We start from the raw sequence: 98,959 nt of genomic DNA on the forward strand, positions 1-98,959 counted from the left end.
TCGTGGTGGTCTTGCCGGCATCGATGTGGGCCATGATGCCGAAGTTGCGGTAGCGCGTGAGGGGAGTGGTACGTGCCATGGATATCTACCTTTATCGGGCGATCCTGCCCTGGATTCACGCAGCCATCCGGCTGCAGCTTTTATGAAAAGTCCGGCATGGGCGCCGGATCCTTTTTGCCGTCATGGGCGAGGCGAGAAGCCATCAGCCAACCGTGCCGCCGATGAGGACGGCACGGATGCAGCACTTACCAGCGGTAGTGCGAGAAGGCCTTGTTGGCTTCGGCCATGCGATGCGTCTCTTCGCGCTTCTTGGCGGCGCCGCCGCGGCTTTCGGAAGCCTCCAGCAACTCGGCAGCCAGCTTGCGCGGCATCGAGGTCTCGCCGCGCTTGCGCGCTGCGTCGATGACCCAGCGCATGGCCAGCGCCATGCGGCGACCCGCACGCACTTCAACCGGCACCTGATAAGTGGCACCACCGACGCGACGGGACTTCACTTCGACCGCCGGAGCGATGTTGTTCAGTGCCTTTTCGACCAGAGCCACCGGCTCGGCATTCTTTTCGCCAATATGCTGCAGGGCACCGTAAACGATGCTTTCAGCAACCGACTTCTTGCCGCTCTTCATCACCATGTTGATGAAACGGGCGATCAGCTGGCTGCCGTGCTTGGGGTCCGGCAGAACCAGACGGGCGGGATGTGAACCTTTACGCGACATGTTTGTTGTCCGTTATTTTCGCGGACATTCCTGCCCGCCTGTAAAGCGGCCAGCGAGGGCCGCGCGACATTATTTCTTCGGGCGCTTGGCGCCGTACTTCGAGCGCGACTGACGACGCTTGGTGACACCGGCGCAGTCCAGGCTGCCGCGAACCGTGTGGTAACGCACACCGGGAAGGTCCTTGACGCGACCGCCGCGGATCAGCACCACCGAGTGCTCCTGCAGGTTGTGACCTTCACCACCGATGTAGCTGATGACCTCGAAACCATTGGTCAGGCGCACCTTGGCAACCTTGCGCAAGGCCGAGTTCGGCTTTTTCGGGGTGGTCGTGTAAACGCGCGTGCACACACCGCGACGCTGCGGGCTGCTCTGCAGCGCCGGCGAGCCACTCTTGTACGTCTTGGGGCTGCGCGACTTGCGCACCAACTGATTGACTGTCGTCATGCGTAGCTGTTCCTGAAAACATAAAGGCAGCCCGATCAAGCTCGGTCTGCCAAGAAGCGGGAATTTAACATGAGCAGCCTGCCATAGGCAAGCCAACGCTCAGCCGTCCTGGACCCGAACACGAGGTGCATCCATGCACCTCATTTCGTATGTCAGCGAGCAATACCCTGAACGGGCTTACTCGACACCGTTTTCACTACCGACCGGCGCCTCGAACGAGGCCACTGGCGTGGAACTGGAGAGTGTTTCCAGCTCCGAAGCGGACAAACCGCCCTGGCGACGACGCGATGCGTGGTACGCCAAGCCTGTACCTGCCGGAATAAGACGGCCGACAATAACATTTTCCTTCAGGCCGCGCAAGGTGTCGCGTGTGCCACGAACCGCCGCCTCGGTAAGGACGCGGGTGGTTTCCTGGAACGACGCCGCCGAAATGAACGACTCGGTCGCCAGCGAGGCCTTGGTGATACCCAGCAGAATCGACTGGTAATCGGCCGGACGTTCGCCCTTGGCTTCCGCACGGTCGTTTTCACCGTTGATGCGCACGCGCTCGATCTGCTCGCCGCGCAGGTAATGACTGTCACCCGGCTCGACGATCTCGACCTTGCGCAGCATCTGACGAATGATCGCCTCGATGTGCTTGTCGTTGATCTTCACGCCCTGCAGGCGATACACGTCCTGGATTTCCTTGACCAGGTACGACGCCAGCGGCTCCACACCCAGCAGGCGCAGGATGTCATGCGGGCTCGGCTCGCCGTCGACAACGGTTTCGCCCTTCTCCACATGCTCGCCTTCGAACACGATGACCTGGCGCCACTTCGGAATCAGCTCCTCGTGTTCATTGCCGTCGACGTCCTTGATCACCAGACGCTGCTTGCCCTTGGTGTCCTTGCCGAAGCTGATGATGCCGGAGCGCTCGGCGAGGATCGCCGGCTCCTTCGGCTTGCGTGCCTCGAACAAGTCGGCCACGCGCGGCAGACCACCGGTGATGTCGCGCGTCTTCGACGATTCCTGCGGGATACGGGCAACCACGTCGCCCACGCCCACTTCGGCACCGTTCTGGATCGACACGATCGCACCGGCCGGCAGGAAGTACTGCGCGGCAATGTCGGTACCCGGCAGCTTCAGCTCGCGACCCTTGGCATCTTCCAGGCGCACGATCGGACGCAGGTCCTTCGCCTGCGCACCACGACGCTTCGGATCGGTGACCACCGCCGACTCCAGGCCGGTCAGTTCGTCGGTCTGGCTCTGCACGGTAACGCCATCGAGGAAGTCGATGAAGCGAACCACACCGGCCACTTCGGTGACGATCGGATGGGTATGCGGATCCCAGTTGGCCACGGTCTGGCCCGGCTTGACCGGCGCACCATCCTTGACCGCGATGGTGGCACCGTAAGGCACCTTGTAGCGTTCGCGCTCGCGGCCGCTGGCGTCGATCACGCTCAGTTCGCCGGAACGCGAGACCGCAACCATGTGACCCTGCTTGTGCTGCACCGACTTCAGGTTGTTGTATTTCAGCGCGCCGGTGGTCTTCACCGTCACGTTGTCCACTGCAGCAGCACGCGAAGCGGCACCGCCGATGTGGAAGGTACGCATGGTCAGCTGGGTACCCGGCTCACCGATCGACTGTGCAGCCACCACGCCCACGGCCTCGCCCATGTTGACCAGATGACCACGGGCCAGATCGCGGCCGTAGCAGAGCTTGCACACGCCATGCTGGGCTTCGCAGGTAATCGGCGAACGCACCTTGATCATCTGCACGCCGGCCTTGTCGAGCTTCTCGACCAGAGCCTCGTTGAGCAGCGTATCGCGGGTGACGATGGCCTCGTCGTCGTCACCGGGGGCGTAGACGTCCTCGACCACCACGCGACCCAGCACGCGCTCGCGCAACGGCTCGACCACATCGCCGCCCTCGACGATCGGCTGCATGATGACGCCTTCCTCGGTGCCGCAGTTGTCCATGGTGATCACCACGTCCTGCGCCACGTCGACCAGACGACGGGTCAGATAGCCGGAGTTCGCCGTCTTCAACGCGGTATCGGCCAGGCCTTTGCGAGCACCATGGGTCGAGTTGAAGTACTGCAGCACGTTCAGGCCTTCGCGGAAGTTGGCCTTGATCGGGGTCTCGATGATCGAGCCGTCCGGACGAGCCATCAGACCGCGCATGCCGGCCAGCTGACGAATCTGCGCCACCGAACCACGGGCGCCGGAGTCAGCCATGATGTACAGCGAGTTCATCGACTTCTGGTTGACCATCTTGCCGTCGACGTCCTTCACCTTCTCGGTGCCGATGCCGTCGATCATGGCTTTCGCCACCAGTTCACTGGTGCGCGACCAGATGTCGACCACCTTGTTGTAGCGCTCGCCGGCGGTGACCAGACCCGACTGGTACTGCTGCTGGATCTCGACGACTTCCTTCTCGGCCTCTTCCAGAATCGGCTTCTTCTCGTCGGGAATCAGCATGTCGTCGATGCCGATCGAGATGCCCGAGCGGGTCGCGTAGCGATAGCCGGCATACATCAGCTGATCGGCGAAAACGACCGTATCCTTCAGCCCCAGCAAGCGATAGCTGGAGTTGATCAGACGGGAGATGTTCTTCTTGGTCAGCTCGGTGTTGGCCAGTTCGAACGGCAGGCCCTCCGGCAGGATTTCCGCCAGCAAGGCACGACCGACCGTGGTATCCACGATCTTGGTCTCATGCGTGCGGGTACCGTCTTCGGCAATGTGCACCATCTTCAGGCGCACCTTGACCTTGGCGTGAAGCTCCACGGCGCGATTGTCGTAGGCGCGACGCGCCTCGCCAATGCCGGAGAAAATCATGCCGGTACCCTTGACGTTGATCAGCTCGCGGGTCAGGTAATACAGACCCAGCACCACGTCCTGCGTCGGCACGATGATCGGCTCGCCGTTCGCCGGCGACAGGATGTTGTTGGTCGACATCATCAAGGTGCGCGCTTCCAGCTGCGCCTCGATCGACAGCGGCACGTGGACGGCCATCTGGTCACCGTCGAAGTCGGCGTTGAATGCCGTACAGACGAGCGGATGCAACTGGATCGCCTTGCCTTCGATCAGCTTCGGCTCGAACGCCTGGATGCCCAGACGATGCAGCGTCGGTGCGCGGTTGAGCATGACCGGATGTTCGCGGATCACTTCCTCGAGGATGTCCCAGACCTGGGCCTCCTCGCGCTCGACCAGCTTCTTCGCCGCCTTGATGGTGGTGGCTTCGCCACGCGCCTGCAGCTTGGCGAAAATGAACGGCTTGAACAGCTCAAGCGCCATCTTCTTGGGCAGACCGCACTGGTGCAGGCGCAGGGTCGGACCGACCACGATCACCGAACGACCGGAGTAGTCGACGCGCTTGCCCAGCAGGTTCTGGCGGAAGCGGCCCTGCTTGCCCTTGATCATGTCGGCGAGCGACTTCAGCGCACGCTTGTTGGTGCCGGTGATGGCACGACCGCGGCGGCCGTTGTCGAGCAGCGCATCGACCGATTCCTGCAGCATGCGCTTCTCGTTGCGCACGATGATGTCAGGCGCATTGAGTTCGAGCAGACGCTTCAGGCGGTTGTTGCGGTTGATCACGCGACGATACAGATCGTTCAGGTCGGAGGTGGCGAAACGGCCACCGTCCAGCGGCACCAGCGGACGCAGGTCCGGCGGCAGCACGGGCAGAACGGTCAGCACCATCCACTCCGGCTTGTTGCCGGATTCGAGGAACGCCTCGATCAGCTTCACGCGCTTGGTCAGCCGCTTCAGCTTGGTCTCGGAATTGGTCGAGGTGATCTCTTCCTTCAGGCGGATGACTTCGCCCGGCAGGTCCAGCGACTTCAGCAGGTGGAACACGGCTTCGGCACCCATGCGGGCATCGAACTCGTCGCCATGCTCTTCGGTCGCTTCCAGGTACTGGTCTTCACTGAGCAGCTGGCCGCGCTCAAGCGCGGTCATGCCCGGATCGATCACCACGAAGGCTTCGAAGTACAGGATGCGCTCGATGTCACGCAGCGTCATGTCCAGCATCAGGCCGATGCGCGACGGCAGCGACTTGAGGAACCAGATGTGCGCGGTCGGGCTGGCCAGCTCGATGTGGCCCATGCGCTCGCGGCGCACCTTGGCCAGCGTCACTTCCGTGCCGCACTTCTCGCACACCACGCCACGATGCTTCATGCGCTTGTACTTGCCGCACAGGCACTCGTAGTCCTTCACCGGTCCGAAGATGGCGGCGCAGAACAGGCCGTCACGCTCGGGCTTGAAGGTGCGGTAGTTGATGGTTTCCGGCTTCTTCACTTCGCCGAACGACCACGAGCGGATCAACTCCGGCGAGGCCAACGCGATCTTGATCGCGTCGAAGTCCGGCGTGGCGCGCTGCTGGTTGAACAGATTGAGCAGGTCTTTCATTTGAATCTCCGGTCGGAGCAAATTCTTGGGTCGAGGTCCGCGGCTGGAACAGGATCAGGCGTGCGGGACCCGGGACGGGAGATCCGGAATGCAACGCACCTTGCCGTTGCGTTTCCCAAATCCCGTGTCCCGAATCCCGTTCGTCACTTGACCTCTTCCAGATCGATGTTGATCGCGAGCGAGCGGATTTCCTTCACCAGCACATTGAAGGATTCCGGCATGCCTGCCGACATCTCGTGGTTGCCGTCGACGATGTTCTTGTACATCTGGTTGCGGCCCTGCACGTCATCGGACTTCACCGTCAGCATTTCCTGCAAGGTGTAGGCCGCGCCGTAGGCTTCCAGCGCCCAGACTTCCATTTCGCCGAAGCGCTGACCACCGAACTGCGCCTTGCCGCCCAGCGGCTGCTGGGTGACCAGCGAGTACGGACCGGTGGAACGCGCATGCATCTTGTCGTCAACCAGGTGGTTGAGCTTCAGGTAATGCATGTAGCCCACGGTGACCGGGCGATCGAATGCCTCGCCGGTACGGCCGTCGTACAGCGTGGTCTGACCCGACTCGGGCAGATCCGCCAGCTTCAGCATCGCCTTGATCTCGGTCTCTTCCGCACCGTCGAACACCGGCGTCGCCATCGGCACGCCTTCCTGCAGGTTGGTGGCGAGCGTGAAGATTTCCTTGTCGGTGAGCGACTTCAGATCGACGTACTGCACGGCACCCGCAACGTGGTTGTTGTAGATCTGGTCGAGGAACTTGCGAATCTCGCCAACCTTTTCCTGCGCTTCGAGCATCTTCTGGATCTTCTTGCCCAGGCCCTTGGCGGCCCAGCCCAGATGGACTTCCAGAATCTGCCCGATGTTCATGCGCGACGGCACGCCCAGCGGGTTCAGCACGATGTCGACCGGCACGCCGTCAGCGGAGTACGGCATGTCTTCCACCGGCACCACGTTGGACACCACGCCCTTGTTGCCGTGGCGACCAGCCATCTTGTCGCCCGGCTGGATGCGGCGCTTCACGGCCAGGAACACCTTGACCATCTTCAGCACGCCCGGTGCGAGGTCGTCGCCCTGGGTGATCTTGCCCTGCTTTTCCTTGAAGCGCTTGTCGAACTCTTCCCGGTGGCGCTTGATCTGATCAGCCGCGCGCTCGAGGAACTCGGTGACGTCCTCTTCCTTCACGTTGATCTTGAACCAGTCGTCCTTCTTCAGGCCGTCGAGGTAGGCATCGGTGATCTCGGTGCCACGCTTCAGGCCGCCCGGGCCGCTCATCGCGGACTTGCCGACCAACTGGGTGCGCATGCGGCTGTAGATCGCGCCTTCCAGGATGCGGAACTGATCGTCCAGATCCTTGCGGATCCGCTTGACCTCGGTTTCCTCGATCTGCTTGGCGCGCTTGTCCTTCTCGATGCCGTCGCGGGTGAACACCTGCACGTCGATGACGGTGCCGTCCATGCCCGGCGGAACGCGCAGCGAGCTGTCCTTCACGTCGGACGCCTTCTCACCGAAGATCGCGCGCAGCAGCTTCTCTTCGGGGGTCAGCTGGCTCTCGCCCTTCGGCGTGACCTTGCCGACCATGATGTCGCCAGCCTTCACCTCGGCACCGATGTAGACGATGCCCGACTCGTCCAGACGCGCCAGCGCCTGTTCGCCCACGTTCGGGATGTCGGCGGTGATTTCCTCGGCACCCAGCTTGGTGTCACGGGCGATGCAGGACAGCTCCTCGATGTGGATCGAGGTGTAGCGGTCTTCCTGCACGACGCGCTCGGACAACAGGATCGAGTCCTCGAAGTTGTAGCCGTTCCACGGCATGAACGCGATCAGCATGTTCTGACCGAGCGCGAGCTCGCCCAGGTCGGTCGACGAACCGTCGGCCAGCGTGTCGCCCTTCGCCACCACGTCACCGACGTTGACCAGCGGACGCTGGTTGAGGTTGGTGTTCTGGTTGGAACGGGTGTACTTGGTCAGCGTGTAGATGTCGACGCCAGCGTCGTTGTCGCCGACTTCTTCCTCGGTCACACGCACCACGATACGGGCCGCATCGACCTGGTCGATCACGCCGCCGCGCTTGGCGGAGACGATGACGCCGGAGTCACGCGCCACGGCGCGCTCGATGCCGGTACCCACCAGCGGGGTCTGCGAACGCAGGGTCGGAACGGCCTGACGCTGCATGTTCGCACCCATCAGGGCGCGGTTCGCGTCATCGTGTTCCAGGAACGGCACCAGCGCCGCGGCGACCGACACGGTCTGCATCGGCGAGACGTCCATGTAATCGACTTCGGACGCCGGCCGCAGCTCGGACTCACCACGGAAACGGCAGGACACGAAGTCCTCGACGAACGCGCCGTGCTTGTCCAGCGGCGAGTTGGCCTGGGCGATCACGTGATCACCTTCCTCGATCGCCGACAGATAGTCGACCTTGTCGGTCACCTTGCCGCCAGCCACCTTGCGGTACGGCGTCTCGAGAAAGCCGTACGAGTTGGTGCGGGCATACACGGCCAGCGAGTTGATCAGGCCGATGTTCGGGCCTTCCGGCGTTTCGATGGTGCAGACGCGGCCGTAATGGGTCGGATGCACGTCGCGCACTTCGAAGCCGGCACGCTCGCGGGTCAGGCCGCCTGGCCCAAGAGCCGACACGCGGCGCTTGTGGGTGACTTCCGACAGCGGATTGTTTTGGTCCATGAACTGGGACAGCTGCGAGGAGCCGAAGAACTCCTTCACCGCTGCCGCCACCGGCTTGGCGTTGATCAGGTCCTGCGGGGTCAGGCCATCGGCCTCGGCCAGCGACAGGCGCTCGCGCACCGCACGCTCCACACGGACCAGGCCGATGCGGAAGGTGTTCTCGGCCATCTCGCCGACCGAACGCACGCGGCGGTTGCCCAGGTGGTCGATGTCATCGACGGTGCCATGACCGTTCTTGATGTCGATCAGCACTTTCAGCACGTCCAGGATGTCGGACGTCTCGCCCTGCTCCTTCACCAGCAGCTGGGAGGCCTCTTCCTTGCGCTCGCTGAAGTACTTGTGGTCGTACAGCACGCCCGGGCCGAGGATTTCCTTGCGGCCCACACGACGGTTGAACTTCATCCGGCCGACCGCGGACAGGTCGTAGCGGTCGAACGTGAAGAACAGGTTGAAGAACAGGTTCTGCGCGGCATCCTTGGTCGGCGGCTCGCCCGGACGCATCATGCGATAGATTTCCACCAGCGCCTCCAGCGGCGTCTTGGTGTTGTCGATGCGCAAGGTGTGCGAAATGTAGGCACCGCGATCCAGGTCATTCACGTACAGCGTCGGCACGGTCTCGATGCCGGCCTTGCGGAACGCCTCCATCTGTTCGGCAGTGATCTCGTCATTGGCCGAGGCCAGCAGCTCGCCGGTGTTGCCATCCACGATGTCCGTAGCCACGATGCGGCCGACCGGATAGTCATCCGGCACTTCCAGCGCGGTGATGTTCTCCGCAGCCAGCTGACGCACGTGACGCGCAGTGATGCGCTTGCCGGCTTCCACCAGCACCTTGCCGCCGATCGCCAGGTCGAAGCTCAGCGTCTCGCCGCGCAGACGCTCGGCAACGAGTTCCAGCGTGGTGCTGCCCTTCTTGCCGAGGTGGAACACGTTGTGTTCGAAGAAGGTGGCCAGCATCTCTTCGTTGTTGTAGCCGAGCGCACGCAGCAGCACGGTCACCGGCAATTTGCGGCGACGATCGATACGGGTGAACAGCGCATCCTTCGGGTCGAACTCGAAGTCCAGCCACGAGCCGCGGTAAGGAATCACGCGAGCCGAGAACAGCAGCTTGCCCGAGCTGTGCGTCTTGCCGCGGTCGTGATCGAAGAACACGCCCGGCGAACGATGCAGCTGCGAGACGATCACGCGCTCGGTGCCGTTGATGATGAAGGTGCCGGTCTCGGTCATGAGCGGAATCTCGCCCATGTAGACCTCCTGCTCCTTGATGTACTTGACCACCTTCTTGGAGGCCGGGCTGTCCTTGTCGTAGATGACCAGGCGCACGGTGGTGCGCAGCGGCGCACCATAGGTCATGCCGCGGTTGCGGCACTCACGCTCGTCGAATGCCGGTTCGCCGAGGCGATAGTCGACATATTCGAGTGCGGCATTGCCCGAATAGCTGGAGATCGGGAACACCGACTTCAACGCGGCATGCAGACCCTTCTCGCCGCGCTGTTTGGGCGCAACATGCTCCTGCAGGAATTCCCGGTAGGAATCAGTCTGGATGGTCAGCAGGTTCGGCACGCCCAGTACGGGCGGACGCTTGCCAAAATCCTTGCGGATGCGTTTCTTCTCGGTAAACGAGTAGGCCATGATCGGTAGCGCCTCGGTTCGCAGTGACGCCGGTGGTGCACACACCGGCTAAAGGAAAAAAATCTGTCTTTGCCGGACGGCCATGGCCATCCGGCTGGGGATTTGGGAATCGAGAATCGGGAATCGTCCGGAACGCAAGCTGCGCCTCAACAATTCTCGATTATCCATTCCCCGTTCCCGTTCAACGGGCAAAGCCCGGGAGCTTTCGCTCCCAGGCTTGCTTGACATCAAGTCGAAGCGGCGGCGTGCAAACGCCGATTACTTCAGTTCGACGGTGGCGCCGGCAGCCTCGAGGTCCTTCTTGAACTTCTCGGCATCTTCCTTCGACACGGCTTCCTTCAGGACGCCACCAGCCTCGGTGAGGTCCTTGGCTTCCTTCAGGCCCAGGCCGGTGATCGCGCGTACAGCCTTGATCACGTCGACCTTCTTGGCGCCGGCGTTCTTCAGGATCACGTCGAACTCGGTCTGAGCTTCGGCAACAACGGCAGCAGCGGCCGGGCCGGCCACGGCAACCGGGGCAGCGGCGGTCACGCCAAACTTCTCTTCGATGGCCTTCACCAGGTCCATCACTTCCATCAGCGACTTGGCGGCGACGGCTTCAACGATCTGTTCGTTGGTCAGGGACATTGCATTTACCTCTGGAAATAGATTCGGTTTGATAGACGATGAACTTAGGCGGGTTCGGCTTCAGCCGGGGCTTCGGCAGCAACTTCGCCACCACCCTGCTGATCGGCAACAGCCTTGACGACGCGCGCGAACATGGTGGCCGGTTCGGCCAGCACGCGGGCCAGCATGGCCAGCGCCTGTTCACGGGTCGGCAACGCGGCCAACACGTCGACGTGCTCGGCGGGAAGCAGCTTGCCTTCCATCGAGACGAGCTTCGCCTTCAGCTTGTCGTTGCCCTTGGCAAATTCCTGGATCAGACGCCCGGCAGCACCGGGCTCTTCCGTCGAGAATGCGTACAGCAGCGGACCGACGAGAACGTCCTTGACGACCTCGAACTCGGTACCGGCCACGGCGCGCGACGCCAGCGTGTTCTTGACAACTCGCAAGTACACACCGGATTCGCGAGCCTTCTTGCGCATCGCGGTCATCTGAGCGACCGTCGTGCCCGCATACTCGGCAGCAACCAGGGAGTGAGCCTTCGAAGCAACGTCTGCCAGTTCGGCGACTACTTCTTTCTTCTGTGACAGATTGAGAGCCATTGCACTCCTCCAAATGAACTCCGCTCACGGCTCCTGCCGCTTGCGGTCCTGGGCGACGCCATCCTTGACGTCGGGGACACTGAGTGCCCCGGGTGGTGGCCTTTCCAGAAGTCGAATGATTCCAGAAGGGGCAGCACCATCTGCGCAGGCCAGGTTCGCAAGAACCCGATTAAGCAACCTCGTTGGCAACGCCGGCGATTCCCTGCCAGTACCGAGCTCCATGCCCGTCGTCGTCGCGCGTTGGTTGCGCCTGCGGTCTTTGACAGCGGTCCCGGCCCTCAACGAGCCGGAACTGCCCTCAAAAACTTGCCCTGACCGACTTTCAGCCGCTCAGGGACTTGAGTCTTACTTCGTGGACAAGGTCAGCGACGAGGTATCGACGGAAACGCCGACGCCCATCGTGCTGGACAACGCCACTTTCTGCAGGAACTGACCCTTCGCCGTCGCCGGCTTGGCCTTGAGCAGGTCGCCGATCAACGTATTCAGGTTGTCCGCCAGCTGACCGGCATCGAAGCTCGCCTTGCCGATGGTGGCGTGGATGATGCCGCCCTTGTCGTTGCGGAACTTGACCTGACCAGCCTTGGCATTGGTCACGGCAGTGGCGACGTCGGCGGTGACCGAGCCATCCTTCGGATTCGGCATCAGGCCGCGCGGGCCCAGCAGCTGACCCAATTTGCCGACCACGCGCATCGCGTCCGGCGTGGCGATCACACGACCGAAGTCGAGATCACCGGCCTGCATGCGCTCGGCCAGGTCGTCCATGCCGACGGCGTCAGCACCGGCGGCCTTGGCGGCCTCGGCCTTCTCGCCCGGCGGGCAGAACACGGCGACCTTGACGGTCTTGCCGGTGCCATGCGGCAGCAGCGAGGAACCACGCACGCCCTGGTCCGACTTCTTCGCGTCGATACCCAGACGCACGGACACGTCCACCGACTCGGCGAACTTGGCCTTGGCGTTGTCCTTGACGATCGCCAGCGCCTCTTCCAGGCCGTAGAACTTGCCCGGCTGCACTGCGGCCTGAGCCGCCTTCATACGCTTCGTGAGCTTTGCCATGTCTTAACCCTCCACCACAAGGCCCATGCTGCGGGCGCTACCAGCAATGGTGCGCACCGCGGCGTCGAGATCAGCAGCCGTCAGATCCGGCTCCTTCTGCTTCGCAATGTCTTCCAGCTGCTTGCGGGTGACCTTGCCGACCTTGTCGGTATTCGGCTTCGCCGAACCCTTGGCCGTGCTAGTGATCTTCTTCAGAAGAATCGTGGCAGGCGGGGTCTTGGTGATGAAGGTGAAGCTACGGTCGGAATAGGCCGTGATGATGCACGGAATCGGCAGACCCGGCTCCAGCTTCTGCGTGGCGGCATTGAACGCCTTGCAGAATTCCATGATGTTCAGGCCACGCTGACCGAGCGCGGGACCGACGGGCGGCGAGGGGTTGGCCTGACCGGCCTTGACCTGCAGCTTGATGTAACCGACAACTTTCTTTGCCATGGGATTTTCCTCGCGAGTCCAGGCGCCTTGCGGCTCCTCGCTGTTCACCGGTCCGTGGATGGAAGGAAGATTCGCGTCTTGCGAATCCGAAAACGCGGACACGCCGGGCCAAAAAGACCCCGCGTGAACCGCGCAGTATAGAGATTTATTGGTTCGTCAGCAATCCCCGTGCCAAGGTCGCCGAACAGGGCGGCCGGATCGTTCCGGCCGGATCAATGGACTCAGGCTTTCTCGACCTGGCCGAATTCGAGCTCCACGGGGGTCGACCGACCGAAGATCAGCACCGCGACCCGCAGGCGGCTCTTCTCGTAGTTGACTTCCTCGACCACGCCATTGAAATCGTTGAACGGGCCCTCGGTGACGCGCACCATCTCGCCCGGTTCGAACAACACCTTGGGCCGGGGCTTCTCGACACCCTCGCGGACGCGACTGAGGATCGCATCGGCCTCGCTGTCCTTGATCGGCAGCGGGCGATCGGCGGTTCCGCCAATGAACCCCATGACCTTCGGGGTTTCCTTGATCAGATGCCAGCACTCGTCGTCGATACGCGGCGACTTGCCCTCGGTGTTCGTCTCGATCTGCACCAGCACGTAACCCGGGAAGAACTTGCGATCGCTGCGGCGCTTCTGGCCGCCACGCATCTCGATCACTTCCTCGGTCGGCACCAGCACTTCACCGAAGCGCTCTTCCATCTCGGCGCGCTTGATGCGCTCCTCGAGCGACCGCTTCACCTGATTCTCGAAGCCCGAATAGGCGTGTACCACATACCAACGCTTGCTCATGCTCACCTCAGGCTTACAGCTTCAGCAGCCAGTCGAGAATGACTGACTTCAGGATCAGGTCGATCAGACCGAGCAGCAGCGAGAGGATGATCACCACCACGATGATGATGCCCGTCGTCTTGATCGTCTCGTCGCGTGTCGGCCACACCACCTTGCGCATCTCGAACTGCGATTCGGCAATGAAGTTCCGAACCCGCCGTCCCAGCGCGGTAAATGCGGCAATCGCCAAGGCGATCACCAGCGCCGCAAGTACGCCAAGCAGGCGCACCGACGAAGGAATACCGCCATCCCGACCGAACCAGGAATAGGCAAAAATACCGGCAGCCAGCACCAGGCCCGCCAGTACCAGCTTGCCGATATCGGCGGCGTTCGTGCCCTTGGGCTGTTCTACCTTGGTATTCATGCACTAGTGACCCGGTGTCAAGCAGCAGGCATGCCTTGCGGCAGACCCTGCCATTGCACCCGTCTCAATCCTCGGGGAAGTGGCACGCCAGGAGGGACTTGAACCCCCAACCTGCGGTTTTGGAGACCGCTGCTCTGCCAATTGAGCTACTGGCGTAAAAACGAAAATAGGGAATGGCGAATCGGGAATGGTAACCGATCAAGGACGTAATATGCCGCGCCCTCGCTGGTTCCCATCCCGACCCGCCACTCCCGATGTATTACTTGATGACCTTGGCCACCACGCCGGCGCCGACGGTACGGCCGCCTTCGCGAATGGCGAAACGCAGGCCTTCGTCCATCGCGATCGGATGGATCAGGCTCACCACCATCTTCACGTTGTCGCCCGGCATCACCATTTCCACGCCTTCCGGCAGCTGGCAGGCGCCCGTCACGTCGGTCGTGCGGAAGTAGAACTGCGGACGGTAGCCCTTGAAGAACGGCGTATGGCGGCCACCCTCGTCCTTCGACAGCACATAGACTTCGGCTTCGAAATCGGTGTGCGGGGTGATCGTGCCCGGCTTGGCCAGCACCTGGCCACGCTCGACGTCGTCACGCTTCAGGCCGCGCAGCAGCAGACCGGCGTTGTCGCCCGCCTGACCCTGGTCCAGCAGCTTGCGGAACATTTCCACGCCGGTGACCGTGGTCTTCTGCGTGTCGCGGATGCCGACCACTTCGATTTCGTCGCCGACCTTGATGATGCCGCGCTCGATACGACCGGTCACCACGGTGCCGCGGCCCGAGATCGAGAACACGTCTTCCACCGGCATCAGGAACGGCTTGTCGATCGTGCGCACCGGCTCCGGGATGTAGCTGTCCAGCGCTTCGACCAGCTTGATGATCGACGGCACGCCGATCTCGCTCTGGTCGCCTTCCAGCGCCAGCTTGGCCGAACCGTGGATCATCGGGGTGTCGTCGCCCGGGAAGTCGTACTTGGACAGCAGCTCGCGCACTTCCATTTCGACCAGCTCGAGCAGCTCGGCGTCGTCCACCATGTCTGCCTTGTTCAGGTAGACCACGATGTACGGCACGCCGACCTGACGCGACAACAGGATGTGCTCGCGGGTCTGCGGCATCGGGCCGTCAGCGGCCGAGCACACCAGGATCGCGCCGTCCATCTGCGCTGCGCCGGTGATCATGTTCTTGACGTAGTCAGCATGGCCCGGGCAGTCGACGTGCGCGTAATGGCGGTTCGGCGACTCGTATTCCACATGGGCGGTCGAGATCGTGATGCCGCGCGCCTTCTCTTCCGGCGCCGCGTCGATCGCGCTGTAGTCCTTGAACTCGCCACCGAAACGTTCTGCACCGACCTTCGTCAGCGCTGCCGTCAGCGTCGTCTTGCCGTGATCCACGTGACCAATCGTGCCGACGTTGACGTGCGGCTTGGTGCGTTCGAATTTACCCTTTGCCATGCGCGCTACACCCCGATGGAGTCGATGAATTGAAGAAAACTGCCCTTTCGGGGCTGGCCGGACTGGCCTTGGAAATGGTGCTCATAACAGGAATCGAACCTGTGACCTCTTCCTTACCAAGGAAGTGCTCTACCGACTGAGCTACATGAGCGTGTATTTTAGCCATCCTCCATGACGGCAAAGACAAGACCGACATCCTGTCGGACTCTTCAAATAAAAGCGTTGATCAAACGGCAATTGCCTCGATCAACAGCGCCTGACACTTGCAGAGCAATGGAGCGGAAGGCGGGAATCGAACCCGCGTAATCAGTTTGGAAAACTGATGTTCTACCATTGAACTACTCCCGCCCGGCGCGGAACTCTTGCTGGTGGAGGGAGGTGGATTCGAACCACCGAAGGCGTAAGCCAGCAGATTTACAGTCTGCCCCCGTTGGCCGCTTGGGTATCCCTCCAACAAAGAACGCGTATTGTGTGGATCGGACCTCGAACTGTCAACACCTGAAGACGTCAAATTCGCTTCAGACGGCGATTTTTTCACGGTCCGGCTCAGTCGCGCGACGCCGGCTCGAGACAGACCAGTTTCTCCATGCCCTTCGAAGCATCCAGCAAGCGCTTCGCCTGCTCCTGCAGGCGGCGCTCGCTGTCATTGCGCGGCTCCCAATGCGGCACTGGCGTGGGCTTCCCATCCGGGCTGTCCAGCGCCACGAACACCATCACGCAGCTGGTCGCCAAACGCTGCTCATCCTTGCGCAGGTCGCTGGCGAGCACATCCACGGCCAGATGCATGCTGGACGTGCCGGTATGGATCAGGCGCGCCCGCACTGTGACCAGGTCGCCAATCAGGATGGGCGCCACAAACTGAATGCCACTGACCGAGACGGTGACGCAATAGGCGCCGCTCCATGCCACGGCGCACGCATAGCCAGCCTGATCGATCCACTTCATGGCCATGCCGCCATGCACCTTGCCGCCGAAGTTCACGTCGGTGGGCTGGGCGAGGAAACGAAACGTGACTTCGTGCTGTTTTCCGGGCATGGGACTGGGCTTGCAGAAGGACCAACTCCGATTATGCCCCACAAGCCACGCACCACACGTCCAGGCCCGGCATAAAAAAGGGCGCACCCGCAGGCGCGCCCTTTCCGTGAACGATCGAGTTCAGACGTTGAACAGAAAATGCAGCACGTCGCCGTCCTTGACGATGTATTCCTTGCCTTCCTTGCGCAGGCGACCGGCAGCGGCGGCCCCGGCCTCGCCCTTGTACTGGATGAAGTCGTCGTAGCCGATCGTCTCGGCGCGAATGAAGCCACGCTCGAAGTCGGTGTGGATCACCCCGGCGGCCTGCGGTGCACTGGAGCCGCGACGCAGCTGCCAGGCGCGCACTTCCTTCACGCCCGCGGTGAAATAGGTCTGCAGGTCGAGCAGCTTGTAGCCAGCCCGAATCACCCGGTTCAGGCCCGGCTCGTCCAACCCCATGTCCTTGAGGAACTCGTCGCGGTCCGCGTCTTCGAGCTGGGCCATCTCTTCCTCGATCGCCGCGCATACCGGCACCACTTCGGCACCTTCGGTGAGCGCGCGCTCGCGCACGGCGTCCAGCAACGGGTTGTTCTCGAAACCGTCATCGGCGACGTTGGCGATGTACATCAGCGGCTTCAGGGTGAGCAGGAACAGGTCGCGCACCAGCGCCTTTTCCTCATCGTCCAGACCCAGGCTGCGCGCCGACCTGCCTTCGTTGAGGCCCGCGGAAAGCTTCTGCAGCACCGGCTTCTTTGCCACCGCATCCTTGTCGTTCGCCTTGGCCGCACGCTCGGCGCGGTTCAGCGCCTTGTCCACCGACTCCAGGTCGGCCAGCGCCAGTTCGGTATCGATCGTCTCGATGTCGGCGATCGGATCGATCTTGCCGGCGACGTGGATCACGTCACCTTCGAAGCAGCGCACCACGTGGGCGATCGCATCAACCTCGCGGATGTGCGCCAGAAACTTGTTGCCCAGACCCTCGCCCTTGGAGGCGCCCGCGACCAGGCCGGCGATGTCGACGAACTCGACCGCGGTCGGGATCACTTTCTGCGGATTGACGATCTCGGCGAGCGCATTCAATCGCAGGTCGGGCACCGGCACCACGCCGACATTCGGTTCGATCGTGCAGAACGGGAAATTCGCCGCGGCGATGCCCGCCTTGGTCAGCGCGTTGAACAGGGTGGACTTGCCGACGTTGGGCAGGCCGACGATGCCGCATTTGATGCCCATGGTGGGACTCCGGGGGAAAGCTGTGGAACGGGAGACGGGGAACGGGGAAAACGGGAAATGGCAACCAGTGCAAGACGAAGCGTCAGCGCGCCTTGCCCGCTCCCTGCTGCCCGTTCCCCGTTCCCGTCGTTGTATGTAATTGCTGCATCGCCTTTTCGAACTGGCCTTCCACGGCCAGCGGCAGGACGTCGAGCGCGCGGCCGATGCCGTCCATGATGGCGTTCTCATCCTGCGCGGACGGGCGACCCAGCACCCAGGGCGTGACCTGGTCGCGATGCCCGGGATGGCCGATGCCCACGCGCAGCCGGTGGAACTTGCCATGCCCGAGGTGACCCATGATGTCGCGCAGGCCATTCTGGCCGCCATGGCCGCCGTCGAATTTCATCCGCACGATGCCGGCAGGCAGGTCCAGATCGTCGTGCGCGACCAGACATTCGTCCGGCTCGATCTTGTAGTAGCGCAACGCCGAAACCACGGCGATGCCGCTCTTGTTCATGAAAGTGGCCGGCTTCAGCAGCCAGACGGATTCGCCACCGAGGCGCACGCGGCAACTTTCGCCGTGCAGCTTGCCGTCGAAGGCAAAACGCTCGCCCTGCCCGCTGGCAAGGGCATCCACTAGCCAGAACCCGGCATTGTGCCGGGTTCTGAGGTATTCGGCACCGGGATTGCCCAGTCCGACGATGAGTCGCAAACCAGCCATGAGCGACCAGCCACATGATCCCGCGCCCCAAGCGGGCGCGGGATCACACGACTTACTTCTTGTCGCCAGCCGGCTTGGCAGGAGCCTTGGCAGCCGGCTTCGCTGCAGCAGCCTTGTTCGCTTCGGCCTCCGCCTCGGCAGCGGCGTCCTCGGCAGCATCCGCAGCGCTTTCCTTGACCGCGTTCACCGTGACCACTGCGGCATCATGGGCGTCACCCAGCTGCAGCGCCGGCAATTCCACGTTCGCCGGCAGCTTCAGCTGCGACAGATGAACGATGTCGCCAGCCGCGAGCGCGCCCAGGTCCAGCTCGATGAACGCCGGCAGGTCCTTCGGCAGACAGGTGACTTCGACCTCGGTCAGGTTGTGCGAGATCACCAGGCCGGAGGTCTTGCCCGCGGGCGAGGTTTCCTGGTTGAGGAAGTGCAGCGGCACGTTGGCGCGCAGCTTGGCGTTCTCGTCGATGCGCAGGAAGTCCATGTGCATCATCAGCTGCTTGAACGGATGCTTCTGCCAGTCACGCACCAGCACCTTCTGCACCTTGCCGTCGACGTTCAGGTCGAGCACCGAGGAGAAGAACCACTCGTGCTTCGCAGCGAGCAGGATGGTGTTGTGTTCGATCTGGATGTTTTCCGGAGCCTGACCGGCGCCATAGACAACGGCGGGCACGAAGCTCGCATGACGCAGGCGGCGGCTCGCACCTTTCCCCTCGTCCTTGCGGCTCTGTGCCTTGATTTCATGATTCTTGGACATGTCGTTACTACCTTGGTGGGTGTTTGCCGCCTCGCGACGGCTGAGTGACTTCCCCGCGACCAGAGAAGATCGTTATTTCACGCGGCGTCCGTGCCGCGAAAAGCGAAGATCAAGACCGCCCATCCGGGGCGGACATTTCAGTTATTTTCACGCGGCGTCCGTGCCGCGAAAAGCGAAGATCAAGACCGCCCATCCGGGACGGACATTTCAGTTATTTCACGCGGCGTCCGTGCCGCGAAAAGCGAAGATCAAGACCGCCGTTCCCGGGCGGACACTTAATTTTTCAATCCACGTACAGCGAACTGACCGACTCGCCAAAAGCGATGCGGCGAATGGTTTCTGCCAGCAGCTCGGCGACCGAAAGCTGACGAATCTTGGCGCAGGCCCTGGCTTCGGCCCGCAGCGGCAAGGTGTTGGTGACCACCAGCTGGTCGAGCTGGGATCCCTCGATGTTGCTCAGTGCCGCGCCCGAAAGTACCGGATGAACGCAGTAGGCAACCACCTTGCGCGCGCCACGGTCCTTCAGCGCCGCTGCCGCGGCACACAAGGTGCCGGCGGTGTCGACGATGTCGTCGACCATCACGCAGGTCTTGCCTTCGACATCACCGATGATGTTCATCACGGTCGACACGTTCGCACGCGGGCGGCGCTTGTCGATGATCGCCAGATCCGCATCGTCCAGCCGCTTGGCGATCGCGCGTGCACGCACCACGCCACCGACGTCCGGGCTGACCACGATCAGGTCGTCCATGCTGTGGTTGCGCCAGATGTCGGCCAGCAACACCGGCGAGGCGTACACGTTGTCGACCGGGATATCAAAGAAACCCTGGATCTGGTCGGCGTGCAGATCGACCGTCAACACGCGATCCACGCCCGCGGCGCCGATCATCCTGGCAGCCAGCTTGGCGGTGATCGGCACACGCGCCGAACGGGGCCGGCGATCCTGCCGGGCATAACCGAAGTACGGGATCACGGCCGTGACACTGGCCGCCGAGGCGCGCTTGAGCGCATCGGTCAGCGCCAGCAGCTCGAACAGGTTGACCGCGCTGGGCGCACCCGTCGGCTGGATCACGAACACTTCCTGCTTGCGGACGTTTTCCTCGATTTCGATCTGCACCTCGCCGTCACTGAACGTGCCGACCAGTGCCTTGCCCAGTGGAACACCCAGGCGGTGAGCAACGTCCTCGGCCAGGGCACGGTGTGCGTTACCGGTAAACAGCGTCATCGGGGTGGACGTATCCACAGGTGTTACCTCGAAACTCGGCCATATCGGCCGGCCATCATGAAATGGCTGGGGCGGCAGGATTCGAACCTGCGTATGCGGGAATCAAAATCCCGTGCCTTAACCAGCTTGGCGACGCCCCAGTATGTGTGTCGATCTGTTTGTGTCCGGCTTCAGTCCGTACCGCTCATCATCATTCCGCAGCCGCTACGCCGGCATGTCGCCTCAAGGATTCTTGCAAGGGTGACACGTCAACGCCGCTGGCGACATGCGCCGTGAACATTGCCGGACACTTCCTTGCCACCGCCTGCGCCCGCTCCAGCGAACGCAACTCCAGAAACACGCAACCGCCGCTGCCGGAAAGTCGCGACTGACCGAAGCCAGCCAGCCAGTCCAGCGCTGCCGCCACCCGCGGGTGCCGCGCGCGCGCCACCGCTGCAAAGACGTTTTCCGTCGTTTCGCCCGAAGCAAAGGATGAAATTGTCGCCCGCGGGGCATTTCGTGTCAATTCAGAAGCTTGAAACAGTGCCGAGGTAGACACCGCCTCGTGGGGATCCAGCACGACGTAATGGCGCAACGGCAGGGCCAGCGGGGTCAACTGTTCCCCCACGCCCTCAGCCCAGGCGGAACGTCCACGAACGAAAACCGGCACGTCGGCACCGAGCTGGCGACCCAACTCGGCCAGCGCATCTTCGTCCAGCCCCGTGCTCCACAGCCAGTTCAACGCCACCAGCACGGTCGCGGCGTCGGAACTGCCTCCCCCCAGGCCGCCGCCCATTGGAATGATCTTGTCCACTCCAATATCGGCACCCAGCCCGGTGCCGGTGCGCTCTTGCAGCAGCCGTGCCGCGCGGATGACCAGATCGGCGGACTCGGTTACGCCGGGAATCTCGCGAATGCGCCTGATGTCACCGTCGTCGCGTGTCCGCAAACGCACTTCGTCACCCCAGTTCAGCAGGCGGAATACGGTCTGCAACTCGTGGTATCCGTCGGCACGCTGCCCGGTGATGCGCAGGAACAAATTCAGTTTGGCCGGCGCCGGCCACACCGACCACTCGTCACGCGTGGGCGCGGACAGCATCCGGCTCATGAACACGCGCAAGTGGTCGGGAAAGCCGTTTTCACGATCGCGCTGGTGCGCCAGTGCAAACGCGGGGTCCGCCTTGTCGACCGCGACAAAGCCATGCCTGGCATAGAACGGTGCATTCCAGGCCACATCTGCCAGCGTGCCCAGGTCCATCCGCCGGTAACCGGCGGCACGCGCCCAGGCACAGGCGTGCTCAAGCAGTGCCGCGCCCATGCCGCGCCGACCGTACTCGGGCAGCACATCGATTTCGGCGATGCCGATGGCGCCGGCTTCCAGTTCGTCATCCAGCCAGACGAAGCCGACCGGATCGCCTGCGCCATGGCGCGCCACCCAGACCAGACCGCGGGCAATCGCCTGCAGAAGTTGCGCGGGCGGGATCGACAACGCCGCATAACTGACCCATGCCGGATGCCCGCGGAACAACTGCACGGCCGTGCGCTCGATCGCGCACAGGGCTTCGACCTGGCCGGGTTCGGCGCGCTCGATGAGGAATGACATGCTGACGTTCCGGGATGGACGAATCGGCTGCAAGGCCGTCAGGGGCGCAAAGCCTAACCCAATCGGGCCGGCTTACTGAAACTGCCAGGACTCGATCGACAGCTTCACCTTGAATGGCGGCTTGGCGGCGAACACCTTGACCGGCAACGGTGGCTGTCGGGTTTCATCCCACTGCCGATAGTCGACCGCCCAGCCGTCCTGCAGCAACAGTGAAGGCAGGCGGTTTTCGCCAAAACTCAGCTCGGCCGGGCCGCTGTCCGCGCGCACGCCCAGCACCCAGGCGCGCAAGTCGCGCAGCGGCACTTCCCAGCCCAACGCCTTGTGCATCAGTGCCTCTGCGTCGGGGCCACGCAGCGGGCCATGCTCCAGCCCTTCCAGCACGGCCCCGTCGGGACCGCCGCTGAGTCGGAAATTCATGCCGCTGATCGCCGGCCCGCGCAGGGTGAATTCGTAGTGGTCGCCATCCTGGGTCCAGCTGAAGCTGCCGCTGCCACCATCCTTGCCGTTGGAGATGCCCAGCCGCCCCTGCAGCGACCAGTGGTCGGCATGAGCCAATGCCTGTTCCCGCGCAAGCTGCGCCTTGAACAGGCCGGCATCGCCCTTCACCCGCACGGCCTGCTGCGGCACGCAGGCGACGAGCAAAAGCAGCGGAATCGTGGCGAAAAGACCTTGCCAACGCTTCATGGATTCAGCCGTTTCAGGGTGTGCTGCAGGCTTTGGTTGTGCGGATCGAGCTTGCGCACTTCGTCGAAAACCCGTTGTGCATCCTGCTGGTGGCCCTGCCGCCACAACACCTCGCCCAGGTGCACGCCGACATCAGCGTCCTTGCGGGCGACCCAGGCAGCCCGCAAGGTCTGCACCGCCTGATCGAGGTGTCCCAAGCGGAATTGCAGCCAGCCCCAGGAGTCGGCAATGGAAGGGTCATCCGGCTTGGCTTCGCGCGCTGCGCTGATCAACCGCTCGGCCTCGGGCAGGTCACGGTTTGCATCGGCCAGCGTGTAGCCCAGGGCATTGCTGGCATCGACGTCACCCGGCTTGATCTTCAGCAGCCTCTCGAAATCCTGCACCGCCTGATCCACCTGCCCGCCCTCGGCGTAGGCCAGACCACGGCCGTACAGCAGGCCTGGATCGTCCGGCACCACTTGCAAGGCACGACTGAACGCCGTCTCGGCTTTCACGTAATCCTGCTCGGTCAGGTACAGCTCGGCGTCCGCCTGCCAGGCCTGGCGCAGTTGCGCGGGGTGGTCGAGATAGGCCAGTTGCAATTGCTCGAGCAAGGCGTGCGCCTCGCTGCGTTTGCCCTGCGTGTGCAGGATCATCGCGCTGCGCAGATCGGCATCGAACGCATGCTCGTCGTCGTCACCGACCTGGTCGTACCAGGCCAGTGCATCCGCGGGGTGACCCTGCATTTCGGCCAGTTGACCCAGCAAATAGGCGCTCTGCTCCCGCACGTTGGCGGGTGCCTTCTGCAGCTGCTGATAGAGCGCTGCCAGGGCCTTGTCGTCATGCTGATGCGCCGCCATTCCGGCGCGCATGGCATAGACATCGGCATTCTGCGGGCCCTGCTCCAGCCATCGTCGGGCCGCGGTGTAGTCACCGGCCTGACCGAGCAGGCCGGCATAGGCAAGTCGCAACTGAACGTTTTTCGGTTCCTTCAACAGCGCTTTTTTCAGCAGGGCGGCCGCACCAACCCGGTCGCCGCCCTTGAATTTCATTTGCGCCGCCCAGGCATAGGTTTCGGCATTGGCGAAGCGTTGCGCCGCCGCATCGGCGATCTGCATGGCATAGGCATGGCGACCGAATTGCTCGCCCAGCTCGCTCATGGCCAACCAGGCATGGGCATCGGCCGGCAGCCGTTGCGGTGTGGCCAGGGCCTCAAGCAGGCCGGCGGCCTGCGCCTGGTCACGAGCGCCCACCAGAACCCGTCCGAACTGGCGCCAGGCGTCGGGGTCGCCACTGCGCAGAAGGATCTCCAGCTGCCGGCGCGCTTCGGCGGCATCGCCGACATCCAGCGCCAGTTGCGCGCGCGCCTGGGCAATCTCCGCAGGCTTGGCGCCCAGGGCCTGCCAACGCTCGATGGCGCGGTGCGCCGCCGCGTCGTCATGAACCGCAATGGACAGGCCGGCGGCACGCTCCGCAACTTTCGGGTCATTGCTGAGGGCCATGGCCTTGTCGTAGTGCCCGGCGGCAGCTTTCAGGTCGGTGCGGGTCAGCGCCATTTCGCCCGCCAACAGCTGCGCGAGCACGTCGTGATCGGCGTCAGGCGTGGCCACTACCAGCCGTGCCAGCGGTTGCGACGCGGCGGCGGCCTTTGCGGGCGAACGCATGGGTGCGCTGGCACAGGCCGCCAGACCAAGCGCCATCGTCGCTACTGCCGTAAAATGCCGCACTTGCTTGAACTTGCCGGGCCCGCTCCGCACACTACTCTCCATACACATGCCTGTTTTGACCCTGCTGGTCACCACTACACGGCGTGGCGCCAAGCTTAGCCTACGCCGCCACCTCGCCGCCGAGATGTTCCGACCACCATGCCGCTGATCGCCCTCGGGCTCAATCACCTCACCGCGCCGGTCAGCCTGCGCGAGCAGGTGGCGTTCGACGCGGACGCCACCGGCGCCGCGCTGCGCGCGCTGGTCGGCGAGCCAGGCGTGGAAGAGGCGATGATCCTGTCCACCTGCAACCGCACCGAGCTGTACGTCAGCATCGCCGCCGGTGCCGAGGACATCCCGCGGGCGTGGCTGAATCGTCATCACCGTCTGACCCCCGGCAAGCTGGATGAGTTCCTGTATCGACACGACGAAAACGACGCCGTCCGTCACATGTTTCGCGTCGCCACGGGACTGGACTCGATGGTGCTGGGTGAACCGCAAATTCTGGGTCAGGTAAAGGATGCCTACCAGCTGGCGCGCGAAACGCAGTCGCTGAAGGCGCCGATGGACCGACTGTTGCAGCACACCTTCGCGGTGGCCAAGCGCGTGCGCACGGATACGCGGATCGGCGCGCATACCGTCTCGGTCGCGTTCACCGCCGTGCGCCTGGCCGAACAGGTCTTCGCCGACCTCCATCAGGCGTGCGTGCTGCTGATCGGCGCCGGCGACACCATCGAACTGGCCGCGCGCCATCTGGCCGAAAAAAAGGCGCGACGAATCATCGTCGCCAACCGCACGCCGGAAACCGCGCAGGAGCTGGCCGGGCGTTACGGCGGTTACGCGATCACGCTGGCCGACCTGCCGCAGCACTTGGCCGAAGCGGACATCGTCATTTCGTCCACCGCCGCGCGGCAGCCGATCGTGACGCGCGCGATGGTCGAGCAGGCGATGTCCGCCCGCAAACGCAAACCGATGTTCATGGTCGACATTGCGGTGCCGCGCGACATCGAAGCCAGCGTGGGCGAGCTGCCCGACGTCTATCTCTACGGCATTGACGATCTGCGCCAGGTGATCGACGACAACCTGCGCTCGCGCGCCGCCGCCGCCCAGGACGCCGAAGCGATCATCGACCTGCAGGTCGAGCGTTACATGGCCTGGCGCCGCGCCCTGAGCGTGCGCAACCCGGCACTGGACATGCGCCAGCATGCCGAGGTGTATCGCGACCAGGTGCTGACCAAGGCCCGCGCCATGATTGCCCACGGCAAGTCGCCCGACGAGGCATTGGCGTTTCTTGCCAACACGCTGACCAACAAGTTGCTGCATCATCCCAGCGCCCGCCTGCGCGAGGCCGCGCTGAGCGGTGACCTCGACCTGCTTCACGCCGCCGGCCGGCTGTACGGACTGGATGAAGACTCCGACGCACCGTAGGAGCGCATCCTGTGCGCGATCCGACCAGCGATAATCCGAACAGTGATCGCGCACAGGGTGCGCTCCTACCCAGAAGCGAACGTCCCCACGCATGACGCCATCTATTCGCCGCAAGCTCGAAGCACTCGCCGAGCGCCACCACGAAGTCGGCCTGCTGCTGTCGCAGCCCGACGTGCTGGCCGACAACCAGCGTTTCCGTGGACTTTCGCAGGAATATGCCCAGCTGGAACCGGTGGCGGCATCGCTGCACGAGCACGATCAAGCCGAGCGCGACCTGGCCGAAAGCCGCGCCATGCTGGACGACCCCGAATTGCGCGAGATGGCGACCGACGACGTGCATCGGCTGGAACGCCGGCTGATCGAGCTGGATGCCGAGTTGCAGGTGCTGCTGCTGCCGAAGGACCCACGCGACGAGGCGAATCTCTATCTCGAAGTACGCGCAGGCAGCGGTGGCGACGAGGCGGCGATCTTCGCCGGCGACCTGTTCCGCATGTATCTGCGCTACGCCGAAAGCCGCCGCTGGCACGTGGAGATCCTCAACGAGCACGCCGGCGAACACGGCGGCTACCGCGAGATCGTGGCGCGCGTCGAAGGCCAGGGTGCCTATTCGCAACTGAAGTTTGAATCGGGCACCCACTGCGTCAAGCGCGTGCCGGTGACGGAATCGCAAGGCCGGGTGCACACCTCCACCGCGACTGTGGCGGTGCTGCCGGAAATGGATGAGGTCGACGACATCAGCATCAATCCGGCTGACCTGAAGACCGACACCTTCCGCGCCTCGGGTGCGGGCGGCCAGCACGTCAACAAGACCGACTCGGCGATCCGCATCACCCACCTGCCCACCGGCACGGTGGTGGAATGCCAGGAAGAGCGCAGCCAGCACAAGAATCGCGCTCGCGCGATGAGCCTGCTCAAGGCGCGCCTGCTTGACGCCGAGCGCAGCAAGCAGACCGCCGAACAAGCCGAATCGCGGCGGTTGCAGGTGGGCACCGGCGATCGCAGCCAGCGCATCCGCACCTATCGCTACAAGGACAATCTGGTGACCGATCACCGGATCGGCCTGAACCTGTACAGCCTTGCCGAGATCATGCAGGGCGACCTCGGCGAGTTGATCGACACGCTGACGCGCGAACACCAGACCGATCAGTTGCAGGCACTGGGCAACGCCTGAACCTCGTCGTCACGTTGCCGCGGGTTAATCTGCATCCCACGTTGTTTCCAGCGAGACGAACATGGGCAAGCACTACCGCAAGGCGATGAAAGAACTGCAGATCGAACTGGCGCGCCTGCAGCACGGCCTGCACAGCAGCGGCAAGCGCCTGCTGGTGATCTTCGAGGGGCGCGATGCGGCCGGCAAGGGCGGCACCATCAAGGCCATCACCAAGAGCATGGATACGCGCGGCTATCGCATTGCCGCCCTGCCCAAGCCCAGCGACACCGAGGCGACCCAGTGGTATTTCCAACGCTATGTGTCGCACCTGCCCAGCGCGGGCGAGTTCGTGCTGTTCGACCGCAGCTGGTACAACCGCGCCGTGGTCGAGCCGGCCATGGGCTTCTGCAACAGCGCCGAGTACGAGGCGTTCCTGGAAGCCGCGCCGGCGTTTGAGAAGCTGCTCACCGACGACGGCATCATCGTGCTCAAGTACTGGCTGGCGGTGGATCAGGTCGAACAGGAGCAGCGCTTCACCGAACGCGCCGACGATCCGCTGAAACGCTGGAAGCTGTCGCCGGTGGATCTGGCTGGCCGCGAGAAATACGCGGAAATGGGCCGCCTGCGCGACGTCATGATCGAACGCACGCACCGTGACCACGCGCCCTGGTTCGTGGTCGATTTCAACAACCAGAAAAAAGGCCGGATCAACCTGATCCGACACCTGCTGCAACAGGTGCCGCTGCATGACAAACCCGTACCCGCGGTGAAGTTGCCAAAGCTCAAGGGCAAGCCGAAAGCCGAGCACGTCACCGACACGGCGCTGTGGGTACCTGCTACTTTCTAGTCGCGCAGATCACCGGTATGAAAGCCTTGCAGGTCCTGCTCGGGCAGGTCTTCCCGAACCACCGTGTCGACGCGCGCCAGCGGCGGACCTGCGCGCAGCCATCGCTCCAGCGCATCCAGCGCGCTGGCCGGACCGCTGCCCAGCACTTCCACGCTACCGTCCGACCGATTTTTGGCATGACCGGACACGCCGAGCGCCAGCGCCTGCTGGCGGGCGCCTGCGCGATAGCACACGCCCTGCACGCTTCCGCTGACAAGAAATCTGGCGGTGGGCATCACGACATCTCCCTCATCTCAGCAGCTCCATCGGTCGCTCACTTCTCGCCGATCAGCGCCGCCAGCGAGGCCTCGGTGACCGGACCCACGATGTGCTTGGCCACCTTGCCATCGGGGCCGATCAGATACGTGGTCGGCAGCCCGCGCGGCTCGTCGAAATCCTTCAGCGGCTTGTCCAAGCTGACCTGGGCCACCGGATAGACCACCGGGTGCCTGGCGAGGAAATCCTTGATGTCGGTCGGCTCGCTGTCCTCGTAGGCCAGCCCGATCGCCGCCACGTTCTTGTGCGCGGCGACGAAGCGCGAAATGTCCGGCATTTCCTTGATGCATGGGACGCACCAGGTTGCCCAGTAATTGACGATCACCCACTTGCCGCGTTGCGCGCCCAGATCAAAGGTCTTGCCGTCCAGGGTGGTGACGTGCAGCGAGGGACGCTCCGGCATGGCCGCCTGCGCCGAAGCGCCAAAAGCCAGTACCAGGCCGAACACGGCCGATCGGAGCAACGCGGAGTGCGGCAGGGTCATGCGGGAAGTTCCTCGGGGTCAGCCGCCACATGGGCGGCAGGGGGATAGATTTCGTCAAGCCGTGCGCCCAGTTTCGCCTGCAACGCGACCGCCAGGTCAGCCAGCATGGCCAGGAGTTCCGCCGGAAGCTCAATGCCCAGCGTGGCCGCCTCTTCCACCGGCTGCAGAGGCAGGCGGTAGTCGGTGTGCCGATACACGCGCAGCAGATCCGTGCTGTCCAGGCTGCGGCAGAGCAACCAGCCACCGGCCTCGCCGCGCTGGATCAGGTCGGCCTGCTGAAGGTCGTCGATATAGGCCGAGATCAGCGCGGTTCGCAGATACGGTTCGCGCACGCGCAGGTCGGCGGGATCCACGCAATTGCCGTGGCGTTGTGCCTCCACGAAGTGCCGCAATACCACCAGCAGGCCGAGAAATTCCGCGCCCTCGGGCAGCGTTTCCTTGGGCGGGTGATATTCGAACGCCGATGCCGACGCCGCAATCGACGCCGCCAGGATCACGATCACCCAGGACAGGTAGATCCACAGCAGGAAGATCGGAATCGCGGCCAGCACGCCGTAGATCTGCTGGTAGGTTTGCGCATGTTGCACGAACTGGCCGAAGCCCCAGCGCGCGATCTCGAACAGCACCGCGCCCAGCAAGGCGCCGATGGCGGCGTCGCGGCGCGAGACCTTGCAGTTGGGAATCACCGAATACATCAACCACAACGTGAAGAACGTCACCACGAAGGGCAGCGTGCTCAGCAGGCCCTGGGTCAGCGCGCCAAACTGGTCGACGGCGTTGTGCAGCAAGGGTGCCGCCGTGACGTACGACGTCACCGCGATGCCACCCACCACCAGGATCGGGCCCAGGGTCAGCGCGGCCCAGTACAGCAGCAATCGGGACCCCCAGCTGCGCGCCTGATGCACCCGCCAGATCCGGTTCAAGCGGTCCTCGATGCTGATCATCATCGACAGTGCGCTGAACAGCATCACCAGGATGCTGATCCCCGTGAGCTTGCTGGCATTCGCGGCAAAACCCAGCATGGTTGACTGCACGGCCTCGCCCGTCGACGGCACGAAGTTGTTGAACACGAAATCGATCAACGTGTCGCGCGCGGGCTGGAATACCGGGAAGGCCGAAAACATCGCAAGCACCGCCACGGTCAGCGGCACCAGCGACACCAGCGTGGTATAGGAGAGCGCACCCGCCGTCTCAAAGCACTTGTCGTCGATGAAACGCTGCCAGATGAAGCGGCTGAATGTCCTGGTACGGTCGCGATTGAAACGCCGGATCATCACGGTCCTCTCGTGGCTGCCCTGCGCGGACACCAACGACGGGCCACCAACATGGTGGGTGTCGGCCGGTACACTAGCGTATTGGCCGTGAAAGCCTCAAACGCCCGAGTCGACGTCGCATGAATCACGAAATCCTGGTCCTCTATTACAGCCGCAGCGGACACACCGCGCAGATGGCGCGACTGATCGCCCGTGGCGTCGAGGAAGTGGCAGGCATGCGTGCGCGCCTGCGCCAGGTTCCCCCGGTCGCGCCCGTGACCGAAGTCGCCCAGCCACCCGAACCGGCGGACGGCGCACCTTATGCGTCGAAGCAGGACCTGCTCGATTGCGCGGGCTTGGCAATGGGCAGCCCGACCCGCTTCGGCAACATGGCCGCACCGCTGAAATACTTCCTGGATTCCACCGGCGCCGAATGGGCCAGCGGCGCGCTGGTCGGCAAGCCGGCCGCCCTGTTTACCTCCACCAGCACCATGCACGGTGGCCAGGAATCCACCCTGCTGACCATGGCACTGCCACTGCTGCACCACGGCATGTTGCTGCTCGGCATTCCGTTCACCGAGCCGACCCTTACCGTCACGCAGAGCGGCGGCACCCCTTACGGCGCCAGCCACGTCGCCGGACCCAAGGGCGACAACTCGATCAGTGAGCACGAACGCGAACTGGCCCGCGCGCTGGGTCGCCGACTGGCCGAGACCGCCCGCAAGCTGGCGGCGGCATGAGCACGCCACGTTCGTTGCCCACCGAACAACGGATCGGCTTGCTCGCCTGGGCCGGGCTGACCCTGCTGCAACCGGTCTGGCATGCCTGGCTGTTTCCACCCCAGGTGATGCCACTCGGCCTGCTGCTGGCCATCACGGTGATTCCACTGCTGTTGCCCCTGCTTGCCCTTCGCGACCCGCGCCGCGCGCTGCTCTGGGTCGGCATCCTCAGTCTGTTCTACTTCTGCCACGGCGTTTCCGAAGCATGGAGCGCCGCCGGACAACGCTGGCTGGCGGTCGCGGAGATCGTGCTGACCCTGCTGTTGATCAGCACCCTGGGTGCGGGCGTCAAGCGCAAACGCGAGCCGTCGTAGCAGCCCGCTGGCGGGCGACGCCCTGATTCGATCTATAGTCGTGCATCAGCGCAGAAACGCCGCCCGTCAGCGGGTTCTGCCTCAGGCATTGTGGGGGATTTCCCATGGCATTCCTGCAAGACGCGCCGCAACTCGGACACCCGTATCGCACCGATCGCCTGCTGTTGGGCCTGCTCGAGCGGTCGTTGCCCGCCGAACGCCGCCAGGCGCTGGACATCGATCTCGACGCGCTCGGCGATTACGCCGTGATGGCGTGGCAACGCGCCAATGCCAGCACGCGACGCAAGCCGGTACTGACCCAGTGGGATGCGTGGGGACGGCGGGTTGACCGGATCGAACTGACCACCGCGTGGCAGGAAGGCCCGCATCTCGCCACAAACCATGCGGTGCTGGCGGCAGGCCATGCCGACAACGAGCATGCGCGACTGGAACAGTTCGCACGGGTCTACCTGTACCACCTCGCCAGCGAGTTCTACACCTGCCCGCTGGCGATGACCGACGGTGCCGCCACCGCGATCAAGGCGTCCGGCAATCGCGAGCTGATCGAACGCGCGCTGCCACATTTCCTCAGTCGCGATGCAGCGACGCTCTGGCTCAGCGGCCAGTGGATGACCGAAACCCGCGGCGGCTCCGACGTGGCCAATACCGAGACCACGGCACGGCAGGATGCCGACGGCCAGTGGCGCCTGTACGGACGAAAATGGTTCAGTTCGGCCGTGGTCGGTGAGGCCGCCCTGGCCCTGGCCAGGCCGGAAGGCGCCACGGCCACGGGCACCTCCGCGCTCGCGCTGTTCTACGTCGAGACGATGGACGGCGACCAACGCAAGCCGCAGCTGCAGATTGACCGACTGAAAGACAAGCTCGGCACGCAGGAACTGCCCACCGCGGAGATCCATCTGGACGGGCTGCCGGCGTGGCCGGTGGGTGAACTGGCCCATGGGGTGCGTCAGGTCGCCCCCATGCTCAACGTGACGCGCAGCTGGAATGCGATTTGCGCGATCGCCAGCATGGCTCGCGCGATTGCGCTGGCGCGTGACTACGCGCAACGTCGCCACGTCTTTGGCCGGCCACTCATCGAGCAGCCGTTGCACGCGCACACGCTGGCCGACATGCAGGCGGAGTTTGAAGGTGGCTTCGCGCTGGCCTTCGAAGTGGCCCATCTGCTGGGCCGCGTGGAACATCAACACGCCGCGCCGCACGAGGTTGCCGCGCTACGTCTGCTCACGCCGCTGGCCAAGTTGTGGACCGGGAAAATGGCGGTGACGATCTGTTCCGAGGCGCTGGAGTGCTTCGGTGGCGCCGGCTACATCGAGGATACCGGCCTGCCGCAGCTGCTGCGGGACGCGCAGGTCTACGCGATCTGGGAGGGCACCACGAATGTGCTTTCACTGGACAGCCTGCGCGCACTGGCTGGCGACAACCTCGGCGCATTGCGCACCGCCTGCGCGAGCTGGCTGGACGGCAACGACGACATGCACGCGACCAGCGCGATACGGCAGACGCTGGATGCCGCCGCGCGCTGGCTCGACCAGCATGCGGCCGCACGCGACACGCTGGAAGCCGGTGCCCGCGGCCTGGCTTTCACGCTGGCCCGCTGTACGGCGGCGGCATTGCTGGCGAGACAGGCCAGTGGGTCGAACGGTCAAGGCGACTCGCGTCCGGCAGCGGCACTGCGTCGCTTCGTCGGCCACGGCCTGGACCGTCTGGTCACGCCGGACACGGACAACACCGCGTTGCTGCTGCGCTGACGCGTGCCCGCCCATAGCTGACGAATTCGTGTGGGAGCGCACCCTGTGCGCGATGCTTTTCCGCAGCGTGACGGAAGGCATCGCGCACAGGGTGCGCTCCTGCTACGGGCACGTGCGCGCCGGCACGGGCTAAAATGCCGGGATTCCCCTCCATGGCCCACCGACATGCAGCATCTGACCATCGTCACCACGGGTGGCACGATCGACAAGATCTATTTCGACGACAAGTCGGACTACAAGATCGGCGCACCGCAAATCGGCGACATCCTCGGCCAGCTCGGCGTGGCTTTCCAGTTCGACGTGATTCCGATCCTGCGCAAGGACAGCCTGCACATGGGCGCCGAGGATCGCGCGCTGGTGCGCTCGACGATCGAGGCCCAGCCGCATCGCCACGTCCTGGTCACGCACGGCACCGACACCATGGTCGAGACGGCGCGCGAACTGGCCAGCATCAAGGGCAAGGTGATCGTGCTCACCGGCGCACTGAATCCGGCACGCTTCCAGGGCTCCGACGCCGTGTTCAACATCGGCTGCGCGGTAGCGGCGGTTCAGACCCTGCCCGATGGTGTCTACATCACCATGAATGGCCGGGTATGGGATCCGGCCAAGGTGCGCAAGAACCGCGACGCCAACCGCTTCGAGGAAGTCGCCGGCTGAGAGCCCGCCAAAGAACAGGCCCGGTCGAATCGGCCGGGCCTGCATGCGTGACTCCGTGATTTGAACAGCGGGTCATCCCTGACCCGTGTGGCGACTTACCAGCTGGCCTTCAGCGAAACGCCGGAGAACGCGGCGTAGCCACGCACCTTGATGTAGTACGTACCGGAGGCACCGCTGAACGAGCAGCTTTCGGCATTGCCCGTCTTGTACGGACGGCAGTCGTAGCTGCTGGTGGTCGGCGATGAGCTCTTCTTCACGTAGAGGTCCGCATCACCGCTGCCGCCGGAAGTGGCGATGGTCAGGCTGCTGCCGGACGGCACGGTCACCGTGTAGCTCAGTTCCTGATTCGTGGAGCCGGCCAGTCCCGTCACCGCCACGCCGTTCTGCAGACCGCCGCTGCCACCGCCGCCGCCCGTGGTGTAAGACGCTTTCAACGTGATGCCTGAATAGGCCGAATAGCCGTGCACCTTGATGTAATACTTGCCTGCGACCGGTGCGGCCACCGTGCAACTTTCGGCGTTGCCGGACTTGTACGGACGGCAGTCATAACTGCTGGTCGTGGGGGCACTGCCAGCTTTGGTGTACAAGTCTGCATCGCCGGTGCCGCCGGACATTGCCATCACCAGATTGGTAGCCCCAGCCGGCACAGTGATGAAGTAATCATTGTCCGCGCCCGCAGCACCGGATACGCCGGTCTTGGCCACATTGTTCTGCAGCTCGGTGGTGGTGCCACCGCCACCGCCACCCCCGGTACCCGGACAAGTCACGCCGACACCGGTGAATGCCGTGATCACGTCATTCGCGTTGTAACCCAGATCAGTGGCCGCCGATTCCACGCCGCAGGCACCGGAGTTGAACGTCGAGGTCGCCGTCCAATACGACTTGTTGGCCAGCGCAAACGCCTGGAAGGCCTTCTTCACGTCCCAACCGGAGGTCTTGGCCAACAGGCAGAACGCCTTGTTGTAGACGCCACTGGAGTAGTGCACGTCGAGGCTGGAGGTGTAGTTGGCGGCGTTGTCGATCGAGCCGCCATCCTGCGGCGGATTGCACATGTAGCGCAGCGCATTGCCGATGCCGGCACTGGTCTTGACGATGTCCGCACCGACCAGGAAGTCGGCCGCGCCACGATCGTAGAACTCCGCCGCTTCACCGGCGATGTCCGAATAGGCCTCGTTCATGCCGCCAGACTGGCCGGTGTACTGCAGGCCGGAATTCTGCTCGGTATAGCCGTGGCTGATCTCGTGACTGGTCACATCCAGTGACACCAGCGGGTAGAACGTGCTGGCGCCGTCGCCGAAATTCATCGCCGAGCCGTCCCAGAATGCATTCTCGTAGTTCGACTTGTAATGCACGTTCATGCGCAGCTGCATGTTCAGCGGCGGTGCGCCGGTGTAGGCGTTGTACATGTCGTGCACCACGCCACCGAAATGATGGGCGTCGTTCACCGGCGAATACGCGCCGTTGATGGCGTCGGTGTCGCTGTTGGAGCAGGTGAAGCTGACCACCGAACCACCGCTGGTGCCGTGGTTGAGGTTGTAGGTCTTCACGTTGGTGTTGACCAGCGTGCAGGTGCTGCCGGACTGGGTCACATCGAGCGCCGCGTAGTCGGTGCCGTAGATGTACTTGCCGGTTTTCTGATTGCCGCCAGGACCAGTGGCCGAGGCGTCGGTGAGGCCGTTCCAGCTCTGGATCACGGCACCGGTATTGGCGTCGACGATTGCAGTCGGGCGTGACGGATTGGCACCGTTGACGAAGTACGACACGCGATAGACCAGACGCGCACTGCCATCATCCATCGGATAGACAAACAGGTCGGTCTTCTGGTTGGTGAGCGTATTGCCACCCACCAGCGAGGTGTGCGCATGCGCCTTGAGCGCGGAGATCGCGCCGGCGGCATTCAACTTCGGCGCCACCGAGTTCAAGTTGAGCTGGGCATCCTGCATCAACTCACCGGACGCACGCAGCGCATTGCCCTGCGCGTCCTGCACCACGGCGATGCTGCGGCCATAAATCGGCACGCCGCGATACATCTGCTGCTGACGCACCACCTTGTGGCCATTGGCAATGCTGACGGCACTGCGCTGCACCAGCGACATGTTCTGACCAAGGTTGAGTTGTGCCGCCAGCGAACTGGCCGGCACCGCACCGAGATTTTGAGCATGCAGGGTTTTCGTGGTCGCAGCCGTGGCCACAGAGGCAGTGGCCATGCCGATCGCGGCAACCAGCAGTTTCAGACGGAAATGGTTGGGCATTTAAAATTCCTAGACAAGATTTAGGGACAATCGGGCCCGATGCGGCCCGACGGGCCCCATGCAGGTTTGCCGTGCAGGGCACGGCCCCTTGTGTGTGTGTGCTGTCTAGCGACCCCAAACTACATCCGTACCGTCTGCCCTCCCCCTGACATTCCCTTGTGCAGGCAGCGCGTGGATGCGTAATTGCAAGACGACGAGTGACGTCGCCAAAGGATCATCCGCTCCCCTCCCCGGAGAACGGATGCGCCACGTTATTCCTGGGCACTGGCCTTCGCCATCTGATTTTTTCCTATCCCGGGTGACGGACGTCACAGACACGAGGTACGCGTGCCGGCCATTCAGAACAGGTCAAGCTACGTGAAGAAAGTCCGATCGTCCTGAAGGGCATCTTCACCGCGCGCGCGGCTGCCGACCCTGTTTGAATCGCGTGTGAAAAAAGCATTCGGCGCAACCAGGCTCGTTCCTCGTGCCGTGACGCTGTGGTGCCGCGCGCGTCCGAATGCAGCCGCTAATCGCTGCAGGCATGTGCTGCATTCAGGCATGGGAAACGGCGCCTGTTCGATATGCCAAAAAATGAACCCCGGCCGGAGCCGGGGTTCTCGCTGAACTCACGAAAGACTGCGCCGGTCGCCCGCCGCAGCCTCGATGCAACTCAGTTCATCGTTTCTGTCAGCGTCACGCCGGAGAACGTCTGGTACGCCCGCACCTTGATGTAATAGGTGGTGGTCGTCGACGGTTTCAGGGTGCAGCTTTCGCTATTGCCGGTCTTGTAGGGCCGGCAGTTGTAGGAGCTGGTGGTCGGCGCCGCACCGGCCCGCACGTACAGATCCGCATCACCGGTACCGCCGGAGATCGCGAAGGTCGCGGTGTGCCCGGCCTGCACCGTCTCGGTATAGGTGGGGGACCAGTTGCCGCTGCTCACCGTGGGCAGGCTCACCGAGTCGCTGCTGCCGCCGCCGTCACCACCACCGCCGGTGGTGTAGGAAGCTTTCACGGTAATGCCCGAGTAGGACGAGTAGCCGTGCACCTTGATGTAATACTTGCCCGCCGCAGGCGAAGCCACGGTGCAGCTTTCGCTGTTGCCGGCCTTGTAGGGACGGCAGTCGTAGCTGCTGGTGGTCGGCGCGCTGCCGGCCTTGGTGTACAGATCGGCATCGCCGCTGCCACCGGAGATCGACATCACCAGGTTGCTGGCACCGGCCGGCACCGTGATGAAGTAGTCGTTGTCGCCACCGGCAGAACCGGACACGCCACTGACGCCGACGTTGTTCTGCAGCTCGGTGGTCGAGCCGCCACCCGGCGGATTGCCGCCACCCGGACAGGTCACGCCCACCTTGCTGAACGCGGTGATCACGTCATTCGCGTTGTAACCCAGGTCGGTAGCTGCCGACTCCACGCCACACGCGCCGGAGTTGAACGTGGCATTCGGCGACCAGTACGACTTGTTCGCCAATGCAAATACCTGGAACGCGGTCTTGGCGTTCCAGCCCGAGGTCTTGGCCAGCAGGCAGTACGCCTTGTTGTACACGCCGCTGGAGTAATGCACATCCAGACCGGAGTTGTAGTTGGCCGCGTTGTCGATCGAGCCACCGTCCTGCGGCGGGTTGCACATGTAGCGCAACGCATTGCCGATGCCGGCGCTGGTCTTGACGATGTCCGCACCGACCAGGAAGTCCGCTGCGCCACGGTCGTAGTACTCGGCCGCCTCACCGGCGATGTCCGAGTACGACTCGTTCATGCCACCGGACTGGCCGGTGTACTGCAGGCCGGAATTCTGCTCGGTATAACCGTGGCTGATCTCGTGGCTGGTCACGTCCAGCGACACCAGCGGATAGAACGTGTTCGCGCCGTCGCCGAAGTACATGGCCGAGCCGTCCCAGAACGCATTCTCGTAGTTCGACTTGTAGTGAACCTTCATCACCAGCTGCATGTTCAGCGGGGCGGCGCCGGTGTAGGACTGGTACATGTCATGCACCACGCCACCGAAGTGGTGGGCATCGTTCACCGGCGAATACGCCCCGTTGATGGCGTCAGTGTTGCTCGTCGGACAGGTGAAACTGACCACCGAACCACCGCTGGTGCCGTGGTTGAGGTTGTAGGTTTTCACGTTGGTGTTCTGCAGCGTGCAGGTATTGCCCGACTGGGTCACGTTGAGCGCGGCGTAGTCGGTGCCGTAGTTGTACTTGCCGGTCTTCTGGTTGCCGCCGGGACCGTTGGCCGATGCATCGGTCAGGCCGTTCCAGCTCTGGATCACTTCGCCGGTGTTCGCATCCACGATGGCGGTCGGGCGCGACGGGTTGGCGCCACCGACAAAGTAGGACACGCGATAGACCAGGCGCGTCGGGCCGTTGTCCATCGGGTACACGAACAGGTCGGTCTTCTGGTTGCTGATGGCGGCACCGCCGATCAGCGTGGTGTGTGCATGCGCGCGCAGGGCGGAAATCGCGCTGGCGGGAGTGAGCTTGGGCTTTACCGAAGTCAGACCGGCAGGCGCTGTCTGCATCAATTCACCACTGGCACGCAGCGCGTTGCCCTGGGCGTCTTCCACCACGGCGATGCTGCGGCCATAAACCGGCACGCCGAGGTACATCTGCTGCTGGCGCACGACTTTGTGGCCATTGGCGACGCTCACTGCACTGCGCGGTGCCAGCGACATGTTCTGATCAAGGTTCAGATGAGTGGCCAGCGAGCTGGCAGGCACGGCGCCGAGATTCTGCGCGTGCAAGGTTTTCGTGGTGGTGGCAGCCGTTGCCAGCGATGCTGTTGCCATGCCGATCGCTGCAACCAGCAGTTTCAGACGGTAATGGTTGGGCATTGAAAAACTCCTAGACAATTTATTGGGGACAAACGAGCCCGATGCGGCCCATGGGCCCCATGCAAGATTTGCCGTGCGAAGCACGACCCGTGGTTCATGTGCTGTCTAGCGATCCCAAACTACATCCGTACCGCCTGTCCTCCCCCTGACATTCCATTGTGCGGACAGTACGTGGACGCGTAACTGCAAGACGGCGAGTGGCGCCGCCAAAGGATCATCCGTCAACCTCCCCGGTGCCGGATCGCTTTACGATATGCCCCGAAAGAAGTTGCGACAACCCGACTTTTTCCTACTTCGAGTGAACCGCATCACACCATGCTGTCATCCTCGCCGAACGCATGGAATGCGGGCGGAACCCGGCGGATCGGCGATCCGGCGCAGCTGGAAACACGCTCTCGTCAGGCGGCGCGATCACGCACGACCAACCCACACGCTCGTGACAGCCGTCGTGGACGGGCATAGTGAAGCTCGCGGAGCGCGCCAGCGTCGTCAGGAAACCGATGATCGGTCTGGCACAACCACCGCCACCGATCAGTCGCTCAGAGCATCCCGGTTTCGAGTTTCGCGGCGTCGGACATCATCGAATGCGACCACGGCGGATCGAACACCAGGTCCACTTCGGCTTCGCTGATCGTGGGGATCATTTCCAGCTTGGTGCGCGCGTCGTCCACCAGGATATCGCCCATGCCGCAGCCCGGCGCGGTCAGCGTGAGCTTCACGTAGACCTTGCGCTCGCCCGATTCGATCTGCTCCAGGCTGAGGTCGTAGACCAGTCCCAGTTCCACTACGTTCACCGGGATCTCCGGGTCGAACACGGTGCGCAGCTGATCCCAGGCCAGCTTCTCGACATCTTCATTGGTGGCGTTCGCCGGCACCTCGATCGGTTCCGGCCGCGGCTTGCCCAGTGCATCGGCGTCATCGCCGGCAATGCGGAACAGATTGCCCTCCACATAGACCGTGAAGCTGCCACCCAGAGCCTGGGTGATGTACCCGATCTGGCCTGCGGGAAGCGTCACCTGCTCGCCCTGCGGCACCATCACGGCACTGCAGTCGCGCACCAGGGTGAACGGCTCGCTGCTCAAACTGAAACCACTCATGCCAACGCCAATCCTGTTTCGGTGGGTGCGCGCATGCGTCGAACCCGGGTTGCCTATTATGCCGGCCGCCGCGTGCGGCCGCTTGTCCCAGATCAGGCCCCGGTCGCCGAACTCAAGGGGCGAACGGTCGGCAGCACGCTATGATGCTCGCTTTGCCGATGGACCACGCATGCTTACCGCCCCATTGATCCGGCGTCCACGATGAGCGCGCGTGCCGCATTGCTGTACGCATTTTCGCTGTTCAGTGCCGCCATGCTGGGGCTGGCTGGCGGTGCCGTGTGGATGGTGGTGGCCATGTATTTGCGCCAACCGGCACCGTGGATGGCGTTGCCGATCGGCGCCGTGCTGGCCTGGACCATACGCACCTGCGTGCGCCCGCCGGGTATCGCCGCCGCCAGCATGGCAGCCGCCGCCACGCTGCTGGCGACGCTGTATGTGAAGCTGCTGATCGCGGGTGTGCTGATCGCCGGCAACATGGGCATGGGCCTGATCGAAGCCATGCGCACCGCCGGCATCGGCCTGCTGTGGCAACTGGCGCGGATGGCTTGGTCGCCGGCGGACGTTGTCTACGTCGCACTCGGCATGCTGCTTGCCGCGTGGCTGGCCTGGCGCAAACCGCGCCAACCCTGACGGCAATATCTGCGGACGCAGGGCGGGCACTGTCCGCCCGCTCTTCAATGATGCGCACGATCAACGGCGCCGGGCATTGCCCGCCTGTAGGAGCGCACCCTGTGCGCGATGCTCTTGTGAGGTTACGTGAAAGCATCGCGCACAGGGTGCGCTCCTGCAAAATCGCGGACGGATCAGCCGTCGACGTCCTTCAGCGTCGTCACCAGCTCGCCCACGGCCGCCTGACCATCGCCATACAACATGCGCGTGTTGTCGGCATAGAACAGCGCGTTCTCGATCCCGGCGAAACCGGTGCCCTTGCCGCGCTTGATCACGATCACGTGTTTCGCGTTGCCCACGTCGAGAATCGGCATGCCGTAGATCGGTGAAGCCGGGTCGGTCTTGGCCAGCGGGTTCACGACGTCATTGGCGCCGATCACCAGCGCCACATCGGTGGTGGCGAACTCCGGATTGATGTCTTCCATGTCGGCGATCAGGTCGTACGGCACGCCCGCTTCGGCCAGCAGCACGTTCATGTGGCCAGGCATGCGGCCGGCGACCGGGTGGATTGCGAACTTCACCTTCACCCCGCGCTTGATCAGCAACTGGGCGAACTCCCACACCTTGTGCTGCGCCTGCGCTACCGCCAACCCGTAACCGGGCACGATCACCACGCGTTCGGCGTACGCCATCATCACCGCCGCGTCGCTGGCGTCGATCGGCTTCTGCGCACCTTCGATCGCCTGCGCCTCGCCACCGGCCGCACCAAAACTGCCAAACAGCACGTTGCCGATCGAGCGATTCATCGCCTTGGCCATCAGCTGGGTCAGCAGGGTACCCGCCGCGCCAACCACCATGCCGGCGATGATCATCGCCTCGTTGCCCAACACGAAACCCTCGAACGCCACCGCCAAGCCGGTGAATGCGTTGTACAGCGAGATCACCACCGGCATGTCGGCGCCGCCGATCGGCAAGGTCATCATCAGGCCGAACAGCAGCGCCAGTACGAAGAACGCCGCGATCAGCGGCACGCTGGCCTGACCAAGCACCAGCATGGTGCCGGCCACGACAGCCGCCGCCAGCAGCAACAGGTTCACCGCGCGCTGGCCGGCAAACACGAAACGCTTGTCCATCCAGCCCTGCAACTTGGCAAACGCGACCAGCGAACCGGAAAAGCTCACCGCACCGATCAGGGCGCCAAGCACGCCCAGGGCCAGTTCAATCGGGGTGAGCGTCGGCGGCAATGCGTTCACCGCCCAGGCTTCGGGCCGCAGCGGCGAGGTGTCGGGCACCGCATGCAGCATGCCCAGACCGCGGGCGTAACCGATCAGCTCGACCGCGCCGATCGCCGCTGCCGCACCGCCACCCATGCCGTTGTACAGCGCCACCATCTGCGGCATCGCCGTCATCGCCACGCGGCGACCGGTCCACCAGGCGGCACTCACGCCGATCAGCACGGCCGCGATGATCAGCCCGCGGTTGTGCATGTCAGGCAGGAAGAAGGTGGCCAGCACCGCCAGCAACATGCCGTAACCGGCCCAGACGATGCCACCGCGCGCGGTGCGCGGGGAGCTCATGCGCTTCAGGCCCAGGATGAACAGCAGCGCGGCGAGGAAGTAGCACGCCTTGATGGCAGTCGGCAGCCAGCTCATCACTTGCTCTCCTTGCCGACGCCGGGCTTGCTGGACTTGAACATCTCCAGCATCCGTTCGGTCACCACGTAGCCGCCGGCAGCGTTGCCGGCGCCCAGCAGCACGCCGATGAAACCGATGGTGATCTCGAATGGCGTGTCCGCCCGCCCTAGCGCGATCATGGCGCCAACCAGCACAATGCCGTGCACGAAGTTGGACCCGGACATCAGTGGCGTATGCAGGATCACCGGCACCCGCGCGATGATTTCATAGCCGGTAAATGCAGCCAGCATGAAGATGTACAGCGCCAGGAAACCGTCGATCATGACCCCATCCCCCGTGAGAGCCGCCCGCCAGGGCGTCGAGTTTGCATCATACGGGTGCCGGTCAACCCGTGCGAGCCTGCCGCGTTGAAGTCCGGGAGCACACCGCCGGAGCCTGCAGATGGTTCAATCGAGAACGGCGACGAGGTCGTCGTGAACAGCGCCATCGGCACCCTCGACGCGGATCTGTTGAGCGACGCGCGCGAAACACCCGCCACCCTGGAGGCGTTTCTTGCGCAGGTCGAACGGCGCGCGTTCCGCATGGCCGAACTGCAATTGCGCCATCGCGAAGACGCCATGGACGCGGTGCAGGACGCCATGCTGCGGCTGGTCAAGCATTACCGCGACAAACCCGCTACCGAATGGGCGCCGCTGTTCTGGGGCATCCTGCGTCGGCGGGTGATTGACCTGCAGCGCCGACGCAAGGTGCGCTCGATCGTCGTCGGCTGGCTCGGTGGCGGCCGTGACGGCGACGGCGACGAGATGCCCGTGTGGGAGCCGGCCGACCCCGGCCAGGATCCGCTGGGCCGGCTGCACGATTCGCAGTCGTACAGCGACATGGCCACGGCCGTCAGGCAACTGCCGCGGCGGCAGCGCGAAGCGTTCATGCTGCGCATGCTGGAAGGGCTCGACGTGGCCGAAACCGCCCGGGCCATGGGCTGCTCCGAAGGCAGCGTGAAAACCCATCTGTCGCGCGCCATGCATCATCTGCGCGACCAACTGGAGGACTGGCGATGAATTCGCTGGACAAAGACCGGCCCGACAATGCGCTTGAACAGCGCGCCCGCAAGCTGTGGCACGAGGCGTCACAACACGTCGATCCGGTGACCGCCGGGCGGCTGCGCGCAGCCCGACGCAAGGCGCTCCAACCGCCCGTGGCCTCGCCGCGCCACACCGTGCGTTGGCTGATCCCTTCGGGCGCATTCGCGGTGATCGCGCTGGCCGCGCTGATGGTGTGGCAGCCACTGCCGCAACGACACGCCAGCTCCACCCTGCCCTCCATCAGCAGCGCCGATGACATCGACACGGAATTGCCGCCGGATGCCGACAAGACCGACCCGAACCTTTACCAGAACCTCGACTTCTACGACTGGCTGGCCAGCACCGACAGTCCGTCCGTCAAGCGCTGAGCCATGAATCGAATCCTTCATTCCCTCCTGACGCTCGTGCTTGCCGCCCTGCTCGGCGGCGTGGCCGTGGCGCCGCTGCACGCACAGAACCCGCCACCGCCGCCACCACCAAGCGGCGAAGCGCCACCGTCCTTTCGTCCGTGGATCAGCCTGAACCCGGCCCAGCGCGAAGTGCTGGCACCGCTGAAAGACGACTGGGACCGCATGTCACCGCACAAGCAGGCGCGCATGCTGCATCGAGCCGAGCGCTGGGTGACCCTGCCACCGGAAAGGCGCGAGGAAGTCCGTCAGCACATCGCCCACTGGCAGCAGATGACGCCCGCCGAGCGCCAGCAGGCGCGCGAAAACATGCGCAAATTCCATCAGATGCCCGAAGCCCAGCGCGAACAACTGCACAGCACCTTCGAGCAGTTCCAGAAACTGCCCCCGGACCAACGCGCCGCCCTGCTCCGTCGCTGGCACGAACTGCCACCGGAGCAACGTCGTGCATGGAATGACCGTCGCGGCGGACACGATCGCCCGCCACCACCGCCCGGCGGCCCCGGCCAACCCTGAAACCCGGCGCGCCCTGCACCCGACAACCACGCCTGTCCGGCATGCCCCGTAAGAGCGCACCCTGTGCGCGATGCTTTTCGTCACGTCAGGCAAGAGCATCGCGCACAGGGTGCGCTCCTACTGTCGTCATGCCTGCGCTTGTGACCGCGGGACCTCGAACAGCCGGCGGACAATGTCCGCCCTACGCACCTGCAGTCACACCGATCCGTGGGACGGACACTGCCGCCGATTCGTCGCGGCGAAACGCCGAGAGCCGGCGGCCATTGCCCGCCCAACACAACGCGATGGCGCAGCTACTTTTCGCTCAACCGTTGAAGCGCGTTTCGCCGGCGTGACTCACGCAGCTTTTCGCCACCAGCTCGTCGTTGAAATCCGGCGTCAGTGCGCCGTCATGTACCAGCAGCTCGACGAAGTTGAATACGTTGCGCGCATACATTTCCGACGCGTGCAGCGGCGCGCCGGCGGGCAGGTTCAGCGGGCCCAGGATCACCACGCCGCCGTGCTCGACCCGCTCGCCCGGCCGGGTCAGTTCGCAGTTGCCGCCGCCCTCGGCAGCCAGATCCACGATCAACGCGCCGGGCTTCATCCCCTCGACCATCGCGGTGGTCAGGATTTTCGGCGCGGGTCGCCCGGGCACCGCGGCGGTGCTGACCACCACGTCGAAGCTCTTCAGGTGATCGGCCAGCGCCTGCTGCTGCGCAGCGCGCTCCTCGGCGGAAAGCTCGCGGGCGTAGCCGCCGCTGCCGGCGGCGCTGACGCCCAATTCGAGGAATTTCGCGCCGAGCGACTCGACCTGCTCCCGCGTTTCCGGACGCACGTCATAACCCTCGATCTGCGCGCCCAACCTGCGCGCTGTGGCAATCGCCTGCAAACCGGCCACGCCAGCGCCGATCACCAGCACTTTCGATGGCCGGATGGTGCCGGCGGCGGTGGTCAGCATCGGGAAGAATTTGGGCGAGGCTTCGGCGGCGATCAGCATCGCGCGGTAACCCGCCACGGCAGCCTGCGAACTCAGCACATCCATCGCCTGGGCCCGAGTCGTTCGCGGCAGCAACTCCAGCGAGAACGCACTCAGCTTGTGCGTTGCCAGGGTGGCCAGCCGCTCGGCCGCACCGTAGGGACGCAGCTGGCCGACCACCACGCTGCCCTCGCGCAAGGCGGCCAATGCCGCCTCGTCCGGCGGCAGCACGCAGGCCAGCAGATCAGCCTGGGCCAGCACCGCCTGGGCGTCGGCAAACTCCACCTCGGCATAGCTTGCATCCGGAAAACCGGCCGCGCGTCCGGCATCGTGTTCCAGCAGCACCCGCAGGCCCTTGCCGCGCAACTTTTTCGCCATCTCAGGCGTGATCGCAACGCGGCGCTCGCCAGCGGCGGTCTCACGCACAGCGGCTACGGTGATCCCCATGATGCAGTCCCCTCGGCCTTGGTCAGGTCATCTTAGCGGCACGAACGGATTTTGATCCGGACCGGCGGGAAAGAGTAAGCTGGTCCGCCGGCACGCGCGGCTCGCCCGTGCCGGGGTCATCGCCGGAGATCCCGATGCCCGCAGCACTCGCCGCTTTCAATCCATCCTCGTTGCACGACCTGATGGCGCTGGCACGCCGCGCCCGCGAACAGGCGTATGCCCCGTATTCGAAGTTCCAGGTCGGTGCCGCCGTACTGACCCGCGACGGGCGGCAGTTCAGCGGCTGCAACATCGAGAACGCCGCCTACGGCCTGTGCAATTGCGCCGAACGCACCGCCCTGTTCAGTGCGATGGCCGCCGGTTGCCAGCGTGGCGACTTCGTGGCGCTGGCGGTGATCGCCGATACGCCCAGCCCGGTTAGTCCCTGCGGCGCCTGCCGTCAGGTGATGTCCGAACTGTGTCACGACGCGATGCCGGTGCTGCTGGGCAACCTGCACGGCGACACCGAGCAGACCAGCGTGGCCGAACTTCTGCCCGGCTCGTTCAAGTTGCCGATGCCAGACTGAGCCGCTCGCCCACCGATCCATATCGCCACTTGATGAATCCTCTTCCATGCCTTTTGATCTTTCCTTGCTGCAGCAACGCCACTCCGTTCCCTCGCGCCAACTCGGTGAACCCGCCCCGGACGAAGCCACCCTGCAACAGCTGCTGGAAGCGGCCATCCGCGTGCCCGACCACGGCAAACTGGTGCCGTTCCGGCTGATCCGGCTGCAGGGCGAGGCGAAGCTCGTCTTCGGCCAGCGCGTGGCCGAGATCGCGCTGAAGAACAATCCCGAAATATCCGACGCCAAACTGGAAAAGGACCGCCTGCGCTACACCTTCGCACCGCTGGTGATTGCCGTGATCGCCCGTCTGGACGCGGACAGCAAGGTACCGGAGATCGAGCAGAAACTGAGCGCCGGCACGGTCGCCCACAACTTGTTGCTGGGCGCCTTCGCCCTCGGTTATGGCGCCCAATGGCTGACCGGCTGGGCCGCCTACGATCACAACGTGGCTGCCCTGCTTGGCCTGGCGGCCAACGAACACGTGATCGGCTTCATCCACCTGGGGACGCCACAGATCGACGTGCCCGACCGCGACCGCCCGGCCCTGCCTGACCTGCTCAGCAGCTGGACCCCGTGAACGGACCGGAAAATGGACGTCCAGCCGTCCATCTGGTTGACGGAAGCCTGTACGTCTTCCGCGCCTGGCACTCGATGCCGGACGAATTCCATGACGCCGAGGGTCATCCGGTCAATGCGGTGCACGGCTATACCCGCTTCCTGTGCGAGCTGCTGGAACGCGTGCAGCCCGAACATCTCGCAGTCGCCTTCGATGCCTCGCTGACCAGCTCGTTCCGCAACGCGATCTACCCGGCGTACAAGGCCAACCGCGAATTGCCACCGCCGGATCTGGAACGGCAATTCGTGCAATGCCGTGCGATCACCGAAGCACTTGGCGTGCACTTGATGATCGACCACAGCTTCGAAGCCGATGACCTGATTGGCAGCACCGTGTGGAACCTGCGCGCACAGGGCTGGCGCAGCGTGATCATCTCCGCCGACAAGGACTTCGGCCAGTTGCTGGGCGAGCATGATGAACAATGGGACTACGCTCGCGGATTGCGCTGGGGACCCGCCGGCGTGCACGACAAACTCGGCGTGCATCCGCACCAGGTCGCTGACTATCTCGCCCTGTGTGGCGACAGCGTGGACAACATTCCCGGCGTGCCCGGCGTCGGCGCCAAGACCGCCGCCGCCCTGCTCAGCCATTTCGGCAGCCTCGACACCCTGCTCGAACGCATCGACGAAGTCGCCTTCCTGCGTCTGCGCGGCGCCGCCGCCTGCGCCGCCAAGCTGCGTGATCACGCCGAACACGCCCGGCTGTACCGCCGGCTCACCCGCATCGCACTCGATGCCCCCGGCGCCAGCAGCATCGACACTTTGCAACGCCAGAGCCGCCCGGCCGAGCAACTCGAAGCCCTGTGCGAACAACTCAACTTCGGCGCCTTCACCCGCAGCCGCCTGCGCGCCCTGCTGCGCTGAGCGCGCGTTTTCGCGAAGGTCTATCGCAGCGTGCCGGAGGACGTCGCGCACAGGGCGCGATCCTGCGAAAGTCGCGCCGTAGGGCGGGACTCTGGTGGGTTGTGAATTGTAGGAGCGCACCCTGTGCGCGAGCTCTCCTCCACGCTACCGAAGAGCATCGCGCACAGGGTGCGCTCCTACAAAAGCCGGTGTCGTAGGGCGGGCAATGCCCGCCGCCGGTGTTCGACTTCGCGAGTAAATTGATTTGCCCAGCCCAGTTCAACCGGGGATCTACGCCCTGTCAGACAGAGTCTGTCGCGAGCATCGCACTCACTGCTGAGGCCAGCGGCGGAAGGTGCTGCTGCACCACCATCAGCACGGTGCGGGGGTCGATATCACCCAGATAGTTGTGCACCAGAATGTTGCGGAAGCCGCTTATTTGCTTCCAGGGTATGGCCGGATATTGGGTCTTGATGGCCTCAGGCAGTTGTTGCGTTGCCTCGGACAGGGTCTGCAAATTGCGCAGCGTGGCGGCGTACAAGACCTCGTCAAGGGTCAGGTCGCCGCGTTGCTGGATCCGGTCGATTTTCCCGATGGCATCCAGAATATGCGCGGCGTAGGCCTGCCAGGCCTTGCTCACAGATCAACCGCTTCTTGCAGCACGCGGGCCCGGATATGGCGATTCAACTCGTGCTCGGGAATCACATCCAACTGGCGGCCCGTAATCTCGGCCAGCCGCTCGGCCAACGGCAGGCGCTGTGCGAACAGGTCATAACCTGGAGGAAAATCAACCAGGAAATCGATATCGCTGTCCGGCCGCTCTTCACCTCGGGCCACGGAGCCAAATACACGGATTCGACGCGCGCCATATTGGCGACACGCGGCGTTGATCGCATCTTTTTGTGCGTGCAGCGCATCGAGCAACATGAGTGATGTTCCTGTGCGTGGGACTTGGCCATGACAACACCGCTGATCGTACTGCATGGGTCCCGCAACCTGCCAGCCGATCCGCACGGCCCTCTTGGCCCACTCCGTCAGGCCAGGCCAGGCCTAGCGCGCCGCGCTGTCGCCGTGCGCCAAACAGAAGCTGGCGGGCGTTGCCCGCCCTACGGCGCTGATCGACGGCGAGGCCCGGGTGTGTAGCAAATTGTAGGAGCGCACCCTGTGTGCGAGCTATCCTCCACGCTACCGAAGAGCATCGCGCACAGGGTGCGCTCCTACGAGTACCGGCCTTGAACGACACTACCGATCTGCGCTTGCGGAAACAAAAACGGCGGCCCGCAGGCCGCCGTTTTCATCAACATCCATCGACTCAGTGCGCGGCGGCTTTCGGCGCGTCTTCTGCCGTCCACTGCTTCAGCCACGCATTCACCGCGTCATGCCACTGCACGCTGTTGTGCGGCTTCAGCACCCAGTGGTTCTCGTCCGGGAAGTGCAGCAGTTCGCTGGGGATGCCACGACGCTGCAGTGCGGTGAAGGCGCCGAGTCCCTGGGTATCGGGAATGCGGAAGTCCTTGGCCGAATGGATCACCATCATCGGCACGCGCCAGTCCTTCACGTGGTTGACCGGGTTGAACTTCTCGTAGTTCTGCGGGTGATCGAACGGCGTGCCGCCATTCTCGTATTCCTCGAACCACAACTCTTCGGTGTCGTAGTACATCGCGCGCGCATCGAACACGCCGTCGTGGTCGACCAGACACTTCCACGGCTGGTTCCACACGCCGGCCATCCAGTACACCATGTAGCCGCCGTAGCTGGCGCCGAGCGCGCAGGCGCGGTTGCCGTCGAGGAAGCTGTACTTGTCCAGCGCCGCCTTCCAGCCCAGTTTCAGATCCTCCAGCGGCTTGCCACCCCAGTCCCCGGAGATCGCATCGGTGAACGCCTGACCGTAACCGGTGGAACCGTGGAAATTCACCGTCACCACGGCGAAGCCCTGGCCCGCGTAAGTCTGCGGGTTCCAGCGATAGCTCCAGCCGTTGCTCATCGCACCTTGCGGGCCGCCATGGATGATGAAGGCCACCGGATAGGTCTGCCCCGCCTTGTAGTCGGCCGGCTTCACCACGTAACCCTGCACCGTCTCGTTGTTCCAGCCTTTGAAGGTGAAGAACTCCGGATCGCCCATCTTCGCGTTCTTCAGGTCCGCCGCGTTGAAGTGGGTGACCTGCTTCAAGTCGCCACCATCGGCCGTGGCCAGGTAGAGATCGGCCGGATGCTTCAGATCGTCGCGGCTCAGCAACAGTTTGCCGGCGGCCATCGAGTACGCGCTTACCGTACCGTCGCCGACCAGCTGGCTGACCTTGCCGCTGGCCGCGTCGATCGCGAACAGCGGATGCTGGCCGTTGTCGTCAGCGGTGGCATAAAGCGTCTTGCCGTCAGCGGAAATGGTCAGCCCGCCCGGCGAGCGATCCCACTGCGGATCCACCTCGCGGCGGCTGCCGCTGGCCAGGTCCAGCGCCATGATCGCGAAGCGGTCGGCCTCGAAGCCCGGCTTCTTCATGGCCAGGTAATAAAGCGTCTTGCCATCCGGCGACGCCACCGGATACCCATCCCACGCCTTGTTCTCGGCGGTGAGATTCTTCGGCGCGGCCGAACCGTCCGCCGGCACGCTGTACACGTCGAAGTTCGTCGACCACGGCTCGCTGTGGCCGGCGATGCGCGCATCGAAATACACCGTCTTGCCATCCGCCGAGAAACCGAACTCGTCGTCGCCGCCAAACGGCTTGCTCGGCACATCGCCGTCAATGCCGCGAGTCAGCCATTTGGGCTCGGCCGTCAACTGGCCCTTGCCGTCGAAACGCGCCGCAAACAACTGATTGCGCCGACCATTGGCCCACGTATCCCAATGCCGCACGAACAGCTTCTTGTAGATCGTGCCGCTGGCCTTGTCCTTGTCGCGCGCCTCGACCCGCTGCTGAGTGCACGCCAGCGTGGCGCAATCGGTGAACACCTCATACGACAGCAACACCTGTTTGCCATCCGGCGACAACTTGTAGCCACCCAGATCCAGCACGCCATGGCTGACCTGCACGGCGGCCGCGTGCTTGCCCAGGTTCAAGCCGGCGCCATCGCCCAGATCCACCCGCCACAACTGCTCCACATCCTTCGCCGGCGCCATGAAATACAGGCTGCGCCCATCCACCGACCAGCGCGCCGAACCGCCCTTGTCCACCACCTTCACCGGCTGGCCGCCGTTGCGCAGATCCAGAACATAGATCGCGCTGACCCCCTTGTTCGCCGCGTAATCCGTGCTGCGCAGTCCGAACGCCGCATAGCGACCATCCGGCGACAACTGCGGATCACCAACCCGATCCATCATCACCAAGTCGCGGACGTTGAAGGCATGCTCGCCCTGAGCGGGCACAAAGCTGGTGCTCACGGCATCGGTCGCGATCGCAGGCGCAGCTACCAACGCCAGCAGCAACGCGACAATCAAAGGTTTCATCATCGCAGTCCCCGGAGAGTGAAAGCCTGACGGTAAGCGCCAAACGCGCTCCAGGCAAGCCTGCGCGGTGAACCCGTAGAAGCGGACCGTGTGCGCGATGGGGTTCTTCAGACGCCGGCCAACGGCGATCGCGCATGATCGGGAGCATTCCCTCGTGTAGAAAGGTGCACTCCTACGAAGTCATTTGCTGCATGCCAGCACACGACATCGTATATTTCGCCGCGACCTGCCCCACCCTTCACCATGGACCCCGAACCATGTCTCGCTGGAAAGCCGCCGGAATCCACCTCTCCATCAGCCTGGTGCTGGCTGCCATTGTCGCCACGCTGCTCTACACTTTGTGGTTTCCACCTCCGTATTTCGGTGTGGCGGGGGCCGGCAAACTGATCCCACTCTTGATGGGTGTGGATATTGCGATCGGCCCGTTGCTGACGTTGCTGGTGATGACACCGAGCAAACCGGCGCGACTGCGTCGCCTAGATCTTTCGATCATCGCCAGCCTACAAGCCATTGCCTTCGGCTATGGCTTGTATGTGATCTGCCAGGCCCGACCCGTCTTCATCGTGGGTGAAGTGGATAGGCTGGTCGTAGTCGCGGCCGACCAACTCAGCGATGCGGACCTGGCCAAAGGCAGCCGGCCAGAATTCCGCACGCGTTCATGGAACGGACCACGACTTGTTGGCGCGTTGCCACCCAAGGGAGGGCGCGCGTTTGATGTCATCGCTCAAGCCATGGGCGGGGGCAAGGATATCGACCGGATGCCGGAATTCTACGTTCCCTACGAGAAGGTCAAGGAAGGTATAGAACAGCACGGACAACCCCTGTCGGCGTTGCCGCCCATCACCAAAGAGCAGCAGCGCAAAGTAGCCAAGATCTCGCAGGCCGCGTCAGCGAAGAGACAAACTCTGTATTTCGTGCCGATTGATCGCCAAGACGTGGAATACACCGCCATCCTTTCATCGTCGCAATCCAACCCGCTGGCGATTCTTGCGCTGGATCCCGTCGAAAATCGCAGCAAAAGGTGACGCCTCGCGTCACTTCATGACGTTTATTTGCCGGCGTCCCAGACAAGTCGCGACGTATTCGACAATTTTACCGATTCACCGGATTGGCACGTTGCCGGCTTCTATCGACACGTGCACAATCTCGTCACCGGCCGACCTTGTTTTTGGCGCCGGCAGGAGTGTGGCATGTCACGTGCTATATCTCCCATGAGCTTCCTGGTCGTCACTGACCGCGAGTAGGGGTCCGATTCCGCGTAGGGGGATGCGGGACTGGGGCTCAGGGGGCATCACTACGGTTAGCTAACCAAACAGAGGAACCACCATGAAGAGCATTCAGAAAGGCTTTACCCTGATCGAATTGATGATTGTCGTTGCGATCATCGCCATCCTGACCGCCATCGCGTTGCCGGCGTACCAGGACTACTCCGTCCGGGCCAAGGTGAGCGAGGCCGTCGTGGCAATGGATGCCGCCAAGCTGGCTGTGACCGAAACCGCTACCAGCAAAGGCGTCAAGGCGACCGCTATCGTCGACAACGCTGCAGCCGGCTACGACTCGCAAGTTACGTCATACGTTTCGGGTGTCGCGATCGCGAACGGTGTGATTTCGGCCACCACACAGAACACGGGTGCGGCCACGGCTCCCGTGCTCACGCTGACTCCTGCGCCGCAGACCAACGCGACGGATCCTATCGTTTGGAAGTGCGGTCACAGCGCAGGTGATAACAAGCATGTGCCGGCTTCGTGCCGCTAAGCTATTGATCAAAAGTTAGTTGATCGATATCCAGCTAAAAGTATCATCCCTGCCCCGGTCTGCCACGCGCGACCGGGGCAATTTTTTTGGATCCTCGGTGCTGTGGCTAACCCTGGCCATGGCAGTAACCGTATTGGTTTATTTACCCGGGCTTGGCGGCCCATTTGTTTTTGACGACATACCGAATTTGCGTCCCTTGCAAGATTGGCTGAATGGCATAAGCAGCTGGCAAGAAACACTTCTCGGCAACCATTCAGGCATGTTCGGTCGCAAGCTGTCGATGCTTAGCTTCATGGCCAATGCCCGATGGTTCGGCATGGGACCGTTCTCGTTCAAGCTTACAAACTTGCTGATCCATCTGGTCTGCGGCGGTCTCATTTTCTGCCTGCTTCGTCGGCTGCTTTCGCGAGACAATTGCTGGCATGAGCATGCTGACCGGGCAGCTTTGGCGATTGCCGCAGTCTGGCTGCTACATCCGCTGCAGGTGAGCACAGTGCTGTACATCGTGCAGCGCATGGCGCAGTTGAGTACGCTGTTCATCCTGCTGGCGCTGCTGGCATATGTGCATGGGCGCGAAGCACTGGAACAGGGTCGCGGACGCACCGCTTTTGCTTGGCTATTCCTGGCGACGCCTATCGCCACCGCAATGGGAATCCTGTGCAAGGAAAATGGTGCGCTGGCGCCACTGCTCTGCGCAATGCTGGAGCTTGGCTACTTCCGGAACCACGCCACCTCGCCGAAGCCACCTGCCGTCAAGGCGTTTTTTCTATTGGGGCTTGCCCTGCCAGGGCTGGCGGCCTGCCTCTGGTATGCGTGGCCTCCGTCACGATTACTTGCAGGCTATAGCAGCCGCAACTTTACGCTGATGGAACGGTTGCTGAGCGAGCCGCGAGCCTTGTTTGACTATGTCGGCAGCATGCTGCTGCCACGCGGCCCGACACTTGGCATCTATACCGACGATTTCCCGGTATCCCATGGACTGCTGCAGCCCGCAACCACGCTTTTGGCAGTGTTCGGTTTACTGGTCTTAGCTGCCATTGCCATTGCTGCCCGGCGGAGCGCACCGGCGGTGTTCACAGGCATAGTATTTTTCCTCGCGGCACATGTGATGGAATCCAGCGTTTTTCCCCTGGAACTATATTTCGAGCATCGCAATTATCTACCCTCAGTGGGAGTCTTTCTGGCTCTGGCAGGCGCAATCAAATGGGCAGCTGACAGACGACCAGTTTCAACGGGTTATTCTTCTCGCCATCCAAACTTTCAGGTACTTTGTGTGCTGGCGCTATGCGCCATACTTGCCACCGCGACGGCCGCGCGGGCATGGGTGTGGCAGTCATGGTCCACGATGGCAAAACAGGCTGTCCGCTACCACCCTGAATCAACCCGAGCACAGCTGGACAACCTCAGCGTAGTGTGGAACACCGGATCAATTGAAGATACGCGACAACTGCTAGACACACTCATGCATAGTAGTAACCCAACGACGCGGCGGCTGGCGACCATCGCCAGCCTGAAACAGCAATGTCAGGTCGCCACGTCGGTCAAACCGGAAAACGTGGCTCAAGTACGAGGCTATGCCGGCGTAAAGCTGCAATTGGCTGATATGCAAATGTTTGATCAGATCAGTACGTACCTGCGCAATCGCGACTGCAGCGGGCTCAGCAAGGTTCAATTGGCAGACATTTTGCGACAGCTCGTCGACGCAGATCCTCAGCCTGCATCTGATCTGGCCGTCTGGCGCACGCGTTATATCGCCGCCGATCTTTATGCCCGCGGCGGTCGACCTGATGAGGCCCAACGTCAGGCCGCAATCACTTGGCGCACCGGAGTAGCTGATCCTGCCATCGGAGTGCTCCTGGCTCGATTGCAAATCTTCAACAAGGATTTTTCGGGAGCGCGGGTAACGCTGAAGCAACTACGTGGACGTATTTCACGCGCAAACAGACGCGGACAGACAGCAATTGCCGAGATCGCCCGGCAATTGCCCCCGAGAGATCAGGAAGCACATGGTGATCGCGAATAGTCGCCTATGCCGAGCTCATTCCGCGGAAGTAACCGTTCCGCACCGTCTCCCACGTGGCGCCGACGAACGACGCCGGCTGAAGGTCCAGTTGTATCAGCGCCCATTGAACCGGGGGGGGTGTAGAAGTAGCAGGCTCGCTCTGCATGGATCCGCCCCTGTGATTCGGCCGCAACCCAGCCAGACCCAGCAAGCCAAAGGACTACCGGGATCGCTCCGATGACCTCGCTGCGGATTCGTCATCTCGATCGCTGGCTACTGGTGATCGCGCTGATTTTGGTCACGACAATCTACAGTCCGGGCCTGTCCGGCAGCTGGCTGTTCGACGACTGCCCCAACATCGTCGACAACCGTGGCGTGCAACCGACCGAGGTCAGCGTATCCAGCATGGTACGCGCAGCGTTGTCCTCTCCCGCCAGCGACTTCAAGCGTCCGTTGGCCTCATTGAGCTTCGCCGCCAATTACTTGGGCAGTGGACTACATCCCTATGGCTGGAAGCTGACCAACCTAATCATCCACTTGTTGAATGGATGGCTGGTGTTTTTGCTGGCGCGCAGCCTGCTGCTGACGACCATGCGCAGGTCTACGGGTGACCTTGCGGGAGCGACTTTTGGGGCGATCTGTCGGCAACTTCCGATATTGGACTCTTCACGTTTTGGGCGAGCTGATGGCGAGCGCATCGCGACTGAAGTCGGCCCTACGACAGCGGTGGCTGCGAGATTCCCTGATAGGGGCCACACGCATGCGGGCATCGTTGCCGCACTGATCGCCGCGGGCTGGATGTTGCTACCGATCAATCTGACGGGTGTGCTGTATGTGGTGCAGCGCATGGAGAGCATGGCGAATCTCTTCGTCTTGCTGGGTTTGCTTGGCTACGTCGCGGGGCGTCGACGCATGCTTGCCGCGATATCTCTATCCCCTGCACGCAAAGGCAGGTTTGGATGGCCAAGCTTTTCGCCATATACCCGCGGCACCCTCCTCTGCCTGACCAGCATCACCCTGCCCACCGCCATCGGCATGCTGGCCAAGGAGACCGCGGTGATGCTGCCGCTGTATGGGTTGCTGGTGGAGTGGACGGTATTCCGCTGGCGCAAACCTGGCGAGCAACGCGTAGGACGGGCACTGCCCGCCGTTTTGCATCGCGACTACCCGAGCACGGGGCCGGCGGGCATTGCCCGCCCTACGGCAATGGGCGGGTCAAGGAGAGACTGGCGGGTCATCGCGCTGTTTCTGGTCGTCATGTTGCTGCCGATGTTGATTGGCTTGGCATGGTTGCTGCCCGGCCTGCTGAACCCGGCGACCTGGGCCACCCGCGACTTCAACCTTGGAACGCGGCTGCTAAGTGAGGCGCGCATTGTGGTTGACTATGTTGCGTGGACGCTGCTGCCCACGCCAAGTGCGCTGTCGTTCTACCATGACGACTTCGTCGTCTCACGCGGGCTGCTGACACCGTGGGCCACGCTGGCCAGCCTGCTGTGCTTGATGACGCTTATCGCGTTGATGTGTTGGCTGCGTCGACGCCAGCCGCTGGCTGCGCTCGGCATCGCACTGTTTCTTGGCTGCCACTTGCTGACCGGCACCGTGCTTCCGCTGGAGCTGATCTACGAGCATCGCAATTACTTCGCCAGCTTCGGGTTGCTGCTGGCGGTTGTGCCGTTGCTGGCCGCGCCCTCCCGCAGCAACTCCCCTGTGCGCGAAACAGACCCATCGCGCACAGGGTGCGCTCCTACCACAAGGGCGGTGGGGGACGAGTCACCGGCAAGTGAGTCCACGGGTCGGCTGCCGATGGCCTTGCCTCGCCATGCGCTGCTGGCCGGACTGATGCTGCACTGGGCGGCGCTCACCGCCATTTCAGCTTATGCCTGGGGCGATCCGTTGCGGTTGGCTGAGGAGCTGGCCTCGCGCGCTCCGCAGTCGCCACGCGCCCAGTACGAACTGGGCCGTACCTATATCATCTACTCGCATTACGACCCCGCCTCGCCGTTCACCCGGCTGGCCTACGAGCCACTGGAAGCCTCCGCCGCGCTGCCCCATTCCTCGATCCTTCCGGAGCAAGCGCTGATCTTCATGAACGCCCGTATGGGGCTGCCACTGAAGGATGCGTGGTGGAACAGCATGATCGCCAAGCTGAAAGCCCATCCACCCGGGGTGCAGGACGAAAGCTCGCTGGGCGCGCTGACCCAGTGTGCCCGCGACCGTCACTGCAACCTTCCTGCCGACCGCATGCGGCAGGCCTTTACGGTCGCGTTATCCCATCCCCATCCCAGTGCGCGCCTGTTTGCCACCTATGGCGACTACGCCTGGAACGTGCTGGATGAACACGACCTCGGCGAGCGCATGACCCAAGCGGCCGTCAAGGCCAGCCCCGATGAACCGGCCTATCAGATCACCCTGATTCGCATGCTTGCGGCGCAAGGTCGCAAGGAAGAGGCGCGCGTCGCGCTGCAAGAACTCGAAAAGTTCAACGTAGGCGGACAGTTGAGCCGGAGCTTGGACGAACTGCACGCACTGGTGGATTTGCCGTAGGCAGCCATTGGGAAGTCATCCTTCACGCGGCCCTGCCTTGGCTCGCCATGCGGTTTCTCCGGATTGCCCCAAGGCGTTAAACACCAATAAATTGACGTTTAACGTAACCGCCAAAACGTGAGCTTGGCCTCGATATATCGATGTTTATGCGGGCAACACCCCGTGAACTTGCCCGCGAGTCGTGGGTATGGCTCCGACACCACCGGCCGGTGCGTGTGGCGACGATACAAGCATTCGCATTCGCGAACGGGTTCACCCCCGACTTGAACTGCCGCTACGCACACGGACGGCCAGCACTTAGACTGTTACCTTGCGGCCACTACCAGCATCGGATCACACATGAAGCGCGCGCTTATTTCGGGGATCACTGGCCAGGACGGCGCCTACCTCGCGGAATTCCTGCTGGCCAAGGGTTACGAAGTCCATGGCATCAAGCGGCGCGCCTCTTCCTTCAACACCGACCGCATCGATCACCTGTACCAAGACCCGCATGAAAGCGCACCGCGCTTCTTCCTGCATTACGGCGACCTGACGGACGCCAGCAACCTGATCCGCATCATCCAGCAGGTGCAACCGGACGAGATCTACAACCTCGGCGCACAGAGTCATGTACAGGTCTCATTCGAGACACCGGAGTACACCGCCGACACGGACGCCATGGGAACGCTCAGGATCCTCGAGGCCATTCGTATCCTTGGCCTGGAGCGCAAAACTCGCTTCTATCAGGCGTCGACCTCCGAACTCTACGGCTTGGTGCAGGAAACGCCGCAGCGCGAAACGACACCGTTCCATCCGCGCTCGCCCTACGGGGTAGCCAAGCTCTATGCGTACTGGATCACGGTGAACTACCGTGAGTCGTACGGCATGTACGCCTGCAACGGCATTCTGTTCAACCACGAGTCCCCCCGGCGCGGCGAAACCTTCGTGACGAGGAAGATCACGCGCGCACTGGCCCGCATCCACCTGGGACTGCAAGATTGCCTCTACCTCGGCAACCTTGATGCCCGGCGCGACTGGGGCCATGCGCGCGACTACGTCGAGGCGCAGTGGCTGATGCTGCAGCAAGAAGAACCCGAGGACTACGTGATCGCCACGGGAACACAGCATTCGGTTCGCGAATTCGTTGAGCGAAGCGCTGGGGAACTTGACATAACCCTCGCATGGCATGGCAGCGGCGCCGACGAATACGCGTGCATCGCAACAGCACCGAATCATTCATCTGTCCGTCCCGGTCAGCGCGTTGTCGCCATCGACCCGCGCTACTACCGGCCGGCAGAGGTGGACACCCTATTGGGTGATCCGAGCAAGGCACATAAACAGCTGGGTTGGGTTCCGCGCACCGGATTTACAGAGCTTGTCGGCGAGATGATGCGCAGCGATTTGGCCCTCGCCGAGCGGGACGCACTCGTGGCGAGCGCCGGATTCAAAGCGCAATCGCCGCAGGAATAGCTCATATGAATCTCGATTCCCGCATCTATATTGCAGGTCACCGCGGTCTGGTCGGCAGCGCGCTTGTCCGTCGCCTGACCGCCGACGGTGCCACTAACCTGATCTTGCGAAGTCACTCGGAGTTGGATCTCACCAACCAGTCCGCTGTCGAAGCGTTCTTTGCCAAGGAACGTCCTGAATATGTATTCCTTGCTGCCGCCAAAGTCGGCGGCATCCACGCCAACAGCACCTATCCCGCGGAGTTCATTCACGACAACTTGGCCATTCAGACCAATGTCATTCACAACGCATGGAAGCACGGGACGAGGAAGTTGCTATTCCTCGGCTCATCGTGCATCTATCCGCGCGATTGCCCCCAGCCGATCAAGGAGGAATACCTGCTGACGGGGCCCTTGGAGCCGACCAACGAGTGGTACGCCATCGCCAAGATCGCCGGGTTGAAGATGTGTCAGGCGTACCGGAAGCAATACGGGTTTGATGCCATCTGCGCAATGCCGACCAATCTGTATGGTCCGGGCGACAATTACGATGCACAGAATGCGCACGTAGTTCCTGCGCTGATCCGACGTTTCCACGAAGCAAAGATTTCAGGTGTAAATGAAGTCGTAATCTGGGGTAGTGGCGAGCCGCTGCGCGAGTTCCTGCATGTGGATGATCTTGCCGATGCGTTGTTGTTCTTAGCGAGGAACTATAGCCAGCGCGAGTTAATCAACGTCGGGTCAAGCCAGGAGGTGAGCATACGACAACTAGCAGAACTGATTGCCGACATCGTCGGATTTCGGGGAGCTTTGCTGTTCGATACATCGAAGCCGGATGGTACTCCACGCAAACTGCTCGATTGCTCCGAACTCAAGCAGTTAGGTTGGTCGTCCAGGGGCGTATTAAGGGAGAGGCTAAGACGGACCGTAATAGATGCATTGAACACATGGGCAACAACTACCTGATGCCATCGTCGCCCCCCTCAATCCGTTCCATTCCTTCCGAGGGAGATAGGGCGCGTGGGATATTTGACTCGCGCGGAATACGTCGGATACCGCGTCTCGCACAGTCCTTACTCCACAAAAATCCTGCACTGCCAGCAATAGCGGCCAACATCGGCTGGCTCTTTGCCGATAAAATGGCACGAATGGTTGGCGGGCTGGTACTAACGATATGGTTAGCACGCTATCTAGGCCCGGAGGAATTCGGCGAATACAGCTACATCATCGCTTTCATCGCTGTATTTACCCCGATCGCATCGCTGGGATTGGGGGATGTGGTGGTCCGTGACCTCGTGCAGAGCCCGGATACCACAACCAGTACGCTCGGCACAGCGTTCACACTCGAATTAATCGGCGGCGTACTCGCCGCTGCGTTATCCATATTTGCAGTTTTTTACGTTCGACCCGGGCATTCCACAATCCAATTGATGGTCACGCTTCTCGCCATCACTCTAGTCATAAAAGCCACCGAGGTGATCAAATACTGGTACCAATCGCGCGTGCAATCGCGGCAGACTATCGTTATCGAAACCTCACTCTTCATTGTATTCCTTCTCATAAAAATCGCCCTGATATTAAGCAAATGCCCGCTGGAGTACTTCATTCTGGCTCTCGTAGCCGAAGCCTTGTGCGTAGCAGTGGGCTTATGCATGCGCTATGCGATGCACACGGGCCTGAAGTGGCGCTGGCACACACACTGGTCGAGAGCCAAGACATTCCTGGCAGATAGCTGGCCATTGATATTTTCGGGCGGATTTGTCCTGCTCAACATGAATGCCGACAAGGTGATGCTGGGCAGCATGCGCGGCGATGTTGAGATCGGCTATTTCACCGCAGCGGTACGATTGACGGAAGCATGGTACTTCGTCCCTGTCATTGTGGGCGCCTCAGCTGCCCCCCACCTCATCCAACTATTTCACAAAAATCCAGCCGCATACCATCGAGCTGCACAGACGATTTTTAACGCTCTATCAGCCTTGGCTATATGTGTGTGCATCGGCGCATCATTCTTGTCCTCACTGATAATTCCGCTTCTCTACGGATCCTCCTACGAAGCGGCTATTCCTGTACTGATAATACATATTTGGTCTTCGCTGTTCGTTTTCCACGCTTCGTTGCGAACGCAACTGCTAGTCATCGAGAACAAGGCGGGATTTGTGTTTATCTTTTCCGCACTTGCGCTGGCTGCGAACATCGCCATCAACATCGTCCTGATACCAAAATTGGGTGCGGTAGGCGCCTCATGGGCTTCCCTAATCTCATGGATGTCATGCGTCCTGGTATTTCCTCTATTGTTTGCGCGCACACGCAGCTTTCCGTTGCAATTCTTTTTCATTAGCCCGGGGAGATTCGGAACACATGCTTGAGAAGGACCCAATGTCGATTGCAGATGGGGTTGGCGCTGTTTTCCACGGCCAGGATGCCGTATATCGCGGCATCCACGAAAACCACCGTGAGGAAGTGCTGACCCTCCTCAAATGCGGCCTCATCGAGGAGCTTGTCGCGCAGGGACTGTTCCCGAAAACGTGGATTGCGCAGCAACACATCGAAGGATATAAGCTGGTTCTGGAGCACGAACGTATCCAGCCAATCACATACCCTTTCGAATGGTCGCCTGAGATGATCCGCAGAACGGGCATGCAGGTTCTGCGGATCAGCGCCATAGCGAACAAATACGGATACGAACTGAAGGACGCACATCCATTCAATTTCGTCTTCCGCAATCTCACTCCCATGCTAGTGGACATGGGAAGCCTGATCCGACTCGACGAAATGCCAGGCTGGCGGGCCCAATCCGAGTTCAAGCAATGTTATTTGTACCCGCTACATGCCTATAGCCGCGGCCTGCATACCATGTTCGCAGGCGCATTCCGAGGCGCCGGCAATGGGTTGAGGCAAGCAGAGTACCTCCTCACGATACATCCGCTCCTCCGTATACTCGGCGTCCGGCGTATGGACAAACTCTGCCGGTATTGGCGTGCCTACTTCAATCCACGGGTGCTTACGGACGAGGTCATTCAGACTGAATTGAAAGCGCCGTTACTGCAGGCCATCGCACGCCTTGTGCGCAGCTCAAAGCGGCTGCCATTCAGAACGCCCAACCATAAAAGACTAGGCAATGCTCTTCGACGCATCAATCTGAGGCCGAGCACCCGTTGGAGCGATTACCACACCGAGCTGATGGCCAAAGGCCAAATAGAGCTTTCCGATCGCCTGCAACACGTAGTGGATATCGCAAGGGAGCTGGCTCCGGTCCGGGTACTTGATCTTGCCGGTAACCAAGGAGCAGTGGCCCGTTCACTGGCTCGACTGCCCTCCGTACGTCAGACTGTTTGCGCCGACTATGATGAGGGTGCGATAGACTCGCTGCTACGTTCAGCGGATTCGTCCGAATCCATTACGGCGGCTGTCTTCAACATGATGGGAGATGCGTTGCCAGCAGAAACTCTCGCGCGACCCAAACGTCTGAAATCTGACCTGGTGCTGGCACTGGCCATCACACACCATCTTATCCTCGCGCAGAACTACAACCTAGATTCAGTTTTCGAAGCTTTGGCACGCTTCACATCCACTTGGTTGATGCTTGAGTTCATGCCGATGGGGCTTTATGGTGGTGCTCATAGGCCATCCGTACCTGATTGGTACACTCAAGATTGGTTTGAGCAGGAGCTCAATAAGCGATTCATAATCGTGAGCGCGAAACTCGTTGAAACAAATCGGGTTCTTTACCTCGCAAAGTTGCGAGGCACGTAACCGCCCACTTGAAATCTCACTATTTGCACCAGCAACATGCCACTCCATGGCCAATTAGTTCACCGATAGATGCATCCACCTAGGGTTACAAGGTCCTAACGAGCGCATCCAGACGTCATCGAGACATATCCATGATTGATCGTATATACGATGGCAAGCAGGAACTCGCGCTGATCATTCGACACTCCTATCACAAGGACGGCATAGAGTTCTTTACACCGGGAACTTTCTCTCAGCAGTTGGGCTACATGAATCGACCAGTTGGTTATGTCATTCAACCACATGTGCATCGGCCGCTGACAAGGGAAGTTCACTACACCAAGGAAGTTTTGTTGATCCGCAGCGGACGTCTGCGTGTGGATTTTTACTCCGACAAGCAGCAGTACTTGGAAAGCACGATCCTTGAGACCGGCGACGTCATCCTGCTCGCCTATGGTGGGCATGGCTTTGAAATGCTGGAGCCCACCGAGATCATCGAGGTCAAACAAGGTCCCTATGCTGGGGACCAGGATAAGACCCGCTTCGATGCAGTACCCGCCGATCAAATCAAACTACGAAGCATAGACTCATGATTCCGGTAAATACGCCACTGCTGGACGGTGACGAAAAAAAATACCTGCTCGAATGTATCGAATCTGGCTGGATTTCATCCGAAGGGCCGTTCGTTCGACAATTTGAAGAGCAGTTCGCAGCCAGCATGGGGCGCAAATATGGCATCGCTGTGTGCAATGGAACGGCCGCACTTGATGCGGCCGTCGATGCGCTGAACATCGGCCCGGGCGATGAAGTCATCATGCCAGCCTTTACCATCATTTCCTGCATCGGGCAGATCGTTCGAGCGGGTGCAGTACCCGTGTTGGTGGACAGCGATCCCGCCACCTGGAACATGGATGTGCATCAGATCGAGTCGAAGATCACGTCGCGAACAAAGGCGATCATGGTCGTGCACATTTACGGCCTACCGGTGGACATGGACCCTGTGCTGGACATTGCAGACCGATACGGCCTCAAGCTGATAGAAGATGCGGCCGAAATGCATGGGCAGACCTACAAGGGGCGCCCGTGCGGAAGCTTTGGCGATTTGAGCACTTTCAGCTTCTACCCGAACAAACATGTCACTACCGGCGAAGGCGGCATGATCCTGACCGACGACTCCGCCCTGAACGATGACTGCCGCAGCTTGAGAAACCTCTGCTTCCAACCGCAAAAGCGCTTTGTGCACGAGCGGCTTGGCTGGAATCTGCGCATGACGAACTTGCAGGCCGCACTTGGCTTGGCGCAGTTGGCCCGCCTCGATGAGTTCGCGAACCGGAAGCGCCGAATGGGCGCGCGCTATGCCGCGGCGCTATCATCGCTGCCCGGCGTGCAGATTCCGCTGTCTGAAACCGATTATGCGCAGAATATTTACTGGGTATTCGGCTTGGTCATAAACGAAAGCAAGGAAATCAACGCTGAGCAGGCGATGCACCGCCTGGCTGCCGAAGGTATCGGAACACGCCCATTTTTCTGCCCCATGCACCAGCAACCGATATTGCGGCGAATGGGATTGTTTGCGAACGACTCGCACCCTGTATCGGAACGCCTTTATCGACAGGGTTTTTACATCCCGAGCGGCATGGCATTGACCAATCCAGACATCGATCGTGTGTGCGACGCAGTGTGGAAAGTACTGGAATGAATATCACCAGAAAGCTGCATAGAGCCGCACGCGAATTTTTCATATTTTGCGTAGACGCGGCCAGCAACCATGATGAAATGCGCATTGCCGCGGCAATGGGCGCCGTTTTTTCGATCAATGACCGGAAAAACTACTCACGGCTCTCCGACTTGGAGCTCAAGGTCTTCTCGCAATTTGGCGATGACGGGATCATTCAATATTTGACCCATCGTTTGGATCTTAAAAAGCGAACCTTTATAGAATTTGGCGTTGGCGACTATTTTGAGTCGAACACCAGGTTTCTTCTGCAGAAGGACAATTGGTCTGGGTTCGTGATGGACGGATCATCTAAAAACATCGATCGATTGAAAGGTGCATATTTCTTCTGGCGTCACGATGTTTGCGCTGAAGCCTGCTACATCACGCGAGAGAATGTGGCGGCACTATTACAGCCCCATGTATCACGTTGGAACGGGGATCCGGATCTGCTGCACATTGATCTCGACGGAAATGACTATTGGATATGGAAGCAACTGGAGCTTCGACCAACCATACTCATCCTCGAATACAATGGAACATTCGGGATCGATAGATCAATTAGCGTCCCATACCAAGAGGATTTCAATCGCACGGAAGCTCACTACAGCAACGTCTACTGGGGTGCATCTCTCAACGCACTGCATGAGCTCAGCAAGAGAAAAGGTTACGTGTTCATAGGATGCAACAGCGCGGGAAATAACGCCTACTTCATCCGTCAAGACAAAATGAATTCATATGTTCGTGAAGTGACGCTTGAGGAAGGTTACGTCGAACCAAAATATCGGGAGTCAAGGAACAAGCATGGAGAACTGACTTTTCTGTCCATTCAGGAACGTCGCGCACTCATTCGCGGCATGGCCGTTTTCAACACGCAAACGGACAATATCGAGGTATTTTGAAAATGAAGAACTTCGATGAATACGCTGAGTACTACGATCTGCTGTATCGCGACAAGGACTATGCCAGAGAAGCGGCCTATGTGGACGGATTGATCCGCCGTTACCATCCGGACGTCAGTAAAATCCTTGAGCTCGGTTGCGGGACTGGATTGCACGCACGAGAGCTCACGAAACTGGGATACACCGTCACCGGCGTCGATCGCAGTGAAGCCATGGTGCGACTGGCCGAAGAGCGCAATCTGCAATCTGGGGAACACGGCCTCAGCTTTATGCAGGGCGATCTCCGCGACTTCCGCGCCGGGCGTGATTTCGATGCCATCTTGGCGTTGTTTCATGTCATGAGTTACCAGACGTCCAACGCCGATCTTGCCGCAGCAATGAGTACCGCCGCGGCACATCTTGGCCCGGGCGGTATTTTTATCTTTGACTGTTGGTATGGTCCCGGTGTACTGACGGACCCACCCCGACAGCGGGTGCGCAAGTTGAATGGTGACGGCCTCGAAATCACCCGCACCGCAAAGCCAGTGCAGTACCCCAACGACAATCGCGTCGACGTGCATTACGAAATCCGTGTCGACAGGCCACAAGGTGATGAAACCATCGAAGAAATCCACCCGATGCACTATCTGTTTGCGCCCGAAGTCGACATGCTGCTTGAGTCCGCAGGTATGAAGCGAGTTGCGCTCGAAGCGTGGATGGATGGTGGCGAACCGGGGCTGGAAACCTGGAACGCATGCTTCGTCGCTGCACGATGAATCGAATTGGCCTTTATTTGGGTTTCCCGCCAGAGGGTGGCGGCGCGTTTCAATACGCGCAGGCCATGCTGGCTGCGGTTTCCGAACTACCACGCGGCGCATACGATGTCGTCGTTGCCATAGCTCATCCGGCATGGCATTCCATTCTTGCCAAACATCCGGATATCGAGGTATTGGCCCTACATGAAAGCCGGTTCGAGCCAGCTACTCGTCTGGCAATCAGACTGGGCTTTCCCATTGCTCTCTGGCACAGGCTTGCCCCCCGCGTCCACAGGGTGACTCGACTCCTGTTGCGCCAAGGGTGCGATCTCTGGATATTTCCCGCTCAGGATGTGCTGACCTATGCGTTGCCCAGCGCGACTATCGGCGTAATCCACGACCTCATGCACCGACATGAAAGGCAGTTTCAAGAAGTGTCCGGCTGGGGCCTCTACTGGCGTAGGGAACGCCATTACCGGAATCTGTGCGCGAACGCGCGTGCCATTCTCGTGGACTCTCGAATCGGCAAGGCTCACGTGCTCGAAGCCTATCCGGTGCCCGCCCAGCGCGTCCACGTGCTGCCATTTGTAGCTCCCGACTACATCAACGACACGTCCCCAATCGACTTTGACTCTCGTTACAGCCTGCCGCCAAAGTTTCTCTTCTACCCGGCGCAGTTCTGGGAACACAAGAACCACGCCCGCTTGCTCGAAGCACTGGCCGAGGCGATCGAATCCGTCCCCGACATCCATCTGGTATTAGCCGGATCAAAGAAGAATGCTTATTCAACGGTTCTCGACACGATAGACAAGCTCAATCTCCGTGACCGGGTTCATATCCTCGGCTACATCCCGGAGGAGGACATGTCCGCTTTCTACCGAAAGGCACGCGCGCTAGTCATGCCGACCTTCTTCGGCCCCACCAATATTCCACCACTCGAAGCCATGGCTGTCGGGTGTCCAATGGCGCTATCGAACATCTACGCCATGCCGGAACAAGTTGGCGATGCCGCAATATTTTTCGACCCAACGTCGGTGGCGGATATCGCCGCCGCCATCGTCTCTCTCGCGACGGACGACGCATTGTGCGCACGCCTTTCGGCGGCGGGGAAATTGCGTTCCAGCAAATGGGGACAGTCCCAGTTCAACGCAGGCCTCAACGAAATCATTGGCGAGGCACTCTCTCCCCAATGAAAATTCTCTTCATTGGCAAGCGCCATCCACAGCAGCGGGATCTCATCGAACGCCCGTACGGCCGATTCCATAATCTCCCTGCAGCGCTAGCCGCACTTGGCCATGAGGTTCAGGTGTTGCTCTGCAGCCATCGGAATTTCTCCTCTTCGCGTGTCCGCATCGCAGGCGTGGAATGGTTGAACGAGGACGTCCGAACGCTCGGCATCAGCGGCCTCTACCGTAAGCTGAGTCAGCATGCCAATGAATTCCGACCCGACTGGATCATGGGCGTGTCTGATACCTACTACGGTTGGATGGCAGGCCGACTCGGCCGCGCTACCGGGGCCTATGTTGCGATCGACGCCTACGACAACTACGAAGCGTATATGCCGTGGAATCTGCCCCTGCACGTACTTTGGAGGAGAGCGATCCGTGGTGCCGACTTGGTCACTGCGGCGGGCCCGCAGCTGGCGCAACGGCTGCAGTCGCACCGCCGAGGCGGCCACCCGGTGGAGATTATTCCGATGGCTGCAGACCCGGAGTTCCGGCCGTTCGACAAGCAGGCATGCCGCCTCGCTCTGGGGCTACCGAGCGAGGCACGTCTGATCGGTTATGTCGGAAGTTGGGCCAGGAATCGAGGCACCACCATGCTGCTCGATGCATTCCGACGGGCGCGAGCATTGCAACCCGACCTGCAGCTTGTGCTGAGTGGTAGACCTCCACCGGAAGCACTGGCCGAACCGGGCGTGGTGGGCACCGGTTACGTGGCTGATGCGCAACTTCCGGAACTGATCAACGCACTGGACGTTGCCTGCGTGGTCACCGCCGATACCAGCTTCGGTCGGTACAGCTACCCCGCAAAACTGTGCGAAGCCATGGCTTGTCGCGTGCCTGTCGTGGCGACGGACACCGCGCCGGTGCGCTGGATGCTTGCGGGAAATCCCGACCACCTTGTCCAACCCGGCGATGCGGCAAGCTTCGCGGAGCGCATGCTGGATCTTCTGGATATGCCGCGTGCTGAATACGGCCCGCGTCCCACCTGGCACGACCACGCGCTGCGGCTTGATCATCTGTTCTCAGAAGTCGTGCGTCGAAAGCGATAGATCAATGTCGGAATGATCCGCCGCAACGGCAGCAACGCCCTGTCCGGGACGTGCAGCAGGATGGCTACCGAAAGAGATTTCGCACGCTCAATCTCGAACGTGGCGCGCAGCGCGTCGATGCAAACGTTGCGACCATCCAGCCCAGCATCCGTGAGCAACTGCTCGAGTTGTCTCATCTGCAAGGGCTCGCAGTCGTATGCGCTGCCCTTGCCCATCATTCGAAGGTAAGGCGTGCGCCAGGCATGCGGCAGCCAACTTGTCGACTCCCCGTAATCTTGATCCAGGCATAACCAGAGGTCTCCGGGCAAACTAGCCCCAAGGAGACTGAAGATGCGCAAGAGCAAGTTCACCGAAAGTCAGATCGTCGCGACGTTGAAGCAGGTCGAAGGCGGTCGCCAGGTCAAGGATGTGTGCCGCGAGCTGGGCATATCGGACGCGACCTACTACGTATGGAAGTCCAAGTACGGCGGCATGGAAGCGTCGGACGTGCAGCGGTTGCGGGACGTCGAGGCGGAGCATGCCAAGCTCAAGCGCATGTATGCCGAGCTGGCGATGGAGAACCACGCGCTGAAGGATCTCATCGCAAAAAAGTTGTAGACCCGGCGCACAAGCGCCCGCTCATCTCGTGGCTGATGGACTGTTACGACTGGAGCGAGCGCCGGGCTTGTCAGGCGGTAGGGCTGTCGCGTTCGACGGCGCGGTATCGGCGCCGTCCGGATCGGGACGAGGTGGTAATCGCCTTGCTCGCCGAGCTGGCTGAGCGTTTCCCTGAACGGGGCTTCGACAAGCTGTTCCAGCTGATCCGCCGGCGCGGACTGGTGTGGAACCACAAGAGGGTGTGGCGCGTGTATTGCCTGATGCAGCTCAATCGCCGCCGTCGCGGCAAGAAGCGGGTGCCCACGCGGCATCCGTCACCACTCGTGGCCGGCGAGCAGGTCAACGCCAGCTGGTCGATCGACTTCATGTCCGATGCGTTGTGGGACGGGCGGCGCTTCCGCACCTTCAACGTCATCGATGACTTCAGCCGAGAAGCGCTGGCGGTCGAAGTCGATCTCAACTTGCCTGCCACGCGCGTCATTCGCACGCTGGAACGCATCGCCGCCTGGCGCGGCTACCCCACCAAGCTGCGCCTGGACAACGGACCGGAGTTCATTGCGTTGGCGTTGGCCGAGTGGGCGGAACGCAAAAGCATCACGCTGGACTTCATCGAGCCAGGCCGGCCGATGCAGAACGGTTTCATCGAACGATTCAATGGCAGCTTCCGGCGCGGCGTGCTCGACATGCACGTCTTCCGCAATCTCACCGAGGTGCGCGAGCAGGCCGAGCGATGGGTTGCCGACTACAACAACGAGATCCCTCATGACAGCCTCGACGGGCTGACGCCCGCCGAGTTCCGAGTTCAAAATGACCCGGCGACCTCTAATTTAGCGTGGCACTGATTTACGGGGAGTCGACAAACTCAGGAACGCCAGCTTGTAATGCGGCTCGATCAGCATCCAGCGATTGGGTACGGCCAGATAACCCACTCCATCCGGACGCAGCACGCGGTGCAGTTCTGCCAGATGGGCAAGCTGTGCACTCTCATCGCCGACGTGTTCGATGACGTGATTGGTCAGCACGACGTCGAATGACTGGTCGGCGAACGGTAGTTGAGTGTCGTGCACCTGATGGTAGCGATAGCCATCGGTGACTTGGCGGTTGTCATAAACGTCCACTGCATCGACTTCGCAATGCAATTTCGGATGTGTACCGAAGTAGTGAGCAATGCCACCCGACCCCGTGCCCACTTCGAGCAAGCGCATGGGCTGAGTTCGGCCAGCAAGATTCAGCAACCGCTCGATCTTCAGGCCCTTGAGATTCCGCGAGTGAAGGTCCTTCGATATATGCGGCTTGCGATCAATTTCAGTTTGGTTACCCACGGTCAATGCATGCCTCGAGAATACTTGCGTAATTTTGGCCTACCACTCTCCAATCGAAGCTTTCGGCAATGCTCTCCCTGAAGGCCTCGACGCCACAAAGATGAATTTCCCTGCGCGTCAGAACGTCCACTACGGCATCGGCCAAGGCTGCGCTATCACTCGGCGCAACACGTATGCACCCAGCGCCTTCCGGCAATACTTTTCGCGTGGCTGGCAAATCCGATACGACAACCGGGCAACCACATCCGGCTGCTTCAAGACACACCAGACCGAGCCCCTCCTGGTCGCCTGAGGATGCTTCTGCAAAGGGAGCCACAAACACCGCGGCACGTTGATATCGAGCGGGCAAGTCCCCTTGGGACAAGGCGCCGGCGAAGTGAATCTTGCCATGCAGACCGAGGTTTTCGACCTGTGTTCGACGCTCTGCCTCTTCCGGGCCAAAGCCCACGACCGTCAAATGGGCGGAAGGGCGTGCCCTCAAGATAGACGGCATCGCATCGATCAAATGGCGGAGGCCTTTTTTCTCCACGAGACGCCCTACAAATAGGATTTCGTCGTGGGAACGTTTTGTCGCCGGATCAGGGACGAATCGCTCGGCCAGATCCACTCCCATGGGCTGCACCTCTACGCTGCCAACGTCTGCTCCCATGCGAGCCAATTCGTCGCGCATGGCGTCACTGACTACGGTAACCGCCGCCGCCTTTCGCGCGACAAACCGCTTGAGCGCATTCAGGCCTTTTCCCCGCAAGGCAAACAGGTCGGCACCATGCGAGGTCACCAGGAACGGAGGAGCCCGTCCGGATAACTGGCCAAGCACAGCTGCGATCAACCCTTGAGGGAGCAACCAATGAGCGTGAATTACATCAATTTGCCGGGTACGCAACAAATGCCAGGTTCGCCATGCTTGGGCCCATACAAACGTGGGCACCAGCAGCAGCTTCCAGTGGTGTCGCTGCAGGTTGGTGACGATGCCTCCATCGTTGACGAGAGTTTCGAAGCGCCGCGGCGCGTAGCGATAACGAATCACCTCCACGCCATCGAGCGTCTCGCGTACTGCAGCGCCGGGTGCGCTAGGCACTACGGCGATGACATGAAACCGATTGGTAAGTCGTTTCGCCAACTCATGTACAAAACCCGGCTCGTGATCATCCTTCCAACGAGGATAAGTGGAAGCAAGCACCAGCAGTGTCGGCAACGTTTCCGTAGGCAATCAAGTATCTCTGCGGTACGTCAGCGCCGTGATCTGCTCAGACACCAACCCGATCAAGAACACGATGACCGCCGCACTCCACATCAATGTGCTCATGTTGGTCAGGCGACCATCCTGGATGAAGGTTCTCGCGTAATTGGCACAACCCGCCAGAAAGAACAGCCCACTCGCTGGCACAAACAGCTTCAGCGGCGAATACAGCGTGGCGATCTTGAAGATGATCAGCAGGAAGCGCAGCCCGTCGCGCAGTGGCTTGATATGGCTTTTGCCGACGCGTTGTGCGGCCTTGATCGGAAGGTAGGCTACGGCGTAAGCGCTGCGGAAGAACGCCATGGTGCTGGTGGTGGGGTAGCTGAAGCCGTTGGGCAGCAGGTGCAGGAATTCGCGGAATTTGTCGGCGCGCACGGCGCGGAAGCCGGAGGTGAGGTCGAGCACGGGATGACCGGTCATGCGGGTAGCCAGCCAGTTGTACAAGGTGTTGGCGAGGCCGCGGCCGACGCCGGCCTGGCTGTCCCAGTCGCGGGCGCCGACGACCATGTCGTAGCCGTGATTCAACTGATCGAGCAGGCGCTTGATGTCGGCCGGGTCGTGCTGGCCGTCGCCGTCCATGAACACCAGGATGTCGCCGATGGCGGCGCGCGCGCCACGCTTGATCGCCGCGCCGTTGCCCATGGAATACGGGGAGCTGAGACAGGTGACGTCGCTGGCCTTGCACGTGCTGCGGGTTTCGTCGGTGGAGCCGTCGTCGACAACGATGATCTCGGCGTCGGGATGGGCGGCGCGCAGGCGCGGGAGTAAAGCGGCCAGTGCAGGTGCCTCGTTCTTGGCCGGCAGGATGATGCTGAGACGGTTCAACAGGTGGCTCCCCGGGGTGTTTTGGGGATCATAGCCTGAAGGCTGGATGCGGGTGGCGGACGGGTTGTCACTCGGTACGCCACGGGGTGTAGAAGCCGGATGGCGGGAAGTGCCGACCCTACGGTGGTGCTTGTGCGGTGCGTCTTGTTGCTGCGCGTTGATTGCAGGGAATGGATGACCTGCGAGCCGGACTGCGGTAGATTCAGCTACATACAGGGGCAAGGTCGAGCCGTTTATGTCATCTCAATTGCAACCGTCGCTTACGGGTTTGTCCGGCATGGCGCGCCGGCTGGTGTCCGAAGGCGTGATGGCGGAGGACGTGGTCCGCAAGGCCATGGCGGACAGTGGGCAGCAGAAAGCCACGTTCGGCACATGGTTGCTGGATCACAACCTGGTCGACAGCGCCGAGTTGACGCGGGTGGCATCGGTCGAGTTCGGCATGCCGATGATGGACGTGGCCGCGCTGAATACCAAAACGATGCCGCTGGATCTGATCAGTGAAGCGTTGATCACCAAGCATCAGGCACTGCCGTTGTTCCGCCGCGGCAAGCGCTTGTATGTAGGCATTGCTGATCCAATGCAGTCACATGCGCTGGACGAGATCAAGTTTCACTCCAATTGTATGGTCGAACCGATCTTGGTGGATCGCAGTTCACTGCAGAAGTTGATCGAAAGCCTGCTTAACACCATGCGCAATACCATGCCGGATATCGGCGGGGGCGACCTCGACGAACTGGATCTCGAAAGCGGCGAGGACGAAAGCGAATCCACCAGTGGCGTCGACGCCGCAGGTGCCGATGACGCACCGGTGGTGAAATTCGTCAACAAGATCCTGGTCGACGCGATTCGTCGCGGTGCCTCGGATATCCATTTCGAACCATTCGAAACCCAGTACCGGGTGCGCGTGCGTCTGGATGGCATTCTCAGCACCGTGGCCACCCCACCGATGAAAATGTCCAACCGCATCTCGTCACGCATCAAGGTAATGTCGCAGCTGGACATCGCCGAGAAGCGCGTGCCGCAGGATGGCCGCATCAAGCTCAATCTGTCCAAGACACGCGCGATCGACTTCCGCGTAAGTACCTTGCCGACGCTGTTTGGCGAAAAGATCGTGATGCGTATTCTGGACGGTTCCTCAGCCAGGATCGGTATCGAGAAGCTGGGCTACGAGCCGGATCAGCAGAAGCTCTATGTGGACGCGATCCACAAGCCCTACGGTCTGGTGCTGGTCACCGGCCCGACCGGCTCGGGCAAAACGGTGTCATTGTATACCGGCCTGAACATGCTCAACACCGCCGAGCGCAATATCTCGACGGTGGAAGACCCGGTGGAAATCCGCGTCGAGGGCATCAACCAGGTCCAGCAGAACGTCAAGCGCGGCATGACCTTTGCCAGCGCGCTGCGCTCGTTCCTGCGCCAGGATCCGGACGTGATCATGGTCGGCGAAATCCGCGACCTGGAAACCGCCGAGATCGCGATCAAGGCGGCACAGACCGGCCACATGGTGCTGTCCACCCTGCATACCAACGACGCGGCGCAAACCGTATCGCGCCTGATGAACATGGGCATCGCCCCGTACAACATCACCTCATCGGTCACGTTGATCATTGCCCAGCGCCTGGCCCGGCGCCTGCACGACTGCAAGAAGCCGATGGACCTACCGCCAAAGGTGCTGCTCGACGCTGGCTTCCGCCAGGCCGATATCGACGCCGGAATGACTGTCTACGAAGCGGTCGGTTGTGATGGTTGCAACGATGGTTACAAGGGTCGCGTGGGTATCTATCAAGTGATGCCTATGCTGGAAGAAATTCAAAAAATCATTCTGGAAGGCGGCAACACCATGCAAATCGCCGCCGCGGCCAAGGCTGCCGGGGTGAACGACCTGCGTGCTTCGGCGTTGCTGAAGGTGAAACAGGGGCTGACCAGCTTGGTCGAGATCGACCGCGTGACCAAGGAATAAATCCCGGATTCGAGACGGCCGCCGCATTCAACTTGCGCGGGACGCCACGGTTTGCCGGGGCAGAAATGACATATGCTTCACCGATACCGTGTTGGCCGCCCGCGGGGGACGGCGCCGGGACTGGACCACTGGGGGAACATGCGCATGGCTACGGCTGCCGCAACGAATATCAACAAGGCTCGCGCGCTCGGTGCGCAACGCGCTGAAGTCAGCAAGCTGACTACCTACGAGTGGGTGGCGCTGGACAAGCGCGGCAAGCGCATGAAAGGCGACATGCCGGCGAAGAATGCCTCGCTGGTTAAGGCCGAGTTGCGCCGCCAGGGCATGAACCCGCAGACCGTGCGGGAACGCTCCAAGCCCTTGTTCGGCTCTACCGGCAGCACGGTCAAGCCCGGGGACGTGGCGGTTTTCAGCCGGCAGATCGCCACCATGATGGCGTCCGGCGTGCCCATGGTGCAGGCCTTCGACATCATCGCCGATGGTCAGAAGAATGTTCGCTTCAAGAACATTCTGCTCGATGTGAAACAGAACGTCGAAGGTGGCGCGGCGCTGCATGAAGCGCTCGCGCGCTACCCCGTGCAGTTCGACGAGCTTTACTGCAACCTGGTCCACGCGGGCGAAACCTCTGGTGTGCTGGATACCGTGCTGGACACGGTAGCGACATACAAGGAACGCACAGAAGCGATCAAGAAAAAGATCAAGAAAGCGATGTTCTACCCGATCATGGTGCTGGCCGTGGTGTTCCTTGTCGTTCTGATCATGTTGATATTTGTCGTGCCTATCTTCGCCAAGACGTTCAAGGATGCCGGCGCTGACCTGCCTGCGCCAACCCAGATTCTAGTCACTGCGTCCACCTTCATGCAGAGCTACTGGTGGGTAGTCATCGGTGTCATTGTCATTAGCATTGTCTCGTTTATCATGGCAAAAAAGCGCTCGGTGAAGTTTGCGCACTTCCTAGATCGCTTGGCATTGAAGATGCCGGTGATGGGCAATATCGTGCGCAACTCCGCCATCGCGCGCTTCGCCCGTACACTGGGCGTCACTTTCCGTGCTGGCGTGCCTTTGGTCGAAGCTTTGGACGCAGTGTCCGGCGCCACCGGCAGCGTGGTTTATGGCAATGCTGTGAAGCAGATGCGCGACGACATTTCCGTCGGCCATCAATTGCAACTGGCGATGAAACAAACGGGCCTGTTTCCCAACATGGTGGTACAGATGACGGCGATCGGCGAGGAGTCAGGTGCGCTGGACAACATGTTGTTCAAGGTGGCTGAGTTCTACGAGGATGAGGTGGAAAACGCGGTCGACACACTGGCCACCCTGCTCGAACCGATCATGATGGTGGTGCTCGGCACCATCGTGGGTGGCATCGTTATCTCGCTTTATTTGCCAATCTTCAAGCTCGCCGGCACGTTCTAAGCTTTCGGGAAAAATCCACACAACCGGCGGGCAGTGCTCGCCCTACCATGGCATCACGCTGCGTAGGGCTGGCACTGCCCGCCTCTTTTTTTGCGCGAGCGCACTGCACCGCATATCCTGCCCCGTTCAAGGGCACTGAAACACAAGGCTGACGCATGCCCGAACTTCCCTTCGCCCTCTGGATCGCACTTGCTGGCGTGCTTGGCCTGCTGGTCGGCAGTTTTCTCAACGTGGTGATCCTGCGCCTGCCCGAGCGGATGGCCGCGGCGTGGCGACACGAAGCCCGTGACGTGCTGGAACTGCAGGCCGAGGACGAACCCCTGCCACCCGGCATCGTGCGCGAGCCGTCGCATTGCCCGCACTGCAAGCATCCCCTGTCGGCGCTGGACAATATCCCGTTGTTTGGCTGGCTGATGCTGCGCGGACGCTGTCGCTATTGCCAAGCCAGGATTTCGATCCAGTACCCGCTGGTCGAGTTGCTCAGCGGCGTGCTGAGTGCCGTGATCGTGTGGAAATTCGGACCGACCTGGATGGGCCTGGCCGGGCTGGTTTTCACCTGGACGCTGATCGCCCTGTCCGGCATCGATTTCCGTACCCAGTTGCTGCCTGACCAGCTGACCTTCCCGCTGCTGTGGCTGGGCCTGCTGTTGTCGCTGCTGCCGATGTTCGTCAGCCCACCTACCGCAATTCTCGCCGCCGCCATCGGCTATCTGAGCCTGTGGAGCGTGTACTGGGGCTTCAAACTCCTCACCGGCAAGGAAGGCATGGGCCACGGCGATTTCAAGCTGCTGGCGGCATTGGGCGCGTGGATGGGGCCGGTCGCGTTGCTGCCGATCATCCTGCTGTCCTCATTGATTGGTGCCCTGGTGGGCGGCACCCTGATCGCGCTGCGCAAGCATGAGCGCGAGATCCCGATGCCGTTCGGACCGTTCATCGCCGCTGCCGGCTGGGTCTGGTTCGTGGCCGGCCCGAACCTGCTGGATGGCTATCTGCATTTGACCGGGATGCGATGAACGCCGGTGCGTCCGCTTTGGTGATTGCCCTCACCGGTGGCGTGGCCGCCGGCAAGACCGCCGTGACGCGGCGCTTCGAGGCGCTTGGCGTGCACGTGCACGACGCGGACGTCGCCGCGCGGGAAGTGATTGAGCCGGGCACCCCCGGACTTGCCGACGTGGTTGCCGCCTTCGGCGTGGAAGCACTGGATGACTCCGGTCGACTGGACCGTGCCGCCATGCGCCAGCGCGTGTTCACCGACCCGGCCGCGCGCAAGACGCTCGAAGCGATCATCCACCCCCGCGTGCAGCAATGGCTGCGCGATCACGCCATGGCCGAGCGCGGCCCGTATTGCCTGCTGGCCATCCCGCTGCTGGCCGAGAACATCGAACACTATCGCTGGGTCGATCGGGTATTGCTGGTCGACGCCCCCGAAGCGACCCAGCTTGCCCGCCTGACCGCCCGCGACGGCATCGACGACACCCTGGCCCGTCGCATGCTGGCCAACCAGGCCAGCCGCGCCGATCGCTTGGCCCTCGCCGACGACGTGATCGACAACAGCGGCGACGAAGCCGCGCTGGATCAGGCCGTCGCCGAGCTGCACCAGCGTTATCTGGCGCTGTCGGGCGCCGCTTCGTAGGAGCGCACCCTGTGCGCGATTGCCCACACCAAAACATCGCGCACAGGGTGCGCTCCTACGGTAGCCAGATGCAGGTCAATGGACGATGTACGGCGAAGCCATTCCTGGATCGCGCGGTCGCCGAGCTGCAACCAGCGGTATCTGACGCTGGCAAGCTCCCATCTGTAGGAGCGCACCCCGTGCGCGAATGCCCGCACAAAAGCATCGCGCACAGGGTGCGCTCCTACGGTAGCCAGATGCAGTTCCAATAGGGGTAGTCAAGCGCACGGCGCACGATGCCTGCCCGCACAGGGTTGGCAACGATATAGCGCGCGGCGGCCATCACGTCTTCATCCTGTCGCAAGGCATGGTCATGGAAGCCGCGCGCCCATACGGGCTTGATGCAGCCTCTTCCCGCCAAGAGTTTCGTCGAGAGAGCTTTGAAGCGATTCATCACGAGCGAGACCTTGTCGCGTTCGCCCAGTTCAACCAAGCCATGCCAATGATCGGGCATCAGCACCCAACACAGCAGACGCGCATCGCCCCACGTATTGGAGGCCGTCATCATGCGGCACATGGCCAGGGCATTCCCCATATCCCGGAACCGTGGTTCGCGGCCAGCGCTGGTAGTTGTCAGCAAATAGACCTGCCCCGCCAGCGAAGTGCGTCCCCTGCGCAGTGCCCGATGACCTGAGTGAAGCTTCATCGAGAGACCATTGCCGCGAAAGCCATGCTGGCCCAGCGGCGCAGATCCCGACCTCGCGTAGGAGCCCGCCCTGGACGCGAATGTCCCAGGCAAAGCATCGCGCACAGGGTGCGCTCCTACGACGGCCAGAACTCGCGGGTGCCGGCGACGCCTTGGCCGCTGTTTGCTCTTGCCTGGGCGACATCTGAGGGGCGGAGGCCACCCAAAGCGTAAACCGGCAGCGCAGCGGCTTCCGCCAGCGCCTGGAAGCGTGTCCAGCCTAGCGGTGGAACTTGCAGATGGCTGGGATCGGCGGCCACGGGTCCGAGGGTGGCGAAATCCACTGCGCCTCGTTCGGCCCGAGCCAGATCGGTCGCATCATGGCAACTGGCGCCGACCAGTTGCGCCAGCGGCAACGGGCGTTCGCTCAGTGCGGCCAGTACACGGCCGCTGAGGTGCACGCCGATGCCGAGCATTCGGGCACCTTCGATGTCGTCGGCCAGCAGCAGTGGCGAACCGTGCCGGCGGGCCAGTGGCAACAGTGCAGCGGCCAGCTCTCGCACGCGTTCGCGGGGCCATGAGGGCAGATGCAGTTGAAACAGTTGCGCATGGCATTCGATCGCCCGGGCAAGTTGTTCGAACCATGCACCACCCTGCTCGGGCGGCACCTCGGCCGGAGTGATGGCGTAGCGGGAAGGCAGGCGCAAGGCTTGCAGAATCGCCCGGTCACCGCGTGCCAGCATGGTCGGGTCAACCTGCTCGGGAGGCAGCCATTGCAATGCCTGCCCTTCCAGCGACTGTGGCTCACCTTCCCAATGCGTTGTTTGCCAGGTGTCCAGCACCAGTTCGCGGTCAGGGTAATGACAAGGCACTCGAATCAGCGGTTCGGCGTGCAACAGCGTGACCCCGATTTCCTCGCGCAACTCGCGCGCCAGCGCCACCATCGGCGTTTCGCCCGGTTCCAGCTTGCCGCCGGGAAATTCCCACATGCCGGCCAGGTGCTTGCCGGGCGGCCGCTGCGCCAGCAGCACGCGACCCCGTGCGTCGATCATGACGGCGGCCATCACGTGCATGACCGCCGAATTACGGGCCGACATGCGCGTCAGCTGTTGCGCAGGTATTCCACCATGTCGAAGTCGTACGCGTGATCCGCGTCGGCCTTGTGGTGCACGCGCGAAACCTCGGTCCATTCGCTGAAATGCACGCCGGGGAAGAACGTGTCGGCACCGTCAATGGAGGCACTGACCCAGGTGAGGTACATGCGACGGGCGTGCGGCAGCGCCTCGCTGAACACCTGGCCGCCGCCAATCACCATCAAGCCGGTGTTGTCGCAGCGCGCCTGTGCCTCTTCGATCGAGTGCACGGTGATCTGTCCCGGAAACGGCGCCTCATGCCGACGGCTGAGCACCAGGTTGACGCGATCAGGCAGCGCGCGGCCGATTGACAACGCGGTGTTGTAACCCATCACCACGTTCTTGCCGGTGGTCAATTGCTTGAACCAGCGCAGGTCATCGGGCAGGTGCCAGGGCAGCTGCCCCTTGCGGCCGATCGCAAAGTTTTCGTCGAGTGCAGCAATCAGTGAGATGGCCATGGAGGGTCCTTGAAAGGCTTGAATCACGGCGGCGGTATGCGGGTTCGCTGGGTGCCGCCCATGGCCCGGGATATTAGCAGGCTGTGCGCGCCAAGGCGGCGGCATGCTTGCCGGGAGACCGCTGCGTGTATCCAGAATGCCGCGTCGCCGCCGAACAGAAAAACAGGCCGATGCCACCCTGCTCGCTCAGTCGCTCAAACCGCGACCGGGGCCTTGATCGCCGGATGCGATCGGTAGCCCTCGATGGCGATGTCGTCGTAGGTGAACTCGAAGATCGACTGCACCGCCGGATTGAGCTTGAGCTGCGGCAGCGGCCATTCGTCACGGCTCAGCTGCAACCGGGCCTGTTCCAGGTGGTTGTTGTACAGGTGCGCGTCGCCCAGGGTATGCACGAAATCCCCCACGCCCAATCCACAAACCTGCGCCACCATGTGGGTCAGCAGCGCGTAGCTGGCGATGTTGAACGGCACGCCGAGGAAGATGTCACCGGAACGCTGGTAGAGCTGGCAGCTGAGCTTGCCGTCGGCCACGTAGAACTGGAACATCGTGTGGCACGGCTGCAGCGCCATCTTCGGCAGCTCACCGACATTCCAGGCGTTGACGATCAAGCGGCGCGAATCGGGGTTGCGCTTGATCTCGTCAATCACCCAGGCGATCTGATCCACCACGCCACCATCGGCCGTGCGCCAGGCGCGCCATTGCTCGCCATAGACCGGGCCGAGATCGCCGTTCGCGTCGGCCCACTCGTCCCAGATGCGCACGCCATGTTCTTTCAGATAGCCGATATTGGTGTCGCCACGCAGGAACCAGATCAGCTCGTGCACGATCGATTTCAGGTGCAGCTTCTTGGTGGTGACCAGCGGAAAGCCCTGGCTCAGATCGAAGCGCATCTGCCAGCCGAACACGCTGCGCGTGCCGGTGCCGGTGCGGTCGGTCTTTTCAGTGCCATGGTCGAGAACGTGGCGAAGCAGGTCGAGATAAGCGCGCATCCGGCAAGGATAGTAGGAGCGCACCCTGTGCGCGATGCTTTCCCGTCATGTGAGGCAGAGCATCGCCCGCGAGCGGGTTCCTACGCGGATTCAGCGGCCAGCGGCAGCGTGGGTGCGCGGCGGGACATCGCGATCAGCACCAGCCCGACCGCGATCAGCGGCAACGACTGCATCTGTCCCATGGTGACCCACGAGGTGCCAAACAGGTAGCCGAGTTGGGGATCGGGCACGCGCACGAATTCCACCGCAAAACGGAAGCAGCCGTACAACAGGGCAAACAATCCCGAGATCAGATAACGCGGCCGCGGTTTCAGGGATACCAGCCACAACACCACGAACATCACCACGCCTTCCAGCATCATTTCATACAGCTGTGAGGGATGCCGCGGCAGGCGGTCCGGCGCGTGCGGGAAAATCATCGCCCACGACACATCGGAGGGCTTGCCCCACAGCTCGCCGTTGATGAAGTTGCCCAGCCGGCCCAGACCCAGGCCGATCGGTACCAGCGGAGCCACGAAATCGATGGTGTCGAAGAAGTGCAGCTTCTGCCGCCGCGACCACCACCAGCCGGCGACCAGCACACCGAGCAGGCCGCCGTGAAAGCTCATGCCGCCATCCCACACCTTGAACAAGGTCTGCGGCGCGGTCCAGATCCAGTCGATGTCGGCGTAGAACAGCATGTACCAGATGCGGCCACCCGCGATCACACCCAGCATGCCGTAGAACAGCAGATCGCCCAGCGCATCGCGAGTGACCGGCAGCCGTCCGCGCCGACGGCGGTATTCACCCAACACGGCCACAAAGAAGAACCCGAGCAGGTACATCAGGCCATACCAGTGCACCTGGATCGGGCCGAGGTGAAACGCCACGGGGTTGATATCGACAACGTAAGGCTGGGACATGACGACCATGCGGACGGGCTAAAGGGCAAGTGTAGCGGCATGCCGCGCTTGACGACGTCGTCAGGGGGTTCCGCAGAAGTCCGGGCAAGAACTAGAATCGTGGCGGGGGTATCCGGGCCGGGGGAGGGCTGGAACTACATCGCCGCTTGGCGTTTGTTCACGGATGCCGGATTCAGCTCGGCCGCCGCGCTCCTGGTGACCGAACTCGCTTTCTGGAGCTACAGGGGAAAATCCATGTACCGTAATCTTTCGCGGGCCTTGCTGTCCGCCGGCTGCATGTTGCTGCCTGCCGTTGGTGTCGCCGCCGATCTCATCCCGGTGGAAAATTTTGCGCATCATGCGCAACTGTCCATGCCGAAGCTTTCGCCAGACGGCAAGCACCTGGCGGTCAGCATGACGTTCGCCGACGGTGACACGCACGCACTGGCCGTGTACGACGTAGCCCACATGAGCCAGCCGGTCAGCCTGCTGCGCCTGCCCAAGTACGAGCTCGCTGTCGGGATCATCTGGGCCAGCAATACCCGCCTGGTCGTGGAAAAGGGAAAGCAACTCGGCTCCATCGACAAGCCCTCCTCGACCGGCGAAGTGATTGCCACCGACTTCGACGGCAAACATCAGGATTATCTCTACGGCCCGGAAACCAGCTCCGGGTCGCGCGCCGGTACGCGGGCACTGGATCGTGGCTGGGGCTTTGTCGCGGGTCAGCCCAGCCCGGCCAACGGCCATTTCTACATGACCACCTACAGCTGGGAAAACAATGATTACAGCACGCTGTACGACGTTGACGCAGACAAGAACACGCGCCGCCTGATCGGCCAGATCAAGGTCGGCGGCATGGAGTTCACGGTGGGTCCTGATGGCAAGGCGCATTACGCGTCGGGTCGAAACGACAACTGGGACTACGTCGTCTATCACCAACAGGCCAACAACTGGGCCAAGATGAATGCCGTGCAGACGGGCACCAGCTTCGACCCGCTGTTCTTCACGCCGGATGGTCAGCGCCTGTATGCCACCTATGCGACCGATGGTCGGCCCAACATGCTGGTTGAACAGGATGAAAATGGCGGCGATCGCAAGATTCTGGCCAGCGACAATTTCAGCAGCATCGGCATGATTGAGGCGACGCCTTACCCGTACCAGCCGTTCGCCACCGTGCAGGCCACAGGCATACCGCAGGCCCGCTATTTCGACATGAGCTCGACGCCGGCAAAGCTGCATCGCGCGCTCAGCCAGAAATTCGTCGGCAGCTATGTGCACTTCATCAACTTCAGCGAAGACGGTGGAAAGCTGCTGTTCTCCGTGGCCAGCGATCGGGATCCGGGCAGCTACTTCCTGATCGATACCTCGAATTACAAGGTGATCAAGCTGTTCGAGGCGCAGCCGCTGATCGACCCGGCAAAAATGGCCGAGCGACGTCCGCTGCGCTTCAAGTCCAGCAGCGGCGAGGAGCTTGAAGCGATCCTGACCATCCCCAAGGGTGCAACGCTGGCCAAGTTGCCGATGGTGCTGGTTCCACATGGTGGCCCCATCGACGTCCAGGACGACTGGCTCTTTGACGACGATGCGCAGTTCCTGGCCAGCCGGGGCTACCTGGTCCTGCAGGTGAATTACCGGGGATCCAGCGGTCGGGGTGGCAACTTCAAGGCGGCTGGCTATCACCAGTGGGGCACGGGCATCCAGCAGGATCTGATTGACGCCGTCAAGTGGACCATCGCGGAAAAGTACGCCGACCCGCAACGCATCTGCATCTATGGCGGCAGCTTCGGTGGCTATTCGGCGATGATGGCGCCGATTCGTGCGCCGGGCATGTTCACGTGCGCCATCGGCTATGCCGGCATCTACGACATGGCCATGCGTTACAAGAAGGGTGACACGCAGCAAAGCAAGGCCGGTCGCAATGCACTGCGCATCCAGATGGGTGACGACCCCGCCGAGCTCGCCGCGAATTCGCCGGTCAACCTGGCCAGCAAGATCGACGTGCCGGTACTCCTGATTCACGGCGAGGACGATCAGCGCGCGCCGTTCGCCCATGCCAAGGCGATGCGCGCCGCACTGGAAGCAGCACACAAGCCGTATGAGTGGATGAGCAAGCCGGGCGAGGGTCACGGCTTCTACAGCGAGAAGAACAACATCGAACTCTACAACGTGCTGCAGGCGTTCCTCGCCAAGAACATCGGGCCCGGTGTCACGCCCTGAAGTCGAGATGGCAGATGACCTTCAGAAGGCGCTTCGGCGCCTTCTTTTTTGGCCACGACATCACGCCCTGCCTACGACCATCGTGGAGTTGCGCGGCGATGCAAGTACTGCTTCGACTCGTTTTTTCTTGCAATCCAAATACACATTGCCTTAACGTCGGGATTACATCGTCTTTCCCCCATGCTTGACGATGCCGTGGTGCCGATGCCCTCCCCAGGCAAGAAGCGCCGTCCCCAAGCCATGTTGAGCCGCCCTGTGCGCGGCTCATGGGCCGTTTTTGTTCGGAGTTTCTCATTACAATGAAACACAAGACTTTGCTGGCTGGCGCCATTGCGTCAGCGTTGATGTTGCAGGTGTGGACAGTTTCTGCGCAGGACGCGCCCGCCCAACCCGCTCCCGCAGGTCAGGCCAAACAGCTTGAGACGGTCACCGTCACCGGTTCGCGCATTCGCAGTGCCGATCTGGAAACCGCACAGCCGGTGTTCACCATGGATCGTCAGGCGATCCAGGCCACCGGCCTGACCAATGTCGACGACATCCTGGCCCGCATGCCCTCCGCCGGCACCCCGGACATCACCCCGCAGGACACGCTGTCCTCCGGCGCCGACGTTGGCGGCCGTTACGTCAACATCCGCAACCTGGGTTCGCAGCGCACGCTGGTGCTGGTCAATGGTCGTCGCTGGAGCTCCAGCCTCAGCGGCCTGACCGACCTGTCGACCATCCCGGTCTCCATCATCGACCGCATCGACGTCCTCAAGGACGGCGCCTCTTCGATCTATGGTTCGGACGCGATCGGCGGCGTGGTCAACATCATCACCCGCGAGCGTTTCGACGGCACCGAATACAACGTCTACTACGGCCAGAACGGCAAGGGTGACGGCCAGCAGAAGAACGTCGACTACACCTGGGGCCACAGCACCGAGAAGTCGGCGCTGATCCTGGGCGCGTCCTACCAGGACACGCAGCCGATGATGAACAGCAAGCGCGATCTGACGCGCTATGCCAATGGCCCGCGCCATCCCGAAGACGGTCTGGGCCTCGGTCCGTGGGGCCGCGTGACCGACCCGGTGAGCGGCGATGACTATGTGATCAATCACGGCGCAACCGACAGCGGCAACTTCGCCAACTACCACCTGTACGATCCGAACAGCACGGCTGACAAGTACGCCACCCAGAACGACATGACGTTCCGCGCCGGCACCAAGCTGAAGAACCTGTTCGTGCAGGAACGCTACAACCTGACCGACAACATCCTGCTGCGCGGCACCGGCAGCTACACGGTGCGTGACACCTCCAGCCAGCTGGCCGGTTATCCGTTCCAGACCGCGGCCGGTCGTGGCGACGGTCTGTTCATCGATCCGAACAACGCCTACAACCCGTTCCCGGGCAACGAGACGGAGTTCTATCGCCGCACGGTCGAACAGCCGCGCGTGACCAAGTCGAAGGCCAAGCTGGCCCATATCGATGTCGGTGCGGAAGGCTATTTCACGTTCCTGAGCCATGACTGGAGCTGGGACGCGACGTACAACTACTCGAAGACCCAGATCAGCCAAATCACTACCGGCAACATCTATCTGCCGAATGCGGAAAAGGCGCTCGGCGCCACCACCATGATCAACGGCCAGGTCGCCTGCGCCGATGCCGCTGATCGTGCTGCCGGTTGCCTGCCGTGGAACATCCTCGCCGGTCCTGGCGGCACCTCGCCGGCCGTCTGGAACTACGTGAGTGCCGTGGGCACCTCGCACCAGACCAGCCAGACCGACGACATCACCCTCAACACCACCGGCGGTCTGTTCGACCTGCCGGCCGGCACGGTGAACATCGCCGGCGGCGTGGAACATCGTCGCGAGAAGGGCGCCTTCCGTCCGGACGCGAACGATTCGGCCGGCCTGACCACCAACCTCGCCAGCGCGCCGACCACCGGCAGCTACACCGTGAACGAGGCCTACCTCGAGCTCGACGTGCCGCTCTTGCGCGATCTGCCGGGTGCGAAGGAACTGGGCATCAACGTTGCCAGCCGCTACTCGCACTACAGCAACTTCGGCAGCACCACCAACAACAAGTACAACTTCCGCTGGAAGCCGTTCGATGACCTGCTGGTCCGTGGCACCTTCGCCGAAGGTTTCCGCGCACCGACGATCAGCGACCTGTACGGTGGCACCGGCGAGAGCTTCGAGTCGTTCATCGATCCGTGCGACTCGAAGTTCGGCGCATCGTCGACCAACGCGAATGTGGCGGCGCTGTGCTCCGCTTCGGGCGTGCCGGCCAATTATCGCCAGCTCGACCAGGCCGGCCAGCAGATCACCAGCACCAATGGTGGTCAGACGCCGACCCCGTTCCTGTCCGGTTCCAATGCGCAGCTGAAGCCCGAAAAGTCGATCACCCGCACCGCCGGTCTGGTCTACAGCCCGCATAACGTGGAAGGCCTCGACTTCACGCTGGATTACTACAACATCTACGTGAAGAACATCATCTCGGGCGTGAATGCGAACAGCATTCTGAACTTCTGCTACGTGCAGAACGATCCGAGCTTCTGCGGTCGCTTCACCCGCGACAACACCGGCGCAATCAACAACCTCAACGAGAGTCTGTCGAACCTGGGCACGCTGAAGACCGAAGGCTACGATTTCGGCATTCACTACCGCTTGCCGGAAACCTCGATCGGTACTTTCCGCGTCGCGTCTGACAGCACCTACCTCAGCAAGTACCAGCTGGTCAGCGGCCCGGGCGCAACCCCGGACAACCAGGTCGGCTTCATGTCCGGTGAGGACGGCATGTACCGCGTGCGTTCCAACCTGCAGCTGGACTGGAGCTACAAGCAGTTCGGTGCCAGCTGGACCATGCGTTACTTCGGCGGCCTGAAGGACAGCTGCTACAACAACGTTCCCGGCCAGTTGGTCGAGTGCAACATGCCGGACTACACCAACCCGTCGCTGGGTGGCTTCGGCGTAAGCCAGAAGGGTTCGGTCACGTTCAACGATGTCCAGGTGCATTACGCGGCACCGTGGAAGGGCGTATTCACCGTTGGCGTGAACAACCTCTTCGACAAGAAGGGTCCGTTCTACTACAACGTGACCTCGGCCGGTTCCGGCAGCCCGCCGTACAACCCGTCGTTCGACATCGACCGTTACTTCTACGTGTCGTACAACCAGAAGTTCTGAACCGGTAACGGTTGAGGCAAGAAGAAAGCGCAGCCCTTTCGGGCTGCGCTTTTTTTGTGGATGCAAGAGCGGCGGCGGCCCGCGCCGCGCGCACGACCTCAGAGCAGCACGGGCCGGTCCGGCAGTTCGTCCGGGTTGGCACGGCCATCATCGGGAAAATGCCGCGCCAGCAAGGCATGCGCCGCAGCGATGCCCTCAAGGCTTCCTTCCCGCCATTGGCCGCGGGCGTAGCAGTCGCGCATGCGCGAGCAGACGGCGTCCCACTCGCCCGTCGTCACCTTTGCCGCAATTCCGCGATCGGCGATGATCTCGATCCGATGCTCGGCCATCAGCACGTAAAACAGCACGCCGCTGTTGCATTCGGTGTCCCATACGCGCAACTGGCCGAATACCTGCCGCGCGCGTGACGGCGCATCCAGACCGTCGAGAATCGCCAGCGGCGCCAGGCGCGACTCGATCGCGAAGCAGACTTCCCCCTGATGGGTGGTCTCGCCTGCCTTGATGGCCGCCGCCATTTCGTCCAGCAGCGCCGTCGGGAAATTTCGCCGCAACTGGAACCAGCCGCCAAACAGGTTGGTGCACAACCGCTGCATGCGTGCCATCACCAGCTCCCCGAAGAACCGCCGCCGCCAAAGCTGCCGCCGCCACCGCTGAAGCCGCCGCCGCCGAAACCACCGCCCCCGCCGCTGCCCCAGCCACCACCACCAAAGCCGCCCCAGCCACCGCCGCCGATCGAGCGGCCGGCGCCACCCGGCAACAGCATCAGCACGCCACCGACCAGCGCTCCCAGCAGGCCGGCGCCCATCGAAATCAGCAGCCACAGCAGGCCGCCGATGGCCAGTGCACCCAGCGGCGCGCGCAACCACACCGGTGCGCGTCCAAAGATGCCACGCATGAACAACGCCGCGAATATCGCGATTGTCAGGCCGCTGTGCAGGTTCGGTCCGGAATGGGCATCTTCGGTAGAGCCCCGAACGGGCGCCGGCAGCGCCTCGCCGTTGATCAGCTGGGTCAACGCGCCGACCGCGTCGCTGATGCCGCCGAAGTAATCGTTGTTGCGGAATTTCGGGGCGATGTATTCGCGGGTGATCCGCGCCGTGGCCGCATCGGGAATCGCGCCTTCCAACCCGTAACCGACTTCGATCCGCACCCGCCGGTCATCCTTGGCGACCAGCAGCAACACACCATCGTCGGTGCCCTTGCGGCCGACCTTGTTGGCCTCGGCCACGGCCAGCGAGTAGCTCGCAATGTCCTGGTCGCCGGTGCTGCCGACCATCAGCACCACCAGCTGCGCGCCCTTGGCCTTCTCCAGCGCCACCAGCTGCGCATCCAGCTGGTCGACCTGCTGGGTAGTCAGCGTGCCGGTGAGGTCGGTGACATGCCGCGCCAGCCTGGGAGTGGCGACATCCGCCGCGTGCAGCAGCACCGGCAACAGCAAGGCCATTGCCAGCGCCAGCCACCGGCGCGGAAGACGCCAGGCCATCATCAGTGCGTCGAGGCGGCGGGTGCCGGTGCACCGGTGCCGAAATCAACCTTCGGCGCGGTGGAGATTTCCTGCTCATTCTGTACGCTGAAATTCGGCTTGACCTTGTAGCCGAAGATCTTCGCGGTCATGTTGTTGGGGAAAGTGCGGATCATGCTGTTGTACTGCTGCACCGACTGCACGTAGCGGTTGCGCGCCACGGTGACCCGATTCTCGGTGCCTTCCAGCTGCGCCTGCAGGTTCTGAAACAGGCCATCGGCCTTCAGTTGCGGGTAGTTCTCGCTGACCACCATCAAACGTGACAGCGCATTGCCCAGCTCGCCCTGGGCGGCCTGGAACTGCTGCAGCTTCTGCGGATCGTTCAGCGTATCGGCGTTGACCTGCAGGCTGCCCACCTTGGCGCGCGCCTCGGTCACCTCGACGAAGACCTTTTCCTCGTGCTGGGCGTAGCCCTTCACGGTGTTGACCAGGTTTGGCACCAGGTCGGCGCGGCGCTGGTACTGGTTGAGCACTTCCGACCAGGCCGCCTTGACGGCTTCGTCCTGTTTCTGGATCGCGTTGTAGCCACAGCCCGAAAGCATCAGCACAAGCAGCAGCATGACAAGAAGGCGCAAGGTTTTCATGGATGACTCCGGCCGATGGAAGCGTTCATTCGATCATCCCATGGCCCGCACTGCAATCGTGTGGACATGGGTGACCCGTCAATTCACGCGAACAGGCGCGGCCCCAGGATCAGCGCCCAACTCAATACCACCAGCACCAGCAGCACAAACACGGCCGCCGAGCCCATGTCCTTGGCCCGTCCGGCCAATTCGTTGAACTCCGGGCTGACCTTGTCCACCACCGCCTCGATCGCCGAATTCAACAATTCGGCCGACAACACCAGCAGCGGCGCGAGAATCAGCGCCAACTTCTCCAGCCCGCCGTGGCCCAGCCACAGGCCCAGCGGAACCATCACGATGGCCAGGCAGGCCTCCAGCCGGAACGATGCCTCGTGCTTCCAGCCGGCCCGCAGACCCTTCATGGACCACTGGAATGCGTTCCATACCTGCCTGGGGCCGCGAAATCCTTCGGCAGCCATTATCGGAGTCGCCGCCGGGGCAACAGGTTCGAATCGGCGATAGGCATGGAAAGACAAGCTCCGTGGCACAGGCAGTGGCTGGCGCCTGATGATGCCACAAGCACTCGTTGGCCAGCGCTGGTCACGCTTGGCCAAGCATTGGCGGCAGGGCGTTGTCATGTCGCACTGCAGCTACACGCTGACGGCGAATAGGTTAGGCTTCGTCGGTTGTGGTCCGTTCAGGATCACATGTTGAAGGCGCGTGCCAGCACGCCGCCATGGTCTGAAACCCGCACGGAAAACATATGGCAACCCAGAACCCACCCGTCTCGCAGACGAAGTCATTCAGTACCGTCTTCCTGATCGAAATGTGGGAGCGCTTCGGCTACTACGGCATGCAGGCGCTCATCGTGTATTACATGGTGCAGCGTCTGGGTTTCCCTGACGACAAGGCCAACCTGGTCTGGAGCGCCGCGGCGGCGCTGATCTACGTGGCACCGGCGATCGGCGGCTGGGTCGGCGACAAGGTGCTCGGCACGCGCCGCACCATGCTTATTGGTGCAACCATCCTGGCGATCGGCTATGCGCTGATGGCGGTGCCGGGCGAAAGCGTCTGGTTCCTGTATTGCTCGCTCGGCGTGATCGTGGTCGGCAACGGCCTGTTCAAGCCCAATGCCGGCAACCTCGTCCGCAAGATCTATGACGGCGACGATTCCAAGATCGACAGCGCGTTCACCATCTACTACATGGCGGTGAACATCGGCTCGACGATCTCGATGCTGCTGACGCCGTGGATCAAGGATTACATCAACGACAAGTACGGCAATGAACTGGGCTGGCATGCGGCGTTTGCGGTCTGCGCCTTCGGCCTGCTGGTCGGCCTGACCAATTATTTCGTGATGCGTCGGGCGATGAGCCACGTCTGCTCCACGCCGGACGAAAGTCCGGTCAACATGGGCAAGCTCGGCGCCGTGCTGGGTATTGGCGTACTGGCGGTGTTTGCCTCCGCCTATGTGCTGGGCCACGAGTCGGTGGCGCGCATCTTCGTGTACGTGGCCGGCATCGTGGTGCTGGGCATCTTCGCCTACCTGATCAGCCGCAGCGAACGTTCCGAGCGTGCCGGCCTGATCGCCGCGCTGGTACTGACCGTGCAGACGGTGTTCTTCTTCGTGTTCTACCAGCAGATGTCGACCTCGCTGAATCTGTTCGCGCTGCGCAACGTCAACCCGAGCTTCGACATTTTCGGTTTCCACCTGTGGAACTGGGCGCCGGCGCAATTCCAGTCGTTCAATCCGATCTGGATCTTCATCCTCAGCCCGCTGCTGGCCTTCATCTACAACGCGGCTGGCCGCAACGGCAAGGACATGTCGATTGCCACCAAGTTCGCGCTGGGCTTTGCCGCGGTCGCGCTCGGCTTCTTCATCTACAGCTGGGCCAACCACTTCGCGGTGGACGGCAAGACCAGTTCGTGGGTCATGGTCTGGGGTTATGGCGCTTCTTCGTTGGGCGAACTGCTGGTCAGCGGCCTGGGCCTGGCGATGATCGCGCGCTACGTGCCTGAACGCATGGGCGGCTTCATGATGGGCGCCTACTTCGTGGCCTCGGGCATTTCGCAGTACCTGGGCGGCATCGTGGCGAATCTGGCCAGCGTGCCGGAAACCATCACGGACCCCGTGCAAACCATGCCCATCTACACCTCGCTGTTCGCCAAGCTGGGTTGGGCCGGCATCGCCTGCACCCTGATTGCGCTGGCCGTGCTGCCGCTGATGAGGAAACTGTCGGCCGAGCATCACGCCCACAACAAGGCCACCGAAACGCCGCTGCCCACCATCGGGTCCGAGCAGTAATACCCACCATGCTCCCGGCTCGGGTTCGAGCCGGGAGCATGGTCGCCGGGCTGGAAAACGCATGCCTCACCAGACTTTCAACCGTCGCGTCGGCCCCTTCGCACTGACCCGCACCCTGGCATGGCTGCGGATCTGCGCCATCGCCGGCCAGAGCACCGCCGTACTGGTCTGTGCCTGGTGGATGCACCTGAACGTGCCGTTGCTGCCCCTGCTGGTCGGCATCGGAGTACTGGCGGTGTTCTCCGTATTCGCCGCGTGGCGGCTCATCCAGCCGTGGCCGCTGGGCGAATGGGAGGCGATCGGCCATATCGCCTTCGATACGCTGGTGCTGGGCTACCTGCTGTATTTCACCGGCGGCGCCAGCAATCCGTTCATCACCCTGCTGCTGGTGCCGATTGCGCTCAGCGCAGCGGCGCTGTCCGCGCGTTCGGTGCTGTCGGTATCCACGCTGGCCGGCGTGGCCTACGTGATCCTGCTGTACTGGCACCAGCCGCTGCCCGCCGCGGTGGGCGAATTTTCCTCCAGCCGCTTTTCGCTGCATGTGGCCGGCATGGGCGTCAATTTTGTGATCATGGCGCTGCTGCTGAGTTTCTTCATCAGCCGCCTCGCCCATGTGCTGCGACTGCAGCAGCTCGAAGTGCAGCGGGTGCGCGAACGCGCGCTGCGCGACGAGGGCATCTTGGCCATTGCCACCCAGGCCGCCGGCGCCGCGCACGAGCTCAACACGCCGCTATCGACCATGCGCACGCTGCTGCCGGAATTGCGCCGCGAACACGCCAACGAAGCCGCGCTGGCCGAGGACCTGGCCCTGCTGGAAGGCCAGGTGGATCGCTGTCGCACGATTCTTCGCGAGATGGTGGCGTTCGGCAAGGCGCAGCTGTCACACGAGCCGGAGCGGATCACGCTTTCCCAGTTCGTACATGGCTGCCTGGAGCGCTTCCAGTTGCTGCGGCCGGAAGCCGAGCTGACGGTGACGCTGGCGCCGGAGCTCGGACCCACCGTGCTGCGCACCCCACCTGGCTTGCGTCATGCACTGCTCAACTTGTTGAACAATGCCGTCGATGCCTCGGCCATCCACCAATCGTATGCAGTGGCACTGGAAATTTCGCGCGATCGCGACTGGTTGCAGTTGTGTGTGCGCGACCACGGTCCCGGCTTCGACGATGATCCGGACATCACCGCGCTCGGCCATTCGCACAAGCTGACCGGGCTGGGCATTGGCCTGGCGCTGGCCGAAGCCACCGCCGAACGACTTGAAGGCGAATTGATCGCCGGCAATACCGGACACGGGGCCCAGGTCTGCCTGCGCCTGCCGCTGGCGGTGATTGCCGAAAAATAGGTCGTCGGACGTGCAAGTCCGGCCGCTTCCGGCAAGAATGGGCGCTTGATCCCGATCAGGAAACACTGCGATGACCGAGTTGCCCCACGCCGCCACGGCGCGCCCGTTGCTGCTGGTCGATGACGATGCGACCTTTCTTCGCGTGCTGGCGCGCGCGTTGGGCTCGCGCGGTTTCGAGGTGATCACGGCCAGCAATCTCGACGAAGCCCGTGCGCTCACCCGTCGGCACAACCCGCGCTACTGCGTGCTGGACCTGAAACTGGGCGAGGAAAACGGCCTGCGCCTGATTCCGGAACTGCATACGCTGGTGCCGGATCTGCGCGTGCTGCTGCTGACCGGCTACGCCTCGATCGCCACCGCAGTGGAAGCGATCAAGCGCGGCGCCCACGACTACCTGGCCAAGCCGGTTGATGCCGACGCGGTGGTGCGCGCACTGCTCGATGGCGACAGCGAGACCGACGACAACGACCTGCCGGAGGCCCCCGAACAGCCGCTGGCGTTGCGCCGACTGGAGTGGGAACACATCCAGCGCGTGCTCACCGAATGCGACGGCAACATCTCCGAGACCGCCCGCCGCCTCGGCATGCATCGCCGCACCCTGCAGCGCAAGCTGAGCAAGCATCCGGTACGCGAACGCCCCGACCGCGAGGACTAAGCGCCGCCGATCCCGACGTCCGGTCATCAACCACGGCCACACACGCTGTGCGCGAATGCAACGCGCACGGAACCGGCGTTACGCGGGCTGCGCGTCCAGGGTGGCAGCACGGCTGATTCGGCGCGCGCCGACGAACACCAGCGGCAGCCACAGCACGGTGAACGCGGCGGCGCAGACGAACACGCCATCGGGGCCGAGCCGGCCCAGCGCGATGCCGCCCAGGGTGCCGCCGACGAACGCGCCGATGAACTGGCTGGTCGAATAAGCGCCCATGGCCGCGCCGCGCAGATGCTCGGGCGCCAGTCGTGAAACCAGGCTGGGCAAGGCCGCTTCCAGCAGGTTGAACGCCGAGAAGAACACCGCCGCCGCCACGCCGAACGCGGCCAGATGGCTGCCGGAAAGCGCGAAGCCGAGCAACGCCAGCCCGATCGCCACCACGCAGATCATCACGATGCGCAGGCTCTGCGCAATCTCGCGCATGTGATGCAGGCTCGCGCCCATCACGAAAGCGGCGACCGTCATCACCGGCAGATACACCTCCCAATGTCGGTTCACCGGCAGGTGCAGGGTGTTGGCCAGCAGCAGCGGCAAGCCGACGAAGCTGGCGGTGAGCAGTGCATGCAGGAAGAACACCGAGCCGTTCAACACCATCATGCGACCGTCGCGCAACATCGACAGTACCGGTCCGAAACCGGCCGCGGCCGGTGCCCTTGCACGTACCGGCGTGGGCACGATCAGCCACAGCAGGGTCAGCGAGACCAACGCCAGGATCGAGGTGGCGCCGAACAGGCCGGGCAGACCGGCAACGGCTTCCAGCGGCGGACCGAGGATCAGCGCCAGCAGGAACGCCAACCCGATCGACACGCCGATGATGCCCATCACCTTGCCGCGGTTTTCTTCAGCCGTGAGATCGGCCGCCAGTGCGATGCCGGCGCCGGCCACCGCGCCCATGCCCTGCACCGCGCGCCCGATCACGATGCCGGTAAGCGTGTGCGACATCGCCGCGATCAGGCCGCCGATGGCGAACAGGATCAGCCCGATGGTGATCGCCGGCTTGCGTCCGATCCGATCCGACAACAGACCCAGCGGAATCTGCAACAACACCTGGCCGATGCCGTACACGCCCAGCGCCAGGCCGATCATGAAGCCGGTCGCATCGGGCATCGACTTCGCGTACAGCGAAAACACCGGCATGATCAGGAACAGGCCGAACAGGCGCAGGCTGATCACGCAGGCCAGGGTCAATGCGCTGCGCAATTCGAGACTTGAAAGTTTGCTCACGGGGATAGGCACATCGAGAAAGGCATGCCCGGCATTATAGGGTGACCCCCGCATGGCAGTTTGTGGCGACATGTCGCGGCGCAAGTTCCTGCAGGCCCCTATAATCACGTTCTACGCCGCTGTGATGCCTTCATGAATTCGATGCCCGCCGACGCTCCCCGATCCGCCGACTTCGCCCAGGTGCGCGACCTCGCCGCTGCCGACATGCAGCGGGTCGATGCGCTGATCCGCCAGCGGTTGTCGTCCGACGTGGTGCTGATCAACCAGATCGCCGACCACATCATCGCCTCGGGCGGCAAGCGGTTGCGCCCGATGCTGCATGTGCTTGCCGCCGGCGCGGCCGGTTATCACGGCGAACATCACACCAAGCTCGCCGCGATCATCGAATTCATCCACACCTCGACCCTGCTGCACGACGACGTGGTCGACGAGTCCGACCTGCGCCGCGGCCGCAAGACCGCCAATGCCTTGTGGGGCAATGCCGCCAGCGTGCTGGTCGGCGACTTCCTGTATTCGCGCTCGTTCCAGTTGATGGTGGAACTGGACGACATGCGGATCATGCGCATCCTCGCCGACACCACCAATACCATCGCCGAAGGCGAGGTGCTGCAGCTGCTCAACATCGGCAACGCGGATGTGAGCGAAGCGGACTATCTGGCAGTGATCGAGCGCAAGACCGCGGTGCTGTTCGCCGCCGCCACGGAATTGGGCGGCATCCTCGGTGGCCTGCCCGAAAACCAGGTCGCCGCGCTGCGCCACTACGGCATGGAGCTGGGCTACGCGTTCCAGATCGCCGACGACCTGCTCGACTACACCAGCGATGCCGGCACCCTGGGCAAGAACATCGGCGACGACCTCGCCGAAGGCAAGCCCACCCTGCCGCTGATCTATGCGCTGGAAAAGGCCAGCGCGGAACAGGTGCGGTCGCTGCGCCACGCGATCGAGCACGGCGGACTGGATTCGCTGGACCGCATCATCGCCTCGATCAGCGAATCGGGCGCGCTCGACCGCACCCGCGACCGCGCACTGCAGCATGCCGAAGCGGCGCGTGCGGCGCTGTCCGTGCTGGCACCGTCGGCCCATCGTGACGCCCTGGCGGCGCTGGCCGATTACTCGGTGCAGCGCACGTTCTGAACGCCAACCCAGACACTCCTGCTGCGAACCGTGCTCCTTTTTGTAGGGCGGACACCGTCCGCCGCACACAACCTCGCACCACACGGCCGAAGCCGGCGGGCAGTGCCCGCCCTACGCACCAATCGGTGCAGAGCACGTTCCAAACGCCAACCGCACACTCCTGCATGCGAACCGTGGTAGCCTTGGTACGCCGCACACTCCCGCGCACCACGGCCGAAGCTGGCGGGCAGTGCCCGCCCTACGCATCGTTCGGTGCAACGCACGTTCTGAACGCCAACCCGGCACTCCTGCAGCGAACCGTACTCGCCTTGGTAGGGCGGACACCGTCCGCCACACACTCCCGTGCACCACACAGCCGAAGCCGGCGGGCAGTGCCCGCCCTACGCACCATTCGGTGCAGCGCATGCTCTGAACGCCAACCCGGACACTCCGGCACGCGGCGCGTGCTCGCCTTGGTAGGGCGGACACCGTCCGCCACACACTCCCGCGCACCACGGCCGAAGCCGGCGGGCAGTGCCCGCCCTACGCATCGTTCGGTGCAGCGCACGTTCCAAACGCCAAACCGGCACATCGGCCGTCATGGCGCTCCTGCGGCGATGGGCTTGCCCAGGAAAACCCGTCGTTCAGCCTTGGCCGCTGGCGGCCTTGCCACCGATCGGCCAGACTTCATCCCATGCTTCGCTCGTGCTCAACCCGTTGGCTATGGTGTCTTGCGGCAATCCTGCTGCCGCTGGCGTCGGCGCATGCCGCCGGCAGCGGCTGGCGCTACGACACCGTGCACAGCCAGGTGGTTTTCAGCATCAGCCACAACGGCTATTCGCGACCGTTCGGGCGCTTGCATATCGCACGCGGCTGGCTGCGCTTCGACCCGAACGACTGGCGCCATGCCGCGACCGAACTGGACATCGACCTGGCCAGCGTCGACATGGGCGATCCGGAATGGAATGCCGCGGTATGCAAGCCGGCCCTGCTGGATTGCGCGCGGCAACGCTACGCGCATTTCGCCAGCACCCACGTCGAGCGCAAGGACGATCACCACGGCGTGCTGCATGGCCAGCTGACCCTGCGTGGCGTCACCCGCGCGCTGGATATCCCCTTCACCTTCAACCGCGCCGCGCGAACCCTCTTCGAGACCCATGAAGTGGCCGGGTTCTCGGCCACGGCCATGCTGAAACGCGGCGACTTCGGCCTCACCGCCAACCCCAACTCGATCGGCGCCCAGGTCAGCGTGTGGCTGGAACTGGAAGCCCTTCGCGACGACCACGCCGTTCCACCGACCCGGGAGCAACCATGAGTCTGCGCAGCAACGCCCGCCAATGGGGCACGATCAGCAAGTCCTTCCACTGGATCATCGCGCTGGCCATTCTCGGCAACGGCCTGTTCGGCCTGTTGATGGACCTGGCGCACTCGCCGATGCAGAAAATCAACTGGCTGGCACTGCACAAGTCGATCGGCCTGACCGTGCTGGCGCTGGCGCTGCTGCGCATTTTGTGGCGGCTCTCTGAGCGCCGGCCCGTCGAGGAACCCGCCCCGCGCTGGCAGCAACTTTCCGCGCGCGTGGTGCACGGCGTGCTGTACGTGATGATCGTGATGATCCCGCTCAGCGGCTGGTGGTTCAACTCGGTCACCGGCAAACCGCTGCAGTGGTTCAAGCAATTCAACCTGCCGGCGCTGGCGGCGAAGAACGACGAACTGCGCCCGTTCGCCCATGCGGTGCACGAATACCTGTTCTGGTTCCTGATTCTGGTGCTGGTGGCGCACGTCGGCGCCGCGCTGAAGCATCATGTATTCGACCACGACAACGTGTTGCGCCGGATGCTGCCATTCGGCCGTCCGCGCTGACCACCCGCGCCCCTCGGAGACTCGCCATGAAACGTTTCGTCATCCTGCTGGCACTCGCCCTGCCCGGCGTCGCCGCCGCCACTGACTACACCGTGCAACCGGCGTCGAGCACGCTCGGTTTCAGCACCACCTTCCAGGGCGAATCGTTCGACGGGAAGTTCGGCCAGTGGACCGCCGCCATCAGCTACGACGCGGCCAAGCTCGCCAGTTCGAAGTTCGATGTCGAGGTGCAGCTGGCCAGCGCGAAGACTGGCGACAGCGATCGCGACAGCGCCCTGCCCGGCAAGGACTTCTTCAACGTCGCGACCTTCCCGACCGCGCACTTCGTCACCACCGGCTTTCGCCAGGTCGCCGGCAAGGTGATCGCCGACGGCCAACTCAGCCTGCATGGCGTGACCCATCCGATGAGCCTGGCAGTGACCTTCAAGCCGCAGGGCAGCGCGGCCACGCTGGACGTCAGCGGTACGCTGAAACGGCTGGACTTCGGCATCGGTACCGGCGATTACGCCGACACCTCGGTGATTGGCGGCGACGTCAAGATCACCGCCCATCTGCAGCTGACGGCAAAGTAGTCCGCCGCGATGACGCGCGACAGCCTGTGGGCGCGACTGCGCGGCTTGGTCAGTCCGGTTCGCGAAGATGGCCCCACCACCCCGGCGCCGCGCGTGACTGCGGGCTCCCACCAGGTCGCCGACAGCTTGCGTGCGCTGCTGGATGATCCGACCATTCCCGCCTCCGTGCGCAGCGAACTGGCCACGGATTTCGGCCGTATCGAAAGCATGCTGGACAAGCTGCAGCGCGGCGAGCTGCATGTAGCCGTGTTCGGCCGCGTGTCCGCCGGCAAGTCGGCGTTGGGCAATGCCTTGCTGGGTCGCGAAGCATTCACCGTGGGCGTTCTGCACGGCACCACCACCACCGCCGACCACGCCGTGCTGGACGAGGCACAGCACGACGGCCTGGTGCTGATCGACACCCCCGGCATCAATGAACTGGACGGTGAAGCGCGCGAGCGGCTGGCCTTCGAGGTGGCCGAGGTCAGCGACCTGGTGATCTTCGTCTGCGACGGCGACCTCACCCGCGAGGAACTCGATGCACTGAAAAACCTGGCCGCCACCCAACGTCCGCTGCTGCTCGCCCTGAACAAGGCCGATCGTTACGGTCGGGACGAACGCGACAGCCTGTTGCAGCACCTGCGCCTGCGCGTGGCCGGCCTGGTGCGCGCCGAAGACGTGCTGGCAGTGGCCGCGCATCCCGCCGCGCAGCGCGTGGTCGAAGTCGACGCGCGCGGTCACGAGCACGAACGCGAGCAGCCGCGCACGCCCGACGTCGCAGCGCTGCGCGAGCGCCTGCTGGCGATCGCCGCACGCGAAGGCAAGACGCTGTCGGCGATCAACGCCGGCCTGTATGCGGGACGGCTCACCGACCAGGTCAGCGCACGCATCGCGCAAACCCGCCAGGCCGTGGCAGCCAAGCTGATCCATAACTACTGCATCGCCAAGGGCGTCGCCGTCGCGCTGAATCCGATCCCCGTCGCCGACCTGCTCGCCGCCGCCGGACTGGATGCCGCCATGGTGGTCCAGCTTTCGCGCGTCTACGGCCTGCCGTTGACCCGCGCCGAATCCGGCCGACTGGTCGCCGTCATCTCCGCCCAGCTGGTCGCCTTGATGGGCGCGATCTGGGGCATGCAACTGGTCGCCTCGGCGCTGAAAGGCGTCACCGCTGGCCTGTCCGTGGTGGTCACCGCCGCCGCGCAAGGTGCGCTGGGCTGGTACGCCACCGTGCTGATCGGCCGCGCCGCCGAGCGCTACCTGGTCGGCGGAAAATCCTGGGGCGAAGCCGGCGCCAAACGCGCCGTCGCCGACATCGTCGCCAGCCTCGACCGCGACTCGATCCTGCGCGAAGCCCGCGAGGAAATCCTCAAGCGATTGAAGTCACGGGCGCATTGAGCGCGGGTGTGGGCCCCGGCCGAAAGGCATCGCGCACAGGGTGCGCTCCTACGAGGGTGGCGCTATACGCGAAGGGGCCCGTAGGGCGCGCACTGCGCGCCGGATTTTGCCTCGTCGCGAAGAGCCGGGGGCAGTGCCCGCCCTACGAGGCGGCGCGCGCTCAAGGGGCCAGGGTGATACGCACATTCGGAGCGCGTCCGTAGGAGCGCACCTTGTGCGCGATGCTCTGGTGGGCCCCGGCCGAAAGGCATCGCGCACAGGGTGCGCTCCTACGAGAGCGGCGCTTTACGCGAAGGGGCCCGTAGGGCGCGCACTGCGCGCCGGATTTTGCCTTGGCGCGAAGAGCCGGCGGGCAGTGCCCGCCCTACGAGGCGGCGCGCGCTCAAGGGGCCAGGGTGATACGCACATTCGGAGCGCGTCCGTAGGAGCGCACCTTGTGCGCGAT

Annotated in this window: 89 protein-coding genes and 5 tRNA genes (1 of these 94 only partly in view); 43 read left to right on the forward strand and 51 right to left on the reverse strand. The window is 62.6% G+C overall.

Translation table 11 applies throughout. The annotated features are described in order from the left end of the window. From fusA to ACVWWQ_RS06290, 25 genes are all read right to left on the reverse strand, one after another. A protein-coding gene (gene fusA / locus ACVWWQ_RS06170) for an elongation factor G (RefSeq protein WP_099654064.1) crosses the window boundary here: on the reverse strand, positions 1–79 show its 5' portion. Its footprint begins 2,051 nt before the window's first position; only the first 79 of its 2,130 coding nucleotides appear in the window; the start codon lies at positions 77–79; its stop codon lies beyond the left edge, outside the window. A gap of 166 nt (positions 80–245) precedes the next feature. Continuing rightward, positions 246–713 (reverse strand): 30S ribosomal protein S7, encoded by a 468-nt coding sequence (gene rpsG / locus ACVWWQ_RS06175; RefSeq protein WP_099654063.1) that lies wholly within the window; start codon positions 711–713, stop codon positions 246–248. A 69-nt stretch (positions 714–782) separates the two neighbouring features. After that, positions 783–1,157 carry a 30S ribosomal protein S12 gene (gene rpsL, locus ACVWWQ_RS06180; RefSeq protein WP_007810190.1) on the reverse strand — a complete coding sequence of 125 codons (375 nt, stop codon included), beginning with the start codon at positions 1,155–1,157 and terminating at the stop codon, positions 783–785. Positions 1,158–1,334: 177 nt separating this feature from the next. Further along, positions 1,335–5,546 (reverse strand): DNA-directed RNA polymerase subunit beta', encoded by a 4,212-nt coding sequence (rpoC, locus tag ACVWWQ_RS06185; protein WP_099654062.1) that lies wholly within the window; start codon positions 5,544–5,546, stop codon positions 1,335–1,337. Between the two features lie 143 nt (positions 5,547–5,689). After that, a complete protein-coding gene (rpoB, locus tag ACVWWQ_RS06190) occupies positions 5,690–9,853 on the reverse strand; it encodes a DNA-directed RNA polymerase subunit beta (RefSeq protein WP_199107520.1) in 4,164 nt (1,387 codons plus the stop codon). A gap of 255 nt (positions 9,854–10,108) precedes the next feature. After that, the gene (gene rplL, locus ACVWWQ_RS06195) at positions 10,109–10,477 is read right to left on the reverse strand and encodes a 50S ribosomal protein L7/L12 (RefSeq protein ID WP_099654060.1); all 369 of its coding nucleotides are present in this window, start codon (positions 10,475–10,477) and stop codon (positions 10,109–10,111) included. Positions 10,478–10,521: 44 nt separating this feature from the next. Continuing rightward, positions 10,522–11,055: a 50S ribosomal protein L10 gene (gene rplJ / locus ACVWWQ_RS06200; RefSeq protein ID WP_099654059.1), complete on the reverse strand. Its 534-nt coding sequence runs from the start codon at positions 11,053–11,055 to the stop codon at positions 10,522–10,524. A gap of 345 nt (positions 11,056–11,400) precedes the next feature. Further along, entirely contained in the window at positions 11,401–12,108 is a 708-nt protein-coding gene (gene rplA, locus ACVWWQ_RS06205; protein WP_133951206.1) for a 50S ribosomal protein L1, read from the reverse strand. Positions 12,109–12,111: 3 nt separating this feature from the next. Continuing rightward, positions 12,112–12,540, reverse strand: coding sequence for a 50S ribosomal protein L11 (gene rplK, locus ACVWWQ_RS06210; protein WP_099654057.1), 429 nt, complete (start codon positions 12,538–12,540; stop codon positions 12,112–12,114). 221 nt (positions 12,541–12,761) lie between these two features. Continuing rightward, a complete protein-coding gene (nusG, locus tag ACVWWQ_RS06215; RefSeq protein WP_099654282.1) occupies positions 12,762–13,322 on the reverse strand; it encodes a transcription termination/antitermination protein NusG in 561 nt (186 codons plus the stop codon). Between the two features lie 13 nt (positions 13,323–13,335). After that, a complete protein-coding gene (gene secE, locus ACVWWQ_RS06220; protein WP_099654056.1) occupies positions 13,336–13,725 on the reverse strand; it encodes a preprotein translocase subunit SecE in 390 nt (129 codons plus the stop codon). Between the two features lie 80 nt (positions 13,726–13,805). Continuing rightward, positions 13,806–13,881 (reverse strand) — tRNA-Trp (locus tag ACVWWQ_RS06225). 103 nt (positions 13,882–13,984) lie between these two features. Continuing rightward, positions 13,985–15,175 (reverse strand): elongation factor Tu, encoded by a 1,191-nt coding sequence (gene tuf / locus ACVWWQ_RS06230; protein WP_099654055.1) that lies wholly within the window; start codon positions 15,173–15,175, stop codon positions 13,985–13,987. A 75-nt stretch (positions 15,176–15,250) separates the two neighbouring features. Continuing rightward, positions 15,251–15,326, reverse strand: a tRNA-Thr gene (locus ACVWWQ_RS06235). Between the two features lie 123 nt (positions 15,327–15,449). Beyond that, positions 15,450–15,523: transfer RNA gene (locus ACVWWQ_RS06240), tRNA-Gly, on the reverse strand. An 18-nt stretch (positions 15,524–15,541) separates the two neighbouring features. Continuing rightward, positions 15,542–15,627: transfer RNA gene (locus ACVWWQ_RS06245), tRNA-Tyr, on the reverse strand. Between the two features lie 94 nt (positions 15,628–15,721). Then, entirely contained in the window at positions 15,722–16,210 is a 489-nt protein-coding gene (locus ACVWWQ_RS06250; RefSeq protein WP_099654054.1) for an acyl-CoA thioesterase, read from the reverse strand. Between the two features lie 120 nt (positions 16,211–16,330). Further along, positions 16,331–17,419: a redox-regulated ATPase YchF gene (gene ychF, locus ACVWWQ_RS06255; RefSeq protein WP_099654053.1), complete on the reverse strand. Its 1,089-nt coding sequence runs from the start codon at positions 17,417–17,419 to the stop codon at positions 16,331–16,333. 82 nt (positions 17,420–17,501) lie between these two features. After that, positions 17,502–18,119, reverse strand: a complete 618-nt coding sequence (pth, locus tag ACVWWQ_RS06260; protein ID WP_133951208.1) for an aminoacyl-tRNA hydrolase — start codon at positions 18,117–18,119, stop codon at positions 17,502–17,504. Positions 18,120–18,171: 52 nt separating this feature from the next. Beyond that, a complete protein-coding gene (locus tag ACVWWQ_RS06265) occupies positions 18,172–18,870 on the reverse strand; it encodes a 50S ribosomal protein L25/general stress protein Ctc (RefSeq protein ID WP_133951210.1) in 699 nt (232 codons plus the stop codon). Between the two features lie 283 nt (positions 18,871–19,153). Next, positions 19,154–20,095, reverse strand: a complete 942-nt coding sequence (locus ACVWWQ_RS06270; RefSeq protein WP_166669774.1) for a ribose-phosphate diphosphokinase — start codon at positions 20,093–20,095, stop codon at positions 19,154–19,156. Positions 20,096–20,158: 63 nt separating this feature from the next. Beyond that, positions 20,159–20,235: transfer RNA gene (locus ACVWWQ_RS06275), tRNA-Gln, on the reverse strand. Positions 20,236–20,285: 50 nt separating this feature from the next. Next, positions 20,286–21,677 (reverse strand): 4-(cytidine 5'-diphospho)-2-C-methyl-D-erythritol kinase, encoded by a 1,392-nt coding sequence (ispE, locus tag ACVWWQ_RS06280; RefSeq protein WP_133951212.1) that lies wholly within the window; start codon positions 21,675–21,677, stop codon positions 20,286–20,288. A gap of 72 nt (positions 21,678–21,749) precedes the next feature. After that, entirely contained in the window at positions 21,750–22,361 is a 612-nt protein-coding gene (lolB, locus tag ACVWWQ_RS06285; protein ID WP_133951214.1) for a lipoprotein insertase outer membrane protein LolB, read from the reverse strand. After that, positions 22,358–24,040, reverse strand: coding sequence for a tetratricopeptide repeat protein (locus ACVWWQ_RS06290; RefSeq protein WP_133951216.1), 1,683 nt, complete (start codon positions 24,038–24,040; stop codon positions 22,358–22,360). Before ACVWWQ_RS06290 ends, lolB begins: the two co-directional genes overlap by 4 nt. A gap of 165 nt (positions 24,041–24,205) precedes the next feature. Between ACVWWQ_RS06290 and hemA the strand changes: the two genes are divergently transcribed. From hemA to ppk2, 3 genes are all read left to right on the forward strand, one after another. After that, a complete protein-coding gene (gene hemA, locus ACVWWQ_RS06295; protein WP_133951218.1) occupies positions 24,206–25,474 on the forward strand; it encodes a glutamyl-tRNA reductase in 1,269 nt (422 codons plus the stop codon). A 91-nt stretch (positions 25,475–25,565) separates the two neighbouring features. Then, positions 25,566–26,645 carry a peptide chain release factor 1 gene (gene prfA, locus ACVWWQ_RS06300; RefSeq protein WP_133951220.1) on the forward strand — a complete coding sequence of 360 codons (1,080 nt, stop codon included), beginning with the start codon at positions 25,566–25,568 and terminating at the stop codon, positions 26,643–26,645. A 61-nt stretch (positions 26,646–26,706) separates the two neighbouring features. Next, on the forward strand, positions 26,707–27,471 hold the full coding sequence (gene ppk2, locus ACVWWQ_RS06305; protein WP_133951222.1) for a polyphosphate kinase 2: 765 nt from the start codon (positions 26,707–26,709) through the stop codon (positions 27,469–27,471). Here ppk2 and ACVWWQ_RS06310 read toward each other — a convergent pair. Genes ACVWWQ_RS06310 through ACVWWQ_RS06320 form a run of 3 tightly spaced genes read right to left on the reverse strand, consistent with a single transcriptional unit; the run spans position 27,468 to position 29,544 of the window. Beyond that, positions 27,468–27,746 (reverse strand): acylphosphatase, encoded by a 279-nt coding sequence (locus ACVWWQ_RS06310; protein WP_133951224.1) that lies wholly within the window; start codon positions 27,744–27,746, stop codon positions 27,468–27,470. The two genes, ppk2 and ACVWWQ_RS06310, sit on opposite strands and share 4 nt — an antisense overlap. Positions 27,747–27,784: 38 nt before the next feature. Further along, complete coding sequence (locus ACVWWQ_RS06315) at positions 27,785–28,270, reverse strand: TlpA disulfide reductase family protein (protein ID WP_133951226.1); 486 nt, start codon at positions 28,268–28,270, stop codon at positions 27,785–27,787. Continuing rightward, positions 28,267–29,544 (reverse strand): YihY family inner membrane protein, encoded by a 1,278-nt coding sequence (locus ACVWWQ_RS06320; RefSeq protein WP_133951514.1) that lies wholly within the window; start codon positions 29,542–29,544, stop codon positions 28,267–28,269. The genes ACVWWQ_RS06315 and ACVWWQ_RS06320 overlap by 4 nt, the downstream gene beginning before the upstream one ends. 119 nt (positions 29,545–29,663) lie before the next feature. Here ACVWWQ_RS06320 and wrbA point away from each other — a divergent pair, with 119 nt between their 5' ends. The 4 genes from wrbA (at position 29,664) to ACVWWQ_RS06340 (ending at position 33,021) form a co-directional block, all read left to right on the forward strand. Next, positions 29,664–30,263, forward strand: coding sequence for an NAD(P)H:quinone oxidoreductase (gene wrbA, locus ACVWWQ_RS06325; RefSeq protein ID WP_133951228.1), 600 nt, complete (start codon positions 29,664–29,666; stop codon positions 30,261–30,263). Beyond that, complete coding sequence (locus tag ACVWWQ_RS06330; RefSeq protein WP_099654040.1) at positions 30,260–30,616, forward strand: DUF2069 domain-containing protein; 357 nt, start codon at positions 30,260–30,262, stop codon at positions 30,614–30,616. The genes wrbA and ACVWWQ_RS06330 overlap by 4 nt, the downstream gene beginning before the upstream one ends. Positions 30,617–30,720: 104 nt before the next feature. Then, on the forward strand, positions 30,721–32,364 hold the full coding sequence (locus ACVWWQ_RS06335) for an acyl-CoA dehydrogenase family protein (protein WP_133951230.1): 1,644 nt from the start codon (positions 30,721–30,723) through the stop codon (positions 32,362–32,364). 165 nt (positions 32,365–32,529) lie between these two features. After that, positions 32,530–33,021 carry an asparaginase domain-containing protein gene (locus ACVWWQ_RS06340; protein WP_099654038.1) on the forward strand — a complete coding sequence of 164 codons (492 nt, stop codon included), beginning with the start codon at positions 32,530–32,532 and terminating at the stop codon, positions 33,019–33,021. A 95-nt stretch (positions 33,022–33,116) separates the two neighbouring features. On the opposite strand, the gene ACVWWQ_RS06345 is transcribed toward ACVWWQ_RS06340, so the two are convergent. The 3 genes from ACVWWQ_RS06345 to sufT form a co-directional block, all read right to left on the reverse strand. Next, a complete protein-coding gene (locus ACVWWQ_RS06345) occupies positions 33,117–35,273 on the reverse strand; it encodes a pre-peptidase C-terminal domain-containing protein (RefSeq protein ID WP_133951232.1) in 2,157 nt (718 codons plus the stop codon). A 652-nt stretch (positions 35,274–35,925) separates the two neighbouring features. Beyond that, positions 35,926–38,088 (reverse strand): pre-peptidase C-terminal domain-containing protein, encoded by a 2,163-nt coding sequence (locus ACVWWQ_RS06350; RefSeq protein WP_133951234.1) that lies wholly within the window; start codon positions 38,086–38,088, stop codon positions 35,926–35,928. A gap of 539 nt (positions 38,089–38,627) precedes the next feature. Next, complete coding sequence (gene sufT, locus ACVWWQ_RS06355; RefSeq protein ID WP_099654035.1) at positions 38,628–39,185, reverse strand: putative Fe-S cluster assembly protein SufT; 558 nt, start codon at positions 39,183–39,185, stop codon at positions 38,628–38,630. A gap of 201 nt (positions 39,186–39,386) precedes the next feature. On the opposite strand from sufT, the gene ACVWWQ_RS06360 reads away from it, so the two are divergent. Continuing rightward, the gene (locus ACVWWQ_RS06360) at positions 39,387–39,815 is read left to right on the forward strand and encodes a hypothetical protein (RefSeq protein ID WP_133951236.1); all 429 of its coding nucleotides are present in this window, start codon (positions 39,387–39,389) and stop codon (positions 39,813–39,815) included. A gap of 173 nt (positions 39,816–39,988) precedes the next feature. Here the strand turns inward: ACVWWQ_RS06360 and ACVWWQ_RS06365 are convergent, their stop codons facing one another. Both ACVWWQ_RS06365 and ACVWWQ_RS06370 read right to left on the reverse strand, forming a co-directional pair. Next, positions 39,989–41,446 carry an NAD(P)(+) transhydrogenase (Re/Si-specific) subunit beta gene (locus ACVWWQ_RS06365; RefSeq protein ID WP_133951238.1) on the reverse strand — a complete coding sequence of 486 codons (1,458 nt, stop codon included), beginning with the start codon at positions 41,444–41,446 and terminating at the stop codon, positions 39,989–39,991. Then, entirely contained in the window at positions 41,446–41,751 is a 306-nt protein-coding gene (locus tag ACVWWQ_RS06370) for an NAD(P) transhydrogenase subunit alpha (RefSeq protein WP_099654032.1), read from the reverse strand. The genes ACVWWQ_RS06365 and ACVWWQ_RS06370 overlap by 1 nt, the downstream gene beginning before the upstream one ends. A 150-nt stretch (positions 41,752–41,901) precedes the next feature. On the opposite strand from ACVWWQ_RS06370, the gene ACVWWQ_RS06375 reads away from it, so the two are divergent. Genes ACVWWQ_RS06375 through ACVWWQ_RS06385 form a run of 3 tightly spaced genes read left to right on the forward strand, consistent with a single transcriptional unit; the run spans position 41,902 to position 43,433 of the window. Next, positions 41,902–42,486 (forward strand): RNA polymerase sigma factor, encoded by a 585-nt coding sequence (locus ACVWWQ_RS06375; RefSeq protein WP_099654280.1) that lies wholly within the window; start codon positions 41,902–41,904, stop codon positions 42,484–42,486. Continuing rightward, positions 42,483–42,878: a hypothetical protein gene (locus ACVWWQ_RS06380; RefSeq protein ID WP_133951240.1), complete on the forward strand. Its 396-nt coding sequence runs from the start codon at positions 42,483–42,485 to the stop codon at positions 42,876–42,878. The genes ACVWWQ_RS06375 and ACVWWQ_RS06380 overlap by 4 nt, the downstream gene beginning before the upstream one ends. A 3-nt stretch (positions 42,879–42,881) precedes the next feature. Beyond that, positions 42,882–43,433: a DUF3106 domain-containing protein gene (locus ACVWWQ_RS06385; RefSeq protein ID WP_133951242.1), complete on the forward strand. Its 552-nt coding sequence runs from the start codon at positions 42,882–42,884 to the stop codon at positions 43,431–43,433. A gap of 304 nt (positions 43,434–43,737) precedes the next feature. Here the strand turns inward: ACVWWQ_RS06385 and ACVWWQ_RS06390 are convergent, their stop codons facing one another. Then, positions 43,738–44,838: an NAD(P) transhydrogenase subunit alpha gene (locus tag ACVWWQ_RS06390; protein ID WP_133951243.1), complete on the reverse strand. Its 1,101-nt coding sequence runs from the start codon at positions 44,836–44,838 to the stop codon at positions 43,738–43,740. A gap of 134 nt (positions 44,839–44,972) precedes the next feature. On the opposite strand from ACVWWQ_RS06390, the gene cdd reads away from it, so the two are divergent. Genes cdd through ACVWWQ_RS06405 form a run of 3 tightly spaced genes read left to right on the forward strand, consistent with a single transcriptional unit; the run spans position 44,973 to position 46,922 of the window. Beyond that, positions 44,973–45,404, forward strand: coding sequence for a cytidine deaminase (gene cdd, locus ACVWWQ_RS06395; RefSeq protein WP_133951244.1), 432 nt, complete (start codon positions 44,973–44,975; stop codon positions 45,402–45,404). A gap of 46 nt (positions 45,405–45,450) precedes the next feature. After that, positions 45,451–46,020, forward strand: coding sequence for a nitroreductase family protein (locus ACVWWQ_RS06400; RefSeq protein WP_133951246.1), 570 nt, complete (start codon positions 45,451–45,453; stop codon positions 46,018–46,020). Next, the gene (locus ACVWWQ_RS06405; RefSeq protein ID WP_133951248.1) at positions 46,017–46,922 is read left to right on the forward strand and encodes a 5'-3' exonuclease H3TH domain-containing protein; all 906 of its coding nucleotides are present in this window, start codon (positions 46,017–46,019) and stop codon (positions 46,920–46,922) included. The genes ACVWWQ_RS06400 and ACVWWQ_RS06405 overlap by 4 nt, the downstream gene beginning before the upstream one ends. 280 nt (positions 46,923–47,202) lie before the next feature. Here ACVWWQ_RS06405 and ACVWWQ_RS06410 read toward each other — a convergent pair whose 3' ends face one another. The 3 genes from ACVWWQ_RS06410 to ACVWWQ_RS06420 form a co-directional block, all read right to left on the reverse strand. Beyond that, on the reverse strand, positions 47,203–47,541 hold the full coding sequence (locus ACVWWQ_RS06410; RefSeq protein WP_133951250.1) for a HepT-like ribonuclease domain-containing protein: 339 nt from the start codon (positions 47,539–47,541) through the stop codon (positions 47,203–47,205). Continuing rightward, positions 47,538–47,828, reverse strand: a complete 291-nt coding sequence (locus ACVWWQ_RS06415; protein WP_133951252.1) for a nucleotidyltransferase family protein — start codon at positions 47,826–47,828, stop codon at positions 47,538–47,540. Before ACVWWQ_RS06415 ends, ACVWWQ_RS06410 begins: the two co-directional genes overlap by 4 nt. Positions 47,829–48,213: 385 nt before the next feature. Continuing rightward, positions 48,214–50,343, reverse strand: coding sequence for an alpha/beta hydrolase family protein (locus ACVWWQ_RS06420; RefSeq protein ID WP_133951254.1), 2,130 nt, complete (start codon positions 50,341–50,343; stop codon positions 48,214–48,216). Positions 50,344–50,600: 257 nt separating this feature from the next. On the opposite strand from ACVWWQ_RS06420, the gene tfpZ reads away from it, so the two are divergent. The 14 genes from tfpZ to ACVWWQ_RS06490 all read left to right on the forward strand — a co-directional run bounded on the left by tfpZ (position 50,601) and on the right by ACVWWQ_RS06490 (position 67,431). Further along, positions 50,601–51,368: a TfpX/TfpZ family type IV pilin accessory protein gene (gene tfpZ / locus ACVWWQ_RS06425; RefSeq protein ID WP_133951256.1), complete on the forward strand. Its 768-nt coding sequence runs from the start codon at positions 50,601–50,603 to the stop codon at positions 51,366–51,368. 301 nt (positions 51,369–51,669) lie between these two features. Continuing rightward, the gene (locus ACVWWQ_RS06430; RefSeq protein WP_133951258.1) at positions 51,670–52,098 is read left to right on the forward strand and encodes a pilin; all 429 of its coding nucleotides are present in this window, start codon (positions 51,670–51,672) and stop codon (positions 52,096–52,098) included. A 19-nt stretch (positions 52,099–52,117) separates the two neighbouring features. Then, positions 52,118–54,121: a hypothetical protein gene (locus ACVWWQ_RS06435; protein WP_133951260.1), complete on the forward strand. Its 2,004-nt coding sequence runs from the start codon at positions 52,118–52,120 to the stop codon at positions 54,119–54,121. Positions 54,122–54,337: 216 nt separating this feature from the next. Then, entirely contained in the window at positions 54,338–56,644 is a 2,307-nt protein-coding gene (locus tag ACVWWQ_RS06440; protein WP_457383327.1) for a hypothetical protein, read from the forward strand. Between the two features lie 339 nt (positions 56,645–56,983). Further along, on the forward strand, positions 56,984–58,093 hold the full coding sequence (gmd, locus tag ACVWWQ_RS06445; protein ID WP_133951262.1) for a GDP-mannose 4,6-dehydratase: 1,110 nt from the start codon (positions 56,984–56,986) through the stop codon (positions 58,091–58,093). A 5-nt stretch (positions 58,094–58,098) separates the two neighbouring features. Further along, the gene (locus ACVWWQ_RS06450; protein WP_133951264.1) at positions 58,099–59,037 is read left to right on the forward strand and encodes a GDP-L-fucose synthase family protein; all 939 of its coding nucleotides are present in this window, start codon (positions 58,099–58,101) and stop codon (positions 59,035–59,037) included. Beyond that, complete coding sequence (locus tag ACVWWQ_RS06455) at positions 59,019–60,440, forward strand: oligosaccharide flippase family protein (protein WP_133951266.1); 1,422 nt, start codon at positions 59,019–59,021, stop codon at positions 60,438–60,440. The genes ACVWWQ_RS06450 and ACVWWQ_RS06455 overlap by 19 nt, the downstream gene beginning before the upstream one ends. Beyond that, positions 60,433–61,827 (forward strand): hypothetical protein, encoded by a 1,395-nt coding sequence (locus tag ACVWWQ_RS06460; RefSeq protein WP_133951268.1) that lies wholly within the window; start codon positions 60,433–60,435, stop codon positions 61,825–61,827. Before ACVWWQ_RS06455 ends, ACVWWQ_RS06460 begins: the two co-directional genes overlap by 8 nt. Before the next feature lie 131 nt (positions 61,828–61,958). After that, positions 61,959–62,399, forward strand: a complete 441-nt coding sequence (locus ACVWWQ_RS06465; protein WP_133951270.1) for a cupin domain-containing protein — start codon at positions 61,959–61,961, stop codon at positions 62,397–62,399. Then, positions 62,396–63,505, forward strand: a complete 1,110-nt coding sequence (locus ACVWWQ_RS06470; RefSeq protein ID WP_133951272.1) for a DegT/DnrJ/EryC1/StrS aminotransferase family protein — start codon at positions 62,396–62,398, stop codon at positions 63,503–63,505. Before ACVWWQ_RS06465 ends, ACVWWQ_RS06470 begins: the two co-directional genes overlap by 4 nt. After that, positions 63,502–64,422 (forward strand): hypothetical protein, encoded by a 921-nt coding sequence (locus ACVWWQ_RS06475; RefSeq protein WP_133951274.1) that lies wholly within the window; start codon positions 63,502–63,504, stop codon positions 64,420–64,422. Before ACVWWQ_RS06470 ends, ACVWWQ_RS06475 begins: the two co-directional genes overlap by 4 nt. A gap of 2 nt (positions 64,423–64,424) precedes the next feature. Further along, complete coding sequence (locus ACVWWQ_RS06480) at positions 64,425–65,177, forward strand: class I SAM-dependent methyltransferase (RefSeq protein WP_133951276.1); 753 nt, start codon at positions 64,425–64,427, stop codon at positions 65,175–65,177. Next, complete coding sequence (locus ACVWWQ_RS06485) at positions 65,156–66,349, forward strand: glycosyltransferase family 4 protein (RefSeq protein ID WP_208321629.1); 1,194 nt, start codon at positions 65,156–65,158, stop codon at positions 66,347–66,349. The genes ACVWWQ_RS06480 and ACVWWQ_RS06485 overlap by 22 nt, the downstream gene beginning before the upstream one ends. After that, positions 66,346–67,431, forward strand: a complete 1,086-nt coding sequence (locus tag ACVWWQ_RS06490) for a glycosyltransferase family 4 protein (RefSeq protein WP_133951278.1) — start codon at positions 66,346–66,348, stop codon at positions 67,429–67,431. Before ACVWWQ_RS06485 ends, ACVWWQ_RS06490 begins: the two co-directional genes overlap by 4 nt. Here the strand turns inward: ACVWWQ_RS06490 and ACVWWQ_RS06495 are convergent. Further along, positions 67,395–67,769, reverse strand: a complete 375-nt coding sequence (locus ACVWWQ_RS06495) for a hypothetical protein (protein WP_208321630.1) — start codon at positions 67,767–67,769, stop codon at positions 67,395–67,397. The genes ACVWWQ_RS06490 and ACVWWQ_RS06495 overlap by 37 nt on opposite strands. Here ACVWWQ_RS06495 and ACVWWQ_RS06500 point away from each other — a divergent pair. Continuing rightward, positions 67,762–68,870, forward strand: a protein-coding gene (locus ACVWWQ_RS06500; RefSeq protein WP_133951280.1) for an IS3 family transposase whose coding sequence is annotated in 2 segments (ribosomal slippage) — positions 67,762–68,023 and positions 68,023–68,870 — 1,110 coding nt in all. Because the reading frame shifts where the segments join, the coding sequence is not laid out codon by codon here. The two genes, ACVWWQ_RS06495 and ACVWWQ_RS06500, sit on opposite strands and share 8 nt — an antisense overlap. Here the strand turns inward: ACVWWQ_RS06500 and ACVWWQ_RS06505 are convergent. From ACVWWQ_RS06505 to ACVWWQ_RS06515, 3 genes are read right to left on the reverse strand one after another with little or no spacing between them, the layout of a single operon-like run. Continuing rightward, positions 68,856–69,350 (reverse strand): class I SAM-dependent methyltransferase, encoded by a 495-nt coding sequence (locus ACVWWQ_RS06505; RefSeq protein ID WP_457383337.1) that lies wholly within the window; start codon positions 69,348–69,350, stop codon positions 68,856–68,858. The two genes, ACVWWQ_RS06500 and ACVWWQ_RS06505, sit on opposite strands and share 15 nt — an antisense overlap. Beyond that, positions 69,343–70,545 (reverse strand): glycosyltransferase, encoded by a 1,203-nt coding sequence (locus tag ACVWWQ_RS06510; RefSeq protein ID WP_457383328.1) that lies wholly within the window; start codon positions 70,543–70,545, stop codon positions 69,343–69,345. Before ACVWWQ_RS06510 ends, ACVWWQ_RS06505 begins: the two co-directional genes overlap by 8 nt. Positions 70,546–70,560: 15 nt before the next feature. Further along, positions 70,561–71,415: a glycosyltransferase family 2 protein gene (locus ACVWWQ_RS06515; RefSeq protein WP_133951282.1), complete on the reverse strand. Its 855-nt coding sequence runs from the start codon at positions 71,413–71,415 to the stop codon at positions 70,561–70,563. Between the two features lie 235 nt (positions 71,416–71,650). On the opposite strand from ACVWWQ_RS06515, the gene pilB reads away from it, so the two are divergent. The 4 genes from pilB (at position 71,651) to coaE (ending at position 76,424) form a co-directional block, all read left to right on the forward strand. Continuing rightward, entirely contained in the window at positions 71,651–73,375 is a 1,725-nt protein-coding gene (pilB, locus tag ACVWWQ_RS06520) for a type IV-A pilus assembly ATPase PilB (protein WP_133951284.1), read from the forward strand. Positions 73,376–73,519: 144 nt separating this feature from the next. Continuing rightward, positions 73,520–74,791, forward strand: coding sequence for a type II secretion system F family protein (locus ACVWWQ_RS06525; RefSeq protein ID WP_133951286.1), 1,272 nt, complete (start codon positions 73,520–73,522; stop codon positions 74,789–74,791). A 155-nt stretch (positions 74,792–74,946) separates the two neighbouring features. Continuing rightward, complete coding sequence (locus ACVWWQ_RS06530; protein ID WP_099654012.1) at positions 74,947–75,804, forward strand: prepilin peptidase; 858 nt, start codon at positions 74,947–74,949, stop codon at positions 75,802–75,804. Beyond that, positions 75,801–76,424, forward strand: coding sequence for a dephospho-CoA kinase (gene coaE / locus ACVWWQ_RS06535; protein WP_133951288.1), 624 nt, complete (start codon positions 75,801–75,803; stop codon positions 76,422–76,424). Before ACVWWQ_RS06530 ends, coaE begins: the two co-directional genes overlap by 4 nt. Before the next feature lie 223 nt (positions 76,425–76,647). On the opposite strand, the gene ACVWWQ_RS06540 is transcribed toward coaE, so the two are convergent. From ACVWWQ_RS06540 to lgt, 5 genes are all read right to left on the reverse strand, one after another. Next, the gene (locus tag ACVWWQ_RS06540) at positions 76,648–77,109 is read right to left on the reverse strand and encodes an REP-associated tyrosine transposase (RefSeq protein ID WP_133951290.1); all 462 of its coding nucleotides are present in this window, start codon (positions 77,107–77,109) and stop codon (positions 76,648–76,650) included. A 116-nt stretch (positions 77,110–77,225) separates the two neighbouring features. Next, the gene (locus ACVWWQ_RS06545; RefSeq protein WP_457383329.1) at positions 77,226–78,185 is read right to left on the reverse strand and encodes a Nudix family hydrolase; all 960 of its coding nucleotides are present in this window, start codon (positions 78,183–78,185) and stop codon (positions 77,226–77,228) included. Positions 78,186–78,190: 5 nt separating this feature from the next. Next, a complete protein-coding gene (locus tag ACVWWQ_RS06550) occupies positions 78,191–78,679 on the reverse strand; it encodes a dihydrofolate reductase (RefSeq protein WP_133951292.1) in 489 nt (162 codons plus the stop codon). Positions 78,680–78,873: 194 nt separating this feature from the next. Continuing rightward, positions 78,874–79,668 (reverse strand): thymidylate synthase, encoded by a 795-nt coding sequence (locus ACVWWQ_RS06555; RefSeq protein ID WP_133951294.1) that lies wholly within the window; start codon positions 79,666–79,668, stop codon positions 78,874–78,876. 80 nt (positions 79,669–79,748) lie between these two features. Beyond that, entirely contained in the window at positions 79,749–80,570 is an 822-nt protein-coding gene (gene lgt, locus ACVWWQ_RS06560; protein ID WP_133951296.1) for a prolipoprotein diacylglyceryl transferase, read from the reverse strand. Positions 80,571–80,804: 234 nt separating this feature from the next. Between lgt and ACVWWQ_RS06565 the strand changes: the two genes are divergently transcribed. Then, positions 80,805–82,766 (forward strand): prolyl oligopeptidase family serine peptidase, encoded by a 1,962-nt coding sequence (locus tag ACVWWQ_RS06565; RefSeq protein ID WP_133951298.1) that lies wholly within the window; start codon positions 80,805–80,807, stop codon positions 82,764–82,766. A gap of 299 nt (positions 82,767–83,065) precedes the next feature. Then, entirely contained in the window at positions 83,066–85,927 is a 2,862-nt protein-coding gene (locus ACVWWQ_RS06570; RefSeq protein ID WP_133951300.1) for a TonB-dependent receptor domain-containing protein, read from the forward strand. A gap of 98 nt (positions 85,928–86,025) precedes the next feature. Here ACVWWQ_RS06570 and ACVWWQ_RS06575 read toward each other — a convergent pair whose 3' ends face one another. The 4 genes from ACVWWQ_RS06575 to ACVWWQ_RS06590 all read right to left on the reverse strand — a co-directional run bounded on the left by ACVWWQ_RS06575 (position 86,026) and on the right by ACVWWQ_RS06590 (position 88,491). Further along, a complete protein-coding gene (locus ACVWWQ_RS06575; RefSeq protein ID WP_133951302.1) occupies positions 86,026–86,529 on the reverse strand; it encodes a TPM domain-containing protein in 504 nt (167 codons plus the stop codon). Then, on the reverse strand, positions 86,529–87,413 hold the full coding sequence (locus ACVWWQ_RS06580) for a TPM domain-containing protein (RefSeq protein ID WP_133951304.1): 885 nt from the start codon (positions 87,411–87,413) through the stop codon (positions 86,529–86,531). Before ACVWWQ_RS06580 ends, ACVWWQ_RS06575 begins: the two co-directional genes overlap by 1 nt. After that, the gene (locus tag ACVWWQ_RS06585) at positions 87,413–88,033 is read right to left on the reverse strand and encodes a LemA family protein (protein WP_133951306.1); all 621 of its coding nucleotides are present in this window, start codon (positions 88,031–88,033) and stop codon (positions 87,413–87,415) included. The genes ACVWWQ_RS06580 and ACVWWQ_RS06585 overlap by 1 nt, the downstream gene beginning before the upstream one ends. Before the next feature lie 83 nt (positions 88,034–88,116). Next, positions 88,117–88,491, reverse strand: a complete 375-nt coding sequence (locus tag ACVWWQ_RS06590; RefSeq protein ID WP_099654003.1) for a diacylglycerol kinase — start codon at positions 88,489–88,491, stop codon at positions 88,117–88,119. Between the two features lie 284 nt (positions 88,492–88,775). Between ACVWWQ_RS06590 and ACVWWQ_RS06595 the strand changes: the two genes are divergently transcribed. The 3 genes from ACVWWQ_RS06595 (at position 88,776) to ACVWWQ_RS06605 (ending at position 92,311) form a co-directional block, all read left to right on the forward strand. Further along, complete coding sequence (locus tag ACVWWQ_RS06595) at positions 88,776–90,317, forward strand: oligopeptide:H+ symporter (protein WP_133951308.1); 1,542 nt, start codon at positions 88,776–88,778, stop codon at positions 90,315–90,317. Positions 90,318–90,378: 61 nt separating this feature from the next. Continuing rightward, positions 90,379–91,656 carry an ATP-binding protein gene (locus tag ACVWWQ_RS06600; RefSeq protein ID WP_133951310.1) on the forward strand — a complete coding sequence of 426 codons (1,278 nt, stop codon included), beginning with the start codon at positions 90,379–90,381 and terminating at the stop codon, positions 91,654–91,656. Between the two features lie 70 nt (positions 91,657–91,726). After that, positions 91,727–92,311: a response regulator transcription factor gene (locus tag ACVWWQ_RS06605; protein ID WP_133951312.1), complete on the forward strand. Its 585-nt coding sequence runs from the start codon at positions 91,727–91,729 to the stop codon at positions 92,309–92,311. 78 nt (positions 92,312–92,389) lie between these two features. On the opposite strand, the gene ACVWWQ_RS06610 is transcribed toward ACVWWQ_RS06605, so the two are convergent. After that, the gene (locus ACVWWQ_RS06610; RefSeq protein ID WP_133951314.1) at positions 92,390–93,592 is read right to left on the reverse strand and encodes an MFS transporter; all 1,203 of its coding nucleotides are present in this window, start codon (positions 93,590–93,592) and stop codon (positions 92,390–92,392) included. A 132-nt stretch (positions 93,593–93,724) separates the two neighbouring features. Between ACVWWQ_RS06610 and ACVWWQ_RS06615 the strand changes: the two genes are divergently transcribed. The 5 genes from ACVWWQ_RS06615 to ACVWWQ_RS06635 all read left to right on the forward strand — a co-directional run bounded on the left by ACVWWQ_RS06615 (position 93,725) and on the right by ACVWWQ_RS06635 (position 98,514). Beyond that, the gene (locus ACVWWQ_RS06615) at positions 93,725–94,726 is read left to right on the forward strand and encodes a polyprenyl synthetase family protein (RefSeq protein WP_133951316.1); all 1,002 of its coding nucleotides are present in this window, start codon (positions 93,725–93,727) and stop codon (positions 94,724–94,726) included. Positions 94,727–95,399: 673 nt separating this feature from the next. After that, complete coding sequence (locus ACVWWQ_RS06620) at positions 95,400–96,020, forward strand: YceI family protein (protein WP_133951318.1); 621 nt, start codon at positions 95,400–95,402, stop codon at positions 96,018–96,020. Further along, positions 96,017–96,568 (forward strand): cytochrome b, encoded by a 552-nt coding sequence (locus ACVWWQ_RS06625; RefSeq protein ID WP_133951320.1) that lies wholly within the window; start codon positions 96,017–96,019, stop codon positions 96,566–96,568. The genes ACVWWQ_RS06620 and ACVWWQ_RS06625 overlap by 4 nt, the downstream gene beginning before the upstream one ends. Positions 96,569–96,594: 26 nt before the next feature. Then, positions 96,595–97,140 carry a YceI family protein gene (locus ACVWWQ_RS06630; protein WP_133951322.1) on the forward strand — a complete coding sequence of 182 codons (546 nt, stop codon included), beginning with the start codon at positions 96,595–96,597 and terminating at the stop codon, positions 97,138–97,140. Between the two features lie 9 nt (positions 97,141–97,149). Next, positions 97,150–98,514 carry a GTP-binding protein gene (locus tag ACVWWQ_RS06635; RefSeq protein WP_133951324.1) on the forward strand — a complete coding sequence of 455 codons (1,365 nt, stop codon included), beginning with the start codon at positions 97,150–97,152 and terminating at the stop codon, positions 98,512–98,514. Positions 98,515–98,959 lie beyond the last annotated feature (445 nt).

This window comes from Rhodanobacter sp. TND4EL1, from assembly GCF_054061035.1.

Excerpts from the sequence above, each read along its gene's own strand:
- ACVWWQ_RS06480 (WP_133951276.1), top strand. The coding sequence starts at position 64,425 with ATGAAGAACTTCGATGAATACGCTGAGTACTACGATCTGCTGTATCGC.
- ACVWWQ_RS06340 (WP_099654038.1), top strand. The coding sequence starts at position 32,530 with ATGCAGCATCTGACCATCGTCACCACGGGTGGCACGATCGACAAGATC.
- hemA (WP_133951218.1), top strand. The coding sequence starts at position 24,206 with ATGCCGCTGATCGCCCTCGGGCTCAATCACCTCACCGCGCCGGTCAGC.
- ACVWWQ_RS06565 (WP_133951298.1), top strand. The coding sequence starts at position 80,805 with ATGTACCGTAATCTTTCGCGGGCCTTGCTGTCCGCCGGCTGCATGTTG.
- ACVWWQ_RS06600 (WP_133951310.1), top strand. The coding sequence starts at position 90,379 with ATGCCTCACCAGACTTTCAACCGTCGCGTCGGCCCCTTCGCACTGACC.
- rpsL (WP_007810190.1), bottom strand. The coding sequence starts at position 1,157 with ATGACGACAGTCAATCAGTTGGTGCGCAAGTCGCGCAGCCCCAAGACG.
- ACVWWQ_RS06335 (WP_133951230.1), top strand. The coding sequence starts at position 30,721 with ATGGCATTCCTGCAAGACGCGCCGCAACTCGGACACCCGTATCGCACC.
- ACVWWQ_RS06475 (WP_133951274.1), top strand. The coding sequence starts at position 63,502 with ATGAATATCACCAGAAAGCTGCATAGAGCCGCACGCGAATTTTTCATA.
- ACVWWQ_RS06370 (WP_099654032.1), bottom strand. The coding sequence starts at position 41,751 with ATGATCGACGGTTTCCTGGCGCTGTACATCTTCATGCTGGCTGCATTT.
- ACVWWQ_RS06525 (WP_133951286.1), top strand. The coding sequence starts at position 73,520 with ATGGCTACGGCTGCCGCAACGAATATCAACAAGGCTCGCGCGCTCGGT.
- pilB (WP_133951284.1), top strand. The coding sequence starts at position 71,651 with ATGTCATCTCAATTGCAACCGTCGCTTACGGGTTTGTCCGGCATGGCG.
- tuf (WP_099654055.1), bottom strand. The coding sequence starts at position 15,175 with ATGGCAAAGGGTAAATTCGAACGCACCAAGCCGCACGTCAACGTCGGC.
- rplK (WP_099654057.1), bottom strand. The coding sequence starts at position 12,540 with ATGGCAAAGAAAGTTGTCGGTTACATCAAGCTGCAGGTCAAGGCCGGT.
- ACVWWQ_RS06345 (WP_133951232.1), bottom strand. The coding sequence starts at position 35,273 with ATGCCCAACCATTTCCGTCTGAAACTGCTGGTTGCCGCGATCGGCATG.
- rplA (WP_133951206.1), bottom strand. The coding sequence starts at position 12,108 with ATGGCAAAGCTCACGAAGCGTATGAAGGCGGCTCAGGCCGCAGTGCAG.
- prfA (WP_133951220.1), top strand. The coding sequence starts at position 25,566 with ATGACGCCATCTATTCGCCGCAAGCTCGAAGCACTCGCCGAGCGCCAC.
- ppk2 (WP_133951222.1), top strand. The coding sequence starts at position 26,707 with ATGGGCAAGCACTACCGCAAGGCGATGAAAGAACTGCAGATCGAACTG.
- secE (WP_099654056.1), bottom strand. The coding sequence starts at position 13,725 with ATGAATACCAAGGTAGAACAGCCCAAGGGCACGAACGCCGCCGATATC.
- ACVWWQ_RS06350 (WP_133951234.1), bottom strand. The coding sequence starts at position 38,088 with ATGCCCAACCATTACCGTCTGAAACTGCTGGTTGCAGCGATCGGCATG.
- ACVWWQ_RS06380 (WP_133951240.1), top strand. The coding sequence starts at position 42,483 with ATGAATTCGCTGGACAAAGACCGGCCCGACAATGCGCTTGAACAGCGC.
- ACVWWQ_RS06315 (WP_133951226.1), bottom strand. The coding sequence starts at position 28,270 with ATGACCCTGCCGCACTCCGCGTTGCTCCGATCGGCCGTGTTCGGCCTG.
- ACVWWQ_RS06595 (WP_133951308.1), top strand. The coding sequence starts at position 88,776 with ATGGCAACCCAGAACCCACCCGTCTCGCAGACGAAGTCATTCAGTACC.
- lgt (WP_133951296.1), bottom strand. The coding sequence starts at position 80,570 with ATGTCCCAGCCTTACGTTGTCGATATCAACCCCGTGGCGTTTCACCTC.
- ACVWWQ_RS06250 (WP_099654054.1), bottom strand. The coding sequence starts at position 16,210 with ATGCCCGGAAAACAGCACGAAGTCACGTTTCGTTTCCTCGCCCAGCCC.
- ACVWWQ_RS06320 (WP_133951514.1), bottom strand. The coding sequence starts at position 29,544 with ATGATCCGGCGTTTCAATCGCGACCGTACCAGGACATTCAGCCGCTTC.
- rpoC (WP_099654062.1), bottom strand. The coding sequence starts at position 5,546 with ATGAAAGACCTGCTCAATCTGTTCAACCAGCAGCGCGCCACGCCGGAC.
- ACVWWQ_RS06625 (WP_133951320.1), top strand. The coding sequence starts at position 96,017 with ATGAGTCTGCGCAGCAACGCCCGCCAATGGGGCACGATCAGCAAGTCC.
- ACVWWQ_RS06270 (WP_166669774.1), bottom strand. The coding sequence starts at position 20,095 with ATGACGCTGTTTACCGGTAACGCACACCGTGCCCTGGCCGAGGACGTT.
- ACVWWQ_RS06465 (WP_133951270.1), top strand. The coding sequence starts at position 61,959 with ATGATTGATCGTATATACGATGGCAAGCAGGAACTCGCGCTGATCATT.
- ACVWWQ_RS06450 (WP_133951264.1), top strand. The coding sequence starts at position 58,099 with ATGAATCTCGATTCCCGCATCTATATTGCAGGTCACCGCGGTCTGGTC.
- gmd (WP_133951262.1), top strand. The coding sequence starts at position 56,984 with ATGAAGCGCGCGCTTATTTCGGGGATCACTGGCCAGGACGGCGCCTAC.
- ACVWWQ_RS06400 (WP_133951246.1), top strand. The coding sequence starts at position 45,451 with ATGCCTTTTGATCTTTCCTTGCTGCAGCAACGCCACTCCGTTCCCTCG.
- nusG (WP_099654282.1), bottom strand. The coding sequence starts at position 13,322 with ATGAGCAAGCGTTGGTATGTGGTACACGCCTATTCGGGCTTCGAGAAT.
- ACVWWQ_RS06615 (WP_133951316.1), top strand. The coding sequence starts at position 93,725 with ATGAATTCGATGCCCGCCGACGCTCCCCGATCCGCCGACTTCGCCCAG.
- ACVWWQ_RS06485 (WP_208321629.1), top strand. The coding sequence starts at position 65,156 with ATGCTTCGTCGCTGCACGATGAATCGAATTGGCCTTTATTTGGGTTTC.
- ACVWWQ_RS06630 (WP_133951322.1), top strand. The coding sequence starts at position 96,595 with ATGAAACGTTTCGTCATCCTGCTGGCACTCGCCCTGCCCGGCGTCGCC.
- ACVWWQ_RS06490 (WP_133951278.1), top strand. The coding sequence starts at position 66,346 with ATGAAAATTCTCTTCATTGGCAAGCGCCATCCACAGCAGCGGGATCTC.
- cdd (WP_133951244.1), top strand. The coding sequence starts at position 44,973 with ATGCCCGCAGCACTCGCCGCTTTCAATCCATCCTCGTTGCACGACCTG.
- ACVWWQ_RS06540 (WP_133951290.1), bottom strand. The coding sequence starts at position 77,109 with ATGAAGCTTCACTCAGGTCATCGGGCACTGCGCAGGGGACGCACTTCG.
- ispE (WP_133951212.1), bottom strand. The coding sequence starts at position 21,677 with ATGTCATTCCTCATCGAGCGCGCCGAACCCGGCCAGGTCGAAGCCCTG.
- sufT (WP_099654035.1), bottom strand. The coding sequence starts at position 39,185 with ATGAGTGGTTTCAGTTTGAGCAGCGAGCCGTTCACCCTGGTGCGCGAC.
- ACVWWQ_RS06570 (WP_133951300.1), top strand. The coding sequence starts at position 83,066 with ATGAAACACAAGACTTTGCTGGCTGGCGCCATTGCGTCAGCGTTGATG.
- coaE (WP_133951288.1), top strand. The coding sequence starts at position 75,801 with ATGAACGCCGGTGCGTCCGCTTTGGTGATTGCCCTCACCGGTGGCGTG.
- ACVWWQ_RS06550 (WP_133951292.1), bottom strand. The coding sequence starts at position 78,679 with ATGGCCATCTCACTGATTGCTGCACTCGACGAAAACTTTGCGATCGGC.
- ACVWWQ_RS06415 (WP_133951252.1), bottom strand. The coding sequence starts at position 47,828 with ATGTTGCTCGATGCGCTGCACGCACAAAAAGATGCGATCAACGCCGCG.
- ACVWWQ_RS06545 (WP_457383329.1), bottom strand. The coding sequence starts at position 78,185 with ATGTCGGCCCGTAATTCGGCGGTCATGCACGTGATGGCCGCCGTCATG.
- rplL (WP_099654060.1), bottom strand. The coding sequence starts at position 10,477 with ATGTCCCTGACCAACGAACAGATCGTTGAAGCCGTCGCCGCCAAGTCG.
- ACVWWQ_RS06620 (WP_133951318.1), top strand. The coding sequence starts at position 95,400 with ATGCTTCGCTCGTGCTCAACCCGTTGGCTATGGTGTCTTGCGGCAATC.
- ACVWWQ_RS06605 (WP_133951312.1), top strand. The coding sequence starts at position 91,727 with ATGACCGAGTTGCCCCACGCCGCCACGGCGCGCCCGTTGCTGCTGGTC.
- ACVWWQ_RS06555 (WP_133951294.1), bottom strand. The coding sequence starts at position 79,668 with ATGCGCGCTTATCTCGACCTGCTTCGCCACGTTCTCGACCATGGCACT.
- ACVWWQ_RS06360 (WP_133951236.1), top strand. The coding sequence starts at position 39,387 with ATGAGCGCGCGTGCCGCATTGCTGTACGCATTTTCGCTGTTCAGTGCC.
- ACVWWQ_RS06585 (WP_133951306.1), bottom strand. The coding sequence starts at position 88,033 with ATGAAAACCTTGCGCCTTCTTGTCATGCTGCTGCTTGTGCTGATGCTT.
- ACVWWQ_RS06635 (WP_133951324.1), top strand. The coding sequence starts at position 97,150 with ATGACGCGCGACAGCCTGTGGGCGCGACTGCGCGGCTTGGTCAGTCCG.
- ACVWWQ_RS06470 (WP_133951272.1), top strand. The coding sequence starts at position 62,396 with ATGATTCCGGTAAATACGCCACTGCTGGACGGTGACGAAAAAAAATAC.
- rplJ (WP_099654059.1), bottom strand. The coding sequence starts at position 11,055 with ATGGCTCTCAATCTGTCACAGAAGAAAGAAGTAGTCGCCGAACTGGCA.
- ACVWWQ_RS06440 (WP_457383327.1), top strand. The coding sequence starts at position 54,338 with ATGACCTCGCTGCGGATTCGTCATCTCGATCGCTGGCTACTGGTGATC.
- ACVWWQ_RS06530 (WP_099654012.1), top strand. The coding sequence starts at position 74,947 with ATGCCCGAACTTCCCTTCGCCCTCTGGATCGCACTTGCTGGCGTGCTT.
- ACVWWQ_RS06290 (WP_133951216.1), bottom strand. The coding sequence starts at position 24,040 with ATGGCGCTTGGTCTGGCGGCCTGTGCCAGCGCACCCATGCGTTCGCCC.
- tfpZ (WP_133951256.1), top strand. The coding sequence starts at position 50,601 with ATGTCTCGCTGGAAAGCCGCCGGAATCCACCTCTCCATCAGCCTGGTG.
- ACVWWQ_RS06420 (WP_133951254.1), bottom strand. The coding sequence starts at position 50,343 with ATGAAACCTTTGATTGTCGCGTTGCTGCTGGCGTTGGTAGCTGCGCCT.
- ACVWWQ_RS06310 (WP_133951224.1), bottom strand. The coding sequence starts at position 27,746 with ATGCCCACCGCCAGATTTCTTGTCAGCGGAAGCGTGCAGGGCGTGTGC.
- ACVWWQ_RS06575 (WP_133951302.1), bottom strand. The coding sequence starts at position 86,529 with ATGGCACGCATGCAGCGGTTGTGCACCAACCTGTTTGGCGGCTGGTTC.
- ACVWWQ_RS06455 (WP_133951266.1), top strand. The coding sequence starts at position 59,019 with ATGGGCAACAACTACCTGATGCCATCGTCGCCCCCCTCAATCCGTTCC.
- ACVWWQ_RS06580 (WP_133951304.1), bottom strand. The coding sequence starts at position 87,413 with ATGATGGCCTGGCGTCTTCCGCGCCGGTGGCTGGCGCTGGCAATGGCC.
- ACVWWQ_RS06330 (WP_099654040.1), top strand. The coding sequence starts at position 30,260 with ATGAGCACGCCACGTTCGTTGCCCACCGAACAACGGATCGGCTTGCTC.
- ACVWWQ_RS06385 (WP_133951242.1), top strand. The coding sequence starts at position 42,882 with ATGAATCGAATCCTTCATTCCCTCCTGACGCTCGTGCTTGCCGCCCTG.
- ychF (WP_099654053.1), bottom strand. The coding sequence starts at position 17,419 with ATGGGCATCAAATGCGGCATCGTCGGCCTGCCCAACGTCGGCAAGTCC.
- ACVWWQ_RS06460 (WP_133951268.1), top strand. The coding sequence starts at position 60,433 with ATGCTTGAGAAGGACCCAATGTCGATTGCAGATGGGGTTGGCGCTGTT.
- ACVWWQ_RS06390 (WP_133951243.1), bottom strand. The coding sequence starts at position 44,838 with ATGGGGATCACCGTAGCCGCTGTGCGTGAGACCGCCGCTGGCGAGCGC.
- rpsG (WP_099654063.1), bottom strand. The coding sequence starts at position 713 with ATGTCGCGTAAAGGTTCACATCCCGCCCGTCTGGTTCTGCCGGACCCC.
- ACVWWQ_RS06265 (WP_133951210.1), bottom strand. The coding sequence starts at position 18,870 with ATGTCCAAGAATCATGAAATCAAGGCACAGAGCCGCAAGGACGAGGGG.
- ACVWWQ_RS06590 (WP_099654003.1), bottom strand. The coding sequence starts at position 88,491 with ATGGCTGCCGAAGGATTTCGCGGCCCCAGGCAGGTATGGAACGCATTC.
- ACVWWQ_RS06430 (WP_133951258.1), top strand. The coding sequence starts at position 51,670 with ATGAAGAGCATTCAGAAAGGCTTTACCCTGATCGAATTGATGATTGTC.
- wrbA (WP_133951228.1), top strand. The coding sequence starts at position 29,664 with ATGAATCACGAAATCCTGGTCCTCTATTACAGCCGCAGCGGACACACC.
- pth (WP_133951208.1), bottom strand. The coding sequence starts at position 18,119 with ATGGCTGGTTTGCGACTCATCGTCGGACTGGGCAATCCCGGTGCCGAA.
- ACVWWQ_RS06365 (WP_133951238.1), bottom strand. The coding sequence starts at position 41,446 with ATGAGCTGGCTGCCGACTGCCATCAAGGCGTGCTACTTCCTCGCCGCG.
- lolB (WP_133951214.1), bottom strand. The coding sequence starts at position 22,361 with ATGAAGCGTTGGCAAGGTCTTTTCGCCACGATTCCGCTGCTTTTGCTC.